This is a genomic window from Paenibacillus jilunlii, assembly GCF_900102965.1.
Lineage (GTDB): Bacteria > Bacillota > Bacilli > Paenibacillales > Paenibacillaceae > Paenibacillus_AQ > Paenibacillus_AQ jilunlii.
Map to the genome: position 1 here is coordinate 57,672 of NZ_FNGM01000003.1, position 115,343 is coordinate 173,014.

Consider the following 115,343-nt stretch of genomic DNA (forward strand, 5'->3'; position numbering starts at 1 on the left):
CCGTTCGCGGTGAAAATCCGCAGACTGCTGATGCTTTTGATGCGGGCTTTCCTGCCGATGTCTTTCAGACGGACGCATTCGCTCCTACAGCTCCAAATTTCTCTTCCGCCACTTTTCCCTGTTAGTATATTTTCAAGTTCAATGTATATAGAAGGATGGGGAGTCTACATCTGCTTGTCAATTCTGGAAGTTAGCTTACTTAGCATACATAGTGATTTTACTGCATCCTGAATCAAAAGCACATCTTTTTAACCCTTGCTGCCCTAGGCTTGCATTGATTTGACATGGTTTTCCAGCCTGTCTTTCATTAGGGCATTTCCGGTATCAGCAAGGCAGCCTTGTGAAGAGCACTCCCGGGGTAACTTTGCCGGTCCACTTTCTGCTATAATAGAGAACAGTATGAAGTAGGCATGGAGGTTAACGATGGCAAATTATACGCCGATGATTCAGCAATATCTGAAAGTAAAGGAAGGAGCCAAGGATGCTTTCCTTTTCTTCCGTCTGGGCGATTTTTATGAAATGTTTTTTGAGGATGCGATTCTTGCGTCCAAGGAGCTTGAGATTACATTAACCGGCCGCGAGGGTGGAGGCGAAGAGCGCATTCCCATGTGTGGTGTGCCTTACCATGCCGCCGAGGGGTACATACAGCGCCTGATTGAAAAAGGCTACAAGGTCGCCATCTGCGAGCAGCTGGATGATCCGGCAGTAACGAAGGGGATGGTCCGGCGCGACATTGTCCGCGTAGTGACACCGGGAACGGTGATGGACGGGAAGATCATTGCCGATAAAAACAACAATTATCTCGTCTGTGTGACTGAAGAGGACGGGATGATGGCGCTCGCTGCCTGTGATTTGACCACAGGTGAGCTGTATGTCACTTCTGTGCTATCGGGTGCCGAATGGCTGAGGGATGAAATCGGCATTTATGAGCCGGCTGAGATTATCGGGGATGCGGCGCTGCTGGACATGCTGCGGAGTGAAGCATCGCTGCTCGCAAAGCCGGTTGTCTATACTCCGTGGGAGAAGCGCGAAGAAGAACTGGCCCGCCGCCAGTTCGGTGAAGCCGCCTGGGTGCGTCTGGAAAAAGAGCGCGGCCAGTGCCTGGCGCTGCTGATCTCCTATCTGAGCGAAACCCAGCGGCGCTCCCTGGGTCAGCTGAGCCAGATTTCGCCGTATGAACCGGGGAACTATATGATTCTGGACCCGTTCACCCGGCGCAATCTGGAGCTGACCGAAACCGTGCGCGAGCGTTCCAAAAAAGGCTCTCTCCTCTGGCTGCTGGACCGTACCGAAACATCGATGGGCGGCCGTCTGCTGCGCCGCAGAATCGACAAGCCGCTTCTGCAGCGTGCTCCGATTGAACGGAGGCTGGAGGCAGTCGACTATTTGTACAACCAGTTTATCGTGCGGGAGGACCTGCGCGGAGCGCTCAAAGAGATCTACGATCTGGAGCGGCTGGTTGGACGGATCGCCTTTGGCAGCGCCAACGGTCGTGACATGAATGCACTGAAGCTGTCGCTCGCCCAGATTCCGGCGCTGAAGGACATGTGTATGGCCTCCGGCTCGGCGACGCTGCGGGAGATTGGCGCCAGTATGGATGTATGCGCCGAGCTGCGCGAGGATATCGACCGGGCGATCGTTGAAGAAGCTCCGGTATCGGTACGGGATGGCGGAATTATCCGGGCAGGCTACCATGAACGTCTGGATGAGCTGAGGGAGGCGAGCAGCAGCGGCAAACGCTGGATTGCCGAGCTGGAGGCCAAGGAGCGGCAGGCCACGGGGATCAAATCCCTGAAGATCGGTTATAACAAAATTTTCGGCTATTATATTGAAATCACCCGTTCCAATCTTTCTTCCCTGCCGGAAGGAAGATATGAGCGCAAGCAGACGCTGGCGAACGCCGAGCGTTTCGTTACCCCTGAGCTGAAAGAGAAAGAAGCCTTGATCCTGGAAGCACAGGACAAGATGACCGATCTGGAATACAGCCTTTTTATCGAGCTGCGCGACCGGATCAGTGCGCAGATTCCCCGTCTTCAGGCATTGGCCGAAAAGGTAGCCGAGATCGATGTGTACCAGTGCCTGGCGGCGGTCAGCGCGGAACACCGGTTTGTGAAGCCCAAGCTGACGGACGGCTATGATCTGCGGCTTACGGGCGGGCGCCATCCGGTAGTGGAGGCGGTGCTGAAGGATGCGGCTTTTATTGCCAACGGCAGCACGCTCAGCAAGGAAGAAGGCAATATTCTCCTGATCACCGGCCCGAACATGGCTGGCAAAAGCACTTATATGCGCCAGGTTGCCCTCATCTGCATATTGGCCCAGATTGGCTGCTTTGTTCCGGCAGGCAGTGCGGAGGTTCCGCTGATCGACCGCATCTTTACGCGGATCGGAGCGGCGGATGATCTGATCGGCGGACAGAGCACCTTTATGGTGGAGATGGCGGATATCCAGGTCATGACCGAAAAAGCAACGGCGCGCAGCCTGATCATCATCGACGAGCTGGGCCGGGGCACTTCAACAAGCGAAGGGATGGCGATTGCCCAGGCGGTGATCGAATATGTCCATGACACCATCGCCTGCAAGGCATTGGTATCGACGCATTTTCATGAGCTGGCCCATCTGGAGCAGAGTCTCCGGGGGCTGCGCAACTACTCAATGGCCGTACAGGAAAGCGGCGACAAAGTCAACTTCCTGCGCAAGCTTGTGCCGGGAGCGGCAGACAGCAGCTACGGGATATATTGCGCCCGTCTGGCAGGCCTTCCCGAAGGCATTATTGACCGGGCGTATGGACTGCTTCAGAGTATTGAGCAGGCTGCCCCTCCGGGAACGGTATCGCTCCATTATGGCTCAGGTTATACTGAACATACCGGGCAGGGTATTCAGGAGAATCAGGCATTGGCTGTGCCGCCGAATTCCGAAGAAGACCCGGACGCCGGAGGCCAAGCCTATGCTTCTTCACGCAGCGGTTCAGTATATTCAGACGGCGGTTCGTCCGATGCTCCCTTGGCGGCTGCCCGGTTAGAAACGGCCGTTTCGCTTGCCTCATCCGCAGCGGAGGAGGACAATGAGGTTGTCCAGCTCTCCATTTTTGGGGAGGAAGAGCCGCGCAGGAACCGCAAGGGCGGGGCAGCCGCTCCGGCAGTCAAGGAGAATCCGCTGGTTAAAGAGCTGATCTCCGCTGTTCAGAGCGCAGACCTCATGAACATGACGCCGCTGCAGGCGATGGGTTTGCTGAACGAGTTGAAGATGAAGGCGAAGGAGCTTTAGGAGCGCCTGCTGAGCCTTTCCGGTTACATCTTTTTATGATTGCAGGCTTTTTATCATCACCGGTGTATGGAATTTGTCCAGGTAGGACAACTTTCATGCGGGAGTTAAGGATTTTTCCTTTGGGTTTCCATTAATGGTCCCCTTAATGGTTGCTCTTAATTGTTTTAATGATTCCCCTTTGGTTTACAGTCCAGGGATTACTTTCCATTACGCTGAGATCCTAACTGTATTTCATACAACTAAAAGGTGCTTTTTTTGCGCTGGGACCCGTTTAGCTGCAATCTGTGCAGTTAATTAGAAAGTAATTGTGTAAAAAAAGGTTTTTCGCCAATTTTAACTGCATCGAGTACATTTTTAACTGAAAATATCAGTTTGTGCCTCCTTTTAATTGCTGAAAATGCATTTATCGGGTATCGCTGGGTGATATAAAAAGATCTATAACAGCTTAATCGCGAGGTGAAATAAACATGGCCAAAATTCATGTGCTTGACGAGCATATTGCCAACCAGATTGCAGCGGGGGAAGTGGTGGAGCGGCCCGCCTCGGTCGTTAAGGAGCTTGTGGAGAACGCCATCGACGCCGGAAGCACCCGCATTGAAGTGTCTGTGGAGGAAGGCGGGCTGCAAAGCATCCGGGTGAAGGACAACGGCTCGGGTATTGATCCCGAGGATTGCGAGACGGCTTTTTACCGTCATGCGACGAGCAAAATCCTGAACGGCAGGGATTTGTTTCAAATCACCTCCCTCGGATTTCGCGGGGAAGCCCTGCCCAGTATCGCTTCCGTGTCGAAGCTGTCCCTGCTTACTTCAAGCAATGAGGACGGCAAGGGCAGGGCTCTGGACATCGAAGGCGGCAAGCTGATCCGCAATGAGGACGAGCCCTCCGGCAAGGGCAGTGATCTTGCGGTAAGGGAATTATTTTACAATACTCCGGCAAGGCTGAAATATATGAAAAGCGTACAAACGGAGCTGGGGCATATTTCCGACACTATGTACCGCGTGGCGCTGGCGCACCCGTCCATCTCCTTTACGCTGCATCATAACGGCAATCAGCTGCTGCATACGCTGGGCAACGGGGACCTGCTGCAGGTCATTGCCGCCGTGTACGGCACCTCTGCCGCCAAGGCGATGCTGCCGCTTGCTGCGGAAGACCCGGATTACCGGATTTCCGGCTATGTCAGCCGCCCGGAGTGGACCCGTTCGAACCGCAATGCGGTCACTACGATTGTCGGCGGGCGCTACATCCGCAGCAACGGGCTGAATGCGGCGATTATGCGGGCTTATCATACGCTGCTGCCGATCAACCGCTACCCGCTGCTGGTTCTGCAGCTGGAGATGCACCCGTCCCTTGTCGACGTCAATGTTCATCCGGCGAAGCTGGAGGTCCGCTTCAGCAAGGAGGCAGAGCTGTACGCTTTCGTTGAGCAGGAAATCCGCAAGGTTCTGCTGGGGCAGAGCCTTATTCCCCGGCCAAGCAAAGAAATCATTGGCGCCAAGGGCAGCAGCTCCTTTATCCAGGAGCAGTTTGCTTTTCCGAAGGGCGCGGTTCCGCCTCCGCCCCAGGAAGAGGCCTTGGGCCGGAGCGCCGCAGAGCCCGGCTATCCGCGGACCGGGCCTGCTCCAACGCCCGGTGGTGCTGTGCCTGTGAGCGGAGCGGGCGGCAGCGGGCCGCTCCGTTCCCCAGGGCCGCTCAGCAGCCTGCCGCTGCAGCCCCTGGAAGGGGTCCGCAGCGGCGGCAATGACGCCCCGCTGCCTGGCGCAGCCGCAGGCGGGGCTGCGCCGTACAGCAGCAGCCCCGGCCTGGATTCCCAGTCGCGGGAGCGGGCGGCTGCATACAGCGGCAGCGCTCCGCAGGCCGCTGCACAGCGGCGGGAAGGGGCGGGCAGCGAGAGCTACCGCCAATACCCGCCGGTGAATTCCGCAAGGGGGCAGCAGCCCTCAGCGGAGGAGCTGTATGCTCCTCCCGGCACCGGGGATGCCGGGCTGCCGCAGTTTCCAGAGCTGAACTATATCGGCCAGCATCACGGAACGTATATTATTGCCCAGAATGACAGCGGGCTGTATCTGATTGACCAGCATGCGGCGCATGAACGGGTGAATTACGAGTACTATTATGAGAAATTCGGGCGTCCCGAGGACGCTTCGCAGGAGCTGCTGCTGCCGATTACACTGGAGTTCACGCCGTCGGAGAGCAAACAGCTCAGCGAGCGGCTGCATTGGTTCCAGCAGGCCGGGGTGTATCTTGAGCACTTTGGGGGGCAGACCTTCCTGGTCCGTTCCCTGCCGTACTGGTTCCCGGAAGGGGACGAGAAGGCCGTCATTGAGGAGATGGCGGAATGGGTGTTGAGCGAACGGTCGATTGATCTTGCGAAGCTGCGCGAGAAATCATCGATTCTCTGCTCCTGCAAGGCTTCGATCAAGGCTAACCAGAAGCTGACGGAGCATGAAGTGGAGTCGCTGCTCTCACGGCTCGCAGCCTGCCGCCAGCCGTATACCTGCCCGCATGGACGGCCGATTGTAGTATCCTTTTCCGCGTATGATTTGGAGAAGCTGTTCAAGCGGGTAATGTAATTGAAAATTGTGAAATATATAAGCTGAACTTTTGATTGACCCTATCGGCATTGGCCGTGTCTGCGGTGCATGTTTGGACTTCAGGCTGCTATCGTCTCCAGTTCCAAACTTCACCTGCGCCGCTTCTGCCTTTTTGTAGTTCTTAAGTTCAGCTTATATTGTAGTGAGCAGGAACGGAGGCAACATGATTATTACAACGGGCTTTGACCCGATCCCGGCAATCGAAATGCGGGCTAAAAGCCTTGCAGAACGAACCGGTACAATGTATGCGCCAAGAGGCAAATTATCCATGTCCAAGATGGTGGAACGATACAGAGACGGAGAGATCCTGGTCGTGCTGCAGGATGCAGTGCGGCTGATTACACCGGGCATGCCGCCGATGGAATTTCACCCCAGCATGGGTTTTGTCCGCGCCAAGCGGATTCTCCGCGGGGAGCCGGACCCGATGCTGGAGGCCGCCCGGATGGTTCCAGGCGACAGTGTGCTGGACTGCACGGCAGGGCTTGGCAGCGATTCCCTGCTGTTTGCAGTGCACGGCGGAGAGGCATCCATCGTCACTGCGCTGGAGAGCTCCCTGCCGCTCTGTGCGCTGCTGCTTGAAGGAATGAGCCACTACATCTCAGGACAGCAGAAAGTGAATGAGGCACTGCGCCGCGTGCGTGTGGTGCACAGCGACCATCTTGCTTACTTGCGGGAGCAGCCGGACAACAGTATAGATATCGTCTATTTTGATCCCATGTTCCGTGTGCCTTTAACGGATTCGGCAGCGATATCGCCGCTGCGCCAGTTCGCGAATGCAGCTGCCTTGAGCACGGAGAGTGTGGCCGAGGCCGTCCGGGTCGCCCGCAAAACCGTGCTTTTGAAAGAAAAAGCCTTAAGCGGCGAATTCTCCCGGCTTGGTTTTACCGAGCTGCTGCGGGCCAGCGCCAAAACATCGTACGGGGTGATATCCATTGACAACTGAGACAAGACGCAGGGTGCTGGTGCTGCTCGGCCCGACTGCTGTCGGCAAAACCAGGTTAAGCCTTGAGCTGGCTGAGGCCTATGACGCAGAGATTATATCTGGCGATTCGATGCAGGTGTACCGGGGGATGGACATTGGGACAGCCAAAATCAAACCGGAGGAAATGCTGGGAATTCCCCATCATCTGATCGATATCCATGATCCCCGGGATGCTTATTCCGCTGCTGAATTTCAGGAGCAGGGGACGAAGCTGATCGAAGAGATCAGCCGCAGAGGCAAGCTGCCTTTTATAGTCGGCGGCACCGGGCTCTATATTGAGTCCCTGTGCTACGGTTTCCGCTTCTCGGAAGCTGTGGCGGATGAAGCCTTCCGCAGCGAGCAGGATGCCTATGCAGAGGCCCTTGGAGCTGAGGCGCTGCACGCCAGACTGGCTGAAGTAGACCCGGAAAGTGCAGCCAGACTGCACCCCAATGACCGCCGCCGGATCATCCGCGCGCTGGAAATTCATCATCAGACCAAGGTAACTCTTTCGGCATCCCATGCAGGCCAGAAAAAGGAATCTCCCTATGAACTATGCCTGATTGGTTTGACAATGGACCGGAAAATACTATATAAACGTATTGAAGACCGAATTGACCAGATGCTGGCGGACGGACTCGTCGCAGAGGTGGAAGGACTGCTGCAACGCGGCTACAGCAGAAGCCTTGTGTCCATGCAGGGACTGGGCTACAAGGAAATTGCCGCTTACCTCGCGGGAGAAATGACGCTGGACGAGGCTGTGACGCTTCTCAAACGCGATACCCGCCGATTCGCCAAAAGACAGTTGTCATGGTTTCGCCACATGAAGGAGATTCAGTGGATCGACGTCGATGAGAGCCAAAACTTTTCAGAGAATTTTGAAAAAATCCGTGCTATAATAGCAGGAAAGTTTCTCTCAGGTCTTGAATATACTTCTGAACAATCTAATTGAACCATTGGGGGTACGTCATATGAACAAGTCCATTAACATCCAAGATACGTTCTTGAATCAACTGCGCAAAGAGAATATCCCTGCTACAGTATATTTGACCAACGGCTTTCAAATCCGGGGAATCATCAAAGCCTTCGACAACTTCACCATTGTCATCGACAGTGACGGCCGCCAGCAGATGGTGTACAAGCATGCGATTTCCACCTTTACCCCGCAGCGCAGCGTATCGCTCATGCAGGACAATGGAAGCGAAGAATAAGTTTTACAGTCTTAAAGCGAAACCTTTTTGCTTATAAATCGTTTGAATAGAGAGTGCGAGAGAGCAACCTGTGAGGGTTGTTCTTTTCATTCGTGCACTCAATATCATGAACGTTCCGAGAGGGAGTCAGGAGGCACCATGTCCAGAGACGATATATCCAGGACGAACCGCAATAGAAACAGAGGACAGTCATCAAGTGCGAATTCGAATTCAAATCCCAAAGGGAAATCCAAGAAAAAGAAGAGTTTCTTAACCAAGAAGCGTGTGCTGTGGACGCTGTTTTTTGCCACGGCGCTGGCGATTTTTTGCGCGCTGGGCGGTTACCTGTTCATCATGCTGAACGGGGAGAAGCTGCTGGATGAGAACATCGATAAGCTCACGGTTAATGAGACTACGAAGATTTACGACCGGAATGCGAAGCTGATCGGCGAGCTGGCGCTGGAAAAAAGCGAACCGGTAGATTACGAAGATATTCCTAAGCTGCTGGTCAACGCTTTTGTAGCTACAGAGGATAAGCGTTTCTTTGAACACAGCGGCGTTGATTTATGGTCGATCGGCCGGGCGGCAGTGAAGGATATTGCTGCGCGAAGCATGGTCGAAGGCGGCAGTACAATTACCCAGCAGCTGGCGAAGAACATTTTCCTTACCCGGGATAAAACCTTCTTCCGCAAAGCGACCGAGGTTTCGATCGCCGTGGCGCTGGAGAACAAATTCACCAAAGAAGAGATTATTACCAAATATCTGAACCGCATCAACTTCGGCGGCACCATTTACGGGATCAAGGCGGCATCCATCCGGTATTTTGGCCAAAGTAATCTGAACGAACTCAAGATTTGGCAGATGGCCACGCTTGCTGCAATGCCTAAGGGGCCATCCCGCTACAACCCGCTGCGTAATCCTGAGCTTTCGAAGGAACGGCGCGGTGTGGTGCTTCAGCTGATGTATGAGCAAGGCTACATTACCAAGGAGCAGATGGACGAGGCCAAAGTGGTGAACTACAACTACAAGCCGCCGGAAAGCAAACAGCGTTACCAGGCCTTTATTGATTATGCAGTTGATGAAGCGGAAGACAAATTCGGATTGACCGAGGACGATCTGAATATCGGCGGCTACAAAATCTATACGACCATGGATGCACATGCCCAGGAGACGGTGGAAAAAGCTTTTGCCGACAGCGATAACTTTGAGAAGAGTGCCGACGATGAGCTGGTGCAGGGCTCGATGACGATTATCAACCAGGAGAACGGCAGCATCGTGGCCCTCCTGGGCGGACGGAATTATGAGAAAAAAGGCTACAGCCGCGTGAACGGCAGCAGACGCTCGCCGGGTTCATCCTTCAAACCGCTGGTTGCGTACGCACCTGCGCTAGAATCCGGAAAATTCACCAATAATTCCGTACTTAGCAACGAAAAGCAATGCTTCGGCACTTACTGCCCGAACAACCTGCACGGCTATTCAAAAACGATCAGCATGACGGCTGCCTTGACGAAGTCGGAGAACATCCCGGCCGTATGGCTGCTGAACGAAATCGGGGTCAATACCGGCTTCCAGTTCGCCAAGAAGCTCGGGATCAAGCTGAAGGACGAGGATAAAAATCTCTCGCTGGCACTTGGCGGGATGAGTAAAGGGACGAATACACTGGAAATGGCTCAAGCCTACAGTGCTTTTGCCAATGGCGGTGACCTGCGCGAGGCCTATTCGATCAAATCGATCACCAATAGCGAGGGAGATACCGTCTACAAAGCAAATACTAAACCGGAGCGGGTCATGAGCGAGAATACGGCTTACCAGATGACTGAGATGATGCAGAAGGTCGTAGAAGACGGCACAGGTAAAAAAGCTAAAATTAACCGTCCCGTAGCCGGTAAAACCGGCACCACACAAAGCGGCTACGAAGGCATCAGCTCAAACCGGGACGTCTGGTTTGTCGGCTACACGCCGGAATGGACAGCTGCGGTCTGGATGGGGTATGACAAGCCAAACAAAAAACATTTGCTCAAGAACAGCAGTCCGCTCGCAGCGGCATTCTGGGGCAAGGTCATGAAGGAAGCCCTGGAAGGCGTTCCGGAGAAGTCATTCCCGCAGCCAGAAGGTGCCAGCAAACCGGAACCGACGGCAACACCGGAAACGGCGCAGCCAGTCAGTGGTCTGAGTGCAGCCTACGACGCTTCAACCATGACGGTCAACCTGAGCTGGGAGCCTGCCTCTGCCAAAGGAGTGGAATACCGGATCTACCGCCGTGAAACCTCGGAAGCAGAGTTCAGCCCGCTTCTGAATACCGTTTCGGCAAGTGTCGGGGATATCAGTGCAATGCCCGGCTTGACCTATGAATACTATGTCACGGCTTATTATCCGGAGTTGGATGTGGAAAGCGAGCCTTCGGCAACCGTCACGGTTGAGGTGCAGGACGAACAACCGACGCAGGAGCCGGAGGCAACGATAGATCCGAATCTTCCAACCGATGGAACGGGTAATGGCGGCAATAATGGAAACGGCCAAAATAATGGAAATCCGGATGGAAACAATGGGAATGGGAATGGCAACGGAAATGGCAACGGCGGAGAGAACGGGAATCAAGGAAATGGCAGCCAGGGCAACGGGAACCAAGGAAATGGCAACCCTGGCAACGGCAACCCCGGTGATAACGGCAGTGGGGGCGGGGATCCTTCCGATTCTCCTGAAGCCTCACCGACACCTCCTCCGGCAACGATTCCCCCTACCGATCCGGCTGTCACGACCGGAGCAGGCAGCGGCAACACGGGTACCGAGGGGGCTACAGATCCCGGCGCTGATCCTTCCGCGGGTTTCGTGGATGAAGGCAATGTCACACAGTAGTTGAATCTCAATCTAAACAAATGAAATCCACCTGCCCCGGCAGCTGTGAATCTCCTGGATGATGCGGAGACTGCGGCTGGCGGGGCTTTTTACTTTACCTTTTTCAAGAGCATCACCTGCCGTAATTTACAAGTGATGTTTTGAGTGTATCTGGCAAATGTGTTAAGCTGAATACACCATTTCTTGAGAGGGTCATTCATATGAAACGTAAATTCGGAGACCGGGCCAACTGGCGCCGGATTACGCGCCGCCATTTTGCCTGCCGCTATGTGGAGAGCCGGGAATTCAGCGGATACATCACCCTGTATACAATTTACGGGCTGAAGGAACCGCTGTGGAAGAGCTACGGCAGGCATACATACCGCATCGCGGACAAAGGGTACTCATGGCTGCAGTATTTTCCCAAAGACAGCCACTATATTGTGACGGCAATGTTCGACGAGCGGCAAAACATCGTGCAGTGGTACATTGATACCTGCAAGGTTCAAGGGGTCACCGACCAAGGCGTGCCCTGGTTCGATGATCTGTATCTGGATGTTGTGGTGCTGTGGAATGGAGAGGTATTTTTGCTGGATGAGGATGAGCTAGAGGAAGCCCTGGAGCGTGAGGATATTACGGACAGTGACTATAATTTGGCTTGGGCTACAGCAAGCAGTATTCTTCGCAGCATAGATGCTCATGCTTTTCCTTATTTCTCTCTTTCCTTGAAGCATCGTGCCGAATTGTTCCATCACGGAGAATTCAGGAGGAAATAAAATGGATTGGTATGTCTATCAAAGAGGTTCATCCCCGATTCGCAAAGTATCGCGCAGAGGCCGGCGTTTCCGGCTGAAACGCAATCTGCTCATTTTACTCGTAATCTGCATTGCCGCCGGGTTGCTCTGGTGCGCGTCGGTCTTTGGCCGCATTAATAGTGCTGCAACGACGAATCCTATGCAGGAAGCGGATGTTGGCATTATTCTTGGCATGGCAATGTGGGGTGACAAGCCCAGTCCCGGACTAAAGGAAAGGCTTGACTATGGGTTGGAACTATACCGGAAAGGCATATTCTCCCGGTTTATTGTATCTGGCGGTCTGGACCGGGCAGATTATAAGTATACCGAGGCAGAGGGGATGAAGAACTATCTGGTGGAGCAGGGTGTTCCAGAGAACGCTATCATTCTTGAGAACAAGTCTACCAGCACTTATGAGAATCTCCAGTTCAGTCAAAAGCTAATGCAATCGAAAGGCTTAAATACAGCAGTCATTATTACACATACTTTTCACGGAACGCGCGCACTTGAAATTGCCCAGGCACTGAATTACAACCGTCCTGAGCTGGGGCTCACTGATTCACAGGTGATGTCGATGCTCAAGTACAAGACCCGTGAGATTTTGGCTTATACCAAATGGAAGATGCAGCAGCTGTTTCTGTGAGAAGTCAAGCCGGGCGCTGCTTTACAGATTCCTGCACCTCAATTTGTCCGGAAGTTTCTGAAACTGCTAATAAGACCTTAATCAGCGGAATAGACTTGATATAAGGTATAGGTAAAGTCAGCCCTGGATAATGAGGTGAACAAGGTGAACGGACGCGTAGCGGCGGCAAGCGGACGGGAGGAAGGCAGACCGTCACGGCAAATCAATATTGTGCTGCGGAATCAGGATACACCAGCGGTAAGCCACGCGGCTGCAGACAGTCTTGCTCAGGCTGCCCCCCCAAAAAACAACGGACATAATGAATGGTTTCAAGAGCTCAACCGGGAACTGGACGCACTCGTAGGGTTGGATAATATCAAAGAGCTGGTATTCGAGATCTATGCCCTGCTGCAGATCGCCAAGATGCGCAGCGATGCGGGACTTGCCAGCGGCGGCCAGGCCTATCATATGGTTTTCAAAGGAAATCCCGGAACCGGCAAGACTACAGTAGCCAGAATTGTCGCGAAGCTGTTTCAGCGGATGGGTGTGTTGACCAAAGGCCATCTGATCGAAGTGGAAAGAGCTGATCTGGTGGGCGAATATATCGGGCATACGGCTCAGAAGACAAGGGACCTGGTGAAAAAGGCGCTCGGAGGCATTCTTTTTATTGATGAAGCTTACAGTCTCGCCCGCGGCGGGGATAAGGATTTTGGCAAAGAGGCCATTGACACGCTTGTCAAATCCATGGAGGATCACCGCAGCCAATTCGTGCTGATTCTGGCGGGGTATTCCAGTGAAATTGATTATTTTCTGATGAGTAACCCCGGTTTGCCCTCCCGGTTCCCCATTCAGGTGGAATTTCCGGATTACACCATAGACCAGCTGCTGCAGATTGCGGAGCTGATGGCCAAAGAACGCGATTATATTCTGATGCCTCAGGCCATACTCAAACTAAAGCAGCATCTGTTGATGGAAAAGACAGAGAGCCTTCATGCCTTCAGCAACGCGCGTTATGTCCGCAACTCTATAGAAAAGGCAGTGCGTGCCCAAGCGGTACGGCTGCTGAATCAATATGAGAGCAACAGCCCGGGCAAGCAGGAGCTGATGACACTCCGCACAGAAGATTTTAAGCTGTAGGCAGCTATTCACCACGGACGATACACATCTTAAGTGCACAGGACAAGGAGCATGTAATTCATGGCAATCACCACCCACGATACCGAAACAGAAATACAGGACCGGGCTATTCTGGTCAGTCTGGTTACTGACAAAATCAAACGCACCGGCATTGATCCCGAGCTGTCGCTGCAGGAATTGGTTCAACTGGCCGAGACAGCCGGAGTAGAAGTGTTGGATGTTCTCCGCCAGAACAAGGAAACCCCGGATTCCAAGTGGTTCATTGGCAAAGGAAAGGTAGAGGAGCTGCGGATGGCCGCTGACGGACTCGGGGCCAATACGGCTATCTTTGACCAGGAGCTCTCGGGTGCCCAGGTACGAAACCTGGAGGAGGCGCTGGACCTGAAGATTATTGACCGCACCCAGTTGATTCTGGATATTTTCGCAGGCCGGGCCAAAACGCGGGAGGGCATTATTCAGGTGGAGCTGGCACAGCTGTCCTATCTGCTGCCGCGCTTATCCGGCCATGGCAAGAATCTGTCCCGGCTTGGCGGGGGAATCGGAACCAGAGGTCCGGGAGAGAGCAAGCTGGAAACCGACCGCCGGCATATCCGTGACCGGATCACTGAACTGAAACGCCAGCTGGATGAAGTGGTCAAAACGCGTGAGCTGCACCGGGAACGCCGCCGCAAGAGCGGCGCTGTCCAGGTTGCGCTGGTCGGATATACCAATGCCGGCAAATCAACGCTGCTTAAGCAGCTTACAGATGCCGATGTATATATTGAGAACCAGCTGTTCGCCACCCTCGATCCTACTTCGCGTGTGCTGCAGCTGCCTGCAGGCAAAGAAGTAGTCCTGACTGACACCGTAGGATTTATACAGAATCTGCCGCATGATCTGGTAGCCTCCTTCCGTGCAACGCTTGAAGAGGTCAATGAGGCCAATCTGGTGCTGCATGTGGTGGATGCCTCTTCTCCGATGAGGGAGGAACAGATGGAGGTTGTACAGTCCATTCTGCAGGATCTCGGGGCCGCAGGGAAACCGCAAATCGTGCTTTTTAACAAAAGTGATATTTGCCGGCCTGAGCAGCTGCAGATGCTGCCTTCGGGTCCTGGGTTTTTGAAGATCAGTGCCTTTAACCCGGACGATCTGACCCGGATCACTGAAATGATTGCCGACGAGCTGGCCGGAGATACGCTGACTTTCCGTATTCCCGGAGACCGTGGAGATCTTTCCTCACTGCTTTACCGGGTGGGAGAGGTGCTGGAGCAGAATGTGGAAGACAATGACGTTTTATATCATGTGCGTCTGAATAAAGAGGATTACGGAAAATGGAGCTACAAGCTTGCGGAATTTGTAGAGCAGGAATAGATCCGGGCTTGTGTTGAACCAAGTGCTTACTTCAGAAACGGCTGTGTATCGGCCGTTTCTTCTTGCTGGACAGTTATTGATTCCATCGCTGGATGGGTACAGATAAGGAGAGAACATTAGGAATGGCAGTTTTTGCGGAGGATATTATACAGGCGGCGGAGGCCGCAGAGCAGGAAATTGAAAGTGCGGTGAAATCGCTTGACCGGATTGTGGATCATAATCAGTGGAAGGTCATTGAAGCCTTCCAGCGTCAGCAGGTAAGCGATTTTCATTTTGCCGGATCCACCGGGTATGCCTACAATGACCGGGGCCGGGAAGTGCTGGATCTTGTTTATGCTGAGGTTTTTGGAGCGGAAGCGGCGCTGGTGCGGCCTCATTTTGCTTCGGGCACACATACGATATCAACGGCGCTTTTTGGTGTGCTGCGCCCCGGAGATGAACTGCTGTACATCACTGGTAGACCCTATGACACGCTGCACAAAGTTATCGGCAAACCGGGTGACGGGACAGGCTCACTGGCTGATTTCGGCATTGGCTACCGCGAAACGGCTTTAACGGCTGAAGGGAAGATCGATTGGGAAGAAGTAGCACTGGCTGTTAATGACAAGACCAAGGTCATCGGCATTCAGCGCTCGCGCGGCTATGATTGGCGTTCCTCCTTCACGGTTGCTGAAATTGGTGAAATGGTGGAGAGAGTCAAATCCCTGAAACCGGATGTCATCGTTTTTGTGGATAACTGCTATGGTGAATTTACAGAAAAGCTTGAGCCGCCACAGGTGGGTGCGGATCTGGTGGCAGGCTCGCTGATCAAAAATCCCGGTGGCGGAATAGCCGAAACCGGCGGCTACATCCTCGGGCGGCAGGAGCTTGTGGAACTTGCGGCCTACCGGCTTACAGCGCCAGGCATCGGCGGTGAAGTAGGCGCCATGCTGGGAACGACGCGCGGCCTCTACCAGGGGCTGTTCATGGCCCCCCATACGGTCGGACAGGCAGTCAAAGGCAGCATCTTTGCCGCTGCCGTCTTCCAGCGCTGCGGCTTTACGACCAAGCCGGCCTGGAACGAGCCGCGGACGGATCTGATCCAGGCCGTGTCTTTTGACGGACCAGAGCATCTGATCGCTTTTGTCCAGGGAATCCAGCGTGCCGCAGCCGTGGACAGCCATGTCGTTCCCGAGCCGTGGGACATGCCCGGTTACGAGCATCCTGTCATCATGGCGGCAGGAACCTTCATCCAGGGCGGCAGCTTGGAGTTATCTGCGGATGCCCCGATCCGTGCACCCTATATCGGCTATATGCAAGGCGGATTAACCTATTCACACGTGAAATATGGAGTTTTGATGGCACTGCAGAGCATGAGGGACCGTAAATTGCTGTAATATTGCAGAATCTGGTCTATATAATGTTCCAAGTCTTATATGAAGAATCTTGAACCTTTGAACACTGCATACATCCTTTTTACGGAGTGATCAGTACATACCGTCCCGTAATTTTGCTCACTGGCCCGGCTGGTGAGTACTTTTTTTTGTCTCCTGAGCTATCGCTTGAACTGAGGTCATCCATAGTGCTATAACTTTTGCTTGTGCATCGTTCTCTGTGATATACTTCGGAGGCGTGTTATGTTTTAGCTTACACTCACTTTACTTGAATTCTTAAGGTTACATAAAATCTTGTGAGAATATCTTACACACCATTGACACGACAAATAAGGAAATGTACAATGAGATGAGAAAAAGATCATTGGAAGGTTGGATGAGTCATGGGTGATGAAATCCGCAGAAATATGGCATTATTTCCTATAGGAATCGTAATGAAGCTAACTGATTTATCGGCAAGACAAATTCGTTACTATGAGCAGCACAGTCTGATCGTGCCCGCACGCACATCCGGCAACCAGCGTTTGTTCTCGTTTAATGATGTGGAACGCCTATTGGAAATCAAAGCATTGATTGAGAAGGGGGTTAATATTGCCGGCATCAAGCAGGTAATGAATCCCGTCTCGAAGGAATCTGAAGAAGCTACAGTCATTACCCCTGACACAGAGGTTAGACGTAGAGAGTTGTCTGATTCACAGCTCCACCGTTTACTGAAGCAGGAACTGGTTTCCGGTAAAAGACCGGGACAAGTGTCTCTTATTCAAGGCGAGCTATCCCGGTTTTTTAATAAATAATACAAAGAGACGTGAAAGGGAGAGGGTAAAGTGAGCTTCTCAAAAGAGGATATCCTGCGTATCGCTAAGGATGAAAATGTCCGTTTTATTCGTCTGCAGTTTACCGATTTGCTCGGTACGATTAAGAATGTTGAGATTCCTGTCAGCCAGCTGGAAAAAGCGCTGGACAACAAAATGATGTTCGACGGTTCTTCCATCGAAGGTTATGTGCGGATCGAAGAATCTGACATGTACCTCTACCCTGATCTGAGCACATGGGTTATTTTCCCTTGGGTAACGGACAGCCGGGTAGCACGTCTGATTTGCGATGTGTACATGCCTGACGGAACACCTTTTGCCGGGGACCCGCGCGGCATTCTGAAACGCTGTCTGCAGGAAGCCGAGGAAATGGGCTACACTGCGATGAATGTTGGACCAGAGCCGGAATTCTTCTTGTTTAAAACAGACGAAAGAGGCAATCCGACTACAGAATTGAATGACCAGGGCGGATATTTTGATCTGGCGCCGATGGATCTTGGGGAGAACTGCCGCCGTGAGATCGTACTGACTCTGGAGGAAATGGGCTTCGAAATCGAAGCATCTCACCATGAGGTTGCTTCCGGCCAGCATGAAATTGATTTCAAATATGCTGACGCCATCAAAGCTGCCGACCAAATTCAAACCTTTAAGCTTGTCGTGAAGACGGTTGCCCGCCAGCACGGCCTGCATGCTACTTTTATGCCTAAGCCTCTTTTTGGTATGAACGGGTCAGGTATGCACGCACACCAATCCTTGTTCAAAGGCAATGAGAATGTATTCTATGACGAAAGTGACACACTGGGTCTGAGTAAAACTGCACGGTACTACATGGCAGGCATTCTTAAGCACGCACGTGCTTTTGCAGCCATCACTAACCCTACAGTGAACTCCTACAAACGTCTTGTGCCTGGTTATGAGGCGCCTTGCTACGTGGCCTGGTCCGCGAGCAACCGCAGCCCAATGATCCGTATTCCAGCTTCCAGAGGACTCAGCACACGCATTGAAGTCCGTAACCCGGACCCTGCGGCTAACCCTTACCTGGCACTTGCTGTCATGTTGAAGGCAGGTCTCGACGGCATCAAACGCCAGCTCGATCTTCCGGCTCCTATCGACCGCAACATCTATGTGATGTCCGAAGAAGAACGGATCGAAGAAGGCATTCCAAGCCTGCCGTCCGATCTGAAGGAAGCGCTGGGCGAAATGATCCGCAGCCATGTCATTACCGAAGCCCTCGGTGAACATGCATTGGCTCACTTTTACGAGCTGAAAGAAATTGAATGGGATATCTACCGTACCCAAGTCCACGAGTGGGAAAGAGATCAGTACATGACTCTTTACTAGGATGAAGCAGCCCTTGACGCTAATGCGTCAAGGGTTTTTTATTGTTCCAGAAAATTAGGAGTTTTTTCTGTTGTGGATAAGGTAGTTAGAAGCTTTTAGTTTGATTCGCCTAAGAGACGAATTTTACCTGGAGGCAACGGCAGAAATGCTTTTACTGAAGCGTTAAAGGCTGGTTTGTTCTCGTTTGGAAAAGAATGGACTCTTCCGAGTTGAGGCGATTGAGTAGGTGGCGCCCAGCGGAAATAATCAAGGGATAATTCAGTCTTAAGGTCTGAGGCTGGAGCAACCACTTTTTCAACAATGGGGGGCTTGCCGTTTATTAAATCAGAATAACGAAAAACAGAATATTGTAAGTAGTTATAAGGACTTTGCGAGTAGTTGTAGAATCTTAGACTTTGCTTGTTATTGGACATACCCGGAAAGACATAGCAATCACGATCGGTTGAGGATGAAAAGGAGCCATTTACGTAGTCCCGTCCATTCACTTCACCACTCTTCATGTTGACGATAGAATTAGCCGAAGCAGGGATGTCATTGGGAATGGAATACTTTACTATTTTAAAACAAATTCGAGATGGGCGGAACTGTATTTTGAAGGATGAATAAGTAAATATATATAAATGTTCAGTTAGAACTTAATCAATCCAAAATTGATTATAGAGAAGACTACATAAAAAATGCCCTGTCAGCTATTAGCGTCAAGGGCTTTTTTGGGACAGATATCATGTTATCCGGTTCAGTCGTGGGATATCACCCTAGTCTGAATAGGCGCAGCCGTTAAAACTCTCAGGACCGATCCGGTTGACGTTAACTGAGCTGTTCACAAATAAGGAATAGACGATCTCGGCAGACGGCACTGGATTGTAGTCCGAACCTATGAGATACAGCGGGAATGTATTCGTCGGTGTTGTTGCTCCGGGATTTAACTGAAGCCGGTTTGAAGCGACTACTGGATCAGTAGCAACGCTACCTCTAACTGCAAATAGGGTTAAGGTGATGAATCCTCCTGAAAACACAAAAAAAGTAGCGACTCCGTTAAGCTGTACTCTGATAGGCCCCGCAGCTCCGGCAGTATTTAATCCGATCTGACCAATGAGTACATTTTGGTTTGCTGTTAATCCTACACCGTTCATACTGCCCGCAGTACTGGCGTTCTGTGAAGTTCTGGCATCAAGAAACCGTGACATAGTGCATACCCCCAGTAGTATTTGAGATAGACTATGCAACGGGTTGAAGGGGGTCGTCCGCAGCGCGGTAATTATTTTGATAAAAATTTGCCGCTCATACACTTGCCGGGGCCTTTGTGCGGATTATGAGTTTGCATATTTGATGATTTCGTCAGGAATCGCAGTTTCCCCAAGGATGGATTCTACTGCCTTCCAGGCTTCCTGGAACTGTTTTCCGCTATAATTGGTGCGGCTGCCGGCCGGGTTAGACAGTGACATGTCAAAAACGATAAATTCGCCTGCTTCCTCAATCACCCTAAAGCTGACGGCGCGGTCCTTTTTCTGAATTCTTACTTCCTCCAAAGTGCTTCCTCCTATCATTCAATCTGTTCTAAACTAAATTAGTCTTACCAAATCCTGCAGAGAAAGGCAAGCCCAAATATAGGTCTCATCACTTTCCTATCGGATATCATGGCGATAACGGAGTATTGAATCGTTTTGCAACGGCCCCCCTTTTCCGTGTAAGATAATAGGGAGGGGGCTTCGAATAGATGCTTTTCTCATGGCAGGGAAAGTTAGTACGAGGTGAATGAACATTGCCGACGATTATGGTAGTGGATGACGACGTCTTTGTCCGCGAACTGGCAGGGCTGTTATTAAGAGACGAAGGTATGGACGTCGTAGAGAAAACGGATGGTCTCGAAGCCTGGGATTATTACTTGAATCATTCCGTCGATTTAATCATTTTGGATATTATGATGCCCGGCATGGACGGTTGGGAGCTGTGCAGAAAGCTGCGGGAGGCCGGGGACAAGCCGATGCTGATGGTCACGGCCAAAAAGGAGTCGCTGGACAAAGTCAAAGGCTTTCGATTGGGGACGGATGATTATTTGACCAAACCTTTTGATCCGATGGAGATGGTCATGCGGGTCAAGGCGCTGCTCAAAAGGTATCGGATCGCTACCTCCCATATCGTGAAGCTCGGTCGAGTCATTCTCGATAAAACGAGCTATCTGGTTCACTTTTCCGATACGGGCGAGGAATGGGCTCTTCCTTTAAAAGAATTTGAGCTGCTTTACAAACTGGCCAGTTATCCCGGGCAAATTTTTACGCGCGACATGCTGATCCGCGACATCTGGGGTTACGCGTACAATGGGGATGAACGCACCGTGGACACGCATGTCAAACGTCTGCGCGACAAGTTTGAGCAGTATGCCGAAGATTTCCGCATCGTAACGATGCGCGGTATGGGCTACCGTCTGGAGGCGTATCATGATTAACTCGCTCTATGCCCGCGTCGTGTTCACGTTTCTGGGGGTCGTCATAGTCAGCCTGCTCTCGGTTTTATTCGTTCAAAGCTATTTCTACAATGGCCATATCGAAGCGATCGTGGAAGAGAAGATGATTGGCAATGCGCAAATGATCATTCAATTATATAAGAAATTGGCTCCGAAGGATGCGAAGGCTTTCGTGGAAGTAAGCAATTCTATGCCTTTTTATAAGGTGCGGTTTTATGACAGCTCGGGAACGCTGCTGAACCCGGGGAGCGCTGCTCCAGACCGGCAGAAGGATCAACCGTATCTGCAGCAAGTGCTCAAGCAGAACAAAATTTATCGCAACGGGGCCAGCGAGGATGACGAGATTACGGTTGGCCTGCCTTTTGAGCTGAACGGTTCGCCGCACGTCTTGTTGGTTACGACCCAGACCAGTTTTGTCCTCGACGAAATCGATTCCTTGACCCGGTATCAGCAGCTGTTTACTCTCAGTTTGGGAAGTATTCTGGTGTTGATCGCTGCGCGGTATATGGTCAGGCCCCTGCAGAAGCTGACGCATGCAACGCAAAGAATGGCCAGGGGCGATTTTAACGTTGGCCTGTCTACTAAACGTCGCGACGAAATTGGACAGCTCACCCTAAGCTTTAACGCGATGGCGGCTGAAGTGGGAAGGCTGGATATGCTCCGTCGGCGGTTTGTTTCCGATGTATCCCACGAAATCCAATCTCCTCTAACGTCGATCAAAGGATATACCCGTGTGCTGAAGATCAAGTCCGTGGACGAGAAAACCCGTATGCAGATGCTGAATATTATCGATGAGGAGAGCGACAGGCTGTCCCGGCTGTGCGACGATCTGCTGGAATTGACCAGCCTGGAGCACGAGCATGCAAAGCCCGCCCCGCAAAAGTTTCGTCTCGACGAGCAACTGCGCAAAGCTGTCATTCGCCTGGAACCGCAATGGTCTGCCCGCAATCTGGATATGCAGCTTATGCTGGAGCCGATAACCATTGTGGCGGATGAAGACAGGATGAATCAGGTGTGGAACAACTTGCTTGGCAATTGCATCAAATTTACCGCCGATCGTGGAAAGATAATGGTGGAGTCCTTCAAGAAAGGCGAAAGCGCAGTCGTCCGAATGACGGACAATGGAATCGGCATACCTGAGGAGGAAATCAGCCAAATTTTCAAACCGTTCTACAAGGTGGATAAAGCGAGAAACCGCAATGTTAGCGGCAACGGAATCGGTCTTTCCATCGTGAAGCGGATTGTCGATCTTCATCATGGAAAAATCGAAGTGTCCAGCAGATTGGGGAGCGGAACCTCCTTCTCGATCACACTTCCCCTCGAAGATACAAAGCCCGAATTGTAATCCTCCGTTCAAACTGAGGACAAATTCGGGCTTTATACTATCCTCGAAAAGCCAATTTTATATTTTTTGATCAGAAGGAGGACCAAAAATGAAAGTATTGATTGCCATCTTGACCCTCCTGACATTCAGCATGTCGGGAACCTATGTCCAGGCGAAGGAGAACCGGAAGCAGCCGCCCCCCGCAGCCGCCGAGCGCCAGCTTTGGCAATCGAAAGGGTATGGACATATATTGGAAATAGAGGGCCAATCCGTTAAGGTCTACAGCTACACCAAGGACAGCTTGGTACCGTTCGGGAAAGGAAATATCGAGAACAACGGCGACATTTATATTAATGAAATTTACGACAACACCAAATCCCAGGAGCAATTAAATGCCCCGCGATTTCCGATGGGCCGCTTCGTTAACGGCAGCTTGACCGATGGCTTGGGGTACGTGCAGCATCTCAAACGGATCGATAATCTTCCCAAGGTGAAGTATAACGGATTCAGCAATGATCCCGTGCAAAATTTTGAAGTATTCTGGCAATCCTTTGAAGAGAATTTCAGTTTCTTTCCGCTCGTCAAAGTGAATTGGAAAGAGGTGTACAAAGAGTATCGGCCCAAAGTTGGCGCCTCTACCTCCGAGAAGGAACTGGAGGACATTTTGACGCAAATGTTCCAAAAGCTAAACGACGGACACAGCATCATATTCGGTAAAAAGGGTATGATCTTCTCCAAGTCCAAAGTTGAGCGAGAGGAATTTTTCGAAGCCAATTCGAAGTCGATGCAACGAAACGTCGAAGACGGATATATGAAAGGGGCGGTAAAGAGCAAGCTCGACGGGCGCATTGTTTATGGCCAAACGAAAAGCGGCGACGCTTACATCAAGCTGATTGGTTTTGACGAGTCCGATCCGCAGAAAATTGACCAAGCGCTGGCGGAAATGGTGCAGGATCTGGCGAACTGCCGCAACTTTATGATCGATATGCGCTTTAATGAGGGGGGCGAGGACTTCTTCGGGTTGAAAATAGCCGGCTTGTTTGCCGAGAAACGCAAGCTGGCGTATGCCAAACAGGCCCGAACAGGCGGATACGAGCAATTCTCCAAGCCTACGCAGGTATATATCGAACCGGGAGCAAAGCAGTTTTCAGCTGACAATATTGTGGTGCTGACCAGTCCGATAACGGTAAGCGCTGGCGAGACAGGGACGATGGCCTTAAAAGCATTGGACAAAGTAACGGTTATCGGGGAAAAGACGTGCGGATACTTTTCGGACATGCTGCTTAAACTGTTGCCGAACAAACAGATATTCTCCCTGAGCAACGAACGCTATACATCGCCTGACGGCACTAATTACGAGCAGCGCGGCCTGCCGCCGGACGAAAAGATCATGATCAAGCAAGCCGATATTGATGCCGGCAAGGACCCGGTGATGAACCGGGCATTGGAATTGCTTAAAAAGAAGCCATAAGGGATATCCCTTTCACTCATCGGGACTCCTCCAATGGGATAAAACACAAGCCCCTGGCAAATGTAAATGCCGGGGTTTTTTTGGCGTTCATTCCGCAAAATCACCGGGTATCCCGAAGCCATTCCGTAAGGCGGACGGACGGATACCCTTCGGCTTTGTCTTCGTTTAGAAGACGATAAGCTCACTGAATATATCTAGTTCAACTTATACAGATATAAAATAATTAACAGAATGCACTCTTTTTTATGGGAAATAAACAGTCGTTTACATATTGTTCCGTGCCGCTGTATACTACCTATGTATGGAAATTCTCCTGTCTGAAATGGAAAGACTGCTAATCTGTTATTCATAGATTCCAAAAAATCAGGGGATTGCCCGAATGGGTATCAACGAGCCGATAAGGAGGTGCCTTTGTGAAGTCAACGTATAAAGTTCTGACGAGCGATGCCGATTTGTTCGCAGCGGCGCTTGCTCAAGTGAAGGTATACGTCGTTCAGCTAATTGAAGGCAAGCCGCATGTTATTGCAGACTATGCCGGACCTGTGCAGAGATGGACCCCGGATGATGTGCTTGTAGCCGGAATGTGTTACAGCCGGGATGGATTTGAATTCAGAGTCCGTATTCCGAAAAAACAGGAATAACAGATGGCGCAGGCGCCAATCTGAATGAGCCTGTTCCCGTCAGCAAAAGGTACACCACCTCTTGCTTAATCCTGGTTGTGAGCTGCGGACAAGCGGCTCTTTTGTTTGTTTCTGTAATTCCTGCCAGATCGCACATACCAATGCAGCATTCATTGCATCTCTTATACTATCAAACGTAAAAGAGGTGTAATGATGACAGAACGTGAGCGTGCAAGAATCCGCAGAGCGCTGAATTTGCTGCGGGCGCAAAGAGCTATTTTGCTGGAGAGACTGGAAGAAATCAATGAAAATTTGCGGCGTGTGCCTAATCCCAGCCGGGCCAGACGCGAGCTGCTGGCTGCGAGAGCTTCCATTCGTGAAGCATTGCGCTTAAATGCGGCTGCAATCCGGTTACTCCGCAGCATTCTGTAGTTAGCTTGGGGTTTAGCAGCAGAAGTCTTGCGATTCAGGGCATCCTTCGGGGTGCCTTTTCAATGTTATATGTATCATAACCTACATAACTGGAGGGTGAAGAGAATGGAAGAGAATTTGCGGCAGCGATTGGGGCTGCCAATGCAGCATGAAACTGGAGATATGGTTGTAACGCCTGCACCAAATGCGGATACGGAAGGGATAACCGTCCTGAATGTATCCAGGGAAGATGTAGAGAAGGGGCGGCTGGAAAATTATCTGCGGGAGTTCAAAAAGTACGAAAAGAAAAGGCTGCGCGGAAAGGTAACCCTAATCTTTAACGGGTATGAGCAAGACCGGAGAGAAATTTATCAGATCCGTGAGATCACGAACTGGATGGATCGTCTGCTGAAGAATATCCCTTATCTGTTCTACTTTTTAAGCCGGGAGAACTACAGCATGCGGATTGCATTCTTCTGCTTATCGGAAGTGGTGGGGCGCTCTGGAGTGGAAGTATCCATTACCAAAGAACAGGGCCGGCGGCTGATCGAAAAACTGGTTAAAAGCGCTGTAGTCTATGCCAGAAAGCTGAAGGAACCGGAGGAGGTTCAGCTTGCGCTGGCAGAAGGCATATTGGGTGAACTCGGATACGAGCAGACGCAGCAATAAAGCTGAGTGCCTCCGTGATGTTATTCTGCGGGCCATGATGTTGTTCATCAGGAGGCACAAGCCGTTTATTGCTTCAATATGTAGCGATGTACATGTACAGCTTTACAGGAAGTTAAAGGCCGTAATCTGATCTGCATAGACAATAAGCTGCTTATATTCAATTTCAGTCCCATAACTGGCAAAAGGACGTACAATCACGTTGTCCAGGACAACAAAATTGTAGTTGAATGATTTTTCGGGATGTTCAGCACCCAAGTAGGAGATGTATTCATCTACGATAACATCGTCCATTAGTGACTTGAAATTAAAGACATCCTCTTTACTGCCGGTATTTGTAGCTACATTGCCCTCAATGCTGCCGAACGCGGTAAGCAGATTGACTTTGCGTTCCCCGTGATTATTGTTCAGTAAAAGGTTAGAGAGCTTACCCAGCGCTTCGACTTTAAAATCGACATGGGTTCTGACTTTGGATTGATTCAAACCAGGCACTTCCTTTCAAGATTTAATTTTCCAATGTACAAGTTTCGACATATTACTGCACTTTTCCTGTTAGTGCGCAAAATAAATGTTATAACATGAAGGACACCCTGCGAGGACGCTGCTGCACGTCTGGCTTGGGTGTCCTTTGCATCCTTTGTGCGGGTTATTGCCGAATGGTTACCCGGGTTCCAACTGGAACGGTAGCTGCGAGCCACGATACATCCTCATTGTACATACGAATACAGCCGTGGGAGACCATTTTGCCTATCGAGGAAGGGTCATTAGTTCCATGAATTCCGTAATGGGGTTTGGACAGGCCCATCCAAAAGGCGCCGAACGGGCCTCCAGGGTTACGCTGTTTGTTGATAATGGTATATTCTCCAACCGGAGAGACCGTTAACATTTTGCCAATCCCTACAGGGAACCCTCTAATAACAATGTTATTGTCGAGCAGATACAGCATCCGCTGGGACAGATCAATAATGATTCGATAGTTGGGCATTGTGATCAGCACTCCTTTATGAACAGGATATGACTGTAGAGGAAGGAGGGTTCTGAAATAATCAACACCGATAAGCACCGGTGAGTCATGGGAACAAATGTTCCCGCTGAATAAAAAGGGCATATGGAAAGAGTGGATGGCGGACAAAATAGGTAACGGCGGAAGGTCAGACAGGAGAACAGGAAAAAGACTGTCCCGCTATTCCAGCGGAGCAGTCTTAATGGAGGGGAAAGGCTAATGAATATCGCGGAATAGACCAATAACTCTGCCCAGAATCGTGACACGATTCAGACGTAGAGGCTCGTACGCCGGATTCTCCGGCTGCAGGCGGATGTGGTCACGCTCTTTGTAGAAGGTCTTAACGGTTGCTTCATCTTCTTCGGTCATGGCAACCACGATATCGCCGTTATCCGCAGTCTGCTGCTGGCGGACGATCACGTAGTCACCGTTCATAATGCCTGCGTCTACCATACTGTCACCGAGAACAGACAGCATGAACACTTTGTTGTCTCCTACATAATGAGTAGGCAGCGGAAAGTAATCCTCAATATTCTCAGTTGCTGTAATCGGCACCCCGGCAGTAACCTTTCCAACAACTGGAATGCGTGTTACCGTCTGAACGAACTGATGAACATTCTCGGAATCCTCTTGACCCAGCAATTCTATTGCACGCGGTTTCGTCGGATCGCGGCGGATAAGCCCTTTCTTCTCCAGCCGGTCCAGATGGCCATGTACCGTGGAGCTGGAAGCCAGTCCTACAGCTTCGCCGATTTCCCGGACAGAAGGCGGATAACCCTTGCTGCGGACTTCGTTACGAATAAATTCCAGGATCGCCAGTTGACGACTCGAAATCTTTGACATCGGAATCAACCCCATATACTATGTTTGGGAAAATTATAACATAGAACTGCCGTTCGTACAAACATAAGTTCTAAAATGATGCGGAAATAGCGGGAATTTGTGAAATAAGCTGTCTTCATCTGTGTAAAAAGGGGCGTACATAAGAAGGGAACAATTGTTCGAAAAAACTATTGATCAAAACACTTGTTCGTGTTATATTGATTTCGAAAGTAAGAACAAGTGTTTGGAGGTCGGTTAATATGTTAAAGTACAGCACATACCGCAGTATTTACGATGAGGCTCATGAGGACCCTGCAGCTTCAATTGATAGACTGAATATTATGAATCTGCTCTTATCTGTTATTTCTCCATATCGCACACTAATCCGGAAAGACAATATTGTGAAGCTGGCTTTGATTGTTCTGCTGGTGATCTCAGGATTTACGGTAGTGGGCAATGTGTTTGCAGGATCAGTATCCCCGGCCAAGCAGGAGAAGAGGGTCGTTGTTGAACGTGGGGATACGCTATGGAGCATTGCACTGAAGAATAAACCGGCCAATATGAGAACGGCTGTATATATAGAAGGAATCAAACGGACAAGCGGCCTGGAGAACAGTAATATCCAAGCCGGAGATGTGCTGACTTTGCCTGTATATTCATACTGAATCAGTACTCATAGATGGAGCTAAGAGCTTTCAGGGAGCAGACCTTGACAAGCTCTTTTTCTCATGGCACAGTTAGAATGAATTTAAAGAGGAGGGAAACAAATTGAATATTGATGAATTGGTCGCCCGCATCAATGAATTGGCGCGCAAACAGAAGAGTGACGGCCTGAATGAAGAGGAGCTTGCGGAAAGAGCCAAGCTTCGTGAGATCTACCTGGGCAATATCCGCAGCAACTTCCGCGCTCAGCTCAACAACATTGAGATTGTAGATAAATAAGAGCAATGAACAAGGCAACAAGGCAGGAGTTAATGATGCTCTGTTCCTTTTCATAGATATTTTAGGATGACTAGGGGGAACTGACATGGCCCGTTCTTGGGAAAGAATGGTTCAACGCAACACACAGCAAATCAACAAGCAACGCAAGAAGCAAGGCAAAGAGTCCATCTATGCTTCAACCTCTTCTGCCGCTGCGAAGAGCAGCGATGTTTTCAAAGGCCGCAACATCGTATTTCCGGTAGTACTTATGCTGCTAGGCATAATGTTCTGGGTAGTTGGCTCCATTGATGAAGCTAAGGGAAGCGGCATTCTTGCCAACTGGCTGGGAGTTGTGCTGTATTTTCTGCTTGCGGCACTGCTGTTTTTCCGCCGTCCGTATTTGAAGGTAGAACGTGCCAGACTGTCCACCATTAAATATAACCGGGAGCGTCTGCTGCCGGCGGCAGATATTGAGAAGATTACCGTTACGCGCGGTACAGTCTCTATCAAGTATAAAGGCAAGCGCACACAGTGGGTCTTCTCCAGACTGATCAACCGTTATGACATTAAGGCTATGACTGAACGTCTGGAGCAGTTCGCCAAGCAGAACCATGTGGAAATAGTGAACGAATAGAAAAGATACAGACCAGCATAGGGAGAGGGAGAACTATAATGCCGATTTCAGCCGTACTCTTTGACCTTGATGACACACTGCTCTGGGATGAGCGGAGCGTAGAAGAAGCATTCCGTTATGCCAGTGAAGCAGCAGGAGACTCCGTCGATCCCCGGGAGCTGGAAGCAGCAGTCCGCAGGGAAGCAAGGAATCTGTATGAATCGTATGAGACATTTCCGTTCACCAAGCTGATTGGAATCAACCCTTTTGAAGCGTTGTGGGGGAATTTCACGGCCGGTGAACAGCTTGAATTCCGCCAAATGGAGCAGCTTGCCCCTGTCTACCGCAAGGAATCCTGGCGCCGCGGACTGGCCGCGCTGGGTGTGGAGGATGAAGCTCTTGCCGAAACGCTGGCAGCTAAATTTGCCGCAGAACGCCGCAGCCGTCCGTATATATATGAAGAAACACTGCAAGTGCTGGATAAGCTGAAGGGGAAAGTGAAGCTGCTGCTCCTGACGAACGGATGTCCTGCGCTGCAGCAGGAGAAGCTTGACGGAGTGCCGGAACTGGTTCCTTACTTTGACCATGTTGTGATTTCGGGGAGCTTTGGCAAAGGCAAACCGGACAAGTCAATCTTCACACATGCCATGAATCTGCTGGATATTGCCCCCGAGGAAGGAATAATGGTGGGGGACAAACTGACCACCGATATCCTTGGCGGACTTGGAGCAGGCTTGACAACCGTATGGATCAACCGCACCGGCAAAGCATCCGACCCGGAGATTACACCGGATTATCAGATTGGACATCTCAGCGAACTTCTGCCGCTTGTTGAAACTTTATAGAACCTCTTCCAAGAAGCCGTTATCCTGATATGGGATGCGGCTTTTTTATTGAGGAGAAGTGTATGTGACCATCATCACAGCATAGTGCGGAAAAATGAGTTTCTTTACTGATAATTCGAATATTATGTGTATAATAGAAAAGAATGCTTCACAAGATGTCAGTATGACCATGAAATCTACCATTAACCTGGGAGGACTCCAAATGTTGAACCCAAGGAAACTGACTGTGTTGATATCTTTAATCATAGCGGCAACTGTTTCGGGCTGTTCTGGCAGTAATGGGGACAATAATCATATGCATGCTGTGTCAAATATGTCCATGGAGCCAATAAAAGTCGAACTGTCCTGGAGTCCTGAGCAGGTTGCTGCGGGCCAGAAGGTGGTTTTTGAGGCGCTGGTTACACAAGACGGCCAACCGGTAGATGATGCGAAGGAAGTCCTTTTTGAAGTCGTCAACAACAATGATAAGGGCCAGAAATTTGAGTTCACCGGGGAGTCATCAGGGGATGGTATATATAAAGCTGAAGGAACGATGGAAGCGGAGGGGGAGTTTACGGTAACTTCCCACGTATCAGCACGGACACAGCATTCCATGCCAAGCAAAAAGCTAGTGGTTCAGCCCTAATAGGATAGAAATCAAGACGTGGACTGCTGTCAGCAATTACAGATAAAGCAGAGAGGAAAGGAAGGCTTTTCGAAATCCTTTAATTCTGCTAAACTTACTCTAATGTTTTACTGGGGGGATAGAAAGTGGCTAAATTCACACTCGCTGAAAGCTTACAGCAGCGCATACTGATTCTTGACGGAGCAATGGGAACGATGATTCAACAGGTGCCGCTTACCGGTGCCGATTTTGGCGGGGATGAGCTTGACGGCTGCAATGAAATGCTGGTCCTTACCCGGCCTGAAGTAATACAGGGCATCCATGAGAAATATCTCGAAGCCGGTGCGGATTTAATTGAGACGAACACCTTCGGCGCTACCTCAGTTGTACTGGCCGAATATGATATTCCGCAGCGGGCGCGCGAGATTAATCTCGAAGCAGCCAGACTTGCAAGGAATGCTGTAGACAAATATGACACGCCTGACCATCCGCGTTATGTGATTGGAGCTATGGGGCCGACAACGAAGACCCTTTCAGTAACCGGAGGAGTCACCTTCCAGGAGCTTGTGCAGAGCTATGAGGAGCAGGCAATTGCGCTGATCGACGGCAAAGTAGATGCTCTGCTGCTTGAAACGTCCCAGGATACACTGAATGTGAAGGCGGGAAGCATAGGCATCCGCAATGCTTTTGAACAGTCGGGTATTACACTTCCGGTCATGATATCGGGAACGATTGAGCCTATGGGGACAACCCTTGCCGGCCAGAACATTGAGGCCTTTTACATTTCGCTCGAGCACCTGAAGCCAATCTCCATCGGCCTCAATTGTGCGACCGGGCCGGAGTTTATGCGCGATCATATCCGTTCGCTCTCGGCGATCTCTTCCGCAGCGGTGAGCTGCTATCCGAATGCGGGACTGCCCGATGAGAATGGTAATTATCATGAGTCGCCGGATTCGCTTGCCCGCAAGCTTGCGGGATTTGCGGAGAAAGGCTGGCTGAATATTGCCGGAGGCTGCTGCGGGACAACGCCGGATCATATCCGCGCAATGGCTGAGATGTTGGCGGAATATCCACCCCGGGGTCTCGACGGGCAGCATCCGCCTGCGCTTTCGGGGATAGAGCCGGTATATATCGAGAGCGACAACCGCCCTTACATGGTGGGTGAACGCACGAATGTGCTCGGCTCGCGGAAATTCAAACGGCTGATCGTGGAAGGCAAATATGAGGAAGCCTCCGAAATCGCCCGGGCTCAGGTGAAGAGCGGTGCGCAGGTGATTGACGTCTGTGTGCAGGACCCTGACCGCGATGAGAGTGAAGATATCAAGAAGTTTCTGGAGCTGGTAGTCAAAAAGGTCAAAGTTCCGCTAATGATTGATACCACCGATCCGAAGGTGATTGATCTGGCACTGCAGTACAGCCAGGGAAAAGCAATCATTAACTCCATTAACCTTGAAGATGGAGAAGAAAAGTTCGAGCTGGTCACACCATTGATCCATAAATACGGGGCGGCCATTGTTGTGGGCACCATTGACGAGACAGGGCAGGCTATAAAAGCTGCAGATAAACTGGATGTTGCCAAACGTTCTTATGAACTGCTGGTTAATAAATACGGACTGGCCCCGGAGGACCTGATTTTTGATACGCTGGTATTCCCTGTAGGTACCGGGGATGAGCAATATATCGGCTCCGCCAAGGAGACGATTGACGGAATCCGGCTGATCAAGGAAGCCCTTCCTGAAGTGCATACGATTCTGGGCATCAGCAACGTTTCGTTTGGTCTGCCTGAAGCGGGACGCGAGGTGCTTAACTCCGTGTTCCTCTATGAATGCACCAAAGCCGGACTGGATTATGCCATTGTGAATACGGAAAAGGTGGAACGCTATGCTTCCATTCCTGAACATGAACGTTATCTGGCCGAACAGCTTATTTATAATACGAATGATGATACACTTTCCGCCTTTGTAGCCGCTTTTCGCGGGAAGAAGGTGGAGAAGAAAGAGAAGATCTCCAGTCTCTCTCTGGAAGAGCGCCTTGCATCCTATGTGGTGGAGGGGACGAAGGAAGGCTTGATCCCTGATCTCAATGAGGCTCTAACCCAATCAGGACCGCTGGAGATCATTAACGGGCCGCTGATGGCGGGAATGTCCGAAGTCGGAAGGCTGTTCAACAACAATGAGCTGATTGTTGCGGAGGTGCTGCAAAGCGCTGAAGTGATGAAGGCGTCTGTCAGCCATCTGGAGCAGTTCATGCAGAAAGACGAGACCTCAGTTAAGGGCAAGATCATGCTGGCGACTGTTAAGGGCGATGTGCATGACATTGGCAAAAATCTGGTGGAGATCATTCTCTCCAATAATGGTTACGAGATTATCAATTTGGGTATAAAAGTACCACCCGAGAGTATCATCGAAGCGTTCCGGCGGGAAAAAGCCGATGCGATCGGGCTGTCCGGCCTGCTGGTGAAGTCGGCACAGCAAATGGTGCTGACTGCCCAGGATTTGCGTACGGCGGGTATTGATGTGCCGATCATGGTTGGCGGTGCGGCGTTGACCCGCAAGTTCACCAAGACGCGTATCCGTCCGGAATATGACGGGCTGGTGCTCTATGCCAAAGACGCCATGGACGGCCTGGATATCGCCAACCGGCTGATGAACCCGGAGGAAAGGGTCAAGATCGAAGAAGAGGTTCGCCTCGAAGCGGAGGCCGCTGTAGCTGTCGCTCCGCAGCAGGAGCTTCCGGTGCTGACCAGGGCCGTCCGTTCCAAGATTTCGCCGGATGCGCCTGTGTTTACACCTCCCGATCTGGAACGGCATGTCCTGCGCAATTACCCGCTCGGGCATATTATCCCTTATGTGAATATGCAGATGCTGCTGGGTCATCATCTTGGGCTGAAGGGCTCAGTGGAAGCCCAGCTTGCCGCCGGTGACCCGCGTACCGTTGAACTGAAGGAGACTGTGGATGGAATTCTCCATCATGCCATGCTGGAGGGTACAATGACTCCGCATGCCATGTATCAGTTTTTCCCGGCGCAATCCAGGGGGAATGATATTCTAATCTATGACCCGCAGGATACAGCCACGGTACTTCATACCTTCACGTTCCCGCGCCAGAATGTTGAGCCTTATCTGTGTCTGGCTGACTTCCTGAAATCCGTGGACAGCGGAATGATGGATTATGTTGGCTTCCTGGTAGTAACTGCCGGTCACGGTGTCCGTGAAATGTCGGCCGAGCTGAGGGATAAAGGCGATTATCTCCGCTCCCATGCCCTGCAGGCGGTGGCGCTGGAGGTCGCAGAAGGCCTGGCAGAACGTGTTCACCATATGATGCGGGATACCTGGGGATTCCCGGACCCGGCGGATATGACGATGAAGCAAAGACACGGAGCGCGCTATCAGGGCATACGTGTATCCTTTGGGTATCCGGCTTGCCCGGATCTGGAGGATCAGGGACCGCTGTTCAAGCTGATGTCGCCCGGAGATATCGGCGTTGAGCTTACCGAAGGCTTCATGATGGAGCCTGAGGCATCGGTATCGGCCATGGTGTTTGCACATCCTGAAGCGCAATATTTTAATGTGGAGAAGCAGTAAGCTTCCCTTTCCATACACTCCTTCTGCAGGGACAACACCCTTCAGAGCGGAACCTCCCGTAACCGGGAGGTTTTTTGCTGGAGCTTACACCGGCCCGAAAGATGCTTTTTTGTCCTAAAAAGGGTAAAATTCTCTTCATGAGATTCAGCTGAAGGGAAAATGAATGATTCCCGGGTAGAATAAAGAGAGGAGGAGCACTATGGAAATATACTTTTTGGGTACCAATGCCGGGGTGCCGACGCTGCAGAGGAATGTAACCTCGGTTGCACTCCGCCTGCTGGAAGAGCGGCGCAGCTTCTGGATGTTCGATTGCGGAGAAGGCACACAGCACCAGGTTCTCCGTTCCCCGCTGCGGCTGGGAAAGCTGGAGAAGCTGTTCATTACCCATCTGCACGGTGACCACCTGTTCGGTTTGCCGGGTCTATTGTCGAGCCGCGGGTATCAGGGCGGCACAGGTCCGCTTACAGTGTATGGCCCGCCTGGCCTCAAAGCCTATCTGGACATCTCCTTGTCCGTCAGCCAGTCCCGCATTCCTTACCCGCTGGAGATTGTTGAGCATAGCGGAGGACTTATCTTCGAGGATGACGGCTTTAAGGTGGAGGCCGGACTGCTGGAGCACCGGATTGACAGCTATGGCTACCGGGTGACGGAGAAAGACAGTCCAGGCAATCTGAATAAGGAGCTGCTGCTGAGCTATGGACTGAAGCCCGGGCCGCTCTATGGCCTTTTGAAAAAAGGGCAGGATGTAACGACAGAGGAGGGCGTTCTGATCCGCGCCGCAGAGGTGGTCAATGCACCAAAGCGTGGACGGATTGTAACTGTGCTGGGCGATACCAGACCTTGCGAAGGAACCTTGCCGCTTGCATTGGATGCAGATCTGATTATCCATGAGGCAACCTTCGGCCATGATCTGAAGGAAATGGCCCATCAATACCATCACAGCACAGCCCGGCAGGCCGCTGAGCTGGCGCGTGATGCAGGCGGGCGTGAGCTGCTGCTGACACACTTCAGTTCACGTTATACCACTCATGAAGAGCTGCTTCCGCTGTTGGCGGAGGCCCGGGAAATCTTTCCGCAGACCTTGCTGGCCGAGGAATTCTGCACTTTTCCCGTATACCGGAGAACGCCGGGAAATGTCCCGGGAAAGTGAATTATTTTCCGGGAAAGCGCAGGAAATGACAGGGGCATGCCAAAAAAAGACGGCCCTAGCAGGGGTTCGCTAGCTTTCGACGAAGTGTGTTAAATTTAAAGGATTAGCTGGATGAAAAAGCAACGAAGCAGTAGAGAAAATGGCGAATAATCAACATGCTTACCGTCCGAAATAAGCATAAAGCCCGCCATGATTGATGAGTAGAACATGTTCATTTTCTATGGGATAACTTGATGATAAAGAAATTTAATATTAATAATAATTAATGTGATTAAAACAAAATTTCCTGTAATGGGGGCAGACAGAATGGACCATGTTGGCGGATTGCTGATCGATTTGGATGGAACTCTATATCATGGAGGCCGGATGATTCCGGGAGCAGATCTGCTTATCGCCGCATTGCGTAAGGCCGGGATTTCCTTTATGTTCGTAACGAACAATTCTTCGCGGACCCCGGCCAGTGTGGCGGCGCACCTGTGCGCAATGGGCATCGGAGCAGAAGCTCAGGAGGTATGCACTTCATCATTGGCTGCAGCCCGCTACATCGCCGGGGAATCGCCGGGAGCAACCGTGGCGATACTTGGAGAAGAGGGGTTGATCCAGGCTTGCCGCGAAGCCGGACTACGCTTGGTGAGCGAAGCGCCGGAATATGTTGTACAGGGCATTGACCGGTCTTTTACATATGATTCCCTGGCACAGGCTTCCCGCTGGGTCCGCGAGGGGGCGAAGTTTGTGCTGACGAATCCGGACCTGATGCTTCCTTCCGATGAAGGCGTTATGCCCGGAGCAGGCTCACTGGGAGCTGCAATTGAAGCGGCGAGCGGGATTCCGCCCGTTGTCATCGGCAAACCCGAAGCGCATCTCATTGCGTATGCTACATCTCTGATGGGAATTGATCCGGGCGAGGCCGTTGTGGTCGGGGACAATATGCGGACAGACATTTCCGCAGGAGCCCGCGCAGGCTGCCGGACGATTCTGGTATTGACCGGGCTGACTACACGGGATAATCTGGAAGACTATCAGCGTTTAACCGGAGTAGAGCCGGATGAAATTTGTGCTGATTTAGCTGAACTTATGGTGGCACTCGGTGTATAATGTCAAAGGTGTGCTATTTACTTTATCTATGATACCTTCGAAGGGAAGATGCCAATATGCCGGAATTGCCGGAAATGGAGAATTACCGAAAGCTGCTCAGCCAGCATCTTATAAATGTTCCAATTACGGGCGTAACCGTAAACCGGGAGAAAACCATCAATATGGGGACCCCGGAATTCACTCAAGCGCTCCTTGGGGCACGCATTGTATTTGTGGAGCGCCGTGCCAAGCATATCCTGTTCCATCTTCATGATGGCCGCAGGCTGCTGCTGCATCTGATGCTGGGCGGACTGCTGTTCTACGGTACGGAGGAAGAGCGGCCTGAGCGCTCTACGCAGGTTGAGCTTGTTTTTGGGGATCACATCCTGTATTTCATGGGGCTGCGCCTGGGATATCTGCATCTGTTGTCTGTTAAGGAAAGTGAGGCGGCAATGGGCAAGCTGGGGCCGGAGCTGCTGGACCGCCGCATGACCCCTGAACGCTTCGCGGGACTGCTAAAAGGGCGCCGGGGAGCGCTGAAGAGCCTGATGGTTAATCAGCAGGTTATGGCGGGGATCGGCAACTGTTATGCGGATGAGATTGCTTTTGAGGCCAGGCTCCTGCCGACGATACTCGTGCAGAACCTGACGCCGGAGGCAGTGGTACGGCTGTATGACAGTGTCCGCAAGGTGCTGACGGAGGCCACTGAAATCGGGGGCTATATGGAAATGCCGTTCATGGCCGGAGATACAGTTACCGGTTCATATAATGATAAGTGTAAAGTGTACGATCGTGAGGGCGAACCTTGCCTGCGCGATGGGGGAACGATTGTCAAAATAGAGCTGTCCGGCCGCAAAGTGTTTTATTGCCCGGACTGCCAGCACGACGAGTAGTCCCAAAATCGGGGCACATGTCAGCATTCGCGGCGGATACGGGCAGGCTGCCCGTTTCGCCTGGGAGAGCGGTGCGACATGTTTTCAATATTTTCCAAAGAATCCGCGCAGTTTGCGCGTGAAGCCGCTCGACCGGCGGGATGCCGCCAGTTGTGCTGCTTTTTGCCGGGAGAAGGGAATCGTGTCGATTGCGCATACCCCTTATCCCACGAATCTGGCTGCGGCCGGCGACGGGACAACACCCCGGGCGGTAATGGTGGCATCGCTGCTCAACGACCTGGAGATCGCCGAGGCCTGCGGTTCGCTGGGCATTGTGGTTCATTTTGGCCATTTCTCCGGGATTGAGCCATTACAAGGCTATCAAAATATTATACAATGTATAAATGATACGCTGAAAAGCTGGGACGGGCAGGCCAAGCTCCTGATCGAAAACCAGGCCGGTAATCACGGCAAGGAAGGCATGACCCTGGAAGAACTGGTCAAAATCCGTGAGCTCTGCCGTGATCCGGAGAAAATCGGGTTTTGCCTGGACACCTGCCACGCGTTCGCCGCCGGGATCTGGAACCCGCTGCATACGGAGGAATTTCTGCAGCATGGCGAAGCGCTCGGCTACTGGCCGCATCTAGTGGCCGTACATCTGAACGATTCCATGTATGCGTTCGGCTTGCGCAAGGACAGGCATGCCCAGATCGGCAAAGGCTGTATCGGTGATGCGGGCTTGCGGAATCTGCTGACTGCACAACCTTTTAGCCGGATGGCTATTGCCTTGGAAACCGGGAAGGGACCGGACGGGACACACCGGCAGGAAATTGCCGCAGTACGCAAATGGTATGAAGCGGAGGTGCAGCTGTGATCAACCTGTTCATATCCAGAATTCTGGAAATTGCTGCGCAGGGGGACAGAACATGAAGGAGATGAATCAGCAGGAACTGCTGGAGGCGCTGGCGCGGAAGGGGGAGCCGCTGGTGGTCTTTTTCTATACCCCGCTCTGCGGAACCTGTTCAGCAGCCCGCCGGATGCTGGAGGTCGCAGAGCATATGCTGCCGGAAGAGCTGTTGATTGCCGCAGGCAATGTGAACATGCTGCCGGAACTGGTGAATACCTACCGGATCTCCAGTGTGCCAGCACTGCTGGTTGCCCCGGCAGACCGAAGCAAGGAACCGGTTATTTATTATTCAATGGGCTCTGTGGAACGGGTGCTGGACTACATAAGGAGTGTGACCTCATAAATGATATCTTTACAACATCTGACCCTTCGCAGGGAACAAAGCCTGATTCTGGACGATGTGTCGCTGGAAATGAAGCAAGGCGAAAACTGGGTGATTCTGGGCCGCAACGGCTCAGGCAAAACTACAATGCTGGAAATGATGACCGGCTACTTGTTTCCGAGCAAGGGTTCCGTCGAGGTGCTTGGTTATAAATACGGCCAGTGTGATCTGCGCGAGGTGCGCAAGGAAATCGGCTATATCGGACCGTCATTGATGGAAAAGCTGTCGCTGACCGATCCCGTATGGGAGGTTGTCGCTACGGGTACCTATGCTTATCTGCGTTTCTATCAGGATATTCCGCGTGCCGTCCACGATCAGGCGATCCGGCTGCTGGAGGATATGAATCTCGGTGAGCTGGCTTACCATCCGTTTGGAACCTTGTCCCAAGGGGAACGCAAAAAGGCAATGCTGGCACGCTGCCTGATGGCTGAGCCCAAGCTGCTGATCCTGGATGAGCCCTGCGCCGGACTTGACCTGTACGAACGCGAGAAAATGCTGGCCGAAATTGACAAGCTGAAGCAGCGTGACGTATCTGTTGTATATGTTACACATCATGTTGAAGAGATTGTGCCGCTGTTTACGCATGTGGCCCTGATCCGGGACGGCAAGCTGGCCGGCTCCGGACCGAAAGAAGAAGTGCTGACGAAAGAAATGATCTTGGCCACCTATGATATTCCTGCTGATATTGAATGGGATAGCGGTCGTCCCTGGATCAAAATAAGACCTGGAGGCACAACCCTTTGAACGATTTTATAGAGAAAAAACCTCAGCAGACCTCTGCAACGGACGAAAAAGCACATTCGCGGTATATTTGCACCGCCAACCACGGTTTTGCCCCATATGCACAGGAGGAGCTCCGCCGCCTGTTCGGTGCAGTGAAGAGCACGCTGCTGCTGCCGGGCGAAATTTTCCTGGCCACACTTGAAGCAGAGCCTGAAGAAGTGTCGCGTGTATTGGCCGGCCAGCCGCCGATCTTCCTGCGGCATATTCAGCCGGTGCAGTTTCAGGACCAGGGTGACCTGTCTGCGCTGGAACGGCTGGCTGTCTACCTGAGCCGGCGCAGCGGGCTTGAAGGTGCGAAGGTGGCGCTGCATGTCCGCAAAGGCCACAACTCCTTCTGGCCGGACAGTCCGGGGGAATTGCGGGAATGGCTGCAGGAGCGGCTGCAGGACCTCGGCGCGGAGTTCACCGTCCAGGACCCGGCCTGGGTGATTTCCGTCTATGCAGACGGCGGGGCGCTGTATGCGGGTGTATCCCGGCCGGAGGAAAACCTGTCAAGCTGGAATGGAGGCATGATCCGCTTCCGCAAAGAGGACGGGCAGATTTCACGGGCGAAGTTCAAGCTGATGGAGGCGGAAAAGGAGTTCGCAGTTCCGTTTCACAGCTTCCGGAATGCTGTGGATATCGGCGCCTCTCCCGGCGGCTGGACCTCGTTTCTGCTGGAGCGGGGGCTTAAGGTGACAGCCGTTGACCCGGCGCTCATGCACGAGTCGCTCCGCAAGAATCCTGCGCTGAAGATCCTGCGCAAAAATGCCGGAGACGTGAAGTTCCCGGACAATGAATTTGACTTGCTGGTCTGTGACATGAGCTGGAGCCCCAAGCTGATGGCCAAGCTGGTCACCGGGCTGCTGCACAGTCTGTCGCCTGGTGGAACGGCTATTGTCACCGTGAAGCTGATGCATAAGAAGCCGCTGGCGGTTATCAAGGAAATTATCGCTATGTTCGAGAACGAACGGATGCAAATTCAGCGTGCCAAGCAGTTGTTCCATAACCGGGACGAAATTACACTTTATATGATTAAATATTAATAATATAAATTATTTCCGATGGGAAAGTATCCCGTTATCCGCGCAGCCGGTTGTATGCCGCTGCTTGCATGGATTACGGGAAGCTTTCCCTTTTTTTGTATCAGATCAAAAGAATGGAGGAGCAGAAAATGAATATTGATACGAAGCTCAATGCCGGAATGATACTAGGGGACAGGTACAGAATTGCCCGTAAAATCGGAATGGGGGGAATGAGCCATGTTTTTCTTGCGGAGGATTTGCGTCTGCCGGGGAAATGCTGGGCGGTGAAGGAGAGCATCGATAGAGAGGGAGCCTATGGAGATATCCAAGCGGAAGCTGAACTGCTGATATCGCTGAGCCATCCGCTGCTGCCGGGAGTTGTTGATTTTTTTCCGCCGGACGGGGATGGTTATTGCTACCTCGTGATGGATTATATCGGGGGTGTCACGTTAAGCGAATATCTCCTGGAGAGCCCCGGGCCGCTGCCGGCTATCTGTATCCTTCGTTATGCCAGGCAGCTGCTGAATGTGCTGCAATATTTGCACGGGCATCATCCGCCCATTGTTCATCGTGACATGAAGCCCGGGAATATCATGCTGACCGGACGTGATGAGCTGATGCTGATCGATCTGGGCATCGCGCGCAGGCATAGAAAAGGCGGGAATGAAGACACGGAAAAACTCGGGACAGCAGGTTTTGCCGCTCCGGAACAGTATGGAGGAGGGCAAAGTGAGCCTGCCTCGGATCTCTACGGTTTGGGGGCTTTGCTGCTGTATATGTCAACCGGGGGCCAATTCAGCCGCTGGCAGCCCGGACTGGAGGATAAGCTGCGTCCCGGACTGCCGGACGCGCTGATTCCTGTGATCCGGCGCTTGCTGCGCCAGCATCCTGAAGAGCGGTATCCAAGTGCTGAAGCTGTACTGCAAGCATTGGAGCCGATTGAAGCACAAGCAGAACGAACATCTGGACATAAATATATGCGCATTCCATCTGCAGCGCACCCTTCCACACGGAAACCGGTGGTAGTTGCCCTCCTTGGGACAGCTCCGGGTCTGGGCACAACCCATACTTCTTTGGCCGCGGGCAGCTGCCTGTCCCGGTCCGGTGCTGCCGCTTGGGTGGATTATAATCCTGCTTCTGCAGTGTATGAACGAATCTGCAATCTGCTGGATCTTCCAGAAGAAGCCCATGCCCATGGGGCTGGCGGGAGTCCCGTGGTGTGGAAAGGGGTCCACTACTATAAGAGACCGCCTGAGGGTGATATTAGCTCCCTGCTGGCAGACTCGTACCGTTTTGTGATTCTTGATTTAGGCACAGGTGGATATGCGGGGGCTGTAGAGGAATTTGCGGCCAGTGATATCCCGCTGCTCGTGGCTTCCGGCGCGGACTGGCGGCTGGAGGATACCCTGCATTGGCTGGCCCGCAGCGGGCTTGTGCCCCAGCCGAACTGGAGGATCTGCCTGCCGCTCTCCGGCCAGGCCGCAGCCGGTCTGCTGGGGTCCGCCTTGGGTGGTGCTGCCGTACACGCTTTGCCGTATCAGCAGGACCCGTTTCAGCAAAAGGGCAAGCTGGCGGAGACACTCGAACGGCTGCTGAAGGAGCAAACGCCCGGACGGCTGCTTGCAAAGCACAGAGGTTTTTTCAGAAAAAGCTGAAAAATAGATCGTTTTTTCGCCAGGCCCAGCTTTTTTAGGCATATCCTGTTTCAGTGCGGCGCTTACATGTGCTAGAATGAATCATTGTATGTGCAGTTAGGACTGAATACCGCTTCATTTTAAATATAGATAGGAGCTTATGGAGAATTTATGAGTTTACTTACAGTAGAAGACGTTTCGCATAACTTCGGAGACCGGCAGCTGTTCAAGAATGTATCCTTCCGGCTTCTGGCCGGAGAGCATGTTGGACTGGTAGGGGCGAATGGCGTCGGCAAGTCTACGCTGATGAATATTTTGACCGGCAAGCTGCTTAAGGACAGCGGCAGAGTGGAATGGACCCCAAAAGTCCGCTATGGCTATCTGGATCAGCATACGATTCTTACCCCAGGCAAAACTGTACGTGATGTACTGAAGGATGCCTTCCTGCCATTGCTTGAGCTTGAGAATGAAATGATGGCCATTACCGGAAAAATGGGTGAGGCTGATCCTGAGGAGCTTGAGCTGCTGCTGGAGCAGATGGGTGAAATCCAGGAACAGCTGGATATCGGTGATTTCTATCTGATTGATGTGAAGGTGGAAGAAATGGGCAACGGCCTCGGTTTGTCGGCGATTGGACTAGACCGTGATGTATCGGCATTAAGCGGGGGACAGCGCACGAAAGTCCTGCTGGCCAAGCTGCTGCTGGAGAAGCCCAATGTATTGCTGCTGGATGAGCCTACCAACTATCTGGATGTGGAGCATATTGACTGGCTGACGAACTATCTGAAGCAATATCCGTATGCCTTCGTCCTGATTTCCCATGATACTGAATTTATGAATAAAGTTGTAGACGTGGTCTATCATTTGGAGTTTGCCAAGCTGACCCGTTATACGGCCAACTATGAGCGGTTCCTAGATATGGCGGAGATGAATAAGAGCCAGCATATCGACGCTTATGAGAAGCAGCAGGAGTTCATCAAAAAGCAGGAGGATTTCATCCAGCGCAACAAAGCGCGTGCCTCCACTTCAGGACGGGCCAAGAGCCGTGAGAAGCAGCTTGACCGGATGGAGCGGATTGACCGTCCCGAGGAAGCGGCGAAGCCGGTGTTCTCGTTCAAGGAGAGCCGGGCCAGCGGCAAGACGGTGTTCGAAGGCCTGGACTTCGAGATTGGCTATGACCGGCCGCTGCTGCCGAAGCTGAATATGACGATTGAGCGCGGCGAAAAAATTGCCATTGTCGGCTGCAACGGGGTGGGCAAATCCACTTTGCTGAAGACCATACTTGGCGTAATCCCTGCTTACAGCGGTAAAACCTACCTTGGTGATTACCTGAACGCCGCATATTTCCAGCAGGAGGTCAAGGCTGCGAACCTCACGCCAATTGACGATGTATGGAATGAGTTCTCCAGTCTGAACCAGCATGAGGTGCGTGCCCATCTGGCCCGCTGCGGCCTGAAAAACGAGCATATTACACGTCCGCTGAACATGCTGAGCGGGGGTGAACAGGCTAAAGTTCGCCTCTGCAAGCTGATGATGCGCGAGAGCAACTGGATTCTGTTCGATGAGCCTACTAACCACTTGGACGTAGTGGCCAAGGCGGAGCTGAAACGGGCGCTGCAGGAATATAAAGGCACGATTCTGCTCGTTTCCCACGAACCTGATTTCTACGAGGATTGGGTCACCAAAGTTTGGGATGTGGAGCAGTGGTCGGCACAGACCGTTTAGGATATGCTGTAGCCGGAAAAGAGCGGCCCCATGCCTCTCCTTTCCGGCTTTAAATATATGGGGGTGCCTTATAATGAGCCAGATGGACAAGGAACAAACTGCAGCTGCCCGGGAGCGCGGGCGGGACGGCCGCTATTCGCGCCAGGTAAGATTCACCCCGTTTGGAGCGGAAGGGCAGGCCGGGCTTGCCAAATCGACCGTGCTCATCATCGGAGTGGGGGCCCTGGGGACAGGGATTGCCGAGACGCTGGCCCGCTGCGGTACGGGACGCATTATCCTGGCGGACCGCGATTACGTGGAGTGGAGCAATCTCCAGCGCCAGCAGCTTTATACGGAAGAGGATGCCCGGCAGCGCATGCCGAAGGCCGCAGCGGCCAAGGCGAGGCTGGAGAGCATCAACTCGGATATTACGATTGAAGCCCAAGTGCTGGATGTGCGCGCCGAAGAGCTGGAAAGCCTGCTGCCGGGTGTGGATCTCATCATGGATGGAACTGATAATTTTGACACCCGGCTGATTATTAACGATATGGCCCAGAAGCACGGCATACCCTGGATTTATGGAGCATGTGTCGGGAGTTATGGCATAACCTTTACGATTCTGCCGGGCGAAACGCCATGTCTGAACTGTCTGCTTGGTGCTGTGCCGCTTGGCGGAGACACCTGTGACACAGCGGGCATCCTGCCGCAGGCAGTGCAGCTGGTGACTGCGAATGCTACTGCAGAGGCGCTCAAGCTGCTTGGAGGCCGCCCGGAGCAGCTTAGAGGCAAGCTGCTGTCGTTCGATGTATGGCGCAATGAGCATCAGGAGATCGGCGTCAAGGCCGCCAAAAAGGATAGCTGTCCTTCCTGCGGCAGCCATCCGTTGTATCCTTATCTGACAGCGGCCAATACAGAGCGCAGTGATGTATTGTGCGGCAGGGATACCGTGCAAATCCGTCCCGCGCAGCGCCGGCAGCTGAATCTGCAGGAAACGGCTGCAAGGCTTGCAGGCCTCGGCAGCGGCAAGGTCGAGAGCAATCCGTATTTAGTATCTTTTACGGAAGAACCTTACCGGATGGTCATTTTTGGAGATGGACGGGCCTTAATTCATGGAACCAGTGATGTTGCTGCTGCCCGCAGCTTTTATCACCGGTATTTTGGCTAATGAGGGAGAGATTGTGATGCAGACGGGTACGATCAGACACATGGCAATATTTACATTGAAGCATAGGGAAGGATCTCCGGAGATTGAGCATTTTCTTCAGGACGGTGAGAAGATCCTTAGTGCGATCCCGGTTGTGAAGCACTTCGAGGTCCTGCGTCAGGTGAGCGTGAAATGTGAGTTTGACTACGGCTTCTCCATGGAGTTCGAGAATCAGGAGGCCTACGATGCCTACAACGCGCATCCGGACCATCAGCGGTTCGTGCAGGAACGCTGGGAAACCGAGGTTGTCAGCTTCCAGGAAATCGACTTGATGAAATAATAATTATTCAAAATGATTCAGTCCAAACGGGACCATTCTCCGGAATGGTCTTTTTGCATTAGGGGAACAATAAGCCTATTCTGCAGCAGCATAGCTGCAAAGCTGATTGGATGCGGGGGATTACCGTGAATGAGGTCATTGCTTGGTTTATGCCCCGGCAGCCTGCTGATGTCCGTGAAACCCTGGAAGCGAGCCGGGATAGGGAAGAACGCATGAAGCTGGAACAGGCGCTGCAGGAGCTCGGTGTCCAAACGGCAATAAGCGAAGATCTCGAGGATCTTCGCTCACTGCTGTCCAGAGTGGAGCCTGTACTGCTGATTGCGGAACTGAATCATGCTGCAGCGTGGGCTGGATGGAGTATGGTTTCGGATCTGAGGGAACAGGGGAAACGGCTTACCGTCATGGTGATCTCGGATGGGATGTATGGCGAAGAGGCGGCAGCGGCTTTTGAAGCGGGTAGCAATGAGTATATGGTGAAGCCCGTACATACCGGTGAGTTCAAATGCAGAGTGGATAATTTAATGAGACTTACAGGCCGCCGCCGCGGCCTTTCATCTCTGCTGAAGGTAGATGGCCTGGTCCTTGATCCATCCCGCAGGCTGGTCCTGCGGGATGGAGCCGAGCTGAAACTGACGCCCAAAGAGTTTGATCTGCTCTATTATCTGGCTGAGCATTTGGGGGAGATCTGTTCCCGGGAAGAAATTCTAAAGCAGGTTTGGGGTTATCATTTTCATCCGGACACGAACGTGGTTGATGTCTATATCAGGCATATCCGGCTAAAAGTGGACAAAGGCCACAAGAACAAATTGATTCACACCGTGCGCGGAACCGGATATGTACTGCGCGCGCCGGAAGGCGCGCCACATGCTGACACTATACTCTGAACCATGCTGGCCGCTTTTTTGAACCGCTGTAAAGATCTGAAAGGGGTCTCTTAAGAGCTGTTACAGTACGCGGCGTGCTTTCAGGTAGGTTCTTTTCCAGTTGCCGGAGTTAAGATCGGAGATGGTTACACCAGGTGAACCGTAAGTGTGAAGAATTTTACCATTTCCAATATAGACGGCTACGTGAGTTACATTTGAACCGTTAGCTCTGCTGCCGCTGGAGAAGAATACCAGATCGCCCACTTTCAAATTTGCTTTGGATACGGCTCTCCCGACCTTGGATTGTGCTGAAGAAGTGCGGGGCAGTTTCACGCCGTATTTGCCGAAAATATATTTGGTGAACGAGGAGCAGTCAAAGGTGCGGGTTGATGAAGTGGAGGCGCCGAACTCATAACGCACTCCCATATATTTTTTACCGAGATTCACAATTTTTTGTCCGGTAGAGGAGGACACGGATGCGGCAGCAACCGGTGCAGTGCCGGCTCCAGTAGCCATAAGAGTGCTCAGGCCAATCGTGGTGCACATCCCTACTACGATTGCTTGTTTAAACCATTGGTGTTTCTTCATGTTGTAATTCCTCCCAATTAATATCTAAATGTCTATCTTCTTGCCTGTTCGTAGTATAGCAGGTTATGAATCTCCTATATTTTGGGGTGCAGGACTCAAAGCCGGGCGGGGACTGGACTGGAAGCGCTTTATTAAAATCTCATTAAAAGTTACAAAATATTAATAATTCAAAGTTTAGATAAGTCAAAAAAAGCCGGAAAAGCCCCATGCTGCAAGGGATTCCCGGCTTTACACTTTTGAAACAAAGGTTACAGCACTGTCTTCAAATGTATGTATCAATCCTTGCTTTGAATAATCAGGAGCAGCCCGCTTTCGATAGAGACCGTTCCGCGTTCTGCCGTCAGAATGTTACTGACTCCCAGAGACTGCCCCAGTTTCAGAGTGGCTCCTGTCAGCGGATATTGAAAGCCTTCAAGCGTAATTCCGGTCACTTCGGGTGTCAGCGGCAGCAGTGAAACATAGGTATACCCCAGGTCATGAATCTCTGTTTGGGAGCCGGTCAGTGTAATGTAGTTATGTGTATCCATCACCGAGCAGCGAACCTGGCGCTGCAGCGCCCTTGTCATCATTTGAATGCTGGCGAGGGTATGGTCAATCCGTGTCCCCGTCACCCCGAACAGCAGTATGGATTCCGGCTGGGCTCCGAGTGCCAGATCCAGCGCCATTTCACTGTCTGTTAAATCCTTGTCAACGGGATCGCAGGTGATGAGTTTTTTACTTCCCGCCTCGATTTGGTGAAGAGCCTCCGGGGGAACGGAATCGAAATCACCTACTGCAATATCCGGCGCAACCCCATGCGAAATCAGGAATAATGCTCCCCGGTCTGCTCCGATTACAAAATCCTCTTCATCTAATAAAGATAAATACTCCGCCGACAGATCTCCTCCGGCAAATATAACAACCCGTTTGGTTGGCATAGGGACCTCCTTATTGGTGACTGTACAGTTAGTTTTCCAAAGACCAAGTATAATGCAGATCGAATAGTTGTACAATTGCGCCCTGCCGCGCTAAAATAAACACAGTACATATTATGTACATATAGGTAAATAAAAAACGCTGCCGGAGGTGGGAAGAATCGTTAACGTGCTGTTTGTATGTCTGGGCAATATCTGCCGCTCGCCGATGGCTGAGGCTGTTCTCCGTCATAAGATTCTGAAGCTGGGATTGTCTGAACAAATCTCTGTAGATTCTGCAGGTACCGGGGATTGGCATGTTGGTAAAGGGCCGCATGAAGGAACCCGGCGTATACTTGACCAGCAGGGAATCAGCTACGAGAATATGAAGGCGCGTCTTGTGAACAGTGATGATTTCGGGGACTTTGATTATATGATCTGTATGGACCAGTCCAACGGAGAGAACGTGCGCAAGCTTCCTGGCGGCCGGAACGCTAACCTGATGTTCTTCATGGACCTGCTGCCTGAGGAGGAGCTGAGGGAAGTGCCTGACCCTTATTTTACGGGGAATTTCGAGGAAGTCTACCGGCTGATCGATGCCGGATGTGATGTGCTGCTGGACCGGATCATTAAGGAAAGCATCCCTAAATAGAAAAATCACAAGTTCAATCTTTACAGAAGAATACTTCTGAATGTGCGTTGCTGATACAAAGGCCGTCCTTCAAAAAAGGACGGGCACCTTGTGCCCATCCCATCATGAAAGCGCGAACATGCAGGGGAGATACATACGTCCTTAAGATGTTCACTTTTTTTGTCTTTCAAAGCTGTTTTATTTGTTTAAGAAGTAGAGTAGCGATTCCGGCAGCTCCTTCTGCCAGAATCCCCAGAGATGGCGGCCGTCTTTCTCCCGGTAAGAAACGGTTGCCCCGCGTGACTCCAGCAGAGACCTGGTATCCCGGTTCATCTGCACAAAATCGTAGACGCCGGTATCGGTCGTATATTCGGTTTCCTGCAGTCCAACCACCATGTTGATATCCAGCCAGGAGAGATCTTCTTCCTGTGCAAGAATTTCGCGTGTCTGCGGATAATAGGCCCCAGAAAGACTAAGTACTCGGCTGAACAGGTTGGGGTAGGCCAAAGCGAGATGCAGCGAGACACTGCCGCCAAGCGAATCCCCCGCGATGATCCGTTCATCCCGTGTGCGGCGGACCGGATAATTATGTTCAATGAAGGGAATAATCTCTTCGGCAAAGCATGAAAGGTACTGCTTGAACCGGTTGCCGAATGGAGCGTATTCTTGAGTGCGCACAGCTACGTTTACTTCAACCCCTACTATAATGAAGGGTTCAATGTCCTGCTCCAGGATCAGTTGTCCGGCAAGGGTTGCGATCCGGCCGAAGTTGAAAAATTCTTCCCCGTCCTGGCAGTAGACTACAGGGTAACTCAGAACCTCATTATAACCGGGCGGAAGATAAATTCGCAGTTTGCGCTCTTCCTGGAGATGCTCGCTCCACAAAGTTTGTTTCACAATTGTACGTTTCAGAAAAACAGGCTCGCTCATCGCTCAATCGTCACCTTTCTTGTCGGATTTTGCATTAGTGTCCGGGTTGCGTTAAAATTACCCAAGCAGTAGATGTGTTAAATATCATTTACTCGCTAAATAAATGTCTATCTGTTATAGGATATTTATAATCCTGTTATACATACAAAATTTATGAAAACATAAATTTTATGCGTATTTCTTTGACGAAACAGATAAAACAGGTGTATAATAATTCTATAACAGAGGACACTGATATTCAAATTTTTTTATTGAGGTGAAGATGATGACTAAAGTTCCCTACGAAGTGTACACAGAGGACGTGGAGGCCCTTTCGGTGCTTTCCCCCGATGGAGAAGTTATCAATAAGGATAAAATGCCTGCACTAACCGACGATCAATTGAAAGAACTTATGTATCGTATGGTATTTACCCGGACTTGGGATGACCGGGCCGTTAATCTGGGCCGTCAAGGCCGCCTGGGTTTCTATGCGCCGGTATCCGGCCAGGAAGCCACTATGATCGGCAGTGAATTCGCGCTTCAGAAAGAAGATTTTGTCTGCCCGGGTTACCGTGATATTCCACAGCTGGTGTGGCATGGACTTCCATTATACCAGGCTTTCCTGTATTCACGCGGCCATCAGCATGGCGGACAGATTCCTGAAGGTGTAAATGTGCTTATGCCACAGATTATCATCGGCGCGCAGATTTTGCACGCTACAGGGATTGCAATGGGCTTCAAACTTAAGAAACAGCAGAATGTTGCCATCACCTACACTGGTGACGGGGGTTCCTCCGAAGGCGACTTCTACGAAGGCCTGAACTTTGCCGGACGCTTCAAACTGCCGGTAATCTTCTTCGTACAAAACAATGGCTATGCTATTACTACACCGTTCGCGAAACAGACCGCTGCCAAGTCGATCGCCCACAAAGCGGTTGCAGCAGGTATTCCCGGCATCAAGATTGACGGCATGGACGTTTTCGCTGTTATCTCCGCTGTTCAAGAAGCTGCAGAACGCGCCCGCAAAGGTGAAGGCGCTACGCTGATTGAAGCTGTAACTTACCGTTTCCGTCCGCATTCCCTGTCTGATGACGCCAGCAAATACCGTTCTAAGGAAGAAGAAGGCCAGTGGAACGAGAAAGACCCGATTGCCCGTCTTGCCAAGTATTTGGAGAAGAAGGGTCTCTGGACCGAGGAAGACACGCTGCGTGTCAGAGAAGAAGCGAAGGCTACTGTGAACGAACAGATCAAGAAAGCAGAGCAAACCGAAAAAATGACCGTTCCCGGCTTGATCGACAGCATGTTTGAGGTAACTCCGAAACATCTGGAAGAACAAAAAGCCGATTTTGAATAAGGGGGATATCAGGCAATGGCACAAATGAATATGAAAGAAGCAATTCGCGACGCAATGCGCGTTGAACTGAACCGTGACCCGGGCGTTCTGATCTTCGGGGAAGACGTTGGTAACGTTGGGGGCGTATTCCGTGTAACGGAAGGCCTGCAGAAAGAATTTGGCGAGGATCGCGTATTTGATACTCCGCTGGCTGAATCCGCAATCGGCGGTCTGGCATTTGGTCTGGGTGTTCAAGGCTTCCGCCCAATTGCTGAAATCCAGTTCGTTGGTTTTATCTTTGAGGCACTTGACCAGATCGTCGTTCAGGCAGCCCGTCTGCGCTGGCGTTCCGGGGGCAGATTCAATGCTCCTATAGTGTTCCGCACCCCATTTGGCGGCGGAGTCAAAGCAGCTGAGCTGCATACCGATTCCCTGGAAGGGCTGATCGCTCAAAGCCCGGGGATCAAGGTAGTGATTCCTTCCAACCCATACGATGCCAAGGGACTGCTGATCGCGTCAATCCGTGATAATGACCCTGTATTCTTCATGGAGCATTTGAATCTCTATCATGCATTCCGCGCAGAAGTGCCGGAAGGTGAATATACCGTTGAGCTGGGCAAAGCCAATGTGGTCCGCGAAGGCTCCGACGTCTCGATCATCACTTACGGTCTGATGGTACATACTGCTACCAAAGCGGCCGAACAGCTTGAGAAGGACGGCATCAAGGCCGAAATTATCGACCTGCGCACGGTCAGCCCGATTGACATCGACACCATTGTCGCTTCCGTGAAGAAAACAAACCGCGCCATTGTGGTTCAGGAAGCACAGAAGAGCTCCGGTGTAGCCGCTGAGGTTATCGCACAAATCAATGAAAAAGCTATTCTCCACCTCGAAGCGCCAGTGCTTCGCGTTGCAGGCCCGGATACCATCTATCCATTCGCACAAATCGAGGATACCTGGATTCCTACTCCTGCACGTGTAATTGCTGCGGTTAAGAAAGTTATGGAATTCTAAGAATACTTCTGCAGCCGTCCTTAGATAAGGGCGGCAGCCGTTTCTGATTCACTTGAACTACTCTTCAACTATATGGATGTTTGGGAGTTTTGCGGAGTTGAGTTGAGAAAACAATGCTCATAAACTTTTAGGAGGTTATTAAGGTGGCAAAATTTGAGTACCGGTTCCCTGAGCTGGGCGAAGGTTTGCATGAAGGCGAAATTATCAAAATGCATATCAAAGCCGGCGACAAAGTAACCGATGACGATATCGTAATGGAAGTACAGAATGACAAGGCTGTAGTAGAAGTTCCTTGTCCGGTCAACGGCACAGTCCTGGAAGTGTTCACCAAAGACGGCCAAGTCTGCCGCGTAGGCGAAGTTGTAGCCATCATAGATGCTGAAGGCGATATTCCTGAGCAGGAAGGCGGCCATGCTGAAGCCCAGTCTACTCAAGAAGCGGATGCAGCCAAAGGCGGAGCAGATACTGCTTCTTCTCCGGCTACAAGCAGCCCGGCTAACTTTGAATATAAGTTCCCTGAGCTGGGCGAAGGCCTGCATGAAGGTGAAATTATCAAGATGCATATCAAAGCAGGGGACAACATTACCGACGATGATATCATTATGGAAGTGCAGAATGACAAGGCAGTAGTGGAAGTTCCTTCCCCGGTTAACGGCACTGTGCTGGAAGTATTCGCCAAGGACGGACAGGTCTGCCGTGTAGGCGAAGTTGTAGCGATCATTGCCGCAGAAGGCGATGTTCCTCAGCAGGAAGGCGGCCATGCTGAAGCTCCTGCTGCCCAGACAGCAGCGCCGGCTGCAGCAGCGGCTGCAGCAGCACCAGCAGCGGCTCCAGCGCCTAACCGCGATGTACTGGCTACACCAAGTGTACGCAAGTTTGCCCGTGATCAAAGCGTCGACATCTCTAAGGTGAACGGCACCGGCAAAAACGGCAAGATTACCCATGAAGATGTGGAAGCCTTCCTGAAGGGCGGCGCGGCGGCGGCTCCGGCAGCAGCGGCTTCTGCTCCAGCAGCAGCACCGGCAGCTGAAGCTCCAAAAGCCAAGGCTCCAGCGGCAGCAGCAGCTTCCGGCAACGTAAGCCTGGAAGAAGAGCGCGTTCCGTTCAAAGGCATCCGCAAAGCGATTGCCAACGCCATGGTCAAATCAGCATACACTGCGCCTCATGTAACCATCATGGACGAAGTGGATGTAACCGAGCTGGTAGCTTTCCGTGCCCGCATGAAACCAGTTGCCGAGAAGAAAGGCGTGAAGGTCACTTACCTTCCGTTCATCGTCAAAGCACTTGTTGCAGCTTCCCGTCAGTTCCCTGCGCTTAACGCCATGATTGACGAAGCGAACAATGAAATTGTCTACAAGAAGTACTACAATATCGGTATTGCTACGGATACAGACAACGGTCTGATTGTGCCGGTAATCAAGGATGCTGACCGCAAGAGCATCTGGATGATTGCAAGTGCCATCACCGATCTGGCTGTACGCGGACGCGACGGCAAGCTCGCTCCAAATGAAATGAAAGGCAGCACGATTTCGATCACTAACATCGGTTCTGCCGGCGGTATGTTCTTTACTCCGATCATCAACTTCCCTGAAGTAGCGATTCTGGGTACCGGACGCATCACCGAAAAGCCGGTTGTTAAGAATGGCGAGATCGTTGCAGCTCCTGTAATGGCACTGTCCCTGAGCTTTGACCACCGGATCATCGATGGCGCAACCGCACAGAACTTTATGAATTACATTAAGACCCTGCTTGCAAATCCTGATATGTTAGTTATGGAGGTGTAATAAATGGTAGTCGGAGACGCTTCAATCGAAATCGACACATTGGTTATTGGTGCAGGTCCCGGCGGGTATGTGGCGGCAATCCGTGCCGCCCAGCTCGGCCAAAAGGTCCTGATCGTGGACAAATCGGAACTCGGCGGCGTATGCTTGAACCGCGGCTGTATTCCATCCAAAGCGCTGATCTCAGCAGCACATCAATATGAAGCTGCACAGCACGGTGAAGTTTTCGGGGTAACTGCCGAGAACGTCAAAGTGGACTGGGCGAAAACGCAGGAATTCAAAAACGGCGTGGTTAAAAGAATGACCACCGGCGTAACCAGCCTGATGAAAGGCAACAAAATTGAAGTATTCAGCGGCGAAGCCATGTTCATCAGTGCAAACGAAGCCCGTTTGTTCAACGAGCATGAGTCCCCGCGCTACAAGTTCAATAACTGCATCATCGCGACAGGTTCGCGCCCGATTGAGCTGAAGCCTTTCCCGTTCGGCGGACGTATTCTGTCTTCGACCGAAGCGCTTGAGCTGCCGGAAATTCCGAAGAGCATGATCGTTATCGGCGGCGGCTACATCGGTGCAGAGCTTGGTCAAATGTACTCTAAGTTCGGTACTAAGGTAACTATCATAGAAGGTCTGGATACCGTTCTGCCAGGCTTTGACAAGGATATGACCCGTCTGGTTGCCAAAAACATGGCAAAAACAGGCATCGAAATCGTAACCAATGCCAAAGCAGAAAGTGCGGTTCAGAACGACAAGGAAGTTACTGTGAAGTACTCCGTAGGCGGAGAGTCTAAGGAAGTTACTGCAGATTACCTGCTGGTTACAGTTGGCCGTCGTCCGAATACGGATGGAGAATTGGGTCTGGATCTGATCGGCATTGAACTGGACGAACGCGGTCTGATCAAGGTTGACCATCAGGGCCGCACTAATATCCCTAACATTTATGCAATCGGCGATATTGTTCCTGGCTTGGCTCTGGCCCACAAAGCTTCCTATGAAGGTAAAATTGCAGCAGAAGCGATCTCCGGTCACAAATCCGTTGTTGACTACAAAGTCATTCCGGCGGTTGTTTTCACCGATCCTGAGTGCTCCAGCGTAGGTCTGACTGAGAAAGAAGCTAAAGACAAGGGCTACAAAGTAAAAGCCGGCAAATTCCCGTTCGCGGGTAATGGCCGTGCGGTTTCCTTAAACGCTCCGGAAGGCTTCATCAAGATTGTGGCTAACAGCGAGAACAACCTTGTACTCGGCGCGCAAATTGTGGGTATTGAAGCATCCAACCTGATTGCTGAGCTGGGACTGGCGATTGAAATGGGCGCTACGCTCGAAGATATCGCACTCACCATCCATGCGCATCCAACCCTTGGCGAAATCGTCATGGAAGCTGCTGAGCTGGTAGAAGGCCACCCGATTCACGTCGTGAAATAATAATCTAAATGTTTGTCCCGCAAGGGTATAGAAGAGGATGTTCTGCAGAGCCATTACGGCTGCTGGGAGCATCCTCTTTTTTCATATGGCAGAGTTTGACCCATATTGAAGCAGTATGGATCTCCATTCTTCTAAAAAAAAGGCGAGAGCAGCCGTGCGAAAACTTCTTTTATTTTTTGCAGGGCTGGCTGCTTTTCAAATTCGGATTGTACAATTTCATTGCTTACACTAAGATCTGCAAAAAAATCATCCGCCAAACGGTTCACGGTCTTCCTGTCAAAAAAGATTGCGTTCAGCTCGAATTGGTCGCAAAAGCTGCGCAGATCCATATTTGTGCTGCCGGAGCAAGCGAGGTCATCTGAAATCAATACTTTGGCATGGAGAAACCCTTTCTGATAGCAATAAAACCGCACTCCGGCCTGGAGCAATTCCTGAACATAGGATAAAGAACAGTAATAAACAAGTTTTTTATCTGGGGTGCCAGGAATGATGATGCGAACATCAACACCGCCCATGACAGCTGTTTTAATAGCCAACAGGACACCGGGATCAGGAATGAAATAAGGCGTTTCTATATAAATCCGCTGCTTTGCTGAAATAATCAATGTAAAAATAAGCTCCAGGATGGTTTCATCGGGGCCACTCTTCACGATTTGGATAATTTCTCTCCCTTGGTTATCCTGAACGGGAATATAGGTGGAATCGGTGAGCAATTGACCCTTAACCATATACCAATCGGTCAAAAAGGTATATTGGATCCACAGAACTGCATCGCCTTTCATACTGAAATGAGTGTCCCGCCAATAACCGAAGGAAGGGTCCTTCCCCAAGTATTCATCTCCGATATTTAAACCGCCCAAAAAACCGGTTTTCCCGTCGACGACGACGATTTTTCGATGATTCCGGTAGTTGAGCTGCCTTTGAAAAAAGGCGGTTAGCGGAGGGGAAAAACAACCGATTTCTACGCCAGCCTCCTGCAGCTGTTCAAGAAAAGCCTTTCCCAAGCGCCTGCTGCCAATACCGTCATATAAAAGCCGCACTTTAACTCCTTCCTGAGCTTTTTGGATCAGCAGCTGTTTAATTTGAGTACCGAGCTCATCATCACGGATGATGTAGAACTCCATATGAATATGATGTTTGGCCGCGGCAATCGACTCCAGCATCGCTTTAAAAGCAACTTCGGTTTCAGTGTATACTGTTGTCTCATTGCATGCGGTGAGGGGGAGGGTCAGTTTATTTTGGAGTAGATTATGAAGTTTACTATTTCTTGAAACCGTGTCCGCCAGCCCGTGTATCCGCTGGTTGCACCTATAAATGAGATCTGCCTTGAACGATTCCCGTTGGCTATACTCATTTTGGCTAAGGATATGGTGGCGGGTATATCTTTTCGCTATAAAATAATACGGCAGGAAACCGATCAGCGGAATCATAAATAAGATCATTATCCAAGCTGCTGCTTTGTCCGGGCGGCGGTATTCGGTAATGATAATAGCAATGATTTGGATGATCAATACTAAGAAAGCCAGAATGATCCAAGGCAATGGTGTAATCTCCCTTTCAAAAGTTGGATGTACCAGATCGTTCAAGCTATTTTTACCCTCTATACTCCAAACAATCCAAGTATTATAAAAAATGTGATTATTGTAAAAGCTAAGCAGGATGTAAATTGGATAAGGAGTAATGATATGAGTCACATGATCCAAGGCCGGGATTCTCTAATTATTGGCATTGATGTAGGCTCAACGACCGTCAAGGCCACAGTGGTAGATCCTGAAAGCAAGCAAATCCTGTGGTCGGACTATCAACGCCATCATACAAAACAGGCGGAAAAGGTTCTGGAAATGTTAATGGACATTGGGAGTGAATTTCCGGAGGTAGAGCAAGCAAACGTTCGTGTGTTTGCGACAGGGTCCGGTAGCGGGCCTATTGCTCCCCATATCGGAGCGAAATTCGTACAGGAGGTCAACGCGGTTACCATGGCTGCAGAGCAGCTTCATCCTGAAGTCGGCAGCGTGATTGAACTTGGCGGACAAGATGCAAAGATCATAATTTTTAAAAAAAATGAGGAAACAGGCCAAAGCCAAGCTTATACCTCCATGAATGATAAATGTGCATCAGGCACCGGCGCCATGATCGACAAATGTCTGATCAAGGTGGGGATGCCTATGGAGAGCATGGGAAAGCTGCACTTTGATGATTCAAAATTGCATCATGTGGCCGCAAAATGCGGGGTATTTGCCGAAACGGATATTGTCAATCTCGTCAAAAGCGGCATTCCTTCTCCTGAGATTATGTGTTCGCTGGCGGATGCCATCGTGATGCAGAATCTTTCCGTTCTCACCCGGGGCAATACGCTGAGGCACCATGTTCTGCTGCTGGGAGGACCGAATACCTACTTGACCTTCCTGCAGGAATGCTGGCGTAAGCGGATCCCTCAGACCTGGCAGGAACGGGGATACGATTATCCGAAAGACACCTCTGCCGAGGAGCTGATTTTTGTTCCGGAGCATTCACAGTATTATGCAGCCTACGGGGCGGTCCTGTACGGGATGTACGAACCCGTGGATACCGGTGTATATCTGGGACTAAACGGGCTTAAGGAATTTATTGCGCATGGCCGACAAGCCAAACTTAGCGGGAAAGCGGGTCCGCCGCTGGTGAGCAGCGGCAACGAACTCGAACAATTTCAGCGGCAATACAACATTCCCGGATTTACACTGGCAGCCTTTACCCCAGGGCAGAAGGTGAAAGCGGTGATAGGTCTTGACGGTGGTTCCACTTCATCTAAAGCTGTATTGATTGATGAGCAAGGAGAAATTCTGCTGAAAGAATATCAGCTCTCCAAAGGGAATCCGCTTGAGGATACAAAAGAAATGTTAAAACGGATCCGGGATAAGGTAGAGGGGCAGGGGGCCGATTTGGAGATTATCGGCTTTGGCGCCACGGGTTATGCTGCGGATGTTTTGGAAAAAACGTTAAAGGCGGATGTCAATATTGTGGAGACCGTCGCACATATGAAAAGCGCCGTTCACCAATTCGGCGACATCGATGTGATCTGTGACATCGGCGGGCAGGACATTAAGGTGCTTTTTCTGAAAAACAGGGATATCCGCAACTTTAAGCTGTCCAATCAATGCTCAGCCGGGAACGGGATGCTGCTGCAGGCGATGGCGGATCAGTTCGGTATCCCGGTTCAGGAGTATGCGGATATGGCCTTTGGTGCAGCGCTGAGCCCTAAATTTTCCTATGGCTGCGCAGTATTTCTGGACGCGGACCGGGTGAATTTTCAGAAGGAGGGGTTTTCCAAAGAGGAAATGCTCGCCGGACTTGCTCTGGTTCTGCCGAAAAATGTATGGCAATATGTGGTCCAGATTCCGCGTATGGCTGAACTTGGCCGCAAGTTCGTCCTGCAGGGCGGAACCCAATATAATCTGGCTGCAGTCAAGGCCCAGGTTGATTATATCAAACAGCGGGTTCCGGGTGCCGAAATATACGTCCATCCGCATCCGGGAGAAGCGGGGGCCATTGGCGCGGCCATGGAAACCTTACGCGTGGTGAAACGTCGGGGATATTCCACCTTCTTGGGACTTAATTCCGTCATCGATCTGCGTTATGAAAGCCGAAACGACGAATCGACCCGCTGTCAATTTTGTCACAATCACTGCAGCCGCACCTTTATTGACTCCAAGACACCGGATGGGCAAACGGCCCGATACATTTCCGGTTTCTCCTGCGAAAAGGGAACGGTGGAAGACAAGGAAGCGGTCATCAAAGTCACAAGAGAGCGGCAGGAACTGAAAAAACAGTTTCCCAATCTTGTGGAATACGAGGCCCGCCGCATGTTTCAGCATTTTTACGATGCGGAGCCTCTTCCGGAACCGGATCTGCCGATGGATGATGTCCGGCTGAAACGAGGCTGGCTTCGGTTCGGCGGAAGGCGTACAAGACCCGATCAACGTCCGTTTGCGCGTTCTTCCACCGAGGCAATAAAGCGGCGCAGCCGGATCCGTATCGGGATTCCGCGGGTATTAAACATTTGGTCTACTGCACCTTTCTGGCGGTCGTATTTCGAGACATTGGGCATTGATGGCCGCAATATCGTGTTTAGCGATCAAACGAGCGGGGAAATGTGGCAGGAAGGCGGCAAATACGGATCTATCGATCCGTGTTACCCTTCGAAAGTGGCCCAAGCCCATGTTCATAATCTGCTGTTTAAGCACCATGAGCAACACCCGCTGGACTATATTTTTTTCCCGTGTATCACTCATATTCCAACGTATTTGCAAAATGTAATGGATTCGACGAGCTGTCCGGTTGTGGCCGGGTCCCCGAATGTGATCAAGGCTGCCTTTACCAAGGAAGTGGATTTCTTCAGGGTGCGAGGAATAATGTATCTGGATCCGGCGGTTACGTTCACCGAACCGAACTTGTTAAAGAGCCAGTTGTATGAAGCGTTTGGGGAACACTTGCAGATCACCCGGGATGAAAGCGACTTTGCCGTGATGCAGGGCTGGAAGGCGATGGAGTTGTTCGATGCGGAAATGCAAGAGAAGGGCCGCACCATTCTGGAGCAGGTTGAGCGGGATAATCGCCTTGCCATTCTAATGATCGGGCGTCCCTATCACTCCGATCCGGGCCTGAACCACAATGTGCTTGAAGAATTTCAGGTGTTAGGCTATCCCATTTTGTCCATGCGCTCCATTCCCAAAGACGAGGCGTGGCTGAACCGCTTTTTCAGCGATGATCTAAACACCGGGCGGGTGAAACAAGCGCTTGAAGTCAGCGATGTGTGGCCGGAAAATTTTAGCTCGAGCAGCGTGCAAAAAGTGTGGGCGGCCAAGTTCGCTGCGCGCCATTCCCATGTCGCCGTGCTCGACTTGTCCAGCTTCAAATGCGGACATGACGCTCCCACTTACGGGCTGATTGACTCGATAATTTCTGCCGGGGGCAACCCGTATTCGGCTTTGCATGATATCGATGCCAACAAACCGGGCGGTTCGATCAAAATCCGGGTGAAGACGTATGCTCACAGTCTGGGGCTTCATGAAGAACGTCTGCAGGATTTGGCCCGCAAAAAAGCAGAACTGCAGCAGCGCCTGGAGTTATTCAGAGTACAAAACCGGACGAAGGAGTGAATCAATCATGTCTGCTCCCGAAGAGAGGCTATTGAATTTTCAGAAAGAACAAGAAGAAGCGTTAGGCTTGGATCTTGAAAACAGAAGCCATTGGTTTGATCCCGTTCCGCATCCATTTTTGGCCACAGATAAATCCACCACAACCCTTCTTTTCGGAGGGCTGACGATGGCACACGATGACTTGGTGGAGGCGGCGCTTAAAGGATTAGGCTATCTGGTGAAGCATTTGGAATGTCCGGACAATGAGTCACTGCGCTACGGCAAAGAGTTCGGTAACCGCGGGCAGTGCAACCCGACCTACTTCACGGTCGGCAATTTAATTAAATATCTGCATTACCTGCGTGATGTGGAAGGCAAATCAAAGGAAGAAATCATTGGCAGCTATCTTCTCGTTACCAGCGGCTCCTGCGGCCCCTGCCGGTTTGGCACCTATGTTACGGAGTACCGGAAGGCCTTGCGCGATGCGGGATTCGAGGGATTCCGGGTGCTGCACTTCCAACAGACGGATGGGCTGAAACAGGTGACCGGCAGCGGATCGGCGCTGAAGCTCAATATTCCGTTTTTTATCAGCCTCCTGAAAGCCGTTTTTTTGGGTGATATTATAAATGCGCTGGCTTACCGTATCCGTCCTTATGAGGTCGAGTCCGGTTCAACGGATGAAGCTCTGGAACGGTGCAAGCAGTATTTGTATGCTGCCTTAAGCGAACGTAAGCGGCTGAAGCCGGCGATGATCAGGTGCCGCAGGGAACTGCAAACCATACGTGTGGATCACAGTAGAGTCAAACCGAAGGTAAGCATTATTGGCGAGTTTTGGGCGATGACTACCGAGGGAGACGGCAACTACCAGCTGCAGCGCTTTTTAGAGAGCGAGGGAGCTGAGGTAGAGGTGCAATCGTTGACGGCTTGGATTTTGTTCCTCATCTGGTCAGGGCGCTTCGATACCCTAAAGCGAATCCATCTGCAAGAAGCCGATGCCGGGAAAAATGGACTAAAGGGAAAGCACCCCGTCCTGCATCTGCATATGTTAGGGCTGGCTGACCGTGTCCTTCGTGTAACATTTCAGACCTATGCCAAAATGATCGGCCTGCAGCATTACCATCTGCCTAATATGGAAGAGATTGCCCAGGTTGCTCATGAACACTATAATAATCATCTGCGCGGCGGAGAGGGGCATATGGAGGTGGGCAAGCTGATCCTGAATGTAGCCAAGCGGAAGGCGAACATGACGATTTCAGTCAAGCCTTTCGGATGCATGCCGTCTTCCGGCGTTTCTGACGGTGTGCAGTCCCTGATCACCGAAAGATATCCCGATGCCATCTTTCTGCCGATCGAAACGACGGGGGACGGCGCTATCAACGTCTACAGCCGGGTGCAGATGATGCTTTTTAAAGCGAAGCAGGCAGCGCAGAAGGAATTTGACGAAGCCGTAAGGAAAAAAAGCCTGACGGCCGAACAGCTTCAGAAAAAGAAGGATTTAACATCTGCCCGTCCGCTGCATACAAGCCGTCATGTGGTTGCCTGTACAGCGGCGAATTGGGTTTATTGCAAGCGGACTTTTGGATAAATCAAAAGGGACTGCCGTAAGTCATTGATGACTTACGGACAGTCCTTTTCTTCATAAGGAATTAGTTTGTTGTGCTTGGGCTAGAGCTTCTTCACCAAGCATTTGACCCGCCGCGGGTTGTTCAGCAACGTGAGCGAACAGATCTGCCGGGATTGAAGCAAATGTTTCTGCCTCTTTTTGAATAGGTTTCTCTTTGAGTGCGGCTGTAAAAAAGATTTCGTTGTAGAGAAGGCCTTTCCTGAATTTTTTAATCACTTGATACTCATATTGCTGACGTTTGAACAGCTGCAGATATTCATCCTCACTGCGGATAAACTCACCGTTATCGTACTGCTTCATAAACCAGTTGTTGAGTTTGTGCTGCGGAGATAAATACGGCTCGATGACAATCATTGTTCCTTCAGGCTTCATTACTCGGCTGAATTCATTCAGATAACCGGTAATTTGTTCGTTCGAAATATGGTGCAGCACCGCGATGATGAACACAAAGTCCACGGTTTGATCCGGTATCGGGATATGCTTTTCGTCAAACACCATAAAGGTATGCTTTGGATGCAGCTGTTTGGCAAATTGTACTCTTTTGGCGTCCGGATCAATGCCATAATAAAGATCTGCATCGCATATGGAACAGTTTGCTCCGGTTCCGCAGCCAAAATCCAGAACGGCTTTATTTTCTATTGAGAAACAGCTTTTGATGCGCTCGTGAATATATTTATTGGTGAACCATTGTGGGCGTACAAACCTGTGATACAAGCCCGGGGATAAATACATGAGATTGAACTCACCGCCATTTCATTAATTTTGAATATAGTTTACTTAGAATGTCTCAGAATAATACAAGGAATAAATCTTCCTAACTTGGTCAGAATAACACTAGGATTTTCATGCCAGAATGAACATAAAGCGGGTGAACTGTTATGAAGAAAAGAATGAGCCGGCTTTTGCCGTCGGTCTTGATATTGACCATGGTTATTGGATGCCAAAACTCAAAACCAAAAGAACAAGATTTAATGCGGATAAAATCCGCTGCTGAAGTAAATACGAAAAAAGTTATTTTACTAATGGCAGACACTTTAATGGCTGAGTCAATCGACAAAGGAATCAAAACCCAAGAGCTTCCTGCCTTGAAATTCCTGATCGATCACGGGCAATATTATAAAAACCTGGTCAGTTCTTTTCCTACGATGTCTGTCACGATCGACAGTTCGCTGCTCACCGGAAAGTATCCGGATGTTCACCGTGTACCGGGTCTGACTTGGTATTCTGCGGAGAGTAAGAAAGTCATCAATTACGGGACCGGACCGCTGGAAGTGCTCGGACACGGAATTCATCCGGTGCTGACCGATGCGCTGATTCATTTGAACGGGAGCCATTTGAACCAGAATGTGCCTACCATCTATGAAGATTTAGCGCGGCAAGGGTTAAAGTCCGGATCGATAAACGGCCTGATTTACCGGGGAGCATCGGATCATAAGTTGTCGATTCCTGGTTGGATTCAAGGCACGGCTTCTTTGCCGAAGGAAATTCAGGTGAAAGGACCGGACTTGTTATCTCTGGGTTCGTTGTCCAATCCGTTTGAAGGGGTGAAAAATTTGCCCGATGGACTAACGAACCGGTTGGGAATGAATAATAATTTCGCTATAGATGCCGTGAAGCATTTGATACAAACCCATAAATTACCGGATTTTTTATTTGTCTATTTACCCGATTTGGACCAGAAGCTGCATAAAAAAGGCCCCACGGAATTAAATGGGGTCAAAAAGTTGGATCAGCAGCTTGGTTCGTTATTGAAAACGTTTGGTTCGCCGGAAAAGGCGTTGAAGGATGCGATTATCATTGTCGTAGGGGACAGCGGAATGACGCAAATTCTGCCCGCTGAACAAAATCCGGTAATTAACCTGCCGGCTTTGCTCGCAGATTCCCGGGTTTTGCGTCCGGGGGAAGACGTATCAGAGGAGACGGAAATCATTCTGGCAGTCAATGAAACCATGGCCTATGTGTATTCATTACAAGCAGACCGTTCCCTTAGTGATATAGCAAATGTACTTAAAAATGACCCGCGCATCGATTTTATTGCCTGGAAAGAAAAAGATTGGGTTCATGTGATGCAGGGAGCAACTGCCAAGCAGCTTAAGTTCAAGGCTGGCGGAAACCTGACTGATGCATACGGACAATCATGGACGGTTGAGAAGGATATCGGAGTCCTGGATTTGCAAGTGAATGCTGCCGCTGATGCATTGGATTACGATGAGTATCCCGATGTGTTGAAGCGATTGTCAGGTGCGCTCTATTCGCATGAAGGCGAATTTTTGGTGGTCACAGCAAAACCGGGATATGAATTGGCAGACAAAGCTTCACCGACGCATAAGGGCGGAGGAGGGCATGGTTCCATTCGTAAAATGGAATCACTTGTTCCTTTAATCATCAGCGGGACGGATCAAAAGCCCGAACATTTACGAGTTGTTGACTTAAAAGCTTTTTTGCTTAACCTTGTGACGAGGAAGACTCACAACGGTAAATAAACTGCCGGATTAACTCGTTCACTTTTGCCGCTGCTTTTGTGGGAATCTGATGTTTGGTTTTTTTGATAAAAACCAGTTCACTCTTTGGCAACCGCTCTTGCAGCAGCTGGGCGTATGGATGGAACAGGGTGTCCTTTTCTCCGTAGACCAGCAAGACGGGGTGATGGATCCTGTCCAATTGAGCTGTACAGTTATAATGCAGGCTGTATTGATAATACTGTTCAGCGTTTTCAGCGTTTGCTTTTTTAGCATCGGTAAACAATGACCGCCATAATGACAGCCTGGCTTTTGCCTGATTCCACGAAATGGAAAGGGCGATGGCACCGATTGCTCCGATACGGGACAAGAAGAGTCCCCGTGCTATTTTATTTCTTAACTTTTTGTCGTTTACTTCCGACATCCCGCTAATCACAATTCCGCCGAACGCTCGCTCGGGACAGGTTAACAAAAAATCAAGGACAATCGAGCCGCCGGTGGAGTACCCGCACAAAAATGCTTTTTCGATCTTCAACTGATTCATCAACTGCCTGATATCCTCAACAATTAACGGATAAGTAATCTCTTCCCTGGAAGGTTTGCTGCTGCCGTGACCCCGGATATCAAAAGAAATTGTCCGATAATCCGCCGATAATTGCTTCATCTGATATAGGAAATTCAAGCTTGTCAACACTGGAGGATGGATGAAAATTATCGTTGTTCCTTGGCCGCAGTCTGTGTAATACATGCTGTATCCATTGATAAAGGCTTGGGGCATGGGATATCACCTTCTTTACATTAACGATTTGTCTTTCGTCATAAATATGCATTCATCCTAATACAAACAGCCGGTGTATCAGCTGACCGGCTGTTTAATTGTGCTGTTGTAAATTGTACTTAGAATATTCTTCGTACGGGCTGAACCATCTGACGCCAGACATTTCCATTTACTCTGCGCCGTCTTGCAACGCAAAAGCTAATAACTCCCACACCTAATGCCAGTAAAGACATAACAGTACTTCGATTATTTACCCTTCTGAGCAAGGAACTCATCCATTGCATTCCATTTCACCCCTCTTGCCGAATTTGTTCTAAATATGATGTCCGATCTTTATTTTGCGGATGAACGAATCGCTTCATTCATGGAAATATTAGATATAATATGGTTATTAGTGCATGCAATCATATGGGAGTTGAGACCGGAGTATAAAGGAATTTGTATTTTCTAAGTGTTAACAAGTTACAAGGACCGTTAGGTCATGGTAAACTGATAAAAGAAAAATAGTGGAGAGGGGTGCTGGACAATTGCGTAAATATTTGGATTTGCTTCAGGATATCTTGGATCACGGCGCCTCCAAAAGCGACCGGACTGGAACCGGCACATTATCTGTTTTTGGACGCCAGCTCCGGTTCGATCTGGCCGAAGGGTTTCCGCTGGTAACCACCAAGCGTATCCATCTGAAATCGGTTATACATGAGCTCCTCTGGTTTCTGAAGGGGGATACCAATACCTCCTATTTGAAAGAACACGGAGTTTCGATCTGGGATGAATGGGCAGACGAGAATGGCGAGCTTGGACCCGTCTACGGCTCGCAATGGCGTGCCTGGGAGAGTGCGGATGGCCGCCATATTGACCAGATCGCCGCAGTGATCGATTCGATTAAGAACAACCCGGATTCCCGCCGTCATATCGTCAGCGCCTGGAATGTGGGTGAAATAGAGCAGATGAAGCTGCCGCCCTGCCATTTTGTATTTCAGTTCTATGTCGCGGACGGCAAGCTGTCCTGCATGCTGACCATGCGTTCCGTGGATACTTTCCTGGGATTGCCCTTCAACATCGCCAGCTATGCGCTGCTGACTCATATGGTCGCCCAGCAGACCGGGCTTGAGGTGGGAGAGTTCATCTGGTCCGGGGGAGATGTGCATATATATACAAATCATCTGGAACAGGTGGCCACACAGCTGTCCAGGGAGCCGTTCGCATTGCCGAAGCTGGTGATCCGCAGACAGCCCGAGAGTATTTTTGACTATACGTTCGAGGACTTCGAATTTGTCGATTATGAGCATCATCCGGGGATTAAAGCGCCGGTTGCAATATAACCCTTCACGGGGGAATAGATTCCTTAGTAGAGGAGGAGCTGCATGAGCATTACCCTGATTTGGGCCATGGCAGCCAACGATGTAATCGGCAAGGATAATGATATGCCCTGGCATCTGCCGCGGGATTTTGATTATTTCAAGTCGCAGACGCTGGGGAAGAGAATGCTGATGGGCCGCAAAACCTGGGATTCCCTGGGCGGAAAGCCGTTAAAAGGCCGAACAAGCATTGTCCTGACACGAGATCGCAGCTTTGCTCCCGAGGGGGCTGAAGTCGTGCATTCGCTGGAAGAAGCGGTAGCTGAAGGCCGCAAGGATGACGAGCTGATGGTTATTGGCGGTGCGGAGATTTACAAGATGATGCTGCCCTTTGCCGACAAGCTGCTGGTAACCCGGATTGAACAGGACATTGAAGGGGATACGCGGTTTCCGGAGGTCGACTGGAGCGAGTGGAGAGAAACCTCCAGCAGCCAAGGGATTAGGGATGATAAGAATCCGTATGATTACCGATTCTACGTTTATGAACGTTCGGTTTGAAAAAAAGCGTTTTCTCTGACACATCATGTGAAATAGTACAAATAATCAGCAGATTAGTCCATTACAGTGCGAAAGTGTTGGATGCTACTATAATTATTAAAATTAGAAATGCTAAACGTTTAAGTAATATAGAATGTGCAGGTACTTCATTGCGCTGAAAAACATATGGATGCCGCAATATGCTACAATGTACTATACAATCAACACGAAGAGATCGGATGGGGGAATCTTAAATATGTCTACACCTACTGGATTTATGGAGTATAAACGCCAGCTCCCAGGTGATCGGGATCCTGAGCAGCGCGTAAAGGACTGGGAAGAGTTCCACCATCATTTAACCGAGGACGAGCTTCGGACACAGGGTGCACGCTGTATGGATTGCGGAACTCCTTACTGTCATACCGGCATTGATATGAGCGGCGGTACATCGGGATGTCCGGTTCACAATCTTATACCAGAGTGGAACAACCTGGTATACCGGGGATTGTGGAAGGAAGCGCTGGAGCGGCTGCACAAGACGAACAATTTCCCCGAATTCACCGGCAGCATCTGTCCTGCGCCTTGTGAAGGCTCTTGTACCGTCGGTCTGATCGGTCAGCCCGTTACGATCAAGACCATTGAGCTGGCGATTATTGATAAAGGTTTCGAGGAAGGCTGGGTGGTACCAAATCCGCCGGAGAAACGGACGGGCAAAACGGTTGCCATCGTCGGCTCCGGACCAGCCGGTCTTGCTGCGGCTGCACAACTGAACAAAGCCGGGCATACCGTGACGGTATTTGAGCGCAGCGACCGCATTGGCGGATTGCTGACCTATGGCATTCCAACAATGAAGCTGGATAAACGGGTGGTTCAGCGCCGGGTGGACCTGCTGGCTGCTGAAGGTGTGAAGTTTGTAGTGAACACCGAAATCGGCAAGGACATCCCCGCCCAGCAGCTGGTCGATGAGTATGATGCAGTGGTTCTGTGCGGTGGTGCGACCAAGGCCCGCCGTTTCAACGTAGAAGGCAGTGAACTAAATGGCGTTATGTACGCGATGGATTATTTGAATGGGACCATCAAGAGCTACCTCAATTCCAATCTGGAAGACGGGAACTTTGTGTCTGCGGCAGGCAAGGATGTCATTGTGCTTGGCGGCGGCGACACCGGCTCTGACTGTGTAGCGACCGCTCTGCGTCATGGATGCAGCAGTATTACCCAGTTCGGAACGCATGACAAGGCACCGTTGGAACGTGATCCCATTGCGAATCCGTGGCCGCAATTCCCGAATGTGTATACACTGGATTATGCGCAGCAGGAAGCCAAGGCTGTCTTCGGCGATGATCCCCGTCAATTTTCCATCATGACTACCAAATTTGTTGGTGATGAAGATGGCAACTTGAAGGAGCTTCACACCGTTCAAATCCAACGTATGGTGGATGAAACCGGTCGCAAGATCTATCAGCCGATTCCTGGAACCGAGGCGGTATATCCGGCACAGCTTGCGCTGATCGCCATTGGCTTCGATGGACCGGAGCAGGATATTATTGAGGAGCTGAAGCTTGACACGGACCGCCGCAGCAACGTGAAAGCCCGCTATGGCAAGTTCAATACCAATGTGGATAAAGTGTTTGCTGCCGGAGATATGCGCCGCGGGCAGAGCCTGGTGGTGTGGGCGATCAATGAAGGGCGCGAAGCCGCACGTGAAGTGGATAAATATTTGATGGGCTCGACTGTTCTGGTCTAAGCCCGATATTGCAAACCAAAAGCCGTCTCCCCCGCTATATGCGGTTGAGACGGCTTTTTAATGTTGCTATATAAAGGGTTGTTCTATTAGCTCTTACTTCACTCTTAAGTGTGTCAGGAGAGACGTGAGGCTACTCCTCAAGCTTAAAGCGTTCAATTTTGTGCTGCAGGTCGGCAGCCATTTTGGACAGCTCAGTTGAGGAAGCGGAGATCTGCTCCATTGAAGCCAGCTGCTGTTCCGTCGCTGCCGTAACGTTCTGGAAGGCATCGGAAGTCGAACGTGAGATGTTGGAGACCTCCTGCACAGAAGCTGCAACCTCTTGCGCACCGGCCGACATTTGTTCGGTGATGGCAGAAATGTCATGGATCTGGCCGTTGATTTTTGCGGTAGACTGTTCGATGCTGATGAAAGCCTCTTTGGCTTCAGTGGTGACCTGAATGCCAAGCTCTACATCGGCAGCCACGCTGACGTGAATGGCTTGATAAGTGCGGTCAATGAGCCCGGTCATCTGCTCAATGATGTCCTGGATATTTCCGGCGGTTGTCTTCGACTGATCCGCCAGCTTGCGTACCTCTGAAGCTACCACTGCAAATCCCCGGCCGTGTTCTCCGGCCCTTGCAGCTTCGATGCCCGCGTTCAATGAGAGCAGGTTGGTCTGGACGGCAATATTGGAAATGGCGCTGCTCATCTCCGATACTTGACTGTTCAATCCATTCAACTGGCTGATCAGCTCGGAGGATTGATGGGTAGATTGGCGGATCGCATCCATTTGAAGGCTCATCTGTTCAATTTTCCGGCTGCCTGTTGATACGTCAGCTTCGGTGTCCGATGAGGAATCAACGATGGAGGCGGCAGCCTCGGCAATTTTTTGGATGCCGGAGGACATTTCTTCCATCGCCCGGGCAGTTTCTGCCATAGCAGCGGTTTGGGTCTCGGCTTCCGTTGAGGAATCCTGCACCAGCTCGGCAACATAACCTGTAGCCCTGGAGTTTTCTTCTGTTGTAGCGGTCAATTGCTGGCTTGAAGAAGCTAGCATGCCGGATGTATCCGAGATATCCACAACGATATTCCGGAGTGAGCCAACCATGAGATTATAGTTCTGGGCCAGCTGGCCGATCTCGTCGGTTCGGTTAATCTGGATCTCTTCGTTCAGATAACCTTCGCTGACACGGCGGGCGGACCGGTTCAGGCTCAGTATGGGTCTTATGATTGCTTTGATAATAAAGAACATCATGAGCAAGGCGATAACCAGAGCTGCGCCCAGCACGATCAGACCATTGTACAACACCGGGAGTGAAGCCTCTGAAAACTCCTCAGTGGAGAGTACACCAACAATTTTGAACCCGGTAGTTTTGTCGGTAGTATAGTATCCGCGCATCTGCTGGCCTGTAGTTGAACTGGTGTAGGACAACGCTCCGCTGTCTTTGTCCAGCAGTTGGATTACGTCTTCAGGAACGTCTTCTCCCGCTTTTTTAACCGGATGGGATACAAACTTATGATTGCGGTCCACAACGAAAATATAGCCGTCTGTGCCAATCTTGATGCTGTTGATCAGTTCGCTCATATGACTGAGCGCAAGGCTGGTGGTGAGAGCGCCTTGGCCGTCTTTAAGTGTCTCGGATATGTATAAATTGTAATTGCCTGTTGTCGCAGAGACAAAAGGATCAATCAAGGTAACCTTTCCAGCGTTGTCCATGGCTGCCTTATACCAGTCCCGTGTCCGGGGATCGTACTCCTGCTTACCTGGATCGGGAGCTTTCATCCAGGCACCGCTTTTGCTTCCTAGTGTAATAATCTCAAGTTCAGGGTGCTCCTTCATGAATAAATCAATCAGCGCCCGGGTTTCCGGCTTCTTGGCTTCAATGTCAGCAGTGGTGATCTGCTGGCTGAGCTGCTGAACATTCCGTTCAGCGGCAATGATAGTTTCCGTAATTGTTCCTTGGAGCAGCTCTACGCTGGAATGTGTAGATTCCTGCATCTTCAATTCCAATTGCTTCTTCGAACTGGAATAGGAGAAATAGCTCACAAGGAGGATGGGGATAACCAGCATCAGAGTAAAGATTAGCATCATTCGCTTCTGAAGTGATCTGGATGCGGCTTTTTGGAATAGTCGTTGAATAGTGTTCATAGTAGTGTCTCCCCTTTGGATGCGGTGAAAATGATCGCTCAATCTCTTCGCAGCCTTTCTTTGATAAACTCTATTGATATATTCGGTTGATTGACACATTAATTTCATATCTAATACGCTAGATAAGAAATATTTAATTTGTGCATTGCTTTTTATAAAAACGTTAGAAGCTTGACGCAGCTCCGAAAATCGTATAGATTAGAAACACTATTTATACCGAACAGCATTGACCGAGGATCTATGTTTCAAGATCGTTAGTACAGAGAAGGGATTCACCGGCTGAAAGGTCCCTCACAGAACGAGAGAAGCATATCCTGCCTTGGAAGCTGCAGCATCCCATGCTGCCGGAATCGGCCGTTATCCGAATGGAGGACTGTAGGTTAAAGAGCGGCAGTCGAAACAGGGTGGTAACACGGCACATTCGTCCCTGACGGATGTGCTTTTTTGTGTTCAGTTTAGGCACTGTATTTCACTTAATTTACTGAAGAGAGGCTGATTACTATGCGCCAAAGCAATCTGTTGGCAACCACCCTGCGGGAAGCGCCTGCGGAGGCGGAGACCGTTAACCACCAGCTGCTGCTGCGTGCCGGATATATCCGCCAGCTGGCAGCCGGAATTTACACTTATCTGCCCCTGGGGCGGAGGGTGCTGCGTAAGATTGAAGCTATCGTGCGGGAGGAAATGGACGCCGCCGGTGCGCAGGAAATGCTGATGCCTTCCATGCAGCCCGCAGAGCTGTGGAAGGCATCGGAGCGCTATGAAGTCTACGGTAAAGAACTGATGAAGCTGAACGACCGTCATGACCGTGAATTTGTGCTGGGGCCAACCCATGAAGAGGTGATCACGTCGTTAATGCGGGGGGAGGTCAGCTCGTACCGGAAATTGCCAGTTACCGTCTATCAGATCGGGACCAAGTTCCGCGATGAACGCCGTCCCCGTTCCGGATTGATGCGGGGCAGAGAGTTCCTGATGAAAGACGCTTACTCCTTTGACACCGGCTGGGAAGGGCTGGATGATACATATAGCAGGATGTACAAGGCGTATCAGCGGATTTTTGAGCGCTGCGGTCTTGTCTACCGGGCGGTGCAAGCCGATGCCGGGGCAATAGGAGGCGAAGGGGAAACCCATGAATTCATGGCCATATCGGGCATAGGCGAGGATACGATTGCGGTATGTTCTGCATGTGATTATGCCGCTAACTTAGAGCAGGCTGAAGTGCATACAGGGGCGGAGGCGGTGCAGCGGAACGTCAGCAATCTGCCTGCTGCCGAGAAATTCCACACCCCAGGGATCCGTACGGTTGAGCAGCTGGAGCAGGAGCTGCGGATCGCTCCGGAGCAGGTGATCAAGACATTGATCTATCAAGGGGGCGGCCAAGTATTTGCCGTACTCGTACGCGGGGATCATGAGGTCAATGAGGTCAAGGTCCGGAACTATATCGGAGCCAGTGAAATTGCTCTTGCAGATTCTGGGACTGTACGGGCTGCGGCCTCCGTTGAGAGCGGTTTTGTTGGACCAGTCGGACTATCATTGACTCTGCTGGCAGATAGGGCGGTAGCTGCAATGACTTCCGGGATTACCGGAGCCGGAGAGCGGGACTTCCACCTGCGAGATGTGGTGCCTGGCCGGGATTTCACTCTGGAACACGTGGCGGATTTCCGCACCGCGGAGGAAGGAGGGACCTGTCCTGTTTGCGGGGAAGGCGTCCTTCATTTTGAACAAGGGATTGAGATCGGGCATATTTTCAAGCTGGGGACGAAATACAGCGAGAAGCTGGGGGCTACTGTTCTGGATGCCGCCGGGCAGAGCAACCCGGTGATTATGGGCTGCTACGGTATCGGAATTTCGCGTCTGATGGCTGCGGTGGCGGAGCAGAACAGCGATGGGCAGGGGCTTATCTGGCCTGCGGCATTGGCGCCTTACCGGGTTCATATCCTGCAAATGTCGGTGCAAGACGAGGTGCAGACAGCGGCTGCGGAAGCTCTGTATGAACAGCTGTCCAAGCTAGGAGTAGAGACGCTGCTGGACGACAGGGATGAACGCGCAGGCGTCAAGTTCAAAGACTCGGCTCTGATGGGGATACCCGTTGCCATTGTTGTGGGCAAGGCTGCAGCCGGGGGGAAAGTGGAATATTTGGACCGGAGATCGGACAGCAAAGAGGTCATTGACATCACAGAAGCGGTATCGCGGGTTACTTCCGGGCAGAACGGCTGAGGGGGTAAAGTTTCCGGAATACGTTAAAAAGTCGCGGAGTTGATGGTATAATAGACTACTGGACGTATTTTGGAAGATTGAGGCTAAGGAGCGATACTTTTTGAAGACACTTATTATTGCGGAGAAACCGGATATGGGGCGGAATATCGCCGCCGCAATAGAACCGAAAGCCAAAAACTACCGTTCTTATCTGGAAGGCGAGCAGTATATCATTACCTGGGCCATAGGTCATCTGATCGGTCTGGCCGAACCGGAAGCATATGATTCAAAGTACAAGAAGTGGAACATTAACGACCTGCCGATCATTCCCGAGGAGTTCAAGCTGGTGCCGAATGCGCGTACGCTGGATCAGCTGAAGGTGATTGGAGAGCTGGCAAAACGCAGCGATCTGCTGGTGAATTCCTGTGACGCCGGGCGCGAAGGGCAGCATATCTTTTCGCTGATTCAGCGGCACCTGAAGCTCAGCCAGCCTGTGAAGCGCCTGTGGATATCTGACCTGACCCCGGAAACCATCCGCAAAGGATTTCAGGAGCTGAAGGACGGATCGGAATATGAGAATTTGACCAAAGCCGCCAAGGCGCGCAGTGAGGCGGATTGGCTGATTGGGATGAATGGCTCGCGTGCGTTCACCACCAAGCATAATGTGCTGCTCTCGGTCGGCCGGGTGCAGACCCCTGTGCTTGCGCTGATTTACGACCGGCAGAAGACGATTGAAGCCTTCTCCTCGCTGAAATTTTTTGAAGTTGAAGGGCATTTTACCCAGAATGAAGTGGTCTACAAAGGGATGTGGCAGGGGGAGCGGATGACTGACGGTGCCAAGGCTGAAGCGCTCGCTGCCAAAGTCAAGGGCAAGCCGGCCAGAATCGCATCCTATGAGGTGAAGGTGACCAAGGAATATCCGAACAAGCTGTATGACTTGACGCTGCTGCAGCGGGAAGCGAACGGCAAATATGCTTTTTCGGCTAAAAAAACGCTTGATCTCGCCCAGGCGCTTTATGAGAAGCATAAGGTGATTTCCTATCCGCGCACCAACTCAAACTATGTCACCGAACAGAATATCCCGGAAATGCATAAAACGCTCTCTGCGCTTCAGGGTACCACCTATGACGAATGGGTCAAAGGGGCCAACCGGAATCTGGTGCACAAAGGCAACAAATTCATCTGCAACCCTGCCAAGGTTGAGGATCACCATGCCATCCTGCCGACGAACCGCAAAGCATCCGGATTGAGCGCCGATGAGGCCAAGCTCTATGATCTCATAGTCCGCCGGTTTCTCTCGCAGTTCTATCCGGCTGCTGAGTATAAGGTGCACACGGTTATTACTGAGGTGGAAGGCGAAAACTTCAAGACAACGGTCAAGGAGCTTCTGAGTCTGGGCTGGAAGGTCATCTACGGCGACCAGAAGAAGGAGAAGAAGCCTGCCAAGGGCAAAGGCAAGGAGGAAGACGAGGAAGAGGAAATTGAGGTCAATGAGCCTTTCTCCATAGATCCCAATGCCGGGGTGCTCTGCAGCGATGCCGTGGTCAAAGAAAAGGATACCCAGCCGCCCAAGCACTATACCGAGGGAACCCTCTTGAAAGCGATGGAGAGTGCCGGCAAGCAGATTGAGGATGAAGAGCTGCGCGATGCCATGAAGGATTCAGGACTGGGCACGCCGGCTACCCGGGCGGCAACCATTGAACGGCTGAAGAATGTCGGTTATGTGGAGATGCAGGGTAAAAAAATAGCCATTACCCAAAAGGGCCGGACAGCGATTGAACTGATCCGCGGTGCGGGCGTCGAGCTGCTGACCTCGCCGGAAATGACCGGGCAGTGGGAGCGGCGCCTGAACGAAATCGCCAGAGGAACAGCTGCAGACAGCCAGTTCATGGCGAATGTGAAACGCTTCGCCTCTATGATTGTGGATAAGGTCCGGGTGCAGTCCCGGGCGGACAGAACCTCCTTCGAAGGCGAGACGCCTTCGCTCCGCGGCGGAGCCAAAGGACGGAGTGCCGCTGGTTCCGGCAAGCCGGGCGAAAAACCCGCGCCAAGGAAGCGCAGCGGGGAAGAAGGAAGCACAGCTGCCGTGAAGCCTGCCCGCAGCAGGCAGGCTTCAGCCGGGAATGCAGCGGATGCCGGCCCCAGGATCATTGGAGCCTGCCCGCGTCCGGGCTGCGGCGGCATGATTTTTATGGGCCGCAAAGGTTATGGCTGCTCCCATTACAAGGAAGGCTGCAAATTCGTCATCTGGAAAGAAACGTATGGCCGGACGCTTACCGATGCCCAGGTGAAGGCGCTGATCGAGAAAGGGAAGACCGGCAAGCTGAAGCTCACTGCAGAGGATGGCTCACCGCTGGAGGGCAAGCTGGTGCTGAAGAGCAGCGACACCGGACAGCTCGGGATTGAGTAAGGTGATCCACCGCCCGCCCCGGCATGTAAAGGACGGGGTGCCCATGCCATGACAAAAGAGGATGTGCCCGGCCAGCAATCATGAAGGCCGGGCACATCCTCTTTTATTTTAGTAAGCAGATACATTTACTTGTCCTTATCCGGCTCCTACCGGGCTTTAGCCAGTCCGGCATCAATCGCAGCAGTCAGACCCTCATAGGAGGAGTCAGGGAGCAGGACGCCGTCAACCATGAACTTGGGCGTGCCGTTTACTCCATAGGAGCCGGCGATTTTGAAGTCTTCCTTCACATCATACATATAGGTCTGGTTCTTAAGATCCTGCTCGAACTTGGCGTAATCAATGCCTTCGATATTCTTTTTGACGAAGTTCAGGATGAATTTCTGGGTCGCCCATATCTTGCTCTCATCCCCTTGGTTCTCGTACAGCTTATGCATATACTCCCAGAACTTCTCATTGCTCTGTTTGTAGATGGCTTCACCGGCACTGGCGGCAAGATAGGAGTCACGGTCGAGAAAGGCGTAATTCATGAAGTATAGCTGTACTTTGCCGGTATCCACATAATCCTTGATGAAGGTGTCCAGATAGGCTGCGGTCCATTTTTTGCAGGCAGGGCATTTGAAATCAGCGAATTCAATGACCTTCACCTTGGCATTTTCGCTGCCCAGATGCGGCTGCTTCTCGTATTTCAGCCCGTCAACAACGATGGTTCCTTTGACATCCGTGTAGTTCGGGAGATCGTCGAGCTCGGCCGTTTCACTGGCGGTGCCTTTGGTTGTGACAAAGACAAGGACTCCAATGAGCAGAACGAGAACGACTCCGAGCAGCATCGGCAATAATCGTCTGTTGCCCTCTGAGGTGTTGGGATTTGCTTTCTTGTTCATTGCTGACCTCCTGCGTGATATGAAATCTACTCACATAGTATAATCACACCCGCAGCAGGCTGAATATGTCATTTGTAACAAGCCATGAAGAAGCGCATCACCCGTGATTTTTGTACAGGGCAGCAGAGCGGATGACCGGCGGCACCTCGCTGATGGAGGTGATCGTCTGAACGGACTGCTGCATCTCGCGCTGGAGCTCAATGAGGTTGTAGAGCCATTCATTTTGCTGCTTCAGGTAGATGCTGTTAATGCCGGCAGTCAAGGCTGGAAGCACATCCGTACGGAGGGAATTGCCGATCATCCATGTGTTTTTGCGGTCAAAGCTATGCGTGTTCAGGATATTCTCCAGTGCCTCCACATTTTTGTGCTGGCGGATGTAGATCCGGTCGTCAAAATAAACGTCAAGCTTCATTTGTTCGATTTTGCGCTGCTGGATGGTATCATCCCCGCCGGTGTAGAGGTACAGCGCATGTCCGTCCTGCTTCAAAGTGTCCAGCGTCTCCACCATACCGGGGTAGGCCTCGACCTCCTGATCGTAGACGCTCAATCCGAGCTTCATCAGCTGTTGTTCATGATAAGGATCAGCAGGCTGATTGTATTTGGTGCAAAAGAAACGGTAGGTCGCAATGAGGGATTTCGGAAAATTATCGCTGGCGAGCCCGCTTGTGCTTACGGTTTGCACATCAATTTCTACCTGTTTGCTGCGGAATTCGGCGGTTGTCCCGCCATATTCACCAAACCATTCGGACATCAGCTCGAAATATTGCCCCAGAATAAGGTCGAAATATTTATTGCAATGCACCAGGGTGTCATCAAGATCAAAAATCACTTGCTGTGTCAAATATTTCATAATGCTCACTCCTAATAAGTATCTATGTCTGAATTATTATATACGAATATAGGACTCCAGGAACATCTGAAGTTCCGAAGCACCGTCAGGTCTGATGCTGTAGCGCTCGGTGCCTTCTCCCCGCAAATGTACCCGCAGGAGGCCGGCGACGCGCAGAATGAGCAGATGGTGCATCAGCATTTCCCTCGTTTGGCTCAGCTCCGACTGCATCTCCCACATCGTCTTAGGCTCATGGGCGATAAAGCGCAGCATACGCAGCCGGGTCGGGTCGGAGAGGGCTTTGGTTAAGCGGAGCAGCACGGTAGGCGGCTCGTCTTCACTGTCCTGAGGCACATCGACAGGATATTGTACCAGCATCAATCTTTTATAGAAGCAATAGGTATTGATCGGCCGGTTGTGGACAGTGGGCAGCAGAACTATGGTCTCCAGCTCCGGAATATCCTCGATGACCATGCCGCCGGAGGCATATTCAATGAGAGCGACGATATCCATTTTGCTCTCCAGCATTTTTTTCTCCGAGGCGTCTTCGATCATCAGCGGCAGCATCCTTTGCTCCGTATGGCGGAAATACTGGTCGTACCAGAGCCGCAGCAGCGGAGTGTAGCCGTATTTGATCCGGGCGCATTCTTCCAGGGTGAACGATTCGAAAAAAGGTGCAGTACGCTCAAAGCATTCCTCCAGCGGACAGGCCTCCAGCTCATCCAGGAATTGGGTGACCTTCGAAGCCGGGCCTCTGTTGTACGCCCATGCGTAGAGCACATCATAGTCGCTAAAGGGCCATTCGGCAGCCTGGCGCAGTACAGAAATCTGCTGCGGGGCGATGCGGCTGTCGACATCGCGGATCCAATCGGGTCCGATGTCCAGATTGGAGATCCATTTTCTGGTTACATATAACATAAAACTGTCCAGCAGTTCGTATACCGGTGATACATCAATTTCTAATTTATAGTTCACGAGCTTGCACCCCCAGGAAATCGGTCACTTCTATATATTATCTCTTGTTTTGAAGAAGGTTGTCCACTATAATGTTCGGTGTTTGCCAGGGCGTGTAAGTTTCCGTAATCTAGAAATACATAGGAGGATTCATTCGTGCCAGACAGTACCGCTACCTCTGTGAACCAGAGCAGTAAACTTAATTACTTCATTCTGATTACCGTTATTATTGCCGCGGGGCTCAGCCAAGGCTTGCTGCTGCCGGTATTATCCATCCTGCTGGAGCAAAAGGGGATCTCGTCCTCGCTGAACGGCCTGAATGCCGCCGCTCTGTATGTAGGCTCGTTCGCGATGACGCTGGTGGCGGAACGGATTCTCAGCGGGATTGGTTTTAAAAAATTGATCGCAGCCGGGGTTAGCCTTGTACTGGTGTCGCTCCTTTTATTTCCGCTGCTTCCTGGGGTCAAAGCCTGGTTTCTGCTGCGCCTGCTGGTTGGCGTGGGGGACTCGGCCATCAATTATGCTGCCCAGCTCTGGGTGCTGCTGATGACGCCTGCCGCGCACCGTGGCCGCAATCTCTCCCTGTACGGGATGTCTTACGGGCTCGGCTTCAGCCTCGGGCCGCTTGGCATAAGCCTGCTCCGGTTCGGGCAGGCGGCGCCTTTTGCGGCTATTGCTCTGCTGTTCCTGCTTGTGCTGCTCCTCGTGCTGCTCAAGCTCCCGGACTCCCGTCCGGACAAGGTAGAACATGGGGAAGGCCAGGCCCGCCGGTTCGCCCGCAGCTACAGTCTGGCATGGTATGCGCTGATCCCGGCACTTTTATACGGGTATATGGAAGCAAGCCTGAACAGCAACTTCCCGGTATACGGGCTGCGCATCGGCTTCAGCGCCAATGAGATCGCAGCACTGCTGCCGTTCGCAGGGATTGGAGGACTGCTGCTGCAGATGCCGTTAGGCATCTGGAGCGACCGTTACGGCCGGAAGAAAATTCTGATTGTCTCCGGGGTGGGCGGAGGTTTGGCGTTTGCCCTTCTGCCGCTGGCGCAAGACCGGTTCCTATGGACCCTGGCCGTGCTCATGGCAGCCGGCGGGCTTGTAGGCTCCTTTTTCTCGCTGGGCCTCAGCTATGCAGCAGATATCCTGCCGCGCAATCTGCTGCCAGCCGCCAATGTAGTTTCTTCATTCCATTACAGTTTCGGCAGTATTATCGGACCGGGCCTCGGCGGTCTGCTGCTGCAATTCGGCTGGGGCGGCGGGGTATTTCTCCTGATGGGCATTTTATATATTTTGTTCGGCCTGGCCGGGTTATTATTCTCGCCACGCCAGACGATTTGAGGTAAGATAAGAACGAGTGCTCGCATGGAATTTGATCCCGCTTTCAGAGTAAACTATAGAGTAGAGATGAAGACAGGGAGAGGCTGAACTATGATCACAGTTGAACATTTGGCCAAAGCAGTTGGGGAAGACAAAATTCCGGTACTGCAGGATATTGGCTTTCAATTAGAAGAAGGTGAATTGGTAGTGCTGCTCGGAGCGAGCGGAAGCGGGAAGTCAACGCTGCTGCGCTGCCTGGCGCTCAAGGAGAAATGGGACCGCGGCAACTTCAGGGTAGATGGAATGGATATTATGAAAAGCGCCTTTGCCGGTAAACGCAAGATCAGCCGTGAATGGGCGTACCTTGAACAGAATGCGGAGCTGAACCCGAACCGGACGGCGCTTAAGAATGTGCTGATCGGCCAGTCTTCGCAGACCCCGCTGTGGCGGATGGTGACCGGGATGGTGCGGTCGGATGATTACATGGGCGCAATGGACCAGCTTGATTTGCTCGGCCTGCTCGACAAGGCTAAGCTGAAGACCAGCCAGCTCAGCGGGGGAGAACGCCAGCGCGTGGCTATTGCCCGCGCATTAGTGCATGGAGCCAAGGTTATACTGGCAGATGAGCCGGTTACCGGCCTTGATCCCAAATCGGCGGAAAATGTGCTGGAGACACTGCGCAAACTGTGCAAGGAAACCGGGCTTACGGTCATTACCGTGATCCCGATCGAGCTGGCGGAGCGTTACGCCACCCGGATCTGGGTGCTCGATGACGGAAGAATCAAACATGATGTAAAGGGCCGCAGACTGACTTCTCAGGAGCGCGCCCGGCTGTAATGTACCGAACTGAAGGCAACCGGGAGAGAGTGATGAAGTTGAGTAGACAAGTTCTGAAGCGCCTGGCGGCGGTGTCATTGTCACTGTCTGTGCTGTCGGGCTGCACCTTCATCAGCGATCCTGTTTCGAAGATGAGGGCGCCCCAGCTGTCCGCCGATAAGGCGTCATTGAAGACAGCGATCAATACCCTGAAGCCTGCCGGCTCCACGCTGATCCGGCCGGCCAATAATGATGACAGCGCCATTTTTACAGAGGATCTGGACAATGACGGCATCATGGAGACGCTCGTTTTCTATCTGACGAAGAATGAAACGGTGCAGATTCACGGCATGATCCTGGAGAAGCACGATAAAGCCTGGGTGAAAAAGCTGGTGTTTGACGGCAATGGAACCGGACTGGACTCTGTGAATATTCAGGATGTTACAGGTGACGGCAAGCTGGATATCATTGCAGGCTATTCGCGCGGGGAAGAAAAAGGCATGGTGGTATACAGCTATTCAGACGGTGTTCTGGAGGAGATGCTGACTCAGCCCTACACCAAATATTTGCTGGACGATCTGAACGAAGATGGTATTCAAGACATCACCGTTGTGAATTTCAAACGCAATGAATTTGCCACGATTGCAACCTATCAGTACAGCGACGGGTTCAAGGTTCTGGATGAACTGGATGATCTGGATCCGTATTTTAATAATTATTACAATATTGTCTCAGGAAAAGTAGCCGAACATAAAGAAGGTATCATATTGGACGCTGCGGTTGATTCCCATTCGGCCTACTCAACCATGGTAGTGATGGAGAACAACAAGCTGCGTGTGGTTGTTCCGGGGGACGCCAGAACCTTCAAGGAGCGCAAGATTGTCAGTGAAGACATCGACGGGGACGGCATCTTGGAGATCGGTCTGCTCGAGCCTCCCAAGGGCTGGGAATACTTCGATCCGCAGACCATTCCGTATTTTAATTCCTATTATAAATGGGATGGCAAGAATGGACTTACCTTCTCCGACCAGCTGTACCAGGACCCGTCGGACCGGTTCACCCTTAACATTTTACCGAAATGGTATGAGAAGGTGACGGTTGACACCAAGTCCGTCCAGGATAAATATTTAAGGTTCATCATGCTGGACACTGGAGAGACGGTGGCTGAGGTTTCTTTCTTTACTCCTGCAGAATGGGACCGGGAGAAAAATGAAGGCTGGGAGATGCTCGGAAGCGATTTGGACAAAATTATCGGCTACCGGGGAGAACTGGAGCAGAATACAAGCGGGGGAGACAGCAACAAAATCACCTCGCCTATTGAGAGGAAGGGAATCGATGAGTAAAGTACTGATCCTGGAGGATGAAGAATCCATCCGGAGTTTTATTGTGATTAACCTTAAGCGCAACGGGTTTGAGGTGCTGGAGGCTGCAGACGGAAACGAGGCGCTGCACAAGCTGACCACGGTGCCCGATATTGATATCGCACTGCTGGATGTAATGGTGCCGGGGATCGACGGATTTGAGGTATGCAGACGCATCAGAGAGACCAATGAACGGCTGGGGATTATTTTTCTGACCGCGAAGGTTCAGGAGCAGGACAAAGTCTATGCCCTTTCGGTAGGAGCGGATGACCATGTAAGCAAACCGTTCAGCCCTACAGAGCTGATCGCCCGCATTCAATCCCTGCTCCGCCGGGTCAATGTGCACCGGGAGCAGTCAGCCAAGGTTTCTTTTCAATCCGGGCCGTTTACGCTCGACCTGATTTCCAAGCAGTTCAAACGCAGCGGAGAGGCGATTGAGCTGACCCCGACTGAATTTTCACTGGTGCAATATTTCCTGGAGATGGAGAATACCCCGCTCAGCCGTGATTCACTGCTTGATCATGTCTGGGGCAAGGAATATATGGGCGATCCCAAAATAGTGGATGTTAATATCCGCCGGCTGCGGCAAAAAATCGAAAATAATCCGTCGGAACCGGAATATCTTCAGACCGTGTGGGGTCACGGCTATAAGTGGAAAGGCCAAGGACAATGATCAAGAAGGGGATGCGCAGACAGATTGTATTGCACTATATTTTTGTCGTCTTTGTGGCGCTTCTCCTCGTTGAGGTTATATTCCTGCTGGCGATCCGGACGTATTATTACGACAGTGTCTACAGTAAAATCACAACGCATATCGGGACGGCAGAGGATTTCCTGAAATATGAGATTTCCGGAGAGCGCTCACCCAATCAACTGCAAAAGCTGCTCGATTTCTTCGAAATGGACTATACGGAACTCCAGGTGCTGACGCAGGATGGGAATATGCTGATCAGTTCCACCGGATTTCAGCCCGACCGCACCATTACGACAAGTGATGTCCCGGAAGCGGTGGGGGGGAGTGTCGGCCGCTGGGTGGGCCGCCAGCCGGGTACGAACGAAAGTGTAATGGCCGTCTCCAAGCTGGTGCATATCAACGGGCGCGAGACGTATGTCATCCGTTACGTTACCTCGATGGAAAGAATCGACAGTGATCTGCTGAACCTGACGCTGGTATCCATTGGGATTGGTTCAGCGGTTATGGCGATTGTCGTTTTGTTCAGCTTCGGTCTGGCGAATTCTATTGTCAAGCCGCTGAAGAATATCACCGCTGTCTCCGCGCAGATGGCGAAGGGCAAATTCACTACCCGCATCAAAGGCGATTACCGCTACGAAATCGGTGATCTGGCTTCGACGCTGAATTATATGGCGGATGAGATTATCCGCAGCAACCAGATCAAGGATGATTTCATTTCCTCCATCTCGCATGAGCTGCGGACTCCGCTTACCAGCATCAAGGGCTGGAGCGAAACGCTCGTATCCGGCGGTTATGATCCGGAGGAAACCAAGCTGGGTATGGAGATCATCTCCAAGGAAAGCGACCGGCTGATCGGGCTGGTGGAAGAAATACTCGACTTCTCTAAGCTGCAGCAGAATGAAATGAAGCTGTCCATGGGACGTGTGGATATCAAAGTGCTGCTGCAGGAGACCATTCTGAATATCTGGGCCAAAGCAGAGAAAAAACGGATTCACCTGCTGTTGGAATGTGACGAGACATTCTTTATCAAGGCCGATGCCAACCGGTTGAAGCAAGTGTTCCTTAATCTGGTGGACAACGCTGTGAAGTTTTCTCCCGAGGATTCAAGCATCGTCCTGTCTGCACACCGGCTGCCAGGCAGTGAACTTGCGGTTATTGTGCGGGACAGCGGGATAGGCATCAGTGAGGCCCATCTCGGCAGAGTGCGCGACCGCTTCTTCCAGGTGGATGCCCTGAATGGGGGAACAGGCTTGGGGCTCGCGATCTCACAGCAAATTGTTGAGCTGCATGGCGGCAAGCTGGAAATGGACAGCGAGCTTGGCAAGGGGACACAGGTGACTGTGATTTTGCCGATGACGGAGGAGCAGGCACCGGAAGCTTCTAAGGAAGAAAAACCGCTCTAGCCCAAACACTGGACTGGAGACAAAATAAGGGATGAGGAAACTGTCAATAACAGCTTCTTCATCCCTTATTCCGGTTGGAGCGATATTCGTTTTAAGAAGGAAGCCCTTCCGCACGCAGACGTCCGGTTTTCTCGTAGACCTCCTGCAGAAGACGGGAAGGCTGGGTCTTAATGACCGGCTTGGCGGCAACGATCTCATGCGGGCCGACAACGACGATGTTGTCCGGACTGCCCTTGATCACGGCCCCGTCCTTAATGACAGCCCCTTCACCGATAATGGCATTCTCAATCAGCACGCCACGTCCGATTCTTACCCCGGGCATAATGACACTCTGTTTCACCAGACTCAGCTTGCCGACTTCAACTCCGCCAAAGACGACCGAACGGTTCAGGCTGCCCTCCAGCAGGCAGGAATCATTCACAAGACTGTCAGCAGAAGGCAGTTGAACCCGTGGTTTATGCACCGGCTTCGTCCGGCGGGCCCGGCTGTACATCGGCCAGCGGGAGTTGTCGAGCTTGAAGCCGTTGCCTTCGTGCAGCAGATCCATATGAGCTTCCCACAGGCTGTCAACCGTCCCTACATCCCGCCAATACCCCTGAAAACGGTAGGCGAACAGAGCTTCGTTGCCATCCAGCATCGTTGGAATGACATCCTTGCCAAAATCATGGCTGGAGGCGGAATCGGCGGCATCCAGCAGCAGATGCTCCTTGAGGTATTTCCATTCAAATAAGTAAATACCCATCGAAGCAAGGTTGCTCTTAGGAACCTTGGGTTTTTCGGCAAATTCTGAGATTTTAAGCTCATCATTCACGTTCATTACCCCGAAACGGCTGGCCTGATCCCAAGGCACTTCCATAACGGAGATGGTAGCTTTTGCATTTTTGCTAATATGATAATTGAGCATTTTCCGGTAATTCATATGGTAAATATGATCCGCCGACAAAATAAGGACATGTTCTGGGTTGTGGCTGTCAATAAATTCAATATTTTTATAAATGGCATCGGCTGTTCCTGTGTAGCTGTCTCTGCCTTCAACGCCGGAGGGAAGCAGCTTCACTCCTTTGCCCGACTGGGTATGGAGACCCCATGGCTCACCTTCGCCAATATGATGATGCAAGGAATTGGCTTCATACTGAGTCAATACCCCTACAGTATCAATATTGGAATTTACACAATTGCTGAGGGGAAAGTCAATGATTCTATACTGTCCTCCGAAAGGGACTGCAGGCTTAGCCATGGTGGAAGTCAAGGGGGCGAGTCTGCGTCCTTCCCCTCCTGCCAGCAGCATGGCGATACATTCTTTTTTACTCATTTGTTATCCCTCCCATTTTTTTGTCAATGCTTGTAATATACACGCTGCGCAAGCACTTGAAACGCATAGGTGAAATATATTGCCCTGCTTCTGTAAAAATTACATTCATTACTTTCTTTATTTTTCAGAACCCGAAAATCTGCCCAAAATCATTTTCAAAACCTCCACATTCGGGTAATGTTAAAGGTGCATCCTATATACTAAGGTGGTGATGATTTGGCCAATACATCAACAACAGTTAACCTCCCGTCATCTGATGATATTTATCTGTTCCATGAGGGCACGAATTATCGCAGCTATACGATGCTGGGCGCGCACATTGCCGCTGAAGAAGGAATACCGGGCGTACGCTTTACCGTGTGGGCTCCTCATGCGACATATGTAGGACTGGCTGGTAATCATAACGGCTGGGATGGGACCGAAGACGTGGACTCGTTATATAAGATACCCGATTCAGGATTTTGGAGTCGTTTTTTTCCGGGAATGAAAGCGGGAACTTTTTACAAATACAGGATTGTGGGCCCAGACGGCTCAAACTTTCTCAAAGCTGATCCTTATGCCTTCCAGGCAGAGGTACGTCCGGCGACGGCTTCCATTGTGGCTGATCTGAACGGCTATGTGTGGGGGGATGCGGCCTGGCGCCGGCGGAGCAAGGCTCCTTATAACGCGCCTTTGAATATTTATGAAATGCATTTTGGGACCTGGCGCCAGAAGGAAGACGGCGGATTATACACTTACCGGGAGATGAGTGAGCTGCTGATTCCCTACTTGGCCGAAATGAGCTATACCCATGTTGAGTTCATGCCGCTGGCCGAGCATCCCTACGATTTATCCTGGGGCTATCAAGGCACAGGCTATTTTGCTGCAACCAGCCGCTATGGAAAACCGCAGGATTTGATGTTTCTGATCGACAAGCTGCATCAGGCAGGGATTGGCGTGCTGCTGGACTGGGTGCCGGCTCATTTTGCCAAAGATGCCCATGGTCTGAGAATGTTCGACGGAACGCCGCTGTATGAATACGCTGACCCCATGCTGGCGGAGAAGCCGGGCTGGGGGACATTGTCTTTTGATTTCAGCAAACCGGAAATTTCCTCCTTTCTGATATCGAATGCGCTGTTCTGGTTCGAGATGTTCCATATTGACGGGATGCGGGTAGATGCGGTCACCAGTATGCTCAGACTGGATTTTGAGAAGAAAGGGCATGAGTACCGCAGAAATGCCAACGGGGGGCTGGAGAATCTGGAAGCCATCCAGTTTATCCAGCGGCTCAATAAGACGATTTTTCATTATTATCCCAAAGCGTTGATGATGGCAGAGGAGTCCAGCGCCTGGCCGGGGGTGACAGCACCGGTGCATGAGGGGGGACTGGGGTTCAACTACAAATGGAACATGGGCTGGATGAATGACACACTCGGCTACATAGAACATGATTTCGGGGCAAGGCCCTATCATCACAATTTGCTGACCTTTCCCATCTGTTATGCCTACTCCGAAAATTACACCCTTCCGCTGTCCCACGACGAGGTGGTGCATGGCAAGAAGTCGCTGCTGGACAAAATGCCCGGCACCTATGAGCAGAAATTCGCCGGACTTCGCCTGCTTCTGGGCTACCATATCAGCCATCCCGGCAAAAAGCTCCTGTTCATGGGAGGAGAGTTTGGCCAGTTTATCGAATGGAAGGATCAAGACCAGCTGGATTGGCTGCTGCTCGATTATGAAAGCCACCGCCGGATGCTGGCGTTCACTGCAGCGCTGAATAAGCTCTACGTGAATGAAAAAGCGCTGTGGGAGCTTGACCATGAGCTGGAAGGATATCAGTGGATCGATGCCGATGACAGCGGCCAGAGTATCGTTTCCTATATCCGCAGGGGCAAAAGGCCTGTCGATACGCTGCTCATTATAATCAACTTCCAGCCGGTGGAGCGGCAAATGTACCGGCTCGGAGTCCCGCGTCCGGGGACATATGAAGAGCTGTTCAGTTCCGAAAATACGGACTTTGGCGGTTCCGGTGTGCATAACGCCCCGATGAAGAGCAGCAAAACAGAATGGCACAACCAGGTGAACAGCATTGAACTGACCATTCCTCCGCTAAGCTTTCTGGTGCTGAAAAAAGCAGGCCGCAAGGCGGTAAAATAGGAATCGCAGTCCATACACATAAGGGGGATTTCGAGAGATGAAGGTTTTATTTGCTGCAGCCGAAGCTCATCCGTTCGTCAAAACAGGAGGGCTGGCCGATGTCATTGGAGCTTTGCCCAAAGCGCTGAAAGGCGAAGGTGTGGATGTGCGGGTCATTTTGCCGAAATACAGGGGAATTCCGGAGAAATTTGTCTCACAAATGGAGCATGTTGCGGCTCTGACAGTGCCGGTCGGCTGGCGTAACCAATATTGCGGCATTGAACGGATTGTATATGACGGCATTCCCGTTTACTTTATCGATAACGAATATTATTTTGGGCGGGATGGCATTTACGGTTACATGGACGATGGAGAGCGTTTTTCGTTTTTTAACCGGGCGGTGCTGGAGTGTCTGGAGACGCTTGATTTCCAGCCTGATGTGCTGCATTGCCATGACTGGCATGCCGCAGTGATCCCGATGCTGCTGCAGGCCCATTACCGCCATAACCCGTTTTACAGTGAAATCCGGACCGTATTTACCATTCATAATCTGCTGTATCAGGGAGTATTCCCTTACTCCGTGCTCGGTGAGCTGCTGGGTCTGGATGACAGCTATTTCCTGGGCGTTGAGTATTACGGCAATGTGAATTTCATGAAGGCGGGCATCGTCTACAGCGATCACATCACTACCGTCAGCCCGACTTATTCTGAAGAAATCCGTACAGCATATTACGGCTATGGACTGGATGGTCTGCTCTCCTCACGGGCGGATAGTCTGAGCGGGATTGTTAACGGCATTGACACCAAGATCTACAATCCGGCCAGCGATCCGCAGATCTATACCCGCTACCGTACCAATCTGGCCAAAAAAGCGGAGAATAAAATTGCCCTTCAGCAGGAGCTGGGACTGCCGGTGGCCCCATACATTCCGCTGGTTGCGATGGTCACGCGTCTCGTCGACTCCAAAGGCCTGGACCTGCTAACCCGTGTGCTGGATGAGCTGCTCTATTATGATGATATTCAATTTGTCCTGCTGGGGACCGGGGATGAAGTCTATGAACGCTGGTTCCGGGAGGCCCAGTGGCGTTACCCGACCAAGCTGTCCTCGCAGATTCTGTTCAGTGACGCGCTGTCCCGCAAAATTTATGCAGCAAGCGATCTGTTCCTCATGCCGTCCAAATTCGAGCCTTGCGGGATCGGCCAGCTCCTGGCCCTGCGTTACGGCAGTATTCCGGTCGTCCGGGAAACCGGGGGGCTGAATGATACCGTTCATGCCTACAATGAGGTAACCGGAGAGGGCAACGGCTTCACCTTCAAGGATTACAACGCCCACGACATGATGTACACGCTCCGCCGGGCGGTATCCTTCTACCACAAGCCCGAGCACTGGAAAAAAGTGACCAAAAATGCGTTTGCCGGTGATTACAGCTGGAATGTATCAGCACAGCAGTATATGGAAATCTATAACCGCATTTTGGAATACGTATAGAACAGCAGCCTTATAAAGGCAGAGAAAAGGACGTTTGGCAGATCAGAAGATCTTGCTGAACGTCCTTTGTGCTAATCAGGACAACTTTGGATTTCTCAAATGATATAAGCAGTGGAGGAAAGTAGGGCTCCATTTACGGAGTGTAGCGGACAGAGGAGCTTTATTTTGCGGAAAAGTCTGCTTTTCGGCGGATTCAGACTAACCACACGATGTGGGCAGAGTTGCGCAGGCCGGTTGACCCGGAAACAACGGCAGAAATGCTGATGTTGAAGCGGAGCAGGCTGGTTGGCCTGGAAACAGCGGCAGAAATGCCGTTGTTGAAGCGGCGATGCCAGTTTGCCCGTATCTTGGAACCTATAGAGGTGAGGGATCAGGCGGTCTAGATATCCTGATTCCCACTAGCGCCTGCTCACCAGCTTCTTCGCAAGTTTTAGTTGGAAAAAGGGAGCTTAATTCTCCCCAAAATCAAGAATTATGAGATTTAAGTGGAAAATGGGAACTTAAATGGCCATATTCCCTCTTTAGGGACGAGATGAGCTGAATTAGTTACCCTTTTTCCACTTAACCTGCGGAGAATAGGGTGCCGGGGCAGATTAGTTTCCTTTTTTCCACTTGGAGTTGCCGAAGGGCTCATGGGGAGGCATACGGTATCTTGTTGAGGAAGCCGAAGGCGTTGCTGCTTGTTTTAACCCAAGTCCCGGCTGAGAATCCGGTACCCGAAAGGGTCGAGCGAGATATGCATCATTCCTTCTTCCGGTGCAACCGGGTCTCCGGTCAAGGCATCCTGCCAATCATCGGTTTCCATCGGGTGGCTGAGGATGCGGGGCACCGGCGAATTGTTCATCCATACGGTAAAATGAATCACTTCATCCGCACGCTCATAGACGATGCACGGGTCATTCTCACACGCCTGCAGGATACGGAAGCGGCCTTCACGCAGCGCTTTGTTGTGCTTGCGCAGGGCAATCATCATCTTATAGAAGTCATACAGCTCGCGGTCCTGGCTTGCTTCATCCCATTCCATACACTTGCGGCAATCGGGATCTTCATGGCCTGTAAGACCAATTTCATCACCATAATAAATACAAGGAGTCCCCATAAAAGTAAAAAGAAAAACAACGGCCAGCTTGAGCCTCCGCTTGTCTTCACCCACTACCGTCAACAGCCGGGGGGTATCATGGCTGCCCAGCATATTGAAGACCACTTCATTGGTCTGCTGCGGATAACGCATGAGTAGGGCACCGATCCGGTGTCCGAAGGTAATGCCGTCCATGCCCCCGTTGAAGAATTCCAATACCGTCCCGGAAAAAGGATAATTCATCACCGAATCGAACTGGTCGCCCAGCAGCCAGGTTAAGGAATCACTCCAAACTTCACCCACAATATAGGCTTCCGGATTGGCTGCTTTGACCACTTTGCGGAAATCACGCCAGAAATGATGATCCACCTCATTAGCAACGTCCAGCCGCCAGCCGTCCGCTTTGATTTCCTTGATCCAGTATTCGGCCACCTCCAGCAGGTAGGTTTTTACCTCATGATTAGCGGTGTTGAACTTCGGCATATTGCCAAAAAAACCGAAGGTGTCATACGCAGGAATACCGTCGACAATTTCGGCCGGGAAGGAGTTGATATGGAACCAGTCCTTATATACGGAGTACTCCCCCTTCTCCAGAACATCCTGAAACGGCGGAAACTGGTCGCTGCAATGATTGAACACGGCGTCCAGCATCACGCGGATTCCTCTTGTGTGGCATTCCCCGACAACGGTTTTGAGCAGCTCATTATCGCCAAAATGAGGATCGACCCTTTTATAATCCACGATATCGTATTTATGGTTGGAAGGGGAAACGAACAGAGGGGTAAAATAAACGGCATTGATCCCGAGTTCCTGCAGATCGTCCAAATGGTCCAGCACGCCCTGCAGATCTCCGCCAAAAAAATTATTCAGCTGCGGCGTCCCGCCCCATGGCTCTGTCCCCTCCGGGTCATTCGATGGATCGCCGTTGGCGAACCGCTCCGTCATGATCTGGTAGAACACCGCATCCTTGGCCCAGTTCGGCACCTGGAACAAATCGATTTGGTGTATGTAGGGGAACTCATAATAGTGGTTGGGGGGAGCCGGGTATTCCGTCCGGATACCGTTGTCAAGCAGATATACACTTTCATTGCCTTTGCTCACACGGAAGGTGTAGCTTAGACGCTTATATTTAGGCCGGACCGCAGCTTCCCAGTAATCGAACTTGTCGTCCGAGGCTGCTTTGTCCATCATGATATCGTAAGAGGTGTCTTTCCAATTGTACTTATCCCCGGTAAGCGCGGCTACACAGTCCACATCATCCCGTTTGGTGCGAACACGCAGATGTATAGTCTGTGCATCGTAGGCATAAGCCCATTTGTCACGGGGAACATGGTACATAGCTTCCAAAAGCATGATTGCACCTCCTAAAAGTTTTGTGAGCTTTGGCATCCAGAGATTGCTTCGTACAAAACTTGCTTCGTAAGCATAGGCTTAGTTTTGTGAGCATTGGCACCCAGAGATTGCTTCGTACAAAACTTGCTTCGTAAGCATAGACTCCCTGAATCACTCAGTCATAACTCCTGCTTCAAATGCATAAGCTAAGGTTTTGTGGGTCTTTTAGCATGTTAATACCCCCCACTGTGAGCGCATGAACCATTTTGTTATTCCGGGATCAATTGGAGATAGTACATAGTATATACTTTGTTAAAAAGGATGTGCAAAATGAAAGGGTAAAAGCTGTCAAGCATCAGCGTGAGTTTCTGCCGCAATTTTACAGTCTTTGTCACAAATTTGTCTTTGCATATTCATGCGTGTTGATTTATAATAAATCGGTCAATGGCACAACTAGAGAACTTAAAGAGAATAGGGGAGATATGCAGATGAACAAATGGGGTAAACTTTCATTAGGGATGCTGCTCGTAGCAGGCCTTATGACCGGATGCGGCAACAATAACAAAGAAAATAACGCAGCTACAGGCAACAGTGCGAATACCAATAGCAGCGCTGCGACTAAGACGCTTACACTGGGAACCAGTGCCGATTTTCCTCCATATGAATTCCACAAAGTGGTGGACGGCAAGGATACCATCGTGGGCTTTGACATCGAGATTGCCAAGCAAATCGCTGCGGATATGGGAGCTAAGCTGGAGATCAAGGATCTGGCTTTCGATTCCCTGCTGAATGAGCTCTCAAGCGGCAGAGTGGATATGGTGATTTCGGGACTAAGTCCAACACCGGAACGGGAAAAGGCGGTAGGCCTGTCGGATATTTACTACAAAGCCGAACAAGCGGTGGTTGTGCGAGAAGCCGACAAAGATAAGTTTGCGACGATGGATTCCTTGAAAGGGATGAAGCTGGGCGTGCAGACCGGATCGATTCAGGAAGACATTGCCAAAGGGATTGAAGGCGCGCAGCTCACTTCACTGGGCAAAATTTCTGAAATCGTGCTGCAGCTGCAGTCCAACCGTGTGGATGCTTCGATCATGGAAGGTCCGGTAGCCAAATCCTTTGTAAAGAACGTCAAGGGGCTGGCCATCACAGATGCCAAACCTGAGGTAGAGGATGACGGATATGTGATCGGTGTGAAGAAGGGCAACGACGAATTGCTGGATCAGGTGAACAAGACCCTGGCCCGTCTGAACTCTGAAGGCAAAATCGATGAGTATGTTGCAGCCGCAAGCGAGCTGGCCGAGAAGTAATTCCCGGGCACTTGAAGTGATCTGAAGTAGTTTAACCCCTGCAGCCGCTGCTGCAGGGAAGGCTTAAATAATTGGGAGCGATCTGAAAATGGCGGTGTTCCGCTGTTTTCTATTTTTTTGCAGACAGGAGGTTATGCCACAAATGAATGTATTCGATATCGCCTATGAGTACCGCAATTTTTTTCTTTCCGGCTTGAAGTACACTTTGCTGTTGGCTGTGCTGGGGGTATTTTTCGGTTTTGTGCTTGGGATTATTGTGTCCCTGCTGCGGATGTCCAAATTGTGGATTCTGCGTTTTATCGCGACGGCCTGGGTGGAATTCCTGCGCGGCACACCGATGCTGGTGCAGCTGTTCTTGATCCATTACGGGCTGCCGGAGTTTGGCCTGGAGTTTACACCGATCCAATCCGGGGCCATTACACTGACCATTAACAGCTCCGCCTATCTGGCGGAGATCTTCCGTGCCGGCATCCAAGGGGTGGACCGTGGACAGGTCGAAGCAGCGCGTTCGCTCGGCATGCGGCAGGGGATGACCATGCGCTATATTGTTCTCCCCCAAGCGATCAAAAACGTGTTGCCCGCCATCGGCAATGAGTTCATTACGATCATTAAAGAGTCTTCGATTGTGTCCATGATCGGGGTGGCAGATCTGCTCTTCGAGGCAAGATCCGTAACAACCATAACCTATGAGGGGCTGAATCCCTTAATTGTGATCGCCGTGATGTATTTTGTTCTTACATTCACCTTGTCGAAGGTGTTGGGCATATTGGAAAGGAGGCTGAACACGGATGATCGCCGTTAACAACCTGCACAAAAGTTTTGGCAAACTGGATATTCTGAAGGGCATCGATCTGCAGATTCACAAAGGTGAAGTGGTTGTCGTTATCGGCCCCAGCGGCTCGGGCAAAAGCACCTTCCTGCGCTGCCTCAATCTGCTGGAGCAGCCTACAGGCGGCGAAATCACCTTTGAAGGGGAGTCAATAACTGGCAAGAAGCATGATATTAACGTGACCCGGGAAAAAATGGGCATGGTCTTCCAGCAGTTCAACCTGTTCCCCCACAAAACCGTATTGCAGAATATTATGCTGGCCCCGTTGAAAGTGAAAAAGCAGCAGGCATCCGAAGCGGAGAAAATTGCCCTTGAGCTGCTGCAAACCGTCGGTCTTGCTGACAAACGCGACGCTTATCCGGCCCAGCTCTCCGGCGGACAAAAGCAGCGGATTGCCATCGCGCGGGCGCTTGCCATGCAGCCGCATGTGATGCTGTTCGACGAGCCCACTTCGGCGCTTGACCCGGAAATGGTCGGTGAGGTTCTGGAGGTCATGAAGAAGCTGGCGGAAGACGGCATGACGATGGTCATTGTTACCCATGAGATGGGTTTTGCCCGTGAAGTAGGCGACCGCATCCTGTTCATGGACGGCGGCGTTATCGTGGAGCAAGGCGATCCTTCACAGGTATTCGGCAATCCGCAGCATGCACGGACCAAGGATTTTTTAAGCAAAGTCCTATAGCACAGCCCTTTTGCGGCCCCGAATCTTATTCGGCGGCCGTTTTGCTTTTGCCTGGGGAGAAATGGGTGTTATAGTATATAGATGGCCAATCAACTTGAAAAGGAGTACATACAGATGAGAGATGATCTTTGCCGGATTGGCATCATTGATATTGGTTCCAACTCCATTCGCCTTGTGATCTATGATACGACGCCGGAAGGAGGCTACAAAATCATCAAGGAGTGCAAATACTCCGCTCGTCTGAGTGAGAAAATTACCAGGGACGGCAGGCTGGAGCGGAAGGACATGGATAGGATTGTGCCCGTCCTTCATCAGTTCAAGGAGATTTGCAGCGAGTCCGAGGTCGACAAAATCCGTGCCGGTGCCACTGCGGCGATCCGCAATGCGGCGAATTCAACGGAGATCATCTCCTACCTTTCGGAGGCATCGGAGATCCATATTGAAGTCATCAGCGGCCACCAGGAGGCCTACTTTGGATTTCTGGGCGTTATCAACGCCTTTGATGTTCAGGATGGCTTTGTGATAGATATCGGGGGCGGAAGCACGGAGATCACCTTGTTCCGGGGACGGCGCTACCAGCAGAGTATTTCCTTTCCGTTCGGTGCGGTGAATACGAATCTGATGTTCGGCCACCATGGCAATTGGAACAATGATCAGATACGCAAGCTTCAGGCCTATGTGACCGGGAGGCTGGTGGAGCATGATTGGCTGAACAGCGGGCCGGGATTGCCGCTCTACGGGCTTGGCGGGACACTGCGCTCCCTCGGAAAGCTGGACCAGAAGATGCGGGATTATTCGCTGCCGAATTCACACGGCTACACTCTTTCCGGCGAGACCATTGATAAATTTATGGAGACGCTGCCTTCCATTCCGTATGAGAAACGCAAAGATTTGGACGGGCTCTCCAAGAGCCGGGGGGATATTATCGTCTCCGGGCTGATTATATTTCATACGGTGTACCGGTATATCGGCGCCAGCCGGGCCGTAATCAGCGGGGAAGGCCTGCGGGAAGGCATGCTGCATGACCTGCTCGATCCCGGGCAGCCTGTGCGCGACAGCGCCCTGGAATTCAGCCTGAACACGATAATCCGCTTTGATATCCGCACCTCGAAGCGGCATCTGGACCATATCTACAAGCTGGCGGTGAGCCTTTTTGACGCCTTTGATGCAGAAGGGGACCGGGACGAGCAGCGGATGCTGATCTATGTGTCAGTCATGCTGCACCGGACCGGCTCCAATATCAATTATTATCAATCCAAGCGGCATACGCGGTACTGGCTGATGAATTCCCCGATCCGCGGGCTTACACACCGCCAGCTGATTCTGGGAGCATTGATTGCCTCTTACAGCACCAAAAGCCGGAAGCAGAAATTGTCCCAGACTCACAAGGACATTTTGCTGGCTTCCGACGAGGAATGGATTCATAAGCTCGGTACTCTGGTACAGCTAAGCATTGCTCTGGACAGTACCGAGATTGGCATTGTAAGCGGGCTGGAGGCCCGCCTGCACGGCAATACGCTTGATCTGGAGCTGCAGGGTGCAGGCGAACTCCTTATCGGGCTGGAGGACATCGAGAACGCCCTCAAAGCGTTCAGGAATGTTTGGGGGTTGAAGGTAAAGCTCGGCTTCCCTTCCAACGCGTAACCTCCATAGCAGCGAATTGGCTCCGGAAAGGGGCCTTTTTGTCGTCTGCACGTTCATAATATCCGTTCGGCTGCAGAAAGCTGGATTTCACATTATCCTTGAGGGTGATCTCAAGAATCTTGACAATCTGCTTGCGGATTACAGGGTCCTTCACCGGGCACATCAGTTCAATGCGCCGCGTCAGATTGCGCGTCATCCAATCGGCGCTGGACAGGTAGACCTCAGGATTGCCGCCATTCTCGAAATAATAGATCCGGGAATGCTCCAGGAAACGGTCGACAATACTGCGGACCGTGATCCGCTCGCTAAGGCCTTCTATCCCCGGCCGCAGGCAGCAGACGCCGCGCACAATCAGATCAATAGGCACGCCTGCCTGGGCGGCACTGTACAGATTGTCAATGACCTCCTGGTTCGACAAAGAGTTCATTTTGGCGATGATCCGGGATGGACGCCCGGCAGCGGCATGTTCGGCTTCGCGCAGAATCAGCTTTTGCAGCGACAGGCTCATGTTGGTCGGAGCCACAACGAAGGCATTCCAGTCATAATTGGCCGAATAGCCGGTCATCTGGTTGAACAGTTCTGAAGCATCCAGACCAATCTCGCTGTTCGCTGTGAACAGGCTGAGGTCCGTGTAGGCTTTGGCCGTGCTGTCATTGTAGTTGCCTGTTCCCACATGCACATAGCGGCGCAGTTCAGGCCCTTCCTGGCGGACAATAAGCGTGATCTTCGCATGGGTCTTCAGGCCGACCAGCCCGTACACGACATGGCAGCCGGACTGCTCCAGCTTGCGCGCCCAGGCGATGTTGCGCTCCTCGTCGAAGCGTGCCTTCAGCTCGACAACGACAGTGACCTGCTTGCCGGATTCAGCGGCGACTGCGAGGGCACTGATCAGCGGAGAGTTTCCGCTGACACGGTACAGCGTCATTTTTATTGCCATGACCTGCTCATCTTCCGAGGCCTGCGTAATGAAATCGGTCATCGCATCAAAGGATTCATAAGGATGGTACACCAGTACATCGCGTTCGCGCAGCACCTCGAAGAAATCCTCATTCTCATCAAACTCCGCAGGATAGAGCGGTTCAATCGGCGCATCATGCAGGTAGCTGAAGCCCTTCAGGCTGCCGGCGAAGCCGCGCAGGAAACCAAGATCCAGCGGCCCGTCAATCTCAAAGACAAAATCCTCAAGCTCGAATTCAGCCTGCAGCTGCTCCAATGCATAAGGGTGGATTCCTTTTTGGACCTCCAGACGGGCAGGGACGCCCCGCCGCCGTTTGCGCAGCTCTTTTTCAATCTCCTCAAGCAGGTCCTCCGCACCTTCCTCGTCAATCGTCAGGTCGGAGTTGCGGGTTAAGCGGAATTCGCTTACGGCAACGGGATCGTAGCCGCTGAACAGAGTCTGGATATGATGGCGGATTACGTCTTCTATAAAAACAAACTGCCGTTTTTTGCTGTTGGAACGGTGGGGAAGAGGAATGCATCTCGGCAGATTGGAAGGGATCTGCAGAATCGCAAAATAAGGCTCTTCCTCCTGGCTGTCCTTGCGTGTCAGCACGACGGCAAGATAGATGAACTGGCTGTGCACCAGCGGAAAGGGACGGCTCTGATCTACCGCCATGGGTGTCAGGACAGGGAAGATAATGTCCCGGTAATATTGTTCAATGGACAGCTCCTGTGCCGGTGTCAGGTCCTCATAATTCACAAACACGATGCCTTCCTTGTGCAGACTGCGGGAGATGTCACGGAATGTCCGGTATTGATCGGCAATAATTTTGCTGACCCGCTTGATGAGGCGTTTATAAAGACCGGAGGGGGTATAGCCGGTAAAGTCCTTTTTAGTATAACCGGCCCGGATCTGATCCTGAATCCCTGCCACGCGGACACTGATGAATTCATCCAGATTGCTGGACACAATCGCCAGGAATTTGGCCCGCTCCATCAGGGGATTGTCCGGATCCTGCGCCTCCTGGAGTACGCGGCGGTTAAATTCGATCCAGCTTAAGTCACGGTTCAGGTAGGCGGTTGCCGGGCTGGTATGGTTGTTCTTTTTTTCTTCTTCGTTCACGTTCATGGACCCTCCAAGTGCTTCAATGTCTTTGTGTTCTTCTATCATTCTACTATTTGCTAAAGAGAGAAATGTTAAATCTGTGTAAAATCTGCGGGGAATTTGTACCGGCTTTTTTGCAAAAGTATGAATTATTGAAATAATCCATTAATAATATGTTATCTTTTGACTGTTTGGTAACGCTTCAAAATGCCATTTCTGTCAGTTTGGTAACAATTTCATAGGCAATGGTTACAAAATTGTGATATATTCATTACTGTTAGTTTTACAAACCAACACATCAGGGCAAATACAAGGTACATACGTCCGGAGTTACTGTGTAGCAGGAAGAGCGGGACACCCCCATCGGACTGCGATAATAATGAAGGAGGATATTATGAAAATCAAGTTTGGAGCGGCTGCAGCACTGGCTGCAGCGCTAGGAATCAGCACATTGGTGCAAGCAGCACCTGTTCAGGCAGACAGCGTACATATCGCAGGAGAAGCTACTACCTATTATACCTTATCCAATCATTATGGCATAAGCATGGATAAGATTATGGACGCCAATCCCAATATTGCAGCCAATAATATTTATCCGGGCCTGAAGCTGGCCATTCCGGGCATTGTGAAGACACAGGCCGTAGCGGTTGCCGAACCTGCAGCCAAGGCATTCGGGGAAGCCTCCCTTTTAAGTGTAGAGCCGCAGACCAGCACCGTTCAGGCCTGGGGTAAGGAATACAGCTATGACAAAGTGCTTCAGGTCAAAGCAACGGCGTATTCTTCAGCAATCAGCGAGAACGGCAAATGGGGAGCCGTTGACTATTTCGGCAATCCGCTGAAGCTGGGCACGATTGCAGTCGATCCCAGTGTGATACCGCTTGGCACAAAGATGCTCGTAACCGGCTATTCCCATCCGGGTTTGCCCAAGCAGGCGTTCGTTGCTACTGCAACCGACATGGGCAGTGCGATTAAGGGAAACCGCATTGACATCTTTATCCCCGGCAGCCAAAGCTATGTTGCGGACTTCGGGTTCCAATATGTGCAGCTGTATATGATCGAATAGGCTCTAAACTGAAAAGGAAACGAAGCCTGCCGAAGCCCGGCAGTCTCCGTTTCCTTTTTTTGTGTCAAAGAAGAGGTCTGCTGTTTATTTTTCTTGGCTGATCTGAAGCATCTGGGGGACGGTAACGAAGGTATAGCCTCTTTTGCGCATGATATTGATCACTTCCGGCAGTGCTTGGATAGTTCCACGCAAATCGCTGCCCCGGCCTCCTCCGCCATGCTGAAGAACGATGGCCCCTTTGCCGGCGCCCGCAATGATATTATTCCGCACCTGTGATTTGCGCAGTCCCTTCCAGTCAAGTGAGTCCACATTCCAGTTCACCAGCTTGTAGCCGTGGGCTTTAACCCATTTCAGCTGCGGTTCACTGATGTCCCCATAGGGCGGGCGGATCAGCCGGGGTTTATAGCCGGCCGTGGTTTTGATGATATTTTCAGTGCGGATAATCTGTGTGCGGAATGCATTTACGCTGATTTTGCTGAACTCCGGATGGTTGTAGGAATGATTGCCGACGGTGTGGCCTTCCCTGATCATCCTGGCCACAAGCTCCGGGTGCTTCTCAGCCCGGCTGCCCACAATAAAAAACGTGGCATGTACATGGTACCTGCGCAGAACGTCCAGCACCTGCGGCGTGAAACGGGGGTCCGGCACATCATCGAATGTAAGGGCGATTTGTTTCCGGTGCGGCCCACGGGTCTTAATCGTTTCAGGATATTTGCGCAGCAGTTGGCTGAGGGTAAGTGTTTTGGAGCGTTTTTGCAATGGTGCTGCACTTCGGGAAGAAGAACCTGCGGGGATGGCTTGATCTTCCTTTGGAGTTGCCCCGGATTTCTGGCTGCTGCCCAGTTGGAGAATCTGCCCGGGAATCTCCGGAGAGGCGGCGGCACGCTCACTGGAGGACACAGGAATGTGCAGTGTTATGCAGATCCCCCCCAGAATGAGCAGCCTTAGGCTCATCTGCAGACATTTCATCCAGTCATACCTCCTTTTCGTATGGATTACTCCCTGACTTCTAACTTACCTTGTTATCCCCAGCCGCAGGCAGAATTATGCTGAATCTCCATGCCTCCAATGCCGGAAATACGTGTATACTACATTTGACGGGGAAAAAACCTGTCTATTATGAGAACGCAGCGGGAAGGAAGGAATGGAAATGCCGGATTTATTTGCACCCTATGATTTAAAGGCCCTGTCCTTAAAAAATCGAGTTGTAATGCCCCCCATGTGCCAATACGCTGTAGTCAAGCAGGACGGAATCCCAAATGACTGGCATTTCGTTCATTATGTCAGCCGGGCTGTGGGCGGTACCGGATTCATTATTGTAGAGATGACCGGAGTTCATCCTGATGGCCGGATCACCAATCAAGATACGGGGATCTGGAGCGATGGGCATATTGAAGCTTACCGGAGACTGACCGATGCGGTACATACTCAAGGCGCCAAGATTGCCATCCAGCTTGGCCATGCCGGCCGCAAGGCTCAGGATGCGGAGCCGCCCGTTGCACCGTCGGCCATTCCATTCGACGCCAAGTCCAAGACACCCCGTGCACTCGGCACAGAAGAAATTGCCGGGCTGATAGAGGCCTACCGTGAAGGGGCACGGCGGGCAGTGGAAGCCGGCTTTGATACTGTTGAGCTTCACGGGGCCCACGGGTACCTGATTCACCAGTTTCACTCGCCGCTGACCAACGTCAGAGAGGACGAATATGGTGCAGACCCGTTTCTGTTCGGCGAACAGGTGACCCGTGCCGTACGTGAGGTGCTTCCTGTTGAAATGCCGCTGCTAATGAGAGTATCCGCCAAAGAATACGTCGAAGGCGGATATGATGAAGACTATGCGCTTGAGTTCTGCCGCCGCTATAAGGCTGCTGGAGTGGATATGTTCCATGTGTCTTCAGGAGGCGAAGGACCCATTGGATCCAATGGCGGTCCTAATGCAGGACCGGCATACCAGGTCGGTCTTGCCGAGTTCATCCGCAGCGGACTCCAGGTTCCTGTGATTGCAGTTGGGCGCCTGGAATCCTATGAGGAGGCCCAAGCGATTGCCACGGAGGAGAAGGCGGAGCTTGTTGCCGTGGGCCGGGGAATGCTGAGCGACCCTTATTGGGCGCTGCACGCCGAAGAGGCGCTCGGCGGAATAGATAAAGCGAATGTGCCAAAGCCATACGAACGCGGGGTCTGGAAGCAAAAATAGACAATTAGGAATGTGAACTTTGTCACAGATTTTAAGTTCCTTCTAAGGCATGGTTAATAAGATTAAATTTGAAGGAGCTTGATAACGTGGCGACGGTGATTAGTAACGAGCGGCTGGCAGATGGAGTGTATCACCTTCGGGTCGAAGGGGATTACGGTGGTGCAATGGGGCAATTCTACATGTTGCGGGCATGGGGAGCCTTTCCGCTGCTGTCAAGACCGCTAAGCATACATCAAGTGAACGATAACGGTGTGGAATTTCTGTATCATGTGGTGGGTGAAGGAACGAAGATTTTTGCTGAACTGAAGCCCGGAGATTCCCTGGAGCTTGAGGGGCCTTTTGGCAGCGGATTTCCGGCTGTGGATGGCAAAGTTGCTCTAGTGGGCGGGGGAATCGGGATCGCCCCTCTGTACTACTGTGCGCAGGAGCTGCCGGGCAGCGATATTTATCTGGGCTTCAGCCGTGAGGCGTTCCGCACGGAGGCTTTTCGCCCTCTGGCCGCTGAATTGACAGTCAACGTAGGCGGCCTGGTGCTCGATAGCGTCGACTTTACAAGCTATGACCATATCTTTGTCTGCGGGCCGCATCCGATGCTGAAAGCTGCGCAGCTGAAGGGGATCGCTGCACAGGCAGCCGGCAAAAGACCAAATGTGTATCTGTCCCTGGAGAACCGCATGGCTTGCGGAATCGGCGCCTGTCTCGTGTGCAGCGTCTCCTGCCGTGACGGACAGCGCAAGGCTTGCGCAGACGGTCCGGTATTCAATGCGGAAGAGGTGATCTTCCATGATTAATATGAATGCTAACATAGCGGGTGTTCATTTCAAGAACCCGATCATCATGGCCTCCGGAACCTTTGGTTTCGGCCGTGAATACAGCAAGCTGTATGATGTATCCCTGCTGGGGGGTATCTCCGGCAAAGGCCTTACCCTTCACCCTAAGGCAGGCAATCCCGGTGTGCGTGTCTATGAGACAGCTTCCGGCATGCTGAACAGCGTGGGGCTGGAGAATCCGGGGGTAGAAGCGTTCCTCGCCAAGGAGCTTCCTTATTGGGAGACGCTGGATACCGCACGTTTAGTGAACCTAGGGGGTAACACGCTGCCAGATTATGTGCTGGGGGCCGAACTGATTCAGCGGGATGCCGAGGCGCGCAGCGCTGCCGGCAAACCTGCGGTGGATATGATTGAGCTGAATATTTCCTGTCCGAACGTCAAAGAAGGCGGGATAGCCTTTGGTGTAAAAACACCTGCTGCACAGGAGGTGGTGCGTGCTGTAAGAGCGGCAACCAAGCTTCCGCTCGCAGTGAAGCTGTCCCCGAATGCCGAAGATATCGCGGAGATGGCCGAAATGTGCCAGGAGGAAGGCGCTGACGCGATTTCGCTGATCAATACGATCTCCGGCATGAAGATCGATGTCCGCCGCCGCCGCAGTGTATTCAATAATCTATATGCCGGATTGTCCGGTCCTGCAATCAAACCGGTGGCGCTCCGAATGGTGCACCAGGTGGCGAAGCGGGTATCCATACCGGTGATTGGCATGGGGGGTATTACCTCCGCTACAGACATCGTCGAATTCATCATGGCCGGAGCAACGGTGATTCAGGTGGGCACCTATAACTTCATGAATTTGCGTGCAGGCAGCACGCTTGTAGAAGAGCTGCAGCAGTTCATGATCGAGGAGAACATATCGTCGCTGGAGGAAATCCGCGGTATCATCTAAATATAGGCAAAGATTTGTGGCTAGGTCTTCTCTTCCTGAGATAACTTCGTGTACTATGGTTAATATAATGGGAAAGGGGAGTAACAATGTCTTCTTCAGAGCTTCATCCCGGTGATATTGAACTGTCAGCTATCGAGGTGGGCCGGGACCTGCTGCTGCTGATTGGCGGAGGCGTCCGGCATATTGGCGCCGCCAGTACTGCTTATATGGAGGAAGGGAACGTCAAAGTATCCACGTCGGCGGTTCCTCATCATAAGGAGCATACAATCTGCGAGTCTATTGCCGCGCGGGCTGCCGCTGCACTTGACCGGACGGTTACCGTGGTGATGGGCATTCATTACGACAATTTAAGCAAGGAAGGCATAGCCCGGGTTGTGGACTTTGTGAATCTCAAAGTGGATCAATATTTATTTGGGCAAAATTTGAAACGATAATGCAACTCCCTGCGTAGAAGATAACAAATAAGCAACTCACTTTTATTTTGGAGGAATGAACCAATGTCTATTTTTAAAAGATTGCGTGATTTGACCATGTCCAATGTGAATGCGATTATCGACAAAGCGGAAGACCCGGTCAAAATGACGGACCAATACATTCGTGACATGACTGAAGATTTGGAGGATGCGGAAAAAGCTGTTGCCGCCCAAATCGCCATTGAGAAGAAATTCAAGCAGCTCTATGAAGAACAGGAAGCGCTGGTAAGCAAGCGTAATCAGCAGGCGCACACCGCTGCCCAGGCTGGCAATGCCGATCTGGCCCGCCGTGCTCTCGAAGAGAAGAAGGCTGCAGAAGCCAAGCTGGTGGAATACAAGGCAAGCTTTGACCAGAACAAGGCATCTGCGGATAATCTGCGCGGCAAGCTGGAGGAAATGCGCAAACAGCTTACCCAGATGAAAAACAAACGTGAGACGCTGGTTGCCCGTTACAATGCAGCTAAGGCCCAGACGGAAATCAACAAAGCCATGAGCGGATTCAGCTCCGATTCCGCCTCCGCAGGACTGAAACGGATGGAGGACAAAATGCTGGCCGCGGAAGCACAGGCTGAAGCCAGCAATGAGATGAGCTCCGGCAATAAATCGCTGGATGACGAATTTGAGAAGCTGGGCAAGGATCAGGCGGTAGAGGATGAATTGGCCGCACTGATGAAGCAATACGACAAACAATAACATATCGGCATAGGCCCAGGCTTCAAGGCTGATGTCCACAGGCGAAGGGGAGACAGATTGAACGTTTCTTCTTCGCCTTCTCTATGCTGCCGTCAGCGGGCAGGCAAACTGATTATCGGGGGCTAAGTAATGGATTTCCATATTCTGGTGTCCATGGTGGTATGGACGGTAAGCGGCGCAGTACTGCTATGTGTGCTGATGTACGTGGATTCGCTCTTTACCCGTTATAACGATCTGGAAGAGATCAAAGCAGGCAATATGGCGGTTACCATGCGGTTCGTGCTTAAGCTGCTGGCGCAAGGCTATATTCTATCGTCCTCCATTGCTTCTTCGAGCAGTTTGGGAGATGCACTGGCGGTCTCCATAGTTTCCTTCGTGCTTTTATTTTTCCTGGAAAAAATAGTACGTCTGCTCCTGTTCAGCTGGGCGAAGCTGGATCTGGACCATGGCACCCAACTGGGGAAAATCGGCTACGGCGTACTGGCAGGCTCCCTTCATCTGACCGGTGCATTGATTATTGCGGCTTATATTCGAGGCTAGAAAACCTTTAAAAGGAATGATGAGTTTGAGTATTTGGAAACGTATTGGTAATATTTTCTCCAAACCTGAGGCTCCGGCTGCGCCCAAAAGTATGCTGGACCTGTCGCCAGGCGATATTTGCGAGGTGTCTCTGGTAACCTACGAGGTAACCGGGCGTACGCAAACCAGCGGCCGCAATGCTGTGGTACTGACTTTGCGTGACGGCAGCAATATCGGGTATCTGTATATAGAACAAAGAGAGCAGCTTCAGTACGCATTGTATCAGCCGATTGACGGGCGTCTGGATAATCCTGCCGAGGTGCCTGCTACCCTGGAGCTGGATGATTACACATATTATCTGGAAGAGGAATATGAAGGTTATGCTTCGGTCACCGGACAGACTCCTTATATGAACGGCGGGCAGCAGCATGTATGGCAATACCAGTCCGATGAGTCCCGGCTGCTTCGGGTTGAGTGGCAGAATGGCCGTTTTATGCTGTATGAAGGTGAAAAGGTCATTCCGGGAGACGTTAAAGTCATCCGGGCTTAGAAGGTACAGGAGCTTTGCGGTACGGCTGTATGGTCCCTGAAAGGGACGGTGCAGCCGTTTTTGTGCCAAATATCTTTTATATATTTGTTGCTGAAACGATACACCGTTGTTGGAGCGCCTGGTGCCAGCCTACCCGGAAACAATGGCAGAAATGCCGTTGTTAGAGCGTCGAAGTCCAACTTCCCCTTATCTTGGAAACTATAAAGTTGTGGTATTAGCCGGTCTAGATATCTTAATTCCAACTAGCGCACCGGCTTCTCCGCAGCGCTAGTTGGAAAAAGGGATCTTATTTTTCCGGAAGTTTAAAAATCCTGAAGTTTAAATGGAAAAATGGACCTGATTGGGCCACATTTCTGGTCCAATGGCGAAATGAGCTGAATTAGTGTACCTTATTCCACCTCATCTGCCAGAGGATAGGTACTCCGGCAAATTAGTTAACCTTTTTCCACTTAAAGCGTTGCCGTCGGATTCATGGGGAGTCGTTCTCCACGTAACGCTAAATGCAAGACGGCTGCACTATCCCGTGGGGCGGCACACTGTTTCGCCCATGGAAAAATATTGAAACGGACAGCGGAAATAAGCGTATACTGGTGGTAAGAAGTTCTAAGGAGGAGCATGTTATGAAAGAAAAGAACGGTAAGGCTGTAGAAGTCATAGCATTTTGCGGCAACGCCCTTAAGGGGTTCCTCTGCAGTTCAGTTTTTGACCCGGATATGACGGAGAAAAAAGCCGCAGGCACTCCTGAATTTTCGGCCAAGCAGCTATTGGACCATGTTTCAGGCAAAAAAAGGTTGTCTGCACCGGAGCTTCAGCAGGCACAACGTGCTTACAAATACTGCCGTTTCGTTTGAAGCAGCCTTGAAGATTTCTATAATGATGGATGCTATCGCTTCATTGCGGGGCATCTATTTTTTTGAACTCTGTAAGGTCTGCCATGTTAAAATAGTCCTGTATGGCCAGTGGATCAACTCCAATATGTTATTTATGACAAAACAAGATGAAGAGGTTGGATACACATGAACAGTAAAGAGGAAGCAAAAGATTCCAAATTTCATCGTAAAGCACTCCAGGTTGCAGAAGCCCAGTCGCGGATCATTGAATATGGGAAGCTGCTCCAGATGGAAAAGGTGCCTCTGGACCAGAGTGCAGGACGTTATTTGGCTGAGCCCGTCTATGCACCTCATCCGTTTCCGGCCTTTAACCGATCAGGAATGGACGGTTATGCGCTTATTGCCGCTGACACAGAGGAGGCGGGTGAAGGGAAATGGGTCTGGCTGGACGTGGTGGACAATATCCCATGCGGAGCCGTACCTGCTGCCGAAATCCGGAGAGGGACGGCTGCCCGCATTATGACAGGAGCCCAGGTGCCGGCAGGCGCGGATACGGTCGTGATGCTCGAAGCTACCGAGAGCAGGGAAGAAGGCGGAAGACTTCAGGTGGGCATCCGCAAGCCGCAGGCAGCCGGCAAGAATGTGACACCGCGCGGCTATGAGCTCAAGGAGGGGGAGCTTGTGCTTTCCGCCGGAAGGATGATTAAGGCCGGCGATATTGCAGTTCTGGCTGCTTTTGGTATCCCTATGGTAAACGTCATACGCAGACCCAAAGTAGGCATCTTCGCAACCGGAACCGAGCTGTTGGACGTTCATGAACCGCTGGTTCCAGGCAAAATAAGAAACAGCAATTCTCCTATGCTGGAAGCGCTGGTGCAGGAGTGTGGCGGGGAGCCGGTGATGCTTGGGTCCATTGTGGATGATATTGAACAGGCGCGAAGCAAAGTGCAGATTGCTTTGGAAAGTTATGATGTGGTGATTACCACCGGCGGGGTGTCTGTCGGAGATTATGACATCATGGGAGATCTGATCCGCGAGAACAGCGGGGACATGCTGTTCAACAAGGTGACGATGCGTCCCGGAAGTGTGACAACGGCCGCTGTCCGGGAAGGAACGTTATTACTGGCTCTGTCGGGCAATCCGGGTGCCTGTTTTGTGGGCTTTCATTTGTTCGCCCGGCCTGTCATTCTGCAAATGCAAGGGGCTGACCAGCCATTCCTGCCGGAATGGACAGCAGTGCTGGGGGCAGATTATAACAAAGTGAATAATTACACCCGCTTTGTCCGTGCCCGGCTGGAGATTCATGAAGGGCAGCTCTATGCCTATCCGGCCACCATTGATGAATCCTCTGTGATGGTAACGATTAAGGATAGTGACTGCCTAATCGTGATCCCGCCGGAGGAACGGGGGGTATCTGCGGGAGATTCTGTGAAAGTACTCAAGCTGCCTGGTGAAATTCGGGGTTAAAGAATGAGGTCTGAGCCAGGTAATGCGGGATGGGAGGCTGCTGGGATGAAGCGGCGCAGACAACAAAAGATGACAAGTAGAAACGGCTTTGCCGTCCTTTTTAAGGACGGTACCGTTTCAGCGAGAAGTAGAAGGAAAATTTATAGCGTGAAGCATATAAATTCTTATATTTTGAACAAAGGGAGCAGCAGACCTGCCGTGTGCCAGATCGTAGGTTATAAAAACAGCGGTAAAACGACCCTGCTCTGCGAATTGATTCCCCAGTTGCGGCAGAAAGGCTGCACAGTAGCGGTCATTAAGCATGACGGACATGATTTTGAGATGGACCATGAGGGAACGGATACCTGGAAGCAGCGGCAGGCCGGGGCTTCAGCAGTTGCCATCACCAGCGCTGCCCGGACATCAGTGATTCAGGAACGGACAAGCAGTCTGGCGGAACTGATTGAAGCTTTTGCCGGCTATGATTATGTGCTGGTAGAGGGCTTCAAACAGGAGCATTACCCCAAAATCGTCCTGATCCGCCGTGAAGAGGATATCCCGCTGTTGGGAGAGGCAAGCAATATCGTCGCAATGGCCGTTTGGGACACATTACAGGATATGGAATTACCGGAGATCCGTGGCATTCACCGGTTTGCCATTAACGACAGCCCGGAAATAGCTAACTTTTTGTGGCAGCAACGATCTTATTTTCAAAATTTCAATATATGAAAAATTCACAATAGAAATCCGTAGTGCAACAACTCCCGTAGATGTTACATCATTATAAACCCTGTCACAAAGAACAGCGGCCCTGCTCTCCAGTCGAAGGAGTGCGGAGCCGCTGTTCTGCTGTATGGATTTCCGGGAATAAAGAGCAATAATGCAGCGGCGCTTCTACACCGTAGTCCAGTGCTCAGGATGTACAAATCTATCGGGAAGCTTGGTCACAGCATCGCCCTTCGCCGCATTAAGCTGCGATTGGGTTAGGAACAGCGTACCTCTAAGGTCAGCGCCGCAAAGATTGGTGTCGCGGAAATCAGCGCCGATCAGATCGGCTCCCCTCAGATCCGCACCGCTAAGGTCTGCAGCAATCAGATATGCTCCACGCAGACTGACACAGCGAAGATCTGCTTTCTTAAGCTTGGCGCCGATCAGGTCAGCGCCCCGGTAGACTTTAGGACGTTTGGGGGTATTGTGCAGCTGACGCCGTGCAGCCTCGCGTGCCAGTTCGCTGGTCCGCAGCAGCAGCTCATTAATCTCTGCACGGTGAGCATGCACATCCACCTTAAGCAGTTCATCAGCCGGCAGCAGGGTCAGCCGCTCAGTCTGCTCAAGTGCGGAATAGAGCTGGCTATGGATCGGCTGGGCCGCCGGCAGCAGCAGTGCCTCAGTCAGATAACACAGCAGCTCATGAAGATGACGCATCACCGGGAAGACCTCGAACATTAGGGCGGCAGTTTCCGGAGCCTCGCGCCAATCCTTGCCGTTAAAGGTAATATGGGAAACCTTTGGACCTGCACCAAAACATTCATATACAGTACAACCCCTGAATCCCTTGGCTCTCAGTCCGGTATGAATCCCGCAGCGGAAATCATTCCGCAGGTTAGGACAAGGCTGGCCGGCATTTTTATCGATGGCAAAGTCTGATGATACGGCAAAGGGCAATGCGGCACAGCAGAGGCCAAAGCAGCTTTCGCAATTGGACTGTAAATGAATATTTCGTGGGTCGGGTGAAGCAGACAGCAATTCTTGAGGGTAAGACATTTAAGATAATTACTCCTTTCAGGATAAGAGGATCAGCTCTCCAGACGCCGCTCAATGGCCTCGGACATCGTTTTGTCTGTAAGATGCGCATATACCTCGGTAGTTTCTGTCGAAGCGTGTCCGAGCTGTTCCTTCGTTTTGTAGATATCATTTTGCAGATAATAGTCTGTAGCAAAAGAATGGCGCAGCTTATGCACGGTAAGATAGGGCTTGCCGAACCGCTTGGCGTATTTGATAATCATCTCCTGGATCGCCCGCTTGGTCATCCGTTTGCCTTCATGGCTGCCGTTCGGCAGTGCAATGAACAGCGCTTTTTCTTTCTTGGGTGTTTTGTAGCGGGACTGCCGCAGACTCAGATAGAGCGAGAGGTCATCCTTGGCCTGCTCCCTGAAGTAGACCGGGGTTTTGAATGTTTCATCGTTATTCCCCTTGCGGTAGACATACAGCAGCTTATTGTTCACATCCAGATCATCCACGTTCAGGTTGACCACTTCAGAGACACGGAGGCCGGAGTTCAGAATGAGGCTGGCAATGCAGGCGTCGCGTTCGCGGTTGAGCTGGAAGGAATAGTAGGCCTGCTTGTTCGCTTCAACATCCCGCCCATATCCATCGTAAATGTATCCTACGAACTCCAGCAGCTCCTCGTCTTCCAGAATTTTGCCTTTGAGCTTGGCGGCTGTGTCCTTGGGCTTGTGAATGCGGTTGATCTCCACCTTAGCCATGATGTTGCGCTTGAGCAAGGGATAGAAATTCTCGTCTTCAGCAATCTGGCTTAAATAGTGGAATAACGAACGAAGTGCCGAAAGCTTGCGGGAGACCGTAACTCTGGTATTGGTTCCCTCGGCACGGGTGGTCAGGTACAGACGGTAACCGACAATGCTGTCCATATGCAGAGTCTCCAAATCCAGTAAAGTAATCTCCGCCAGACTTGCGGCCTGGGTAAGACCCTCCGCACGCAGCCAGCCGAAGAACGATTCATAATCGCGGATGTACTCCAGCAGAGTAGAGGGGGAGAGGTCTGGACGTTTGAAGTCAATGAACTGCTGTACAAACCAGGGCATGAGCAGCACTTTTTCGTCTAAATGTTTGCGGTCGCTATTTTTTTGAATGCTCAAAAACTTGTTCACCTGCCTTATAGTTGCTGATCATCTGCGGAGTGGTCTTCCTTGTTTCTTCCTATTTTATCATGTTTCATAGCTTTTGGGCGGCTTTCACTCTGGCATACAGGGGTTGCCTTGCTCCTGAAGTGGCAAAGTTATAGAATGTGTAATAAAAGTGATCTTAAGAGGTGACCTAATGGAACTTGGAATCGAGCTGGTTCCCAAAGAGCAGCGCCACACCATCAGCAGGCTGATGCAGTTTTATTTATATGACTTTACCCGCTACCTGGAGCTTGAGGTGGACCGTGACGGCGCGTTTCCGGCCTATCCCGGTTTGGAGGCTTACTGGAACAGCGGAACTAATAAATTCGCCTATTTGTTCACGGTGGACGATAATATTGCCGGATTTGCACTGGTGGACAGGCTGCTTCGCAGTTCAGAGGGACAATTCTATATGACCGAGTTTTTTGTGATGCAAAAATACCGCCGCAGCGGAGTAGGCACATGGGCGGCACACCGGCTGTTCGATATGTTCCCCGGCGACTGGAAGGTTTCGCAGATCCGGGCCAACACCCCTGCACGCAATTTTTGGCACAGGGTCATTGGCGCGTATACTGGCGGAGAATTCAAAGAACGATTCAATCCCAAGCAAGGCAATCCCAGTCAATACTTCAGTACGTTAAGTATTAATAGGGTGAATAAATAAACGGATGAATCGTGGAACAGGGCTTTATTTTTTCTTTAGAATTATGCCGCTTTTTTCTCCATATTGCCGCTGTATCATGGACCCATAAGGTGTTGAAAGAGACAGGAGTGGGAGCATGAGAATGGGACAATGGATGAAAATGGGACTGGCTGTAGCGATTGTGGCACAAGCTGCGGCGATACAGCCAGTATCTGCGCAAGCACAAGCGGTGAAGGTACAGACGGTGCAAACGGAGGTGCAGGCGGTGCAGCCTCAGCCACAAGATGTACAATCGCCAGCGCACGCAGCGGATACCCCGCCGGAGAAGCAAGAGGAAGCAGCCGCTAGGGGAGAACGTGAGCGGTTGGAGCGGCAGACCGATGAATTTATGAAGTCAGCGATGGACAAATACCATGTGCCGGGCGTAACTTTGGCGGTGGTCAAGGATGGTGCAATCCTGCTGGAGAAAGGCTACGGATATGCGGATGTAGAGGCCAAGGTGCCGGTAGATCCGTTCAAGACCCGCTTCAGCATCGCTTCGGTGTCCAAAGTATTTACGGCTACAGCTGCGTTGCAGCTGGCGGAGCAGGGGAAGCTGGACCTGGATGCGGATGTGAACCGCTATTTGCCGGATTCGCTGCAAGTGGCCAACCCTTACCATACTCCGCTAACCATGAAGCATTTGCTGACGAATACCGGGGGGTTCGCCAATGCCGAACAGCGCGAAGGGGCTTGGTCGGACATAGTACCGGAGCAGCGGGTTCCCCTCGAACAGACCCTGCAGAAGCTGCTGCCGCCGCTGGTGAGGGCACCGGGAGATGCAGTGCAGTATAGCAATGAAGGATTTACCCTCGCCGGATATATTCTGGAAAGAGCGAGCGGCCTGTCCTACGATGATTATATCCGCCAGCATATTTTTACTCCTCTGCATATGGACAACAGCTTGACTTATCTTACACCGGAGCGGTTGAACCAGCCATTGGCCCAGGGGTATTCCTACGATAAGGGGTTTGTCAAAATGAAGCAGGGGGAGGTTCTGACCTATCCCGCCGGCTCCATCTGGTCAACCGCTGACGATATGGGCAAGTTTGTATTGGCACATCTGCAGGATGGGGGCCAAGGGGAGAACCCGATTTTTGGACAGGATACTGCGAAACAGATGTACTCGCTGCAATATTCCGCGCATCCCTTAATGCCTGGTTATGCCTACGGCTTTTTTCAAAACGATAAAAACCCCGCCATTCTGGTTCATCCCGGAGATACGGAGGCATTTTCTAGCTTAATATCGATTATGCCCTCCAAGGGAATCGGGTTTTTCATCGGCTGCAACTCCCAATACGAGGGAGACGACGGGACTTTGCGGGATGCCTTTGAGGAACAGCTCTACTCCTTCTTCGGAGTAAGTATGGATCAGCCGCTGGCCACATCGACCGGGGAGGCACCGGAACCCGCTGCAAGCATTCAATCCTACGCCGGTACATATGCCATGGTGATCAGCGAAGGGCTGGGCCCAGGAGTTTCCAAGCTGCGGTACCGGATGATGACACCCGGAGTGACCGTCAGTAAGCAAGGGGAGATTACCCTGAAATCCGCGGGTGAGGAGCTGAACGGACAATATACACAGATCGGCAAGCGGATTTTTTACAATAAAAAGGCCAATAAATATCTTGTACTAAAAGAAGGAGAGAGCGGGAGCAAATATCTCGTGCTGGACACTACAGTGCCCTACCAGGCATTTGTTAAGCTGAATTCCTGGGAAGCAGGGGCCGGAGGACTGGCCTGGAAAATAGCGCTCGCTGGCGCACTGTTGGGTCTTTTAGCAGGATTGATTGCCATTTGCAGACGCAAAAAATCGGGAGCGACGCGAATGCGTCTGCGGCACAGGCTTCCTGCCTATCTTATTGCTCCGCTTATTCTTGGTGCGGCGGCAGTTATTCTGCTGGGTGTTTTCTCCGAAAGCCGTGCGGTACAGGGCCAGTGGCTGCTTGCAGCCAACATTCTTGCAGCGGGGATCGCAGCAGCCATAGCGTGCTCGGTTGGATTTGCAGTAAAATATGGACGAAGCAAAAAACTGCATCTCTTTGACGCAGCGGTTATTCTGGGATTGGGACTGGCCGGAGCCAGCGCGATCCTCTATATGTATCTGATGAAGCTGCTGCTTTTTATTTAGAGGAGACAGGGACGAAAGGCGGCGGCTGGCCAAGATGTGCACCCGGATTTTAATTGTGGATGACGACCGGACGATTGTGGACTTTTTATCTATATTTTTAGAACGGGAAGGGTACAGTATTTCGTCCTGCTATGAAGGGGAGACGGCGCTGGACCACATTCGGAATGAGGCATTTCAGCTCATTCTACTGGATATTATGATGCCGGTCTTGAATGGTTTTGACCTGATTGGACGGATTAGGGAAATCTCGGAGGTTCCGGTGATTTTCCTGACCGCCAAGGATCAGCAGGAGGATAAAATCCGGGGATTTATTGCCGGCTGCGATGATTATGTCACGAAGCCCTTTGATCTGACGGAGCTGTCTTTGCGAATCTCGGCGATACTAAAACGCAGTCCGGCAGCCGCAGAACAGCCGGCAGAGGCTCCGGGGGAGCTGCAGATTAAGGATGTCACTCTGCTGCCGGAGGAGCATGCCGTGTCCAAAAATGGTGTGGAGATTAACATGACGCCCAAAGAATATGGGATATTGCTGCTGCTGGCCAGGAACAAGGGCCGGGTGTTTACCTCACGCGACATTTATGAGCTGGTCTGGGAGGATACCTATCTGGAGAGCGACAACACCGTGCTTACCCATATCCGCAATCTGCGGGAAAAGCTGGGGGATACCGTCAAAAATTCCAAGTACATCAGAACGGTCTGGGGTGTTGGTTATAAAGTGGACAAAGAAGCTTAGAACAGGACTGGTCGGTGAACTGGTCCTGATTTTTATTCTGTCGCTGGCAGCCACGCTGGTCACAGTTTCATTGACAGCCCATTTTTTGAAGGGCTCCGCGTTATTTTATCCGGCACAGACCGATGCGGAGCGGATTATGAACTACAGGGAAAAGGTTGGCAATCCGCTGGCGGCTTGGCTGGATACCCGGGCAAGCAAGGCAGCAATTCCTCATCAACTGGAGCAGGAGCTGCGGGCGACGTTTCCCTTGGACTACGACAAAAGCTTTAGGGCCGCAGAGGAGGTAGTTGTGTCTGTGGTAAATGGGCAGGGGGAGCTGCTTCAAGCCAATTCGCAGGTTGTCATTGTCCGCTCCGGGGAGACATTGCCGGGGGGTAAGGCGTTGCTGTCTACAGCAGATTATTCCCCTGCGCCGGAGGCGGGAGGTTTCGTGATCGGCAATCCGGAGAAGGAACAGGTCTACAATATCGTTTTCTTTGCACCTAAAGAAGGCATCAGCATCAGCTATAACAACAGCTCAGGCACAAAACTGCAGGAAACTCGTAAGCTGGGGAACGGGCTTTATCTGGTGGCTGTAAGCACGTTTACTTATACCGAGAATCCTGTATCTCTGCTGGGTATTGTTGTGTTTTTACTGCTTTTTTATCTTGGTGTGCGGGGGAGAATCCGGTATATGCGCACTCTCAAACGGGGCACACATACGCTGTACGCGACTGATTTTGAGGCTCGTATTCCGCTAAAATACAACAATGAGCTTACCACGATGGCTGCTGCACTGAATGATATGGCTGAGCAAATCGCCGCAAGCCGGAGCAAGGAGAAGGATTTTCTGCTCAATATTTCCCATGACCTGCGCACGCCGTTAACTTCCATCATGGGCTTTCTCAGTCTGCTCAAAGAAAAATCGTATGACAGTGAACCGGAAAAGGAGCGGTATATTGAGGTTCTGGAGGAGCGGACAGGTTACTTAAAGAAGCTGATTGATGAGTTTTTTGAGATTTCGCAGCTGAAATGGAAGCCCGCAGTGATGAACAAGAGCAGGGTGAACATGCAGGAGCTGCTGCGCCAGGTTGTGGTGGGGTATCACCCCCAAAGCAGGGACAGGCGGATTGAGACGGTTCTGCTGCTCCCGGATCAGTCGGTTCATGTGGAGATTGACGCTGACCTATTCGTCCGGGTGCTGGAAAATCTGCTCTCCAACGCCTTCAAATACAGCCGCCCAGATACAGAGCTTATTATCCGCCTCCGGGAACCGGTGGCGGAGAATCGTCGTCATATTCCGCTTCGGCTGGAATTGTGGAGCACGCCGGCCCAAACGATGGGGAGCGTGGAGCTGCACAGGCTGTTTGACCGGTTCTACAAAGGGGATTCGTCGCGGACTGGCGAAGGCGCGGGGCTGGGCCTGTCCATTGCAGCTGAGATCATCAGGCTGCATGGGGGCAAGCTGGACGCGCGGATCGAAGGAGAACGCCTGGGGATGATTATCGAACTTTTTATGGCTTATTAACAGCGGCATGAAAAAAGTGCAACTTGTAGAGTTTTCCAGCGTCTGTACATAGAGGTGATTGATCATGCCCCATATCCAAAAAATCGTCTGGATTGGTTGTTTATCTGCAATAGCCGCCTTTAGTGCAGGCTGCAGTAACGTTACAGATTCTAATGTTCCGGGAGCAAAAGCCAGTCCGGCACAGTCGGCAACTGCCCTTCCCGCTGCTCCAACAACTGCAGCCCCTACAGCTTCACCTACTGCTGAATCATCCCCTTTGCCTGCTGCCAAGTCTGCTTCGTTGATCCAGGGTGAAGTCCCTGAATACGACGGGAGCGGGCGGTCATATCTGATTACGGGCACGGAGCTGCAGGCGAAATATTCTGCTGACCAGAGCTTGCCGCTGGCCGTTTTCATGCCGGAGAATATGCGCCGTTTTGAAGAGAATGGCCGAACCGCATGGGGGACTAGCGACAAAGAAAATTGGATATCCTTTCGTGCATTAAATGATGGCGATTCCGCCAAAGCCGGAGGGGACCAGCCTGAAATAGCCGGTAGCGATACAGCCCTGCAGCAGTATAAGGAATACCAGGGCGGTTACTCCGATGGAAACAGCAGAGTGGATGTGTTCAAGATTCAAGCCAAAGGACAAGTCTACCAGGCAGAAATCCGAACCACTGCAGAGCAGCGGAAAGAGCTTTTGCCCCTGTTTGTTAATGTTCTGAGAGAAGTGCAGTACATGAAGAAGCAGCCGCCGCTGGTGGCCGGGGTTTTTGTTCAGAAGCCCGATGTCGGGAAGAGCAAAGAGAGCCGGCAGATGCTGAAGGAGGTAATGAACTGTCTCGAAGCTATTGTTGCGCATGACAAAGAGAAGTTTCTTAGCACTATGCAATCACCCGAAACCGGGGACTATTTGCTGTTCTTCATTGAGAATTCGACAGCTTACCGTTTCACGGAGTTGACGTATGAGGGAATTGCAGCGGAAGGCACGCAGCGGGCAACCTTTAATGTGAGCTATCGGTTCATGACGGATGAAGGCTACCAGGCGGATCAGAGCTATGGAATCTATTTGCTGCGCAACAAGCAAGGCGAATGGAAGGTAGCCAATATTGATTGATATTAATCAAGTTACGTAATGAATATTATGTAAACTTATATAGAACACTTATGTGAAACACTTACGAGGTGCATTCATTAGTTAGGCGGGGAAATCACTTAAGCCTGAATAAACCCATCAATTGCAGGGGTTATTCAGGCTTTTCGCCGTCACTATGTGCGGGCAGTGGAGACAGCGGCGTCACCCAGATTTTGTAGAGTATGCCTTCACTGGTGAGATCATAATTCGCATGGACAAGGAACTGGGGAACAGAAATCGTATTCAGCCGGGTGAGTTCAAACACCAGAACATGGGCCAGCATCCAGTCGGATGTCTGATAGCCGGAATAGCGATAGCGAATCTCCATAAGAGGACCGCTTATGATCCATTCAAATGCTTCATGAAGACTGTCGACG

100 protein-coding genes (1 of these 100 only partly in view) are annotated in these 115,343 nt (G+C 51.3%); 77 read left to right on the forward strand and 23 right to left on the reverse strand.

All coding sequences use genetic code 11. The features are described 5' to 3' along the window. Positions 1–423 precede the first annotated feature (423 nt). The 13 genes from mutS to glnA all read left to right on the forward strand — a co-directional run bounded on the left by mutS (position 424) and on the right by glnA (position 18,270). Positions 424–3,264, forward strand: coding sequence for a DNA mismatch repair protein MutS (gene mutS / locus BLQ82_RS07395; protein ID WP_062528495.1), 2,841 nt, complete (start codon positions 424–426; stop codon positions 3,262–3,264). 467 nt (positions 3,265–3,731) lie between these two features. Then, a complete protein-coding gene (gene mutL / locus BLQ82_RS07400; RefSeq protein ID WP_074648011.1) occupies positions 3,732–5,834 on the forward strand; it encodes a DNA mismatch repair endonuclease MutL in 2,103 nt (700 codons plus the stop codon). 184 nt (positions 5,835–6,018) lie between these two features. Continuing rightward, a complete protein-coding gene (locus BLQ82_RS07405) occupies positions 6,019–6,798 on the forward strand; it encodes a class I SAM-dependent methyltransferase (protein ID WP_062528494.1) in 780 nt (259 codons plus the stop codon). After that, positions 6,788–7,768, forward strand: coding sequence for a tRNA (adenosine(37)-N6)-dimethylallyltransferase MiaA (miaA, locus tag BLQ82_RS07410; protein WP_062528493.1), 981 nt, complete (start codon positions 6,788–6,790; stop codon positions 7,766–7,768). The genes BLQ82_RS07405 and miaA overlap by 11 nt, the downstream gene beginning before the upstream one ends. Positions 7,769–7,787: 19 nt before the next feature. After that, complete coding sequence (hfq, locus tag BLQ82_RS07415; protein ID WP_025703341.1) at positions 7,788–8,027, forward strand: RNA chaperone Hfq; 240 nt, start codon at positions 7,788–7,790, stop codon at positions 8,025–8,027. 138 nt (positions 8,028–8,165) lie between these two features. Next, positions 8,166–10,862, forward strand: a complete 2,697-nt coding sequence (locus BLQ82_RS07420) for a transglycosylase domain-containing protein (protein ID WP_062528492.1) — start codon at positions 8,166–8,168, stop codon at positions 10,860–10,862. Positions 10,863–11,062: 200 nt separating this feature from the next. Beyond that, positions 11,063–11,617 carry a ribonuclease FAU-1 family protein gene (locus BLQ82_RS07425; RefSeq protein ID WP_020431125.1) on the forward strand — a complete coding sequence of 185 codons (555 nt, stop codon included), beginning with the start codon at positions 11,063–11,065 and terminating at the stop codon, positions 11,615–11,617. A gap of 1 nt (position 11,618) precedes the next feature. Continuing rightward, a complete protein-coding gene (locus BLQ82_RS07430; RefSeq protein WP_062528491.1) occupies positions 11,619–12,278 on the forward strand; it encodes a YdcF family protein in 660 nt (219 codons plus the stop codon). A gap of 144 nt (positions 12,279–12,422) precedes the next feature. After that, the gene (locus BLQ82_RS07435) at positions 12,423–13,394 is read left to right on the forward strand and encodes an AAA family ATPase (RefSeq protein ID WP_062528490.1); all 972 of its coding nucleotides are present in this window, start codon (positions 12,423–12,425) and stop codon (positions 13,392–13,394) included. Between the two features lie 60 nt (positions 13,395–13,454). Then, a complete protein-coding gene (gene hflX, locus BLQ82_RS07440) occupies positions 13,455–14,744 on the forward strand; it encodes a GTPase HflX (protein ID WP_062528489.1) in 1,290 nt (429 codons plus the stop codon). 122 nt (positions 14,745–14,866) lie between these two features. Continuing rightward, a complete protein-coding gene (locus BLQ82_RS07445; RefSeq protein ID WP_062528488.1) occupies positions 14,867–16,120 on the forward strand; it encodes a methionine gamma-lyase family protein in 1,254 nt (417 codons plus the stop codon). A 380-nt stretch (positions 16,121–16,500) separates the two neighbouring features. Next, the gene (locus tag BLQ82_RS07450; protein ID WP_019910684.1) at positions 16,501–16,911 is read left to right on the forward strand and encodes a MerR family transcriptional regulator; all 411 of its coding nucleotides are present in this window, start codon (positions 16,501–16,503) and stop codon (positions 16,909–16,911) included. A 30-nt stretch (positions 16,912–16,941) separates the two neighbouring features. Then, on the forward strand, positions 16,942–18,270 hold the full coding sequence (glnA, locus tag BLQ82_RS07455; RefSeq protein ID WP_020431139.1) for a type I glutamate--ammonia ligase: 1,329 nt from the start codon (positions 16,942–16,944) through the stop codon (positions 18,268–18,270). Positions 18,271–18,365: 95 nt separating this feature from the next. Here glnA and BLQ82_RS31305 read toward each other — a convergent pair whose 3' ends face one another. The 3 genes from BLQ82_RS31305 to BLQ82_RS07465 all read right to left on the reverse strand — a co-directional run bounded on the left by BLQ82_RS31305 (position 18,366) and on the right by BLQ82_RS07465 (position 19,799). Next, positions 18,366–18,755, reverse strand: a complete 390-nt coding sequence (locus tag BLQ82_RS31305) for a hypothetical protein (protein ID WP_157243869.1) — start codon at positions 18,753–18,755, stop codon at positions 18,366–18,368. Positions 18,756–19,025: 270 nt separating this feature from the next. Then, a complete protein-coding gene (locus tag BLQ82_RS07460) occupies positions 19,026–19,457 on the reverse strand; it encodes a hypothetical protein (RefSeq protein WP_062528487.1) in 432 nt (143 codons plus the stop codon). Positions 19,458–19,580: 123 nt separating this feature from the next. Next, a complete protein-coding gene (locus BLQ82_RS07465) occupies positions 19,581–19,799 on the reverse strand; it encodes a hypothetical protein (protein ID WP_062528486.1) in 219 nt (72 codons plus the stop codon). Positions 19,800–20,032: 233 nt separating this feature from the next. On the opposite strand from BLQ82_RS07465, the gene BLQ82_RS07470 reads away from it, so the two are divergent. The 6 genes from BLQ82_RS07470 (at position 20,033) to BLQ82_RS07495 (ending at position 25,229) form a co-directional block, all read left to right on the forward strand. Next, positions 20,033–20,716, forward strand: coding sequence for a response regulator transcription factor (locus BLQ82_RS07470; protein WP_143013370.1), 684 nt, complete (start codon positions 20,033–20,035; stop codon positions 20,714–20,716). Continuing rightward, positions 20,709–22,079: a sensor histidine kinase gene (locus tag BLQ82_RS07475; protein WP_062528485.1), complete on the forward strand. Its 1,371-nt coding sequence runs from the start codon at positions 20,709–20,711 to the stop codon at positions 22,077–22,079. The genes BLQ82_RS07470 and BLQ82_RS07475 overlap by 8 nt, the downstream gene beginning before the upstream one ends. 88 nt (positions 22,080–22,167) lie before the next feature. Next, positions 22,168–23,529 carry a S41 family peptidase gene (locus BLQ82_RS07480; protein WP_062528484.1) on the forward strand — a complete coding sequence of 454 codons (1,362 nt, stop codon included), beginning with the start codon at positions 22,168–22,170 and terminating at the stop codon, positions 23,527–23,529. Positions 23,530–23,942: 413 nt separating this feature from the next. After that, positions 23,943–24,170, forward strand: coding sequence for a hypothetical protein (locus tag BLQ82_RS07485; RefSeq protein ID WP_060860516.1), 228 nt, complete (start codon positions 23,943–23,945; stop codon positions 24,168–24,170). Between the two features lie 189 nt (positions 24,171–24,359). Next, a complete protein-coding gene (locus tag BLQ82_RS07490) occupies positions 24,360–24,581 on the forward strand; it encodes a hypothetical protein (RefSeq protein ID WP_154966243.1) in 222 nt (73 codons plus the stop codon). A gap of 105 nt (positions 24,582–24,686) precedes the next feature. Next, entirely contained in the window at positions 24,687–25,229 is a 543-nt protein-coding gene (locus BLQ82_RS07495; protein WP_062528483.1) for a hypothetical protein, read from the forward strand. Positions 25,230–25,331: 102 nt separating this feature from the next. Here BLQ82_RS07495 and BLQ82_RS07500 read toward each other — a convergent pair whose 3' ends face one another. From BLQ82_RS07500 to lexA, 3 genes are all read right to left on the reverse strand, one after another. After that, entirely contained in the window at positions 25,332–25,709 is a 378-nt protein-coding gene (locus BLQ82_RS07500; RefSeq protein WP_062528482.1) for a hypothetical protein, read from the reverse strand. Between the two features lie 163 nt (positions 25,710–25,872). Further along, on the reverse strand, positions 25,873–26,211 hold the full coding sequence (locus BLQ82_RS07505; protein WP_062528481.1) for a L,D-transpeptidase: 339 nt from the start codon (positions 26,209–26,211) through the stop codon (positions 25,873–25,875). Positions 26,212–26,445: 234 nt separating this feature from the next. Further along, a complete protein-coding gene (lexA, locus tag BLQ82_RS07510; protein ID WP_025704214.1) occupies positions 26,446–27,072 on the reverse strand; it encodes a transcriptional repressor LexA in 627 nt (208 codons plus the stop codon). 239 nt (positions 27,073–27,311) lie between these two features. Between lexA and BLQ82_RS07515 the strand changes: the two genes are divergently transcribed. From BLQ82_RS07515 to BLQ82_RS07600, 18 genes are all read left to right on the forward strand, one after another. Next, entirely contained in the window at positions 27,312–27,716 is a 405-nt protein-coding gene (locus BLQ82_RS07515) for a LysM peptidoglycan-binding domain-containing protein (RefSeq protein WP_062528480.1), read from the forward strand. A 103-nt stretch (positions 27,717–27,819) separates the two neighbouring features. Next, positions 27,820–27,993, forward strand: coding sequence for a DUF896 domain-containing protein (locus BLQ82_RS07520; RefSeq protein WP_074113197.1), 174 nt, complete (start codon positions 27,820–27,822; stop codon positions 27,991–27,993). Positions 27,994–28,078: 85 nt separating this feature from the next. After that, on the forward strand, positions 28,079–28,606 hold the full coding sequence (locus BLQ82_RS07525) for a hypothetical protein (RefSeq protein WP_062528479.1): 528 nt from the start codon (positions 28,079–28,081) through the stop codon (positions 28,604–28,606). A 38-nt stretch (positions 28,607–28,644) separates the two neighbouring features. Next, a complete protein-coding gene (locus BLQ82_RS07530; RefSeq protein ID WP_062528478.1) occupies positions 28,645–29,430 on the forward strand; it encodes an HAD family hydrolase in 786 nt (261 codons plus the stop codon). Between the two features lie 295 nt (positions 29,431–29,725). After that, the gene (locus BLQ82_RS31850; protein ID WP_163704423.1) at positions 29,726–30,055 is read left to right on the forward strand and encodes a FixH family protein; all 330 of its coding nucleotides are present in this window, start codon (positions 29,726–29,728) and stop codon (positions 30,053–30,055) included. Between the two features lie 185 nt (positions 30,056–30,240). Beyond that, positions 30,241–33,618, forward strand: a complete 3,378-nt coding sequence (metH, locus tag BLQ82_RS07540) for a methionine synthase (protein ID WP_425281139.1) — start codon at positions 30,241–30,243, stop codon at positions 33,616–33,618. 199 nt (positions 33,619–33,817) lie between these two features. Continuing rightward, positions 33,818–34,768 carry a ribonuclease Z gene (rnz, locus tag BLQ82_RS07545; protein ID WP_074648015.1) on the forward strand — a complete coding sequence of 317 codons (951 nt, stop codon included), beginning with the start codon at positions 33,818–33,820 and terminating at the stop codon, positions 34,766–34,768. Between the two features lie 306 nt (positions 34,769–35,074). Continuing rightward, on the forward strand, positions 35,075–35,863 hold the full coding sequence (locus BLQ82_RS07550) for a TIGR01457 family HAD-type hydrolase (protein ID WP_062528474.1): 789 nt from the start codon (positions 35,075–35,077) through the stop codon (positions 35,861–35,863). A 56-nt stretch (positions 35,864–35,919) separates the two neighbouring features. After that, positions 35,920–36,735 (forward strand): Fpg/Nei family DNA glycosylase, encoded by an 816-nt coding sequence (locus BLQ82_RS07555; RefSeq protein WP_062528473.1) that lies wholly within the window; start codon positions 35,920–35,922, stop codon positions 36,733–36,735. Positions 36,736–36,742: 7 nt separating this feature from the next. Continuing rightward, positions 36,743–37,588 carry a deoxyribonuclease IV gene (locus tag BLQ82_RS07560; RefSeq protein ID WP_342028144.1) on the forward strand — a complete coding sequence of 282 codons (846 nt, stop codon included), beginning with the start codon at positions 36,743–36,745 and terminating at the stop codon, positions 37,586–37,588. A gap of 52 nt (positions 37,589–37,640) precedes the next feature. Continuing rightward, complete coding sequence (locus BLQ82_RS07565) at positions 37,641–37,964, forward strand: thioredoxin family protein (protein WP_062528471.1); 324 nt, start codon at positions 37,641–37,643, stop codon at positions 37,962–37,964. Then, positions 37,965–38,747, forward strand: a complete 783-nt coding sequence (locus tag BLQ82_RS07570) for an ABC transporter ATP-binding protein (RefSeq protein WP_062528470.1) — start codon at positions 37,965–37,967, stop codon at positions 38,745–38,747. Beyond that, a complete protein-coding gene (locus BLQ82_RS07575) occupies positions 38,744–39,811 on the forward strand; it encodes an SAM-dependent methyltransferase (RefSeq protein ID WP_062528469.1) in 1,068 nt (355 codons plus the stop codon). The genes BLQ82_RS07570 and BLQ82_RS07575 overlap by 4 nt, the downstream gene beginning before the upstream one ends. A 128-nt stretch (positions 39,812–39,939) precedes the next feature. Then, positions 39,940–41,445 (forward strand): serine/threonine protein kinase, encoded by a 1,506-nt coding sequence (locus BLQ82_RS07580; RefSeq protein ID WP_062528468.1) that lies wholly within the window; start codon positions 39,940–39,942, stop codon positions 41,443–41,445. Positions 41,446–41,595: 150 nt separating this feature from the next. Further along, positions 41,596–43,149, forward strand: coding sequence for an ABC-F family ATP-binding cassette domain-containing protein (locus BLQ82_RS07585; RefSeq protein ID WP_062528467.1), 1,554 nt, complete (start codon positions 41,596–41,598; stop codon positions 43,147–43,149). A 73-nt stretch (positions 43,150–43,222) separates the two neighbouring features. Then, positions 43,223–44,293, forward strand: a complete 1,071-nt coding sequence (locus tag BLQ82_RS07590) for a ThiF family adenylyltransferase (RefSeq protein WP_143013372.1) — start codon at positions 43,223–43,225, stop codon at positions 44,291–44,293. Continuing rightward, the gene (locus BLQ82_RS07595) at positions 44,238–44,612 is read left to right on the forward strand and encodes a Dabb family protein (protein WP_341874786.1); all 375 of its coding nucleotides are present in this window, start codon (positions 44,238–44,240) and stop codon (positions 44,610–44,612) included. The genes BLQ82_RS07590 and BLQ82_RS07595 overlap by 56 nt, the downstream gene beginning before the upstream one ends. A gap of 125 nt (positions 44,613–44,737) precedes the next feature. Next, the gene (locus BLQ82_RS07600) at positions 44,738–45,496 is read left to right on the forward strand and encodes a response regulator transcription factor (RefSeq protein WP_062528466.1); all 759 of its coding nucleotides are present in this window, start codon (positions 44,738–44,740) and stop codon (positions 45,494–45,496) included. 60 nt (positions 45,497–45,556) lie between these two features. Here the strand turns inward: BLQ82_RS07600 and BLQ82_RS07605 are convergent, their stop codons facing one another. Then, on the reverse strand, positions 45,557–46,063 hold the full coding sequence (locus BLQ82_RS07605) for a C40 family peptidase (RefSeq protein ID WP_062528465.1): 507 nt from the start codon (positions 46,061–46,063) through the stop codon (positions 45,557–45,559). A gap of 275 nt (positions 46,064–46,338) precedes the next feature. Next, complete coding sequence (locus tag BLQ82_RS07610; protein ID WP_062528464.1) at positions 46,339–46,980, reverse strand: thiamine diphosphokinase; 642 nt, start codon at positions 46,978–46,980, stop codon at positions 46,339–46,341. A gap of 157 nt (positions 46,981–47,137) precedes the next feature. Here BLQ82_RS07610 and BLQ82_RS07615 point away from each other — a divergent pair, with 157 nt between their 5' ends. Beyond that, positions 47,138–47,608 (forward strand): low molecular weight protein-tyrosine-phosphatase, encoded by a 471-nt coding sequence (locus BLQ82_RS07615; RefSeq protein ID WP_062528586.1) that lies wholly within the window; start codon positions 47,138–47,140, stop codon positions 47,606–47,608. A 177-nt stretch (positions 47,609–47,785) separates the two neighbouring features. Here the strand turns inward: BLQ82_RS07615 and BLQ82_RS07620 are convergent, their stop codons facing one another. Beyond that, positions 47,786–48,517 carry an alpha/beta hydrolase gene (locus BLQ82_RS07620; protein WP_062528463.1) on the reverse strand — a complete coding sequence of 244 codons (732 nt, stop codon included), beginning with the start codon at positions 48,515–48,517 and terminating at the stop codon, positions 47,786–47,788. 265 nt (positions 48,518–48,782) lie between these two features. Here BLQ82_RS07620 and pdhA point away from each other — a divergent pair, with 265 nt between their 5' ends. From pdhA to lpdA, 4 genes are all read left to right on the forward strand, one after another. After that, complete coding sequence (pdhA, locus tag BLQ82_RS07625; protein WP_020431186.1) at positions 48,783–49,850, forward strand: pyruvate dehydrogenase (acetyl-transferring) E1 component subunit alpha; 1,068 nt, start codon at positions 48,783–48,785, stop codon at positions 49,848–49,850. 15 nt (positions 49,851–49,865) lie between these two features. Next, positions 49,866–50,843, forward strand: a complete 978-nt coding sequence (locus BLQ82_RS07630; protein ID WP_062528462.1) for an alpha-ketoacid dehydrogenase subunit beta — start codon at positions 49,866–49,868, stop codon at positions 50,841–50,843. Between the two features lie 143 nt (positions 50,844–50,986). Next, entirely contained in the window at positions 50,987–52,627 is a 1,641-nt protein-coding gene (locus tag BLQ82_RS07635; protein WP_062528461.1) for a 2-oxo acid dehydrogenase subunit E2, read from the forward strand. A 3-nt stretch (positions 52,628–52,630) separates the two neighbouring features. Beyond that, positions 52,631–54,043, forward strand: a complete 1,413-nt coding sequence (gene lpdA / locus BLQ82_RS07640) for a dihydrolipoyl dehydrogenase (RefSeq protein ID WP_062528460.1) — start codon at positions 52,631–52,633, stop codon at positions 54,041–54,043. A 131-nt stretch (positions 54,044–54,174) separates the two neighbouring features. On the opposite strand, the gene cls is transcribed toward lpdA, so the two are convergent. Continuing rightward, positions 54,175–55,629 carry a cardiolipin synthase gene (cls, locus tag BLQ82_RS07645; protein WP_244280723.1) on the reverse strand — a complete coding sequence of 485 codons (1,455 nt, stop codon included), beginning with the start codon at positions 55,627–55,629 and terminating at the stop codon, positions 54,175–54,177. Between the two features lie 99 nt (positions 55,630–55,728). Between cls and BLQ82_RS07650 the strand changes: the two genes are divergently transcribed. Both BLQ82_RS07650 and BLQ82_RS07655 read left to right on the forward strand, forming a co-directional pair. After that, entirely contained in the window at positions 55,729–59,178 is a 3,450-nt protein-coding gene (locus BLQ82_RS07650; RefSeq protein ID WP_062528458.1) for a BadF/BadG/BcrA/BcrD ATPase family protein, read from the forward strand. Positions 59,179–59,344: 166 nt separating this feature from the next. After that, on the forward strand, positions 59,345–60,742 hold the full coding sequence (locus BLQ82_RS07655) for a 2-hydroxyglutaryl-CoA dehydratase (protein WP_244280724.1): 1,398 nt from the start codon (positions 59,345–59,347) through the stop codon (positions 60,740–60,742). 51 nt (positions 60,743–60,793) lie between these two features. Here the strand turns inward: BLQ82_RS07655 and BLQ82_RS07660 are convergent, their stop codons facing one another. Then, positions 60,794–61,513: a class I SAM-dependent methyltransferase gene (locus BLQ82_RS07660; RefSeq protein ID WP_062528456.1), complete on the reverse strand. Its 720-nt coding sequence runs from the start codon at positions 61,511–61,513 to the stop codon at positions 60,794–60,796. Between the two features lie 146 nt (positions 61,514–61,659). Between BLQ82_RS07660 and BLQ82_RS07665 the strand changes: the two genes are divergently transcribed. Next, a complete protein-coding gene (locus tag BLQ82_RS07665) occupies positions 61,660–63,264 on the forward strand; it encodes an alkaline phosphatase family protein (RefSeq protein WP_244280725.1) in 1,605 nt (534 codons plus the stop codon). Here the strand turns inward: BLQ82_RS07665 and BLQ82_RS07670 are convergent. Then, a complete protein-coding gene (locus tag BLQ82_RS07670) occupies positions 63,227–64,018 on the reverse strand; it encodes an alpha/beta fold hydrolase (protein WP_062528455.1) in 792 nt (263 codons plus the stop codon). The genes BLQ82_RS07665 and BLQ82_RS07670 overlap by 38 nt on opposite strands. A 527-nt stretch (positions 64,019–64,545) precedes the next feature. On the opposite strand from BLQ82_RS07670, the gene thyA reads away from it, so the two are divergent. The 3 genes from thyA to BLQ82_RS07685 all read left to right on the forward strand — a co-directional run bounded on the left by thyA (position 64,546) and on the right by BLQ82_RS07685 (position 67,597). Beyond that, entirely contained in the window at positions 64,546–65,340 is a 795-nt protein-coding gene (gene thyA / locus BLQ82_RS07675) for a thymidylate synthase (RefSeq protein WP_062528454.1), read from the forward strand. 42 nt (positions 65,341–65,382) lie between these two features. After that, the gene (locus BLQ82_RS07680) at positions 65,383–65,874 is read left to right on the forward strand and encodes a dihydrofolate reductase (protein WP_062528453.1); all 492 of its coding nucleotides are present in this window, start codon (positions 65,383–65,385) and stop codon (positions 65,872–65,874) included. Positions 65,875–66,109: 235 nt separating this feature from the next. After that, on the forward strand, positions 66,110–67,597 hold the full coding sequence (locus BLQ82_RS07685; RefSeq protein ID WP_062528452.1) for a glutamate synthase subunit beta: 1,488 nt from the start codon (positions 66,110–66,112) through the stop codon (positions 67,595–67,597). Between the two features lie 130 nt (positions 67,598–67,727). Here the strand turns inward: BLQ82_RS07685 and BLQ82_RS07690 are convergent, their stop codons facing one another. Beyond that, positions 67,728–69,725 carry a methyl-accepting chemotaxis protein gene (locus BLQ82_RS07690; RefSeq protein ID WP_062528451.1) on the reverse strand — a complete coding sequence of 666 codons (1,998 nt, stop codon included), beginning with the start codon at positions 69,723–69,725 and terminating at the stop codon, positions 67,728–67,730. 501 nt (positions 69,726–70,226) lie between these two features. Here BLQ82_RS07690 and BLQ82_RS07695 point away from each other — a divergent pair. Together BLQ82_RS07695 and BLQ82_RS07700 are read left to right on the forward strand one after the other, a co-directional pair. Then, a complete protein-coding gene (locus BLQ82_RS07695) occupies positions 70,227–71,939 on the forward strand; it encodes a proline--tRNA ligase (protein ID WP_062528450.1) in 1,713 nt (570 codons plus the stop codon). 100 nt (positions 71,940–72,039) lie between these two features. Further along, on the forward strand, positions 72,040–74,328 hold the full coding sequence (locus BLQ82_RS07700; protein WP_062528449.1) for a type IA DNA topoisomerase: 2,289 nt from the start codon (positions 72,040–72,042) through the stop codon (positions 74,326–74,328). Between the two features lie 146 nt (positions 74,329–74,474). Here the strand turns inward: BLQ82_RS07700 and BLQ82_RS07705 are convergent, their stop codons facing one another. From BLQ82_RS07705 to BLQ82_RS07715, 3 genes are all read right to left on the reverse strand, one after another. After that, the gene (locus tag BLQ82_RS07705; protein ID WP_062528448.1) at positions 74,475–75,209 is read right to left on the reverse strand and encodes a DsbA family protein; all 735 of its coding nucleotides are present in this window, start codon (positions 75,207–75,209) and stop codon (positions 74,475–74,477) included. A gap of 97 nt (positions 75,210–75,306) precedes the next feature. Continuing rightward, the gene (locus BLQ82_RS07710; protein ID WP_062528447.1) at positions 75,307–76,059 is read right to left on the reverse strand and encodes an HAD family hydrolase; all 753 of its coding nucleotides are present in this window, start codon (positions 76,057–76,059) and stop codon (positions 75,307–75,309) included. A gap of 36 nt (positions 76,060–76,095) precedes the next feature. Then, a complete protein-coding gene (locus tag BLQ82_RS07715) occupies positions 76,096–77,013 on the reverse strand; it encodes an ArsR/SmtB family transcription factor (protein ID WP_062528446.1) in 918 nt (305 codons plus the stop codon). Positions 77,014–77,172: 159 nt separating this feature from the next. On the opposite strand from BLQ82_RS07715, the gene BLQ82_RS07720 reads away from it, so the two are divergent. The 5 genes from BLQ82_RS07720 (at position 77,173) to BLQ82_RS07740 (ending at position 82,580) form a co-directional block, all read left to right on the forward strand. Further along, the gene (locus BLQ82_RS07720) at positions 77,173–78,327 is read left to right on the forward strand and encodes an MFS transporter (RefSeq protein WP_062528584.1); all 1,155 of its coding nucleotides are present in this window, start codon (positions 77,173–77,175) and stop codon (positions 78,325–78,327) included. 90 nt (positions 78,328–78,417) lie between these two features. Beyond that, positions 78,418–79,143 (forward strand): phosphonate ABC transporter ATP-binding protein, encoded by a 726-nt coding sequence (locus BLQ82_RS07725; protein WP_062528445.1) that lies wholly within the window; start codon positions 78,418–78,420, stop codon positions 79,141–79,143. A gap of 38 nt (positions 79,144–79,181) precedes the next feature. Further along, entirely contained in the window at positions 79,182–80,465 is a 1,284-nt protein-coding gene (locus BLQ82_RS07730) for a hypothetical protein (RefSeq protein ID WP_143013373.1), read from the forward strand. Continuing rightward, entirely contained in the window at positions 80,458–81,156 is a 699-nt protein-coding gene (locus tag BLQ82_RS07735; RefSeq protein ID WP_020431216.1) for a response regulator transcription factor, read from the forward strand. The genes BLQ82_RS07730 and BLQ82_RS07735 overlap by 8 nt, the downstream gene beginning before the upstream one ends. Continuing rightward, positions 81,153–82,580 (forward strand): sensor histidine kinase, encoded by a 1,428-nt coding sequence (locus BLQ82_RS07740; protein WP_062528443.1) that lies wholly within the window; start codon positions 81,153–81,155, stop codon positions 82,578–82,580. The genes BLQ82_RS07735 and BLQ82_RS07740 overlap by 4 nt, the downstream gene beginning before the upstream one ends. Positions 82,581–82,671: 91 nt before the next feature. Here the strand turns inward: BLQ82_RS07740 and BLQ82_RS07745 are convergent, their stop codons facing one another. After that, positions 82,672–83,892: a glucose-1-phosphate adenylyltransferase gene (locus tag BLQ82_RS07745; protein WP_062528442.1), complete on the reverse strand. Its 1,221-nt coding sequence runs from the start codon at positions 83,890–83,892 to the stop codon at positions 82,672–82,674. A 216-nt stretch (positions 83,893–84,108) separates the two neighbouring features. On the opposite strand from BLQ82_RS07745, the gene glgB reads away from it, so the two are divergent. Together glgB and glgA are read left to right on the forward strand one after the other, a co-directional pair. After that, positions 84,109–86,028 (forward strand): 1,4-alpha-glucan branching protein GlgB, encoded by a 1,920-nt coding sequence (gene glgB / locus BLQ82_RS07750; RefSeq protein ID WP_062528441.1) that lies wholly within the window; start codon positions 84,109–84,111, stop codon positions 86,026–86,028. A 37-nt stretch (positions 86,029–86,065) separates the two neighbouring features. After that, on the forward strand, positions 86,066–87,496 hold the full coding sequence (gene glgA / locus BLQ82_RS07755) for a glycogen synthase GlgA (RefSeq protein ID WP_062528440.1): 1,431 nt from the start codon (positions 86,066–86,068) through the stop codon (positions 87,494–87,496). Between the two features lie 685 nt (positions 87,497–88,181). Here glgA and BLQ82_RS07760 read toward each other — a convergent pair. Further along, positions 88,182–89,927 carry an alpha-glycosidase gene (locus BLQ82_RS07760; RefSeq protein ID WP_062528439.1) on the reverse strand — a complete coding sequence of 582 codons (1,746 nt, stop codon included), beginning with the start codon at positions 89,925–89,927 and terminating at the stop codon, positions 88,182–88,184. A 467-nt stretch (positions 89,928–90,394) separates the two neighbouring features. On the opposite strand from BLQ82_RS07760, the gene BLQ82_RS07765 reads away from it, so the two are divergent. From BLQ82_RS07765 to BLQ82_RS07780, 4 genes are all read left to right on the forward strand, one after another. Then, a complete protein-coding gene (locus tag BLQ82_RS07765; RefSeq protein WP_062528438.1) occupies positions 90,395–91,213 on the forward strand; it encodes a transporter substrate-binding domain-containing protein in 819 nt (272 codons plus the stop codon). Between the two features lie 142 nt (positions 91,214–91,355). Then, on the forward strand, positions 91,356–92,015 hold the full coding sequence (locus tag BLQ82_RS07770; protein ID WP_062528437.1) for an amino acid ABC transporter permease: 660 nt from the start codon (positions 91,356–91,358) through the stop codon (positions 92,013–92,015). Continuing rightward, positions 92,002–92,724 carry an amino acid ABC transporter ATP-binding protein gene (locus BLQ82_RS07775; protein WP_062528436.1) on the forward strand — a complete coding sequence of 241 codons (723 nt, stop codon included), beginning with the start codon at positions 92,002–92,004 and terminating at the stop codon, positions 92,722–92,724. Before BLQ82_RS07770 ends, BLQ82_RS07775 begins: the two co-directional genes overlap by 14 nt. 114 nt (positions 92,725–92,838) lie before the next feature. Next, positions 92,839–94,368 (forward strand): Ppx/GppA phosphatase family protein, encoded by a 1,530-nt coding sequence (locus BLQ82_RS07780; RefSeq protein WP_062528435.1) that lies wholly within the window; start codon positions 92,839–92,841, stop codon positions 94,366–94,368. Here the strand turns inward: BLQ82_RS07780 and ppk1 are convergent. Further along, positions 94,316–96,436, reverse strand: a complete 2,121-nt coding sequence (gene ppk1 / locus BLQ82_RS07785; RefSeq protein WP_062528434.1) for a polyphosphate kinase 1 — start codon at positions 96,434–96,436, stop codon at positions 94,316–94,318. The genes BLQ82_RS07780 and ppk1 overlap by 53 nt on opposite strands. Positions 96,437–96,806: 370 nt before the next feature. On the opposite strand from ppk1, the gene BLQ82_RS07790 reads away from it, so the two are divergent. Beyond that, positions 96,807–97,475: a 3D domain-containing protein gene (locus tag BLQ82_RS07790; protein ID WP_425281072.1), complete on the forward strand. Its 669-nt coding sequence runs from the start codon at positions 96,807–96,809 to the stop codon at positions 97,473–97,475. A gap of 84 nt (positions 97,476–97,559) precedes the next feature. Here the strand turns inward: BLQ82_RS07790 and BLQ82_RS07795 are convergent, their stop codons facing one another. Next, positions 97,560–98,444 (reverse strand): polysaccharide deacetylase family protein, encoded by an 885-nt coding sequence (locus BLQ82_RS07795; RefSeq protein WP_062528432.1) that lies wholly within the window; start codon positions 98,442–98,444, stop codon positions 97,560–97,562. 181 nt (positions 98,445–98,625) lie between these two features. On the opposite strand from BLQ82_RS07795, the gene BLQ82_RS07800 reads away from it, so the two are divergent. From BLQ82_RS07800 to mobB, 10 genes are all read left to right on the forward strand, one after another. After that, entirely contained in the window at positions 98,626–99,666 is a 1,041-nt protein-coding gene (locus tag BLQ82_RS07800) for an NADH:flavin oxidoreductase/NADH oxidase (protein WP_062528431.1), read from the forward strand. Positions 99,667–99,752: 86 nt separating this feature from the next. Beyond that, entirely contained in the window at positions 99,753–100,457 is a 705-nt protein-coding gene (locus BLQ82_RS07805) for a dihydroorotate dehydrogenase electron transfer subunit (RefSeq protein WP_062528430.1), read from the forward strand. Further along, the gene (locus tag BLQ82_RS07810) at positions 100,450–101,382 is read left to right on the forward strand and encodes a dihydroorotate dehydrogenase (RefSeq protein WP_062528429.1); all 933 of its coding nucleotides are present in this window, start codon (positions 100,450–100,452) and stop codon (positions 101,380–101,382) included. The genes BLQ82_RS07805 and BLQ82_RS07810 overlap by 8 nt, the downstream gene beginning before the upstream one ends. An 86-nt stretch (positions 101,383–101,468) precedes the next feature. Then, a complete protein-coding gene (gene lpdD, locus BLQ82_RS07815; RefSeq protein ID WP_062528428.1) occupies positions 101,469–101,816 on the forward strand; it encodes a prenylated flavin chaperone LpdD in 348 nt (115 codons plus the stop codon). Positions 101,817–101,879: 63 nt separating this feature from the next. Next, positions 101,880–102,548 carry a PspA/IM30 family protein gene (locus BLQ82_RS07820; protein ID WP_020429902.1) on the forward strand — a complete coding sequence of 223 codons (669 nt, stop codon included), beginning with the start codon at positions 101,880–101,882 and terminating at the stop codon, positions 102,546–102,548. Positions 102,549–102,677: 129 nt separating this feature from the next. Further along, positions 102,678–103,088 carry a DUF350 domain-containing protein gene (locus BLQ82_RS07825; protein ID WP_062528427.1) on the forward strand — a complete coding sequence of 137 codons (411 nt, stop codon included), beginning with the start codon at positions 102,678–102,680 and terminating at the stop codon, positions 103,086–103,088. A gap of 25 nt (positions 103,089–103,113) precedes the next feature. Further along, positions 103,114–103,617, forward strand: a complete 504-nt coding sequence (locus BLQ82_RS07830) for a DUF4178 domain-containing protein (RefSeq protein ID WP_062528426.1) — start codon at positions 103,114–103,116, stop codon at positions 103,615–103,617. Positions 103,618–104,237: 620 nt separating this feature from the next. Then, positions 104,238–104,468, forward strand: a complete 231-nt coding sequence (locus BLQ82_RS07835; protein WP_062528425.1) for a hypothetical protein — start codon at positions 104,238–104,240, stop codon at positions 104,466–104,468. 165 nt (positions 104,469–104,633) lie between these two features. After that, a complete protein-coding gene (locus BLQ82_RS07840; RefSeq protein ID WP_062528424.1) occupies positions 104,634–105,914 on the forward strand; it encodes a molybdopterin molybdotransferase MoeA in 1,281 nt (426 codons plus the stop codon). A 147-nt stretch (positions 105,915–106,061) separates the two neighbouring features. After that, positions 106,062–106,622 carry a molybdopterin-guanine dinucleotide biosynthesis protein B gene (mobB, locus tag BLQ82_RS07845; RefSeq protein ID WP_244280726.1) on the forward strand — a complete coding sequence of 187 codons (561 nt, stop codon included), beginning with the start codon at positions 106,062–106,064 and terminating at the stop codon, positions 106,620–106,622. Positions 106,623–106,787: 165 nt separating this feature from the next. On the opposite strand, the gene BLQ82_RS07850 is transcribed toward mobB, so the two are convergent. Then, complete coding sequence (locus BLQ82_RS07850) at positions 106,788–107,657, reverse strand: pentapeptide repeat-containing protein (protein ID WP_062528423.1); 870 nt, start codon at positions 107,655–107,657, stop codon at positions 106,788–106,790. A gap of 32 nt (positions 107,658–107,689) precedes the next feature. Continuing rightward, positions 107,690–108,772, reverse strand: a complete 1,083-nt coding sequence (xerS, locus tag BLQ82_RS07855) for a tyrosine recombinase XerS (RefSeq protein WP_062528422.1) — start codon at positions 108,770–108,772, stop codon at positions 107,690–107,692. Positions 108,773–108,953: 181 nt separating this feature from the next. Here xerS and BLQ82_RS07860 point away from each other — a divergent pair, with 181 nt between their 5' ends. The 5 genes from BLQ82_RS07860 to BLQ82_RS07880 all read left to right on the forward strand — a co-directional run bounded on the left by BLQ82_RS07860 (position 108,954) and on the right by BLQ82_RS07880 (position 114,948). Beyond that, entirely contained in the window at positions 108,954–109,463 is a 510-nt protein-coding gene (locus BLQ82_RS07860) for a GNAT family N-acetyltransferase (RefSeq protein WP_062528421.1), read from the forward strand. A 115-nt stretch (positions 109,464–109,578) separates the two neighbouring features. After that, a complete protein-coding gene (locus tag BLQ82_RS07865) occupies positions 109,579–111,612 on the forward strand; it encodes a serine hydrolase domain-containing protein (protein WP_062528420.1) in 2,034 nt (677 codons plus the stop codon). 34 nt (positions 111,613–111,646) lie between these two features. Then, positions 111,647–112,345, forward strand: coding sequence for a response regulator transcription factor (locus BLQ82_RS07870; protein ID WP_062528419.1), 699 nt, complete (start codon positions 111,647–111,649; stop codon positions 112,343–112,345). Next, the gene (locus BLQ82_RS07875; RefSeq protein WP_143013374.1) at positions 112,314–113,852 is read left to right on the forward strand and encodes a sensor histidine kinase; all 1,539 of its coding nucleotides are present in this window, start codon (positions 112,314–112,316) and stop codon (positions 113,850–113,852) included. The genes BLQ82_RS07870 and BLQ82_RS07875 overlap by 32 nt, the downstream gene beginning before the upstream one ends. Positions 113,853–113,916: 64 nt before the next feature. Next, a complete protein-coding gene (locus tag BLQ82_RS07880; protein ID WP_062528417.1) occupies positions 113,917–114,948 on the forward strand; it encodes a hypothetical protein in 1,032 nt (343 codons plus the stop codon). A gap of 130 nt (positions 114,949–115,078) precedes the next feature. On the opposite strand, the gene BLQ82_RS07885 is transcribed toward BLQ82_RS07880, so the two are convergent. Beyond that, positions 115,079–115,343: the 3' portion of a hypothetical protein gene (locus BLQ82_RS07885; protein ID WP_244280727.1), read on the reverse strand. Its footprint extends 137 nt past the window's final position; 265 of the gene's 402 nt are visible here — the last part of the coding sequence; the start codon falls outside the window, past its right edge; its stop codon occupies positions 115,079–115,081.

Bases quoted from the DNA above. Each gene is read 5' to 3' on its own strand.
- mutS (WP_062528495.1), top strand. From the start codon at position 424: ATGGCAAATTATACGCCGATGATTCAGCAATATCTGAAAGTAAAGGAA.
- mutL (WP_074648011.1), top strand. From the start codon at position 3,732: ATGGCCAAAATTCATGTGCTTGACGAGCATATTGCCAACCAGATTGCA.
- BLQ82_RS07405 (WP_062528494.1), top strand. From the start codon at position 6,019: ATGATTATTACAACGGGCTTTGACCCGATCCCGGCAATCGAAATGCGG.
- hfq (WP_025703341.1), top strand. From the start codon at position 7,788: ATGAACAAGTCCATTAACATCCAAGATACGTTCTTGAATCAACTGCGC.
- BLQ82_RS07420 (WP_062528492.1), top strand. From the start codon at position 8,166: ATGTCCAGAGACGATATATCCAGGACGAACCGCAATAGAAACAGAGGA.
- BLQ82_RS07425 (WP_020431125.1), top strand. From the start codon at position 11,063: ATGAAACGTAAATTCGGAGACCGGGCCAACTGGCGCCGGATTACGCGC.
- BLQ82_RS07430 (WP_062528491.1), top strand. From the start codon at position 11,619: ATGGATTGGTATGTCTATCAAAGAGGTTCATCCCCGATTCGCAAAGTA.
- hflX (WP_062528489.1), top strand. From the start codon at position 13,455: ATGGCAATCACCACCCACGATACCGAAACAGAAATACAGGACCGGGCT.
- BLQ82_RS07445 (WP_062528488.1), top strand. From the start codon at position 14,867: ATGGCAGTTTTTGCGGAGGATATTATACAGGCGGCGGAGGCCGCAGAG.
- BLQ82_RS07450 (WP_019910684.1), top strand. From the start codon at position 16,501: ATGGGTGATGAAATCCGCAGAAATATGGCATTATTTCCTATAGGAATC.
- BLQ82_RS07460 (WP_062528487.1), bottom strand. From the start codon at position 19,457: ATGTCACGGTTTCTTGATGCCAGAACTTCACAGAACGCCAGTACTGCG.
- BLQ82_RS07475 (WP_062528485.1), top strand. From the start codon at position 20,709: ATGATTAACTCGCTCTATGCCCGCGTCGTGTTCACGTTTCTGGGGGTC.
- BLQ82_RS07480 (WP_062528484.1), top strand. From the start codon at position 22,168: ATGAAAGTATTGATTGCCATCTTGACCCTCCTGACATTCAGCATGTCG.
- BLQ82_RS07490 (WP_154966243.1), top strand. From the start codon at position 24,360: ATGATGACAGAACGTGAGCGTGCAAGAATCCGCAGAGCGCTGAATTTG.
- BLQ82_RS07495 (WP_062528483.1), top strand. From the start codon at position 24,687: ATGGAAGAGAATTTGCGGCAGCGATTGGGGCTGCCAATGCAGCATGAA.
- BLQ82_RS07505 (WP_062528481.1), bottom strand. From the start codon at position 26,211: ATGCCCAACTATCGAATCATTATTGATCTGTCCCAGCGGATGCTGTAT.
- lexA (WP_025704214.1), bottom strand. From the start codon at position 27,072: ATGTCAAAGATTTCGAGTCGTCAACTGGCGATCCTGGAATTTATTCGT.
- BLQ82_RS07515 (WP_062528480.1), top strand. From the start codon at position 27,312: ATGTTAAAGTACAGCACATACCGCAGTATTTACGATGAGGCTCATGAG.
- BLQ82_RS07525 (WP_062528479.1), top strand. From the start codon at position 28,079: ATGGCCCGTTCTTGGGAAAGAATGGTTCAACGCAACACACAGCAAATC.
- BLQ82_RS07530 (WP_062528478.1), top strand. From the start codon at position 28,645: ATGCCGATTTCAGCCGTACTCTTTGACCTTGATGACACACTGCTCTGG.
- BLQ82_RS31850 (WP_163704423.1), top strand. From the start codon at position 29,726: ATGCATGCTGTGTCAAATATGTCCATGGAGCCAATAAAAGTCGAACTG.
- metH (WP_425281139.1), top strand. From the start codon at position 30,241: ATGGGAACGATGATTCAACAGGTGCCGCTTACCGGTGCCGATTTTGGC.
- rnz (WP_074648015.1), top strand. From the start codon at position 33,818: ATGGAAATATACTTTTTGGGTACCAATGCCGGGGTGCCGACGCTGCAG.
- BLQ82_RS07550 (WP_062528474.1), top strand. From the start codon at position 35,075: ATGGACCATGTTGGCGGATTGCTGATCGATTTGGATGGAACTCTATAT.
- BLQ82_RS07555 (WP_062528473.1), top strand. From the start codon at position 35,920: ATGCCGGAATTGCCGGAAATGGAGAATTACCGAAAGCTGCTCAGCCAG.
- BLQ82_RS07565 (WP_062528471.1), top strand. From the start codon at position 37,641: ATGAAGGAGATGAATCAGCAGGAACTGCTGGAGGCGCTGGCGCGGAAG.
- BLQ82_RS07570 (WP_062528470.1), top strand. From the start codon at position 37,965: ATGATATCTTTACAACATCTGACCCTTCGCAGGGAACAAAGCCTGATT.
- BLQ82_RS07580 (WP_062528468.1), top strand. From the start codon at position 39,940: ATGAATATTGATACGAAGCTCAATGCCGGAATGATACTAGGGGACAGG.
- BLQ82_RS07585 (WP_062528467.1), top strand. From the start codon at position 41,596: ATGAGTTTACTTACAGTAGAAGACGTTTCGCATAACTTCGGAGACCGG.
- BLQ82_RS07590 (WP_143013372.1), top strand. From the start codon at position 43,223: ATGAGCCAGATGGACAAGGAACAAACTGCAGCTGCCCGGGAGCGCGGG.
- BLQ82_RS07595 (WP_341874786.1), top strand. From the start codon at position 44,238: ATGGAACCAGTGATGTTGCTGCTGCCCGCAGCTTTTATCACCGGTATT.
- BLQ82_RS07605 (WP_062528465.1), bottom strand. From the start codon at position 46,063: ATGAAGAAACACCAATGGTTTAAACAAGCAATCGTAGTAGGGATGTGC.
- BLQ82_RS07610 (WP_062528464.1), bottom strand. From the start codon at position 46,980: ATGCCAACCAAACGGGTTGTTATATTTGCCGGAGGAGATCTGTCGGCG.
- BLQ82_RS07620 (WP_062528463.1), bottom strand. From the start codon at position 48,517: ATGAGCGAGCCTGTTTTTCTGAAACGTACAATTGTGAAACAAACTTTG.
- pdhA (WP_020431186.1), top strand. From the start codon at position 48,783: ATGACTAAAGTTCCCTACGAAGTGTACACAGAGGACGTGGAGGCCCTT.
- BLQ82_RS07630 (WP_062528462.1), top strand. From the start codon at position 49,866: ATGGCACAAATGAATATGAAAGAAGCAATTCGCGACGCAATGCGCGTT.
- lpdA (WP_062528460.1), top strand. From the start codon at position 52,631: ATGGTAGTCGGAGACGCTTCAATCGAAATCGACACATTGGTTATTGGT.
- BLQ82_RS07650 (WP_062528458.1), top strand. From the start codon at position 55,729: ATGAGTCACATGATCCAAGGCCGGGATTCTCTAATTATTGGCATTGAT.
- BLQ82_RS07655 (WP_244280724.1), top strand. From the start codon at position 59,345: ATGGCACACGATGACTTGGTGGAGGCGGCGCTTAAAGGATTAGGCTAT.
- BLQ82_RS07660 (WP_062528456.1), bottom strand. From the start codon at position 61,513: ATGTATTTATCCCCGGGCTTGTATCACAGGTTTGTACGCCCACAATGG.
- BLQ82_RS07665 (WP_244280725.1), top strand. From the start codon at position 61,660: ATGAAGAAAAGAATGAGCCGGCTTTTGCCGTCGGTCTTGATATTGACC.
- BLQ82_RS07670 (WP_062528455.1), bottom strand. From the start codon at position 64,018: ATGCCCCAAGCCTTTATCAATGGATACAGCATGTATTACACAGACTGC.
- BLQ82_RS07680 (WP_062528453.1), top strand. From the start codon at position 65,383: ATGAGCATTACCCTGATTTGGGCCATGGCAGCCAACGATGTAATCGGC.
- BLQ82_RS07685 (WP_062528452.1), top strand. From the start codon at position 66,110: ATGTCTACACCTACTGGATTTATGGAGTATAAACGCCAGCTCCCAGGT.
- BLQ82_RS07690 (WP_062528451.1), bottom strand. From the start codon at position 69,725: ATGAACACTATTCAACGACTATTCCAAAAAGCCGCATCCAGATCACTT.
- BLQ82_RS07695 (WP_062528450.1), top strand. From the start codon at position 70,227: ATGCGCCAAAGCAATCTGTTGGCAACCACCCTGCGGGAAGCGCCTGCG.
- BLQ82_RS07705 (WP_062528448.1), bottom strand. From the start codon at position 75,209: ATGAACAAGAAAGCAAATCCCAACACCTCAGAGGGCAACAGACGATTA.
- BLQ82_RS07710 (WP_062528447.1), bottom strand. From the start codon at position 76,059: ATGAAATATTTGACACAGCAAGTGATTTTTGATCTTGATGACACCCTG.
- BLQ82_RS07725 (WP_062528445.1), top strand. From the start codon at position 78,418: ATGATCACAGTTGAACATTTGGCCAAAGCAGTTGGGGAAGACAAAATT.
- BLQ82_RS07735 (WP_020431216.1), top strand. From the start codon at position 80,458: ATGAGTAAAGTACTGATCCTGGAGGATGAAGAATCCATCCGGAGTTTT.
- BLQ82_RS07740 (WP_062528443.1), top strand. From the start codon at position 81,153: ATGATCAAGAAGGGGATGCGCAGACAGATTGTATTGCACTATATTTTT.
- BLQ82_RS07745 (WP_062528442.1), bottom strand. From the start codon at position 83,892: ATGAGTAAAAAAGAATGTATCGCCATGCTGCTGGCAGGAGGGGAAGGA.
- glgA (WP_062528440.1), top strand. From the start codon at position 86,066: ATGAAGGTTTTATTTGCTGCAGCCGAAGCTCATCCGTTCGTCAAAACA.
- BLQ82_RS07760 (WP_062528439.1), bottom strand. From the start codon at position 89,927: ATGCTTTTGGAAGCTATGTACCATGTTCCCCGTGACAAATGGGCTTAT.
- BLQ82_RS07765 (WP_062528438.1), top strand. From the start codon at position 90,395: ATGAACAAATGGGGTAAACTTTCATTAGGGATGCTGCTCGTAGCAGGC.
- BLQ82_RS07770 (WP_062528437.1), top strand. From the start codon at position 91,356: ATGAATGTATTCGATATCGCCTATGAGTACCGCAATTTTTTTCTTTCC.
- BLQ82_RS07775 (WP_062528436.1), top strand. From the start codon at position 92,002: ATGATCGCCGTTAACAACCTGCACAAAAGTTTTGGCAAACTGGATATT.
- BLQ82_RS07780 (WP_062528435.1), top strand. From the start codon at position 92,839: ATGAGAGATGATCTTTGCCGGATTGGCATCATTGATATTGGTTCCAAC.
- ppk1 (WP_062528434.1), bottom strand. From the start codon at position 96,436: ATGAACGTGAACGAAGAAGAAAAAAAGAACAACCATACCAGCCCGGCA.
- BLQ82_RS07790 (WP_425281072.1), top strand. From the start codon at position 96,807: ATGAAAATCAAGTTTGGAGCGGCTGCAGCACTGGCTGCAGCGCTAGGA.
- BLQ82_RS07795 (WP_062528432.1), bottom strand. From the start codon at position 98,444: ATGAAATGTCTGCAGATGAGCCTAAGGCTGCTCATTCTGGGGGGGATC.
- BLQ82_RS07800 (WP_062528431.1), top strand. From the start codon at position 98,626: ATGCCGGATTTATTTGCACCCTATGATTTAAAGGCCCTGTCCTTAAAA.
- BLQ82_RS07810 (WP_062528429.1), top strand. From the start codon at position 100,450: ATGATTAATATGAATGCTAACATAGCGGGTGTTCATTTCAAGAACCCG.
- lpdD (WP_062528428.1), top strand. From the start codon at position 101,469: ATGTCTTCTTCAGAGCTTCATCCCGGTGATATTGAACTGTCAGCTATC.
- BLQ82_RS07820 (WP_020429902.1), top strand. From the start codon at position 101,880: ATGTCTATTTTTAAAAGATTGCGTGATTTGACCATGTCCAATGTGAAT.
- BLQ82_RS07825 (WP_062528427.1), top strand. From the start codon at position 102,678: ATGGATTTCCATATTCTGGTGTCCATGGTGGTATGGACGGTAAGCGGC.
- BLQ82_RS07835 (WP_062528425.1), top strand. From the start codon at position 104,238: ATGAAAGAAAAGAACGGTAAGGCTGTAGAAGTCATAGCATTTTGCGGC.
- BLQ82_RS07840 (WP_062528424.1), top strand. From the start codon at position 104,634: ATGAACAGTAAAGAGGAAGCAAAAGATTCCAAATTTCATCGTAAAGCA.
- BLQ82_RS07850 (WP_062528423.1), bottom strand. From the start codon at position 107,657: ATGTCTTACCCTCAAGAATTGCTGTCTGCTTCACCCGACCCACGAAAT.
- BLQ82_RS07860 (WP_062528421.1), top strand. From the start codon at position 108,954: ATGGAACTTGGAATCGAGCTGGTTCCCAAAGAGCAGCGCCACACCATC.
- BLQ82_RS07865 (WP_062528420.1), top strand. From the start codon at position 109,579: ATGAGAATGGGACAATGGATGAAAATGGGACTGGCTGTAGCGATTGTG.
- BLQ82_RS07870 (WP_062528419.1), top strand. From the start codon at position 111,647: ATGTGCACCCGGATTTTAATTGTGGATGACGACCGGACGATTGTGGAC.
- BLQ82_RS07880 (WP_062528417.1), top strand. From the start codon at position 113,917: ATGCCCCATATCCAAAAAATCGTCTGGATTGGTTGTTTATCTGCAATA.